Below are 115,343 nucleotides of genomic sequence, written 5' to 3' on the forward strand. Positions count from 1 at the left end.
AAAAGAGCAGCTTCCCGCTTATCGACCACTGCCACAAAACGCCTGAAGTTCACGGGCAACAGAATACACGACAAGGGATTACCGAATGACCACCAATGAATTCTGGGAAAATGTGCTCGGCTTACTTTCAACCCAGATATCGGAACAGAACTTCTATACGTGGATTGAACCCATGCATTTCCACGATAAAAGTGATGATACCGTGACCCTCCACGTTCCTTCACGCTTTATGAAAGATATTGTGGAGGAGCGCTACCTGGAAACCCTGCGCGGTGCCATAGAAAAACTGGAAAAGAAAGCGTACCGCGTGAATATCCTCGTGGAGCAGCAGGTGGACAAAATTCCTGAAAAGGAACCTGCCCATGAGCCTGCGGCACTGGAAACTTCTGTGGCACAAACCACACCATCGCCCACGCAACAGAAGGAAAAACTTCACAGTGATGTTCGCCATATTCTCAGCCCGCGATACATCTTTGACAGCTTTGTCGTCGGCTCATCCAATCAGTTTGCCCACGCCGCTGCCATGGCCGTAGCCAATGGGCCCGGTGTCACCTACAACCCGCTTTTCATCTACGGTGGCGTTGGACTCGGGAAAACCCATCTGATGCAGGCAGTGGGAAACGCCATCTACCAGGATAATCGCAGTGCCAAAATCATGTATGTGCAGAGCGAAGTTTTCACTAACGAGATGATCAATGCCCTGAAAAACGGGAAAATTGAGGAGTTCCGCCAACGATACAGATACGTGGATGTCCTTCTCATCGATGACATCCAGTTCATCGCCGGCAAGGATCGCACCCAGGAAGAGTTTTTCCATACCTTCAACACTTTGCATGGTGAGAAAAAACAGATTGTGCTCTCAAGCGACAAGTTTCCCCGGGAAATCCCACACCTGGAAGAACGACTGCGCTCCCGCTTTGAATGGGGACTCATCGCTGACATACAACCACCGGATCTGGAAACCAAAATGGCCATTCTGCGCAAAAAAGCCGAATCCATCGACATGTACCTGCCCAATGAAGTGGCACTGTTTATCGCCAAGGCCATCAAGCATAATATCCGGGAACTGGAAGGCTGCCTGAACCGCATCAGTGCCTACGCTCACCTCACTGGCGTTGAACCCACAGTGGACATTATCAAGAATGTGCTCAAGGACATCCTAAAGGACAGCGACAAGGTCGTGAATTGTGAAGACATCCAGCGTCAGGTCTCCCTGCGCTTCAACCTCAAAACCAACGACCTGAAATCGAAAAACCGCTCCTCTGAGCTCACCCACGCAAGACATATTGCCATGTATTTCTGCCGCAAGCTCACCAATATGTCTTTGCCCCAGATTGGCCGGGAGTTCGGCGGGCGCGATCACTCCACCGTGGTTCACGCCATCAAAACCGTCGAAGCCAAGTCATCCAATGACGATAACTTTAAAGTGGAGCTGGAATCTATTGAAAATCAAATTATCAATCAGTAAAGTGGATAACCTGTGTATAAAGGGAAAAAACTGTGAGTAAGTTTTGTGCCTTGTGATTCTGTGGAAAACTTTCTATACTTTCCAACAGTTTATTGATCTGATAATCCATGTGGTTTAAAAACCTTAGCGAGCTATCCCCATTATCAACCCCCTTATTACTATTACTACTGTAATAAGGATATAATTATAATAATAGTAGACAGGTGGAAAATGCGATTTGAAATAGAAAAGAAAGATCTGGAAAAGACCCTTTTCAAAGCTCATGGAATCTGTAACTCAAAAAACATCACCAATAACATCCTCACCAATATCCAGATCAAAGCAGAAAGCGACTTGATCCGCATCAACAGTACAGACAGGAATATCAGTCTTACCAGTACGATCAGTGCCAATATTCAGGAAACCGGTTCCGTACTCGTCAATGGAAAGAAGTTCTATGAAGCCATCAAAGAACTTCCAAACAATATTGTCATTATTGAACGGGTTGATAACACACTCACCATCGCCTGTCAGAAAACCCAGTTCAAGCTTTTCACTTCTGATCCCACACTCTTTCCTGAACTGGATCTGCAGCTTGGTGAAAGCCCAGTTGTCATTCCCGCACTGAAATTACGAGACATTCTCATTAAGACCTTTTTCTGTTCCACCGAAACCCAGACAAAATTCGGTGTCAACGGAACCCTGCTGAAACTCCAGGGGAACAAGATCACCACCGTTGCCACCGATGGTCACCGACTGGGGCTCAGTGCCATAAGTACCGATCAGCAGTACAGTGACAATGAAGTTGTCATCCCCCGCAACAGCCTTAATGAGATCGTGAAAGTCCTTACCGATGTCGATGAAGATATCAAGGTGCATATTGATGAAAACGCCATCGTATTCGCCACACAGCAGGACACCATCAAAACCAATCTGCTGAAAAAGAAGTTTCCCCCTTACGGCAAGGTTATTCCAGATGAGTGTCCCGTTTCCCTGCAAATATCCACCAAAAAAATCAAGGAAACCCTGAAACGCCTCTCAATTTTCGTGAATGAGAACGTAAAAATAGTGAAGTTTTCTGTTGAAGATAAGATTCTCGTTGCTACTATTCAATCCCAGGAACATGGCAACGCCCGAGAAGTCATTGAAATTGAATATGAAGGAAACAATTTTGAAATTGGCTATAATGTCCGTCTCTTTAATGAAATTATTAATCATATTGAGTCGGAGACCTTTACCCTGGCTTTGAATGAATCACTTTCCGTCAGCGTAATTCGCCCCGGAGATAATAAAAAAGACGAACAGACTCTGTATGTGCTTATGCCCAACCGCCTCTGACCTGTCATGCTGACTGAAACCAGGGTACGAAATTTCAGATGCATCGCAGACGCCGTTTTGTCGTTTACCCCAGGTATTAATGCCCTTTGCGGTGTAAACGGCTCCGGTAAAACCTCTTTTCTTGAGGTTATTTCCATTTGCGCCAATGGCAAGTCATTCCGCACAAATACTCTGCGTGAATGTGTCCGCAAAGGCAGTGACGGTTTTTCCCTCACCCTGGAAAATGATCGTCACATTCTCCAGACGTTTCTGCTCCATAAAAATGTGCGTAGACTCCTGATCGGTGAACACCGACCAGAGCGTCTCTCTCAGTATATTAATATCAACACCGTACTTGTCCTTTCCCCAGAGGATATTGATCTGGTAGCTCACAGCTCAGGAATGCGTCGCAAATTCATTGATCGCGGAGTCTTTGAACAGCATCCCGAGTACCTTTCAACACTCTCATATCTTCACCGTATCCTCAAAAACCGCAATGCCTTGCTGCGACAGAAAGATCATTCTACGCTTCCCTACTGGAACGATCTGCTCTGTCAGTACGCACTTCAGATTCACGAATATCGGAAAAAATACACCCAGCAGCTGCAGCTCAGTGTGAATTCCATTATTTCGCAAATGGATTACCCAAAAGGTATTTCCATCACTTATATAAATTCCGGAGATGATGAATATACGGATACACAGGCATTTCTTCGCGCTCTAGAAAAAAAATACAGCGATGAGAAGCGCTATGGATATACCTTGATAGGACCTCACAAGGATGAGATTACCGTTACCATAGATGAACTTTCAGCAGGAAAGTACGCATCCTACGGGCAACAGAAGATGGTGGCGATGATCATGAAACTGGCGCAGGCCGAATTGATCCAGCAGCATCAGAAAGAGCCCGTTCTCCTGGTGGATGATCTTGCCGCAGGTCTTGATGCTGCGGCATTGAAACGAGTAGCTGCTATCCTTCAATCCTATCAGCAGGTTATTCTCACCACTATTGAAGGGGAAAACCTGCCCCTAGAGTTCGGGCAGGTGGTACGTCTTTAGGCGATGTACTATTGCTCGAGAGCGAATATTCCCTCGATCTCAACTTTTGCCCCTTTGGGCAGCGCTTTGACAGCCACACATGCCCGAGCTGGTTTTGCTTTTTCAAAATACTCCGCATAAACTGCGTTACAGTTCTGAAAATCAGCCATATCTGTCAGAAATATCGTGATTTTCAACGCATTCTGAAAGCCTGTCCCCGCCGCCTTGCAGATGGCTGCCAGGTTTTCCAGACACTGGCGGGTCTGATCAGCCACATCACCTTCAACCATATCTCCTGCAGGGGTGAGGGGAATCTGTCCAGAACAGTACAGAGTACCGTTATAGGCGATAGCCTGCTCATAGGGGCCAATGGCGGCTGGTGCGTTACTGGTTTTGATAATAGTTTTCATCAGTATACTCCTTGAAAATTTCCGAAAGATGGTTGATGAGTTTCATGGGTCCACCGGAGTGGTTACCATACTGCTGCTGCATTATTTTTCCAGCCAGCGCGTGAATTTTGCAGCCTTCCACCGCCGCTTCAAAGATATCAAAACCCTGGGCCAACAGGGAACCGATTATACCCGCCAGCACATCTCCACTTCCGCCTTTGGCCAGTGCCGGATTGGGAGCGTCCAGCAGGAGCACCTGCCCCTGGGCAGAGGCAATGGTGGTTCTGGTGCCCTTGAGCACAATGCAGCAATCCAGTTCCTCGGCCCATTCCCGCACTGCATCCAGCTTGCGTGGCTCCAGGGATTTGGTGGAAATTCCCGTCAGTCGCTCAAACTCCTTGGGGTGGGGGGTCAGAATGGTTGGACTTTTTCGTTTGCGTAGTATTCCAAGAACCATGTCCCGCTCCGCTTCCTCACAGTAGAGGCCATCAGCGTCCAGGACAATGGGGCACTCCGCACTCAAAAGCAGGTCGCGATAAAAGAGCAGATTACTCAGCTGACGGCCCCCTCCAGGTCCGATGATCATCGCGTCGGCGGGGAACTCAAACAACTCCCGCAGAGCGCCGGAATTCTCCTCGGGCAGCTCCAGACACATGATTTCCGGCTCGCTGATCTGTAACGACCGCACTGTCTCCTTCTGGGAAGCAACGGTCACCAGTCCGGCGCCACACTCCAATGCCGCTTTGGCTCCCAGACGGATGGCACCCGCTTTGCCGGTACTGCCCCCCACGCACAGTACATGGCCGCACGATCCCTTGTGGGCAAGGATACTCCGGTATGGAATCTTTGGTTCGAGGAAGTTTATCAATCTGGGTGCCTGGCTTGGAAGACTCTGGGGCGATATGCCGATGGGCGCCACTACCAGCTCGCCTGTGAACTCGGCACCCGGGCTGAGAAAGTGCCCGCGTTTCGGGTACTCCATGGTGATCGTGAGATCAGCCTCAAAAGCCACACCCAGGATCTGGCCCGTTGAACTGCAGACCCCCGAGGGGATATCAACGGCAATGCGAAATGGTGCCTCACTGGCTTTGGCGAGGAGTTCAGCGTTCAATCCCTCCAGGGGCCTGCTCAATCCGGTGCCGAAGAGGGCGTCAATGACCAGGACGGGATCTGTTTCCAGGAAGTGTTCCAGAGGGAACATGGAAACTCCAAGGCCTTCAACCAGCCTGAAGTTCATCAGGCTGTCGTTGGTTTGGGGTAAACCACCATGGAAGACGGTTACCGGATATCCCTGAAGGTGCAGATGACGGGCAATGACAAATCCGTCACCCCCGTTATTCCCGCTTCCACACAGAATACTGACAGGAGTAGAGTTATCAAAGCGGGCATTGATTTCGCGCACCACAGCCATACCCGCATTTTCCATCAGCAGTATTCCTGGTATTCCCAGGGTTTCAATGGTGTAGCGATCCATGGCGGCCATCTGTTGGGCGTTCAGTAAATACATAGGCTCCTCCTGAAGCAGGCTGCAGAAAACCCCATCTGCGGTGACGCAGGAGGTACGCTGGCTCCTGTGGGTTTGATGTTCGGGTATTGTGGCTCTGTTTTGCGAGTTTATTCCGTGCCCTATTGTACTGGAAGTGTAACGGGAAATGAACCGGACAGAAACTTTTCTGGGTAAGCGGATTAAATGGTTGATCTTACCTTTGCATGAGAGTGAGACAGACCGGCATCTCATCGGATTATCTGGTTGATGCTTCACCTACTGCTGGTGCATGCTTCCCTCGCTAATTCCAGCAAGAACCCCACACGCCTTAACTTCCCGGTCATCGTTGCAACGCGCTCTTAGTGAAACGAGTTGTTTCTCAAGCGCCTGTAGAGCGGTTATCTGCGAGCGCACATGAGAGATGTGATCATCGAGCAAGGCATTGACAGCGGTACAGGACTGATGAGGGTCGTCCTGATAGCGCTTTAGTTCGTGAATTTCTGCCAGTGACAGATCCAGGATGCGGCAGCGACGAATAAAGGCCAGCCGCTCAACGTGTTTCTCGGTATAGACACGGTAACCGTTCTCCTGCCGACCAGGCGGCGGCAACAAGCCCTGCCGTTCGTAGAAGCGGATCGTCTGTGTTTCGACCCCTACCAACTGCGCCAACTGACCAATGCGCATCAGCCTCCTCCCCAACGGATTCTTTACTCTATTGACCTTATAGTAGCTTTATAGTTTTAAATGGTACCACAACATTATTCAAGTGGAGTCGTATCATGAGCAAATCCTGTGGTGGCGCCTGTGGCGGTGATGCAACGTCCGCAGCGGATACCGATATACAGGCCTCCTCCGAAGCGCCAGGGAGATGGGTCAGTGTTTATGCCGTGCCGAAGATGGACTGTCCATCAGAAGAACGAATGATTCGCCTAGCCCTGAACGGCTTTGAGGAGATTCGGGCGCTGTCCTTCGACTTGTCGAACCGCCGGCTGAAGGTCGTGCATGACGGCGAGGTCGAGCCCGTCACCTCGAAACTGAAGACCTTGGGGCTAGGCGCCTCGCTTCAGGAAACCGTCGCTGCAAATCCGGAGACCATCAAGGCCGCCGAGTTTTCGGCAGCTTCTGCTAAGCAAGAATCCGGGACCCTGCGCTGGTTGCTCGGCATCAATGCACTTCTGTTCGTGGTGGAAATGACTGCCGGTCTGATCGCCCAGTCCACCGGCCTCATTGCAGAGTCCCTGGACAATTTTGCCGATGCGGCAGTGTACGGACTCGCTCTTTATGCGGTTGGGCATAGCGTGAAAAGGCAGGTCCGTGTTGCGCACGTTGCTGGTGTGGTCCAACTGGTTTTGGCTGTTGGCGTGCTCGTAGAGGTGGTGAGACGCTTTGTATTCGGTAGTGAGCCTGAATCGCTGGTGATGATGGCTATCGCATTCGTCGCATTGATTGCCAATACCAGTTGTCTGCTGCTCATATCCAAACATCGGGAAGGCGGGGCGCACATGAAGGCTAGCTGGATATTTTCGGCCAACGACGTGGTGATCAACCTGGGGGTCATCACCGCCGGCGCCCTGGTCGCGTGGACCGGTTCCAATTATCCGGATCTGATTATCGGCACCATCGCGGGGGGCATTGTACTTAACGGTGCCAGACGCATTTTGGCGTTGAAGGGTTAAATAATGCTCATTATTGGCAAAAAGGGCTCTGTTGCAAAGATTGGCGGCAGTCAGAGGTAGGCTGTCGCTCTGCGCCGATCAGGCGGCTGCTGCGAAATGGTGGTTGAGCATGCCCATGGCCTCCGTCAGCGCCGAGGGCCCAATGCCAAAAGCTCTCTCCACAAGGCGCACCTCGCCCCTGATGCCGGGCTGCAGGCACCAGGGGCGAGCCTGTCCTTTGCGCAGGGCTCGCATGACTTCGAATCCCTTGATCGTGGCATAGGCCGTGGGGATCGATTTGAAACCGCGCACCGGCTTGATCAGTATCTTGAGCTTTCCGTGATCGGCCTCGATCACGTTATTGAGATACTTCACCTGCCGGTGGGCCGTCTCCCGGTCCAGCTTTCCTTCGCGCTTCAATTCGGTGATCGCTGCACCATAGCTCGGCGCTTTGTCGGTATTGAGCGTGGCAGGCTTTTCCCAGTGCTTCAGGCCTCGCAGGGCCTTGCCCAGGAACCGCTTCGCTGCCTTGGCGCTGCGGGTCGGCGACAGGTAGAAATCGATCGTGTCGCCCCGCTTGTCGACTGCCCGGTACAGGTAGGTCCACTTGCCCCGCACCTTGACGTAGGTTTCATCCAGGCGCCAGCTCGGATCAAAGCCACGCCGCCAGAACCAGCGCAGCCGCTTCTCCATCTCCGGGGCGTAGCACTGGACCCAGCGATAGATCGTCGTATGGTCGACCGAAATGCCGCGTTCCGCCAGCATTTCCTCAAGGTCGCGATAGCTGATCGGATAGCGACAATACCAGCGCACCGCCCACAGGATCACATCACCCTGGAAATGGCGCCACTTGAAATCCGTCATCGTTCCGTCCGTCCAATCTCCGCCAAGCATGCTCAAGCTTCACGATTTTTGCAACAGAGCCCACACGAGTATTGAGCATAGTCGAGATTGGTGCAGATCACTTCTGATATTGAACTGTCAGGAGCTGGCTGCACAACAGCCATTACGCCCAATCAACTGGTGCAGTCGTCTTCTGAAAATGACATTTGGTATCTCTCATAAACGGATGTTTTTGAGAGAACTATCTTCGGCCTTCACACGCACGAAAGGCGGCGAAGCTCCGCCGTTAATCCGTCCGCCGGAGATCTCGCCCAGGCAGGCTGAAGGCCGAGCAAGCCTGACAGGCCCGAAAAGCCCGGCACGGGCGTCGGCGGCGATGACGGCGGCGGCATTATCCAGGGTTGATGATGGAAGTGGAGGATATCGACAACCTCTCGCGCAACCAAGACATCGCGGTCGGACTGCAAGTGATCTTGAAGCCACGGGCCCGTCCCACCCCGACATGGACCTCGATGCCCGAACGGACGTTAGATTTCGAGTTCTAGGCGTTCTGCGATGAAGGTTGGATCCCAGCCGGGATTGAAAGTGTCGACGTGGGTGAATCCGAGCCGCTCGTATAGGCCACGCAGGTTCGGGTGGCAGTCGAGCCGCAGCTTGGCGCACCCCTGCGTTCGCGCGGCATGGCGGCAAGCCTCGATCAGCGCGGAGCTGACACCCCGGCCCGCATGTGTCCGTCGCACCGCGAGCTTGTGCAGATATGCGGCCTCCCCCTTGAGGGCGTCGGGCCAGAACTCGGGATCCTCGGCCGACAAGGTGCAACAGCCGACGATGCCGTCGCTGCAACTCGCGACTAGGAGCTCGGATCTCAGGACGAAGGTCTCCGCGAATGTCCGGTCGATCCGCGCGACGTCCCAGGCGGGCGTTCCCTTGGCGGACATCCACGCCGCAGCGTCGTGCATCAGCCGCACAACCTCGTCGATATCACCCGAGCAGGCGACCCGAACGTTCGGAGGCTCCTCGCTGTCCATTCGCTCCCCTGGCGCGGTATGAACCGCCGCCTCATAGTGCATTGATCCTGACGAGCCCAGCATGTCTGCGCCCACCTTCGCGGAACCTGACCAGGGTCCGCTAGCGGGCGGCCGGAAGGTGAATGCTAGGCATGATCTAACCCTCGGTCTCTGGCGTCGCGACTGCGAAATTTCGCGAGGGTTTCCGAGAAGGTGATTGCGCTTCGCAGATCTCCAGGCGCGTGGGTGCGGACGTAGTCAGCGCCATTGCCGATCGCGTGAAGTTCCGCCGCAAGGCTCGCTGGACCCAGATCCTTTACAGGAAGGCCAACGGTGGCGCCCAAGAAGGATTTCCGCGACACCGAGACCAATAGCGGAAGCCCCAACGCCGACTTCAGCTTTTGAAGGTTCGACAGCACGTGCAGCGATGTTTCCGGTGCGGGGCTCAAGAAAAATCCCATCCCCGGATCGAGGATGAGCCGGTCGGCAGCGACCCCGCTCCGTCGCAAGGCGGAAACCCGCGCCTCGAAGAACCGCACAATCTCGTCGAGCGCGTCTTCGGGTCGAAGGTGACCGGTGCGGGTGGCGATGCCATCCCGCTGCGCTGAGTGCATAACCACCAGCCTGCAGTCCGCCTCAGCAATATCGGGATAGAGCGCAGGGTCAGGAAATCCTTGGATATCGTTCAGGTAGCCCACGCCGCGCTTGAGCGCATAGCGCTGGGTTTCCGGTTGGAAGCTGTCGATTGAAACACGGTGCATCTGATCGGACAGGGCGTCTAAGAGCGGCGCAATACGTCTGATCTCATCGGCCGGCGATACAGGCCTCGCGTCCGGATGGCTGGCGGCCGGTCCGACATCCACGACGTCTGATCCGACTCGCAGCATTTCGATCGCCGCGGTGACAGCGCCGGCGGGGTCTAGCCGCCGGCTCTCATCGAAGAAGGAGTCCTCGGTGAGATTCAGAATGCCGAACACCGTCACCATGGCGTCGGCCTCCGCAGCGACTTCCACGATGGGGATCGGGCGAGCAAAAAGGCAGCAATTATGAGCCCCATACCTACAAAGCCCCACGCATCAAGCTTTTGCCCATGAAGCAACCAGGCAATGGCTGTAATTATGACGACGCCGAGTCCCGACCAGACTGCATAAGCAACACCGACAGGGATGGATTTCAGAACCAGAGAAAGAAAATAAAATGCGATGCCATAACCGATTATGACAACGGCGGAAGGGGCAAGCTTAGTAAAGCCCTCGCTAGATTTTAATGCGGATGTTGCGATTACTTCGCCAACTATTGCGATAACAAGAAAAAGCCAGCCTTTCATGATATATCTCCCAATTTGTGTAGGGCTTATTATGCACGCTTAAAAATAATAAAAGCAGACTTGACCTGATAGTTTGGCTGTGAGCAATTATGTGCTTAGTGCATCTAACGCTTGAGTTAAGCCGCGCCGCGAAGCGGCGTCGGCTTGAACGAATTGTTAGACATTATTTGCCGACTACCTTGGTGATCTCGCCTTTCACGTAGTGAACAAATTCTTCCAACTGATCTGCGCGCGAGGCCAAGCGATCTTCTTCTTGTCCAAGATAAGCCTGTCTAGCTTCAAGTATGACGGGCTGATACTGGGCCGGCAGGCGCTCCATTGCCCAGTCGGCAGCGACATCCTTCGGCGCGATTTTGCCGGTTACTGCGCTGTACCAAATGCGGGACAACGTAAGCACTACATTTCGCTCATCGCCAGCCCAGTCGGGCGGCGAGTTCCATAGCGTTAAGGTTTCATTTAGCGCCTCAAATAGATCCTGTTCAGGAACCGGATCAAAGAGTTCCTCCGCCGCTGGACCTACCAAGGCAACGCTATGTTCTCTTGCTTTTGTCAGCAAGATAGCCAGATCAATGTCGATCGTGGCTGGCTCGAAGATACCTGCAAGAATGTCATTGCGCTGCCATTCTCCAAATTGCAGTTCGCGCTTAGCTGGATAACGCCACGGAATGATGTCGTCGTGCACAACAATGGTGACTTCTACAGCGCGGAGAATCTCGCTCTCTCCAGGGGAAGCCGAAGTTTCCAAAAGGTCGTTGATCAAAGCTCGCCGCGTTGTTTCATCAAGCCTTACGGTCACCGTAACCAGCAAATCAATATCACTGTGTGGCTTCAGGCCGCCATCCACTGCGGAGCCGTACAAATGTACGGCCAGCAACGTCGGTTCGAGATGGCGCTCGATGACGCCAACTACCTCTGATAGTTGAGTCGATACTTCGGCGATCACCACTTCCCTCATGATGTTTAACTTTGTTTTAGGGCGACTGCCCTGCTGCGTAACATCGTTGCTGCTCCATAACATCAAACATCGACCCACGGCGTAACGCGCTTGCTGCTTGGATGCCCGAGGCATAGACTGTACAAAAAAACAGTCATAACAAGCCATGAAAACCGCCACTGCGCCGTTACCACCGCTGCGTTCGGTCAAGGTTCTGGACCAGTTGCGTGAGCGCATACGCTACTTGCATTACAGCTTACCAACCGAACAGGCTTATGTCCACTGGGTTCGTGCCTTCATCCGTTTCCACGGTGTGCGTCACCCGGCAACCTTGGGCAGCAGCGAAGTCGAGGCATTTCTGTCCTGGCTGGCGAACGAGCGCAAGGTTTCGGTCTCCACGCATCGTCAGGCATTGGCGGCCTTGCTGTTCTTCTACGGCAAGGTGCTGTGCACGGATCTGCCCTGGCTTCAGGAGATCGGAAGACCTCGGCCGTCGCGGCGCTTGCCGGTGGTGCTGACCCCGGATGAAGTGGTTCGCATCCTCGGTTTTCTGGAAGGCGAGCATCGTTTGTTCGCCCAGCTTCTGTATGGAACGGGCATGCGGATCAGTGAGGGTTTGCAACTGCGGGTCAAGGATCTGGATTTCGATCACGGCACGATCATCGTGCGGGAGGGCAAGGGCTCCAAGGATCGGGCCTTGATGTTACCCGAGAGCTTGGCACCCAGCCTGCGCGAGCAGCTGTCGCGTGCACGGGCATGGTGGCTGAAGGACCAGGCCGAGGGCCGCAGCGGCGTTGCGCTTCCCGACGCCCTTGAGCGGAAGTATCCGCGCGCCGGGCATTCCTGGCCGTGGTTCTGGGTTTTTGCGCAGCACACGCATTCGACCGATCCACGGAGCGGTGTCGTGCGTCGCCATCACATGTATGACCAGACCTTTCAGCGCGCCTTCAAACGTGCCGTAGAACAAGCAGGCATCACGAAGCCCGCCACACCGCACACCCTCCGCCACTCGTTCGCGACGGCCTTGCTCCGCAGCGGTTACGACATTCGAACCGTGCAGGATCTGCTCGGCCATTCCGACGTCTCTACGACGATGATTTACACGCATGTGCTGAAAGTTGGCGGTGCCGGAGTGCGCTCACCGCTTGATGCGCTGCCGCCCCTCACTAGTGAGAGGTAGGGCAGCGCAAGTCAATCCTGGCGGATTCACTACCCCTGCGCGAAGGCCATCGGTGCCGCATCGAACGGCCGGTTGCGGAAAGTCCTCCCTGCGTCCGCTGATGGCCGGCAGCAGCCCGTCGTTGCCTGATGGATCCAACCCCTCCGCTGCTATAGTGCAGTCGGCTTCTGACGTTCAGTGCAGCCGTCTTCTGAAAACGACAAAAAGCCCGCGATTAAGCGGGTTTTTCGTTCTCATAAACCTATCTCAAAACCTAATTCTCAATTAGACTGCTATTTATGACTTTTGAGAAAACAGGGGGGCTTATGGAAAACTGCGAACTTGAGCAACGGCGTTCGGATGCTGCTGGCCAGGACAAGTGTTATTCGGGTAAGCGGATTAAATGGTTGATCTTACCTTTGCATGAGAGTGAGACAGACCGGCATCTCATCGGATTATCTGGTTGATGCTTCACCTACTGCTGGTGCATGTTTCCTTCGCTAATTCCAGCAAGAACCCCACACGCCTCAACTTCCCGGTCATCGTTGCAACTCGCTCTCAGTGAAACGAGTTGTTTCTCAAGCGCTTGCAGAGCGGTTATCTGCGACCGCACATGAGAGATGTGATCATCGAGCAAGGCGTTGACGGCGGTACAAGGCTGATGAGGGTCGTCCTCATAGCTCTGTAGTTCGTGAATCTCAGCCAGTGACAGGCCCAGGATTCTGCAGCGACGGATGAAGGCCAGCCCCTCACCATGCTTCTCGGTATAGACACGGTAACCGTTGACCTGCCGATCAGGCGGCGGCAACAAGCCCTGCTGTTCATAGAAGCGGATCGTCTGTGTTTCGACCCCTACCAACTGCGCCAACTGACCAATGCGCATCAGCCTCCTCCCCAACGGATTCTTTACTCTATTGACCTTATAGTAGCTTTATAGTTTTAAATGGTACCACAACATTATTCAAGTGGAGTCGTATCATGAGCAAATCCTGTGGTGGCGCCTGTGGCGGTGATGCAACGTCCGCAGCGGATACCGATATACAGGCCTCCTCCGAAGCGCCAGGGAGATGGGTCAGTGTTTATGCCGTGCCGAAGATGGACTGTCCATCAGAAGAACGAATGATTCGCCTAGCCCTGAACGGCTTTGAGGAGATTCGGGCGCTGTCCTTCGACTTGTCGAACCGCCGGCTGAAGGTCGTGCATGACGGCGAGGTCGAGCCCGTCACCTCGAAACTGAAGACCTTGGGGCTAGGCGCCTCGCTTCAGGAAACCGTCGCTGCAAATCCGGAGACCATCAAGGCCCCCGAGTTTTCGGCAGCTTCTGCTAAGCAAGAATCCGGGACCCTGCGCTGGTTGCTCGGCATCAATGCACTTCTGTTCGTGGTGGAAATGACTGCCGGTCTGATCGCCCAGTCCACCGGCCTCATTGCAGAGTCCCTGGACAATTTTGCCGATGCGGCAGTGTACGGACTCGCTCTTTATGCGGTTGGGCATAGCGTGAAAAGGCAGGTCCGTGTTGCGCACGTTGCTGGTGTGGTCCAACTGGTTTTGGCTGTTGGCGTGCTCGTAGAGGTGGTGAGACGCTTTGTATTCGGTAGTGAGCCTGAATCGCTGGTGATGATGGCTATCGCATTCGTCGCATTGATTGCCAATACCAGTTGTCTGCTGCTCATATCCAAACATCGGGAAGGCGGGGCGCACATGAAGGCTAGCTGGATATTTTCGGCCAACGACGTGGTGATCAACCTGGGGGTCATCACCGCCGGCGCCCTGGTCGCGTGGACCGGTTCCAATTATCCGGATCTGATTATCGGCACCATCGCGGGGGTCATTGTACTTAACGGTGCCAGACGCATTTTGGCGTTGAAGGGTTAAATAATGCTCATTATTGGCAAAAAGCTCTCGCCATATGCCCTATTGTCCATATCGGGCCTGCTGGCAGCGTCTGATCAGGCTGTAAAGTGGCTGGTGCAGCAATCAATGGCCTATGGCGAGTATGTTTCGGTGACCCCGTTCTTTAACTGGGTGCACCTATGGAACACCGGTGCCGCATTCAGTCTTTTTGCGAATGGTGGAGGCTGGCAGCGCTACTTTTTTATCGGAATCGCGGTAGTGGTCTCGATTTTTCTGATCAAGCTGATCCTTGAAAATCGTCATAAAGGAGAAACCATCGCTTACAGTCTTATCCTCGGTGGCGCCATGGGCAATCTGATTGACCGGGTCTTTCGCGGCTATGTTGTGGATTCCTTTGATTTCTATTGGCGAGACTGGCATTGGCCGGCCTTCAACCTGGCTGATATTGCAATTGTCCTCGGTGCCTTACTTTTCGTTTCCAGCAGCTTGTTGGGTAAAAAAGCAAACACCAATGCCGAGCCGGATGGATCTGACTGACACCTACGCCTATACAACACCATGACCGAACTTCCCGGCAACATCCTTCACCTGCCGCAATACCAAGTACTGGGCTGCAAATCAACCGACGACGAAATGCACTTCCAGGTGGACGTGCCCGATCCCATCGCCTGCGAGGAATGCGTCGTGCAGGGTGAGTTCGTACGGTTCGGCAAGCGTGACGTTCCCTATCGTGATCTGCCCATCCACGGCAAGCGGGTCACTCTCTGGGTGGTCCGCCGCCGATACACCTGCCGGGCCTGCAAGACAACATTCAGGCCCCAGCTACCGGAGATGGTGGACGGATTCCGTATGACACTGCGGCTGCATGAGTACGTGGAGAAGGAATCCTTCAACCACCCCTACACCTTTGTGGCGGCACAGACCGGCCTGGACGAGAAGACGGTGCGCGACATCTTCAACGCCCGCGCCGAGTTCCTGGGGCGCTGGCACCGCTTCGAGACGCCCCGCATCCTGGGCATTGACGAGCTATACCTGAACAAGCGCTACCGCTGCATTCTGACCAACATTGAGGAGCGAACCCTGCTCGACCTGCTGGCCACCCGCCGCCAGGACGTGGTGACCAACTACCTGATGAAGCTGAAAGACCGGCAGAAGGTCGAGATCGTCAGCATGGACATGTGGAACCCCTACCGGGCAGCGGTCAAGGCTGTGCTGCCCCAGGCCCGTATCGTGGTCGATAAGTTCCATGTGGTGCGCATGGCCAACGATGCCCTAGAGAGAGTGCGCAAGGGCCTCAGAAAGGAGCTGAAACCGTCCCAGAGCCGGACTCTCAAGGGAGACCGGAAAATCCTACTGAAACGCGCTCACGAAGTCTCAGACCGGGAGCGCCTCATCATGGAGACCTGGACAGGCGCGTTCCCGCAACTGCTGGCCGCCTACGAGCACAAGGAGCGCTTCTACGGCATCTGGGACGCCACCACACGGCTCCAGGCAGAAGCCGCCCTGGACGAGTGGATAGCCACCATCCCGAAGGGCCAAAAGGAAGTCTGGAGCGATCTGGTCAGGGCAGTGGGAAACTGGCGCGAAGAGACCATGACCTACTTCGAGACGGACATGCCCGTCACCAACGCTTACACGGAGTCCATCAACCGACTGGCCAAGGACAAGAACCGTGAAGGGCGCGGTTACTCCTTCGAGGTGATGCGGGCACGAATGCTCTACACCACGAAGCACAAGAAGAAGGCACCGACTGCGAAGGTCTCTCCTTTCTACAAGAAAACCATCGGTTACGGACTGCCGGACTTCGCAGAGGAACTCAACTACGGAGTCGATCTATCAACCATCTGAGGGTGGTATCAGATTGATGGGGTGAAGGTGCCCCATCAACCATTAAATCCGTATACCCACTTTTCTCACACTATTTTCTTGACTTCTGGGCTGGCTCCTTCTATATCCTTTGCCACTATGAAAGACGTAACCCCTCACCATCCATCAGTGTCTCTACTCCTGCTTCTGGGTATATACCGGGAAGCGTAGGACGTTGCCACAACACAACCCGCTTCCCCAAGGGAAGTGGGTTTTTTCTTTTCAGGCACTCCTGAAAGCACATTTCTCCTGGGGCAGCAGCACAGGAGAGCCCCATGGAAACGTTTCCTGCCTCACACACGCCCCATTCCCCCTTTTTTCTGGACGTCACCCTGCGCGATGGCAACCAGGCACTGCCACGTCCCTGGAGCCTCAAACAGAAGCAGCAGGTTTTCCAGCATCTGATCCGCCTTGAGGTACCTGGTGCGGAAGTTGGCTTCGCGTCTGCCAGCGCCGTGGACTTTGAAGCCTGCTGCGCCCTGGCCCAGGAAGCTCCGGCCAGCATGGTTATTTCAAGCCTTTCGCGGGCGCGCACTGCCGAAATTGATGCTTCCTGGGAAGCAGTCAGTCATGCGGCGCAGCCGCGGGTGCACATTGTCTACCCCGTCAGCCCCTCCGTGGTGAACCAGGTGCTGCGCTGCACCCCCCATGAAGCTGCCAGGGCAGTTCGCCAGGCGGTCCGTCACGCCCGTCGTCTGGCGGGAAAACGCGGAAGCGTGCAGTTTTCCGGTGAGCACTTCGGCGACTGCCTGGATGATATCGCCCTGGCGCTTGATATCTTTCAGGTCGCCATTGAAGAGGGCGCCGATGTGATCAATCTGCCCAACACGGTGGAGCGTTTCCGCCCCATGGTTTTCGTGGAAATTGCCCGACAGGTGATGGAGTACTTTCGCGGCAGGTCGGCCTTTGCGGTGCACTGCCACAATGACCTGGGAATGGCGACGGCAACGACCGTGGAGAGCTACTTTGCTGGAGCCACCCAACTGGAAGTTTCCCTGAATGGCCTTGGTGAACGCGCTGGCAATGCCAGCCTCTATGAGGTGGTCTGCGCTTTGGAAAACAGCGGGGTGCATACGGGCATCCAGCGCCAGTACATCTTTGAAACGGCCCGGGAGGTTGCCGAACTCAGTGCCATTGCCGTTGGCCCGAAAACGCCGATTATCGGATCCGATGTTTTCAGCCATCGCAGTGGTATTCATCAGGATGGGGCCATAAAAAGTCGCAGCGGGCGGGGCGTCTATCTTCCCTTTGTCACCGGCGCCGTGGGCAGGGCCGATGGAGAGCAGCTGCGCTTTACCAGCCAGTCGGGAACCGCTGTACTGCAGGACTGCCTGAACCGGGCAGGTATTCACCTGGATGCTGTCACCCTGCGCGAATACTACCGCTATCTGGAAAAACGCAGCGACGCCGAAGGTGAGATGGACGAGCGGGCCATTCTGCGACACTATCGGCAGTGGTGCGCAGGCAGCCAGATCAGCCCGGAAATACCGGCGCGATAATTTCAGCAGTTGCAGATACGTGCATGGCAATGCGCTCGGGACGGGATTTGGCCTCTTTTTTCAGTCGCGCGAAGACTTCCGCCAGATCCTCCTGTGCCAGAGAACGAGAAGCGGCGGGAAGTTTTATGACAGCAGCACTGGCGCTGAGCAGGTCGAAGGTGCGCAGGTTTCCCTCTCGATCGCGGGCGCTGTACTGGCCCTGCAGCAACTCGTTTTCCTGGTAAAAAGGCTCAATGGAGTCCATGAACTTGCGGATGGTTTTGGTGATTTTGCGCTCCACAAAGTTGTCATCTTTTTCCGCCCTTTCGTGCTCTGGAACCTGAATTCCCAGGAAAAAGTCGTCGCCGCCAATGTGCCCGATAAAGTAGCAGGAGCTGATAAAACGCTTGCGCAGCAGTTCCGAGAAGAGAATGATGGCGCGATCGCCCTGACGGAAGCCGAAGCGGTCGTTGAAGGGTTTGAAGTTGTCAAAGTCAAAATAGATCAGGTAGTAGATATTTCCGGTGTCCTCGCAGGCCTGGTTGATGAAATTGTTGATGAGGATATTGCCGGGCAGTTTGGTCAGGGGATTCATCTCCCGAGCGTAGGCCATGTTCTTTTCGTTCAGGGTTTTCAGCAGGCTGGAAGCCGACAGGAAACCGCAGTAGGACTGGTCGCGAGTCACAATGATTCCCGGCGATTCCGTGTTGTTGACGAACACGGCCAGAATCTTCTCCACCGGCAGATGAATATCCACAATGGGGCACTCGGTGAGGTACTTGCGCAGGGACTGGTCGAAAAAACGGTTGCTCAGAACCTCTTTGCCATAGGGCGAGTAGATGAATTTCTTGAAGGTGCGTTCGTGGATCAGGCCAAGGGGAAAGTCGTTGCCATCCACGACCGGAAAGAAGCTCTCCTCGGGATTGTTCTGGAAGGTGGCGAAGAGCTCTTTCATGCTGGTGTTGATGCGAATGGGCCGTATGGGATAGATCTCCCGCGAAAGTATGGCCATATCCTCGGAGGTGCTGCGCCGGTGCTTCTGGCCAAGGGCCTGGATGTTCTCGTACACCAGGCAGATATCCTCGATGCTGCTGGTGGGGTACTGCACCAGGTATCCCTGGATAAGATCCACCCCCATCTCCTTGCACAGAGAGTATTCCGCTTCGGTCTCCACTCCCTCGGCGATGACCGTGATGCCAAGCAGGTGCGCCAGGCTGATAATATGGGAGCAGTATGACTTCTTTTTCAGATCGCGGTGAATATCGGCAATGAGGAAGCGGTCAATTTTAATGAAATCGGGATCGGCATGGTACATGAGCTCAAAGGACGAATACCCGACCCCGAAATCGTCAATGGCTACCAGGAACCCCCGCTCCTTGCTGTTGCCCACAGCCTGATCCAGGGCCAGGGCAGCATTGGAGTAGTCGTACTTGTGCTTTTCCGTCAGCTCCATACACAGATTTCCCACGGGCAGGCTGTACTCCTGCATCATGTGCTCCATGACATTGGGGGTGTAGTTGTACATCTTGGTCATACGATGGTCGTAGTTATAGAAGAGGCGGATCTTACGGTGAAAAGGGATCTGCAGGTACTTTTCAATGGCCTTGCGACGCAGGGCCACATCCAGGGAAAAAAGCACCCCTTCGCGAAAGGCCGTGTCGAAGAAATCGTCAATGGAGCGGCAGGGACCGAAGGTGCGTTCGCCCCCGACACTGCGGATCAAAGCCTCAACGGCGAAGATGGAGCCAGTGATGGGATTGACAATGGGCTGAAAGGCGTAGTCGATGGAGGCCAGACACTCCTCCCAGAAACCTGCAAGCATGATCTCTCCCCTGCTGATGTAGCGATTGACAGTGGTGTTTCAGCCAGTGCGCAAACCATTGGACAGTAGCTCCGGGGCAGAAGATATTCAGCAAGAGAATGTCAGAAAACGGTAAAGAAATGGAAAAGCAGTCCACCAAAAAAAACACACGGGGCAGAGAATGTTCTCTGCCCCGTGGCTTTAAGGAGATAGACAGGAGACGTCTGGGAGAGTCGGTATCAGCGTTTGGTCGGATCAGCTCCCACGAAGGTGGTGCGACCATCTTTTTCCATGGCCGCCTTTTCCCAGGGCCAGATGGACTCCCAGTCAGCAGCTTTCTTGGCGTCGCCACCCTTTTTCAGAGCCCAGTGGTACTGATCGGGGGAGAGGCCGAAGGAGCGGCCTTCTTCATCCAGGTTGAAGATGTGCTGCTTGTTCGCGACGCGGCCACCCTCATTGTCCCAGTTACCATAGCCGTAGCGGGGCCAGCCGGTGCGGCCATCAAAGGCGCGCAGCACTTTTTCGGCCTGACCCAGGTGACACTTGGCGCAGGTTTCCACGGGAGACTTGTCAAAGAGCCATGGGCTTTCGGGGTTATTGCCCACATTGTGGACGGTGTGGCAGTCGAAGCAAGCCATCTGGGCATGGGTGCTGTGATCACCCTTGATGGTGGCGCTCAGCATCAGGTCCATATCCTGCTGGTGGTCACGGCGGCCTTTGCCATCGACAGAAACCTGACGGTTCCCTTTCCCCCAGGCGGGGCGGGTGTACTGCATGACGTCTTCATAGGAATGCTCGCCCAGTACGAAGCCACGGTTATCGTTGGAACCCTTTCCGTGCATGGTGTTGGTCTGGGCACGGGTGTGGCAGCGGTTACAGGTGACCATGCGCTCCGATGGATCGGTCAGCTTGGCGGGGTTGATGATGTTGGACTTGGAAGGCATTCTGGCGTGCTCGGCACCGCCACCATGGCAGGCTTCACAGGAGACACTGATGTCTACCGAGAAGACATCGCGCAGATGATTGCGCTGCCCTTTCTTGAAGGCCTCTTTTGCATCATACCAAGCGTCAGCATCGAATCCAGTGGTGTGGCAGGCGATGCACTGCTCCTGCCAGGAGCGCCAGGTGCCGTAGTTGTTTTTGTTGATGTCGCCGTCTTTGGGACGCACTTCAATGAAGAGGAACTTGTAGCCGGCGCGATCCTTGTTGCCGGGGTAGTCAACGACTGTGGACTTGTCGAGGGTCCAGGAGATGCCACCATCCTTGGTGTGGGCCAGCCACGCCTTGTCAGGTGAGCCATCGTAGTATACCGCATAGCGCTGCTTGCGCTGGCTGCCAACAACCAGTTCTACTTCTTCGTATTTCACCTTGGTGGTGGAGACGTAGTTGGTGTTGGCGTCCTTGCGGTCCAGGATCATGTACGTGTCAAGTTTGTCCCAGTCGCGCTTGATCCAGGGGTAGATCTTTTCGCTGCCCCAGGGATAACGATCCTTGTCCTGCTTGTAGTAGATGTCGGGGTAGGCAGGGCCCCACTCGGTCTTCATGGTGTGCCAGCTGCTGGACCAGTCGTTGTGAACGCCGGCATGGCACATTTTACAACCGTCGGCTCCCACGAAGCCTTCGGTTTTCCAGGTCATGTAGTCTTTGGCCGAGGCTGCTGTCACGCTGAACAGCACCAGCAGCAAGGCGATAAACCAGTGTTTTCGCATAGAATCTCCTCCTGAAAAATTACGATTTCCCCGACGCACTGTCAGGGCAGAAAATAGGTGGCCATGGACTGGGTCACCGCCAGCAGCAGAACGCATCCGGTGATAATCCCAAACAGCAGTAGCCTGTACATGTGTAGACCTCCTTGCGCTTCTCCTGCTGGTGAGAGAGCAAACGAATTGCCAATTTTTTCACATGTGTAAAGTATTTGTTTTTCGTGTTTTGTGTTGCTGTATTTTGAAGTGGTGCGTCAGATCTGACCTGATTGTCTCAGGCAAAAAAACTGAAAAAAAGCGAGCTGTTCCTGGTATGGGCGGATGGGGATTGAGGGAAAGAAGATATACTGTGCCTGAGCCGGGAACGCTCCTGGGTCAAAAATGACTCAGGAGCGGTAGGTATCCGGGTCAATGGTGTAGCGGCGCAGCAGACGCTGCAGATTGGCGCGATCCAGATTCAGGGTGCGTGCTGCCTGGGTGATATTACCTCCGGCACGGCTGAGGATGCTGCCCAGGTATTCGTGGTGAAATTCACGCAGGGCCTGCTCTTTCGCTTCATTATAGGGAAGCTGTGTATCCATGGGTAGCCGGGAGAATCCATGGATTTCCGCTGGGAGGTCATCGGGGAAAATATGTTCTGCCTCAATGAAGACACACAGCCTTTCCATCAGGTTTTCCAGCTCACGGATATTGCCCGGCCAGTGATAGGCACACAGGATATCCATGGTGCGGGTTTCAAGGCGCTTGCGCCCCTGCAGAAAATGTTCGGCCAGCATGGGAATATCTTCGCGGCGTTCACGCAGGGGTGGGACGGCGATGGGAAAGACATTGATGCGGTAGAACAGGTCTTCACGGAAGGCTTCCTGCTCCATCAGGTGGTTGAGGTCACGGCTGGTGGCGGTGATAACCCGCACGTCCACACCCTTCTCCATGTTGTCTCCAAGCCGTCGCACTTTTTTCTCCTGCAGTACCCGCAGCAGCTTGGCCTGGACGGCGGGACTGGTGTCGGCGATTTCGTCCAGGAAGAGGGTACCGCCATCGGCATGCTGAAAAAGCCCCTGGCGCGCCTCTGCAGCACCGGTGAAGGCCCCCCGGGCGTGGCCGAAGAGTTCACTTTCCAGCAGGGTGTCGGGCAGGGCGCTGCAGTTAACGGCCACAAAGGGCTTGGAGCTGCGTGGCCCACACTGGTGGATAGCCCTGGCCACCAGTTCCTTGCCGGTGCCACTCTCTCCTTGCAGGTTAACGGTGGCGTCACTTTGGGAGACCTTCTGGATCAGGGTAAACAGGCGCTCCATGGCTACGGACTTTCCCACCATATGGTGGAAGCTGCTGGTCCTGACCAGTTGACTGCGCAGGAGGGTGTTCTCCCGCTCCAGCCTGCGCTTTTCCAGCACGCGTCCGACGGCGTGGAGCACGTCGTCATTCTGGAAGGGCTTGACAATGTAGTCATAGGCTCCGCTGCGCATGGCATTCACGGCATGCTCAATGGAGGCAAACGCGGTCATGATGATGACGTCGGTGGCAGGCTGGAGGTTTTTGACGTGGTGGAGAATATCCTCGCCTGTCAGCTGTGGCATATAGAAATCGGAGAGCACCAGGTCGAACTCCTGGCGGGAGAGAACGTCTACCGCTTCATGGGGGTCACTTTTACAGACAACGTCCATGCCTGCCTTCTGCAGGAGGCGCTTGAGGAGACGGCACATGGCCTGGTCATCGTCAACAATCAGGATCTGTGTCATCTTTATGCTCCTGTTCGTTAGTCTGATAGGCGGGCAGGGTAATGGTGACGGTGGTTCCCTTGCCTGGCGCGCTTTCGAGGAGAATATCGCCGCCATACTCCTTGATAATGCCATAGGATATGGCCAGTCCAAGGCCGGTGCCGCCGGATTTGGTGGTATAGAACGGCTGGAAAATTTTTTGCTGCTGCTCGGCGGGAATGCCGGGTCCGCTGTCGGTAATGGCGATCATGACCGTATCCCTGAGGGTGAAGGTGCGAATGTGCAGCCTGCCCCTGCCCTCCATGGCCTGGATGGCATTCAGGACAATATTGAGGAGTACCTGCTTGAGCTGCATGGGGTCTGCCGATACGTCGGGCAGGTCGGAGGAAAAGTCCCTGTCGATGGTAATGCCTTTGGTGGCCGTCTGGTAGGAGACCAGGGTCATGGTTTCGTCCAGCAGCTCGTTGACGCAGGCGAGGGAGGTACTGTGGGAGGGAACGCGCGCGAACTGCAGCAGGCTCTGGACAATGCGCCGGCAGCGCAGCGCTTCCTGCTCAACGACCTTCAGGTCCTCGTAGAGGGGGTGGGACTCGTCCACCTCTTCAAGCATGATACGGCAGAAGCCGGTGATAGCGTTCAGGGGGGTGCTGACCTCATGGGAGACTCCGGCTGCCAGGGTTCCCACTGCCGCCAGGGTTTCAGCTCGCACCATCTGGGCCTGGGTCTCCCTCAGGGCGGCTGTCGCCTGTTCCACCCGGTGCTCCAGATTTTCGTTCAATTCCTGCAGTTCCTGCAGCAGGCTGTCTTTTTCGCGGTGAATCCTGTCCAGACGCTCAGCCATGGTGTTGAAGGCTTCGGCCATGATACCGATTTCATCGCGGGTTTTCACCTCGACCCGCTGGGAGAAGTCGCCCCGGGAAATGGTCTGGATACCTCCGATGAGGTTCTGTACCGGGCGGGTAATTCCGCGAATGACCACCAGAAAGATGCTGGCGCAGAAGAGCAGGGTGAAGGCGATGGAGAGCAGGATGGCGTGGCGTGAGCGTTCGATGATGCGATTACTGTTGCTGTGAACTTCCAGCCACATTTCATGGGCCGCGTGGTGGGCGGTTTCCAGGGCGCTGGTGATAATCTGCCCGTTCTGGGTGGCCATCTGTTCGCGGATCTGCCGCTGCAATGGGTCGCGGGTAGTGATGAGGACGCTGACATCCCGCTTGTACTCTTCCAGCAGTTCATCGATATCGGAGAAGATATTGTTGACACTGAGCAGCCTCTGCTCAATACGCGGATGGCACTGCATGCAGGTGACATCGCCGAAATGGTTCTGATATTGAGAGGAGAGGATATGGCGGTTGTTTTCAAAGGACTCTATGTAGGTAACCAGGTCGTCGATATTGCGGCTGTACCCGGCTTGATGGCGGTAGAGCTCGGCCTGGGCACTGCGCATGAAATAGAGCATCTCATTGTAGATACTGATGATCACGTTCTGCTCGCTGGCAATACCCTGGTTGACGATGATGGTTTCCAGGTGGCGCAGCACCATGAGCGCTCCCATGATGAAGAGGAGCATGGCCAGGCCCAGGCCGACAAAGAGTTTCTTTTTCACGAACGTCTCTCCATATGGCTCCCCTAATCGGCAAAGCTGAAATGGCTTGAATCGACTCCCAGTTCATACATCATAACGCGCAGCGAGTCGAATTCCTCGTCGCGGGTTGCCACGAACGAGGATGCCTCCAGTTGCTGCAGGGCCGTGATTCCCTGCTGATAGGTATGCATGGAGACCAGGGTTTCCTGCAGGCGCTCCAGCAGGGTGTCCGCCAGGTCACTGCGCAGGGAGAGCGTATTGGAGGGGACTGGTTCGGATATGGTTAATATCAGCAGGCCTTCCTGCAGTTCAGGCCAGTCGCTCTGCATGGCCCGAATGACATCATCTTTGGCGGCTCCCAGGTGGGCGTGCCCGTTATACACCGCCAGCACGACGCTGTCATGGCTTCCCATATAGCGAACCGTGTTGAAATACCAGGACATATCGATTTTTTCACTCTGATAGAGATACCAGCGGGGAAAGAGTGCACCCGCCAGGGTTGCCGGATGCACCAGGGCAATGTCCTTGTCTTTCCAGCTGCGGATATCTTCGGTAATGCCGGTATCGTGGCGGGTGAACACAATACTGCGATAGTCTGCTCCGTGGGTCAGGTCGACCAGACGGGCAACGGGGAGAACGTATCCTCGTTCGTGCATCAGCACATAGTTGAGGCTGCCAAGAACGGCGGCATCAATAACCTGTTCTTCCAGTTCGCGGGCAATGGCACCATAGCTGTCCAGCAGTTTGATGCGAACATTCATATGGAGGACATCGGAAAGATATTCGGTGAGGGGCTGGTAGCGGCGACGCTGTTCAAAGACATTCTTCTCCGGCAGGACGCCGATGACCAGGGTTTCTTCACGTATTATCCGCGTACTGGGAGCATTGACCTCAGAGGGGTTTCGCTCACAGGAGCTCAGCAGGCCGCAGATCAGCAGAAGCGCAGACACCGCCAGGATGGGAAAGCGCCCCATGGTTTCACCACACCTGCAGTGGGTTGGCTTCACAGCTGCTTTTCACCACTGTGACCGTGGGAAAGGCGTCGCAGATAATTTTTTCCATCAGATCACTGAAAATGCGCTCAGTTCCGAAGTGCCCGCAGTCGATGACTGTCAGGCCATTTTCAATGGCCCATATGGCGTCATGGTATTTGAGGTCTCCGGTGATATAGACATCAGCCCCTGCCTTGCTGGCCTGTTTGACCAGTGATCCGCCTGAACCGGTGACAACAGCCACCTGGCTGATCTGCTCCGCTCCACCATTGGCTACACTCACGTGGGTGAGGCCCAGGGTCTTTTTTAGCTGTTCAACGAGCTCTGGCAGAGTTTTCGGCTGTTCAAAGCTGCCGATACGGCCCAGACCCACTGAGGCGCGTCCGGTCTTCAGGGGGATCAGGTCGATGGGTGGAGTATGGTAGGGATGGGTCATGTAAATGGCGTTGGTGACATTCTCCACGTCATTGACGTGGACGGTGGCTTCCAGGCGGAATTCGCTGCACTCTTCGTTCATCTTGGCGCGGTGGTCGTCAAGATTCTTGTAGGTGGCGCGACCTTCAGAGATAAAGGCGCGATGGGTGAAGGGGCCCAGAACGCCTGCGCCAGCCTTGTACATGGCCTGGGAGATGCTCTCCAGGGCGTCTTCATCCCGGGGCAGGCAGACGATCACCTTATAGAGTTCGTCGACGTTTTCCATCACCAGGGGACTTTGCACCTTGATGTGCAGCAGTTGGCACAGGTAGTCATTAAGCCCTCCCCAGGCGATATCGATATTGGTGTGGGCACAGTAGACCTGGATGCCGCGGCGCAGCGCTTCGGTTGCCAGGGCTGTTTCCGAGGAAGGGCTTGTCAGGAGTTTCTTTACCGGTTTCATCAGTACCGGATGGTGGGTGATGACAAGCCCGGCGCCGCAGCGCGTCGCCTCATCCAGTACAGCGGGAGTCAGTTCCAGAGCCAGGAGGATGGTGCCGACGCGCTGGTTATCATCGCCAATCAGGAGGCCGCAGTTATCCCAGCTTTCGGCCAGCTCAAGGGGTGCGATGGACTCCAGGTGCGAAAACAGGCTTTTCAGCGATAAAGGCATAATTCCTCCTCGTAGTCGTGTATCATCCAGTGAAAAAAACCACTTCCTGCACTTGTCAATTGATGACGGAATTGGTTATAGTCGGCGATTGTGGTTTCGGTATCGTTCAGGTTTTCCCATCGGGATGATATGTTGCAGATATTCAACATGGCAGTCAGTTTTCAGTTTCCACTTCGCAACGCGTTTCTGTAACAGGATAGTACACAATGGATTTTAAAAAAACCATAAAAGTTGACAGCATGAGCTTGGGATATACCACTGCTGAGGAGGTTCGGGATGGTGCCGGCAACCTGGTTGTGGAAGAGGGAATCCGCCTCTATTCGCCTGCGGTCAAGCGGTTGAAGGACGCGGGTATTCGCGAAATCGTCGTATACAAAGGCAAGCGTCGCAATCCGCAGTCCCAGGAGCGCCTGAAGGACTGGGAGCCGGGGCAGACCGAACAAACTCCCTATCGCCATGAGATGGGGATTATTCGCGCTTCCTATGATTTTCTGGCGACCCTGCTGCACAATAACTCACAGCAGATCAGCCGGGGCCAGGCAGCCAGCCTCTCCCCGGACCAGATATCCGGCCACCTGCAGGAGCTCATGGAGAGTTACCTGCGCAACTACCGTACCCTGCTGAGCCTCAGCGGAATGGTCAACAAGCAGTTTCCTCCCCAGGTGCAGCATGCCCTGCGGCGTACCCTGATTAGCCTGGTGCTGGCAGCCCATGTGAACAAGGCGCGCCGCGAGCCCACCATTCATATGGCTACGGCAGCTTTGCTGGCGGATATCGGCATGCTGCGCATTCCTCAGGATCTTCTCAGTAAACCCGGCAAACTCAGCGATGATGAACGCCGGCTGCTGGAGACTCATCCCGTCATTGGAGCCAGACTGCTGCAGGAGAAGGGTTTTCCCCAGGAAGTCCTCCTCTATGTGCTGCAGCACCATGAACGATTTGACGGCACCGGATATCCCCGCCAGCTGGGCAGTGACAAGATATCCCTGGGAGGAGCCCTGGTTGGACTGTGCGATGCCTACTGCGCCATGACCTCAAGTCGCAGTTACCGCAGCGCCGAGAATCCGACCCTGGTTCTGGTGAAACTGCTTCAGGGCAAGGGAGTTGTCCACCATCCGGAACTGGTGGACAAGCTGGTACGCTATATCGGTGTCTTTCCCATCGGCAGCATTGTGAAACTTTCCACGGGTGAAGTGGGTGTGGTGAACCAGCACTCTCCCGAAGCTCCCACGGCTCCGCGGGTGGCCGTTGCCCTGGATGGCAGCGGGAAAAAGGTTCCTCGCCCCTTTTTACGCGATCTGAAGCTGGAAACGGATATCAAGGTGGCCCGCGCCATTGACCCCGAAAACGTCAACCTTGACGTAGCCCCGCTGCTCTATCTGTCCTCAAAGGCATAGACTTGAAAAAACACCCTGACCAGCACCCGACGTTTTTTCAGAACTTCCCCGACCCGGAATTCCTCTTCCCGGTACTGGATCAGCATGTGTGCCTGTGCCAGCTGGATGCCCATGGAGTGATTGGCAATGTGAGCACGGGATTTGCGCGCCTGTGTGGCTACGATCGCAGTGAACTTCTCGGCAAACCCCTGAGCCTGATTCGTCATCCAAAAATGTCCGGGAAGCACTTTCAGCGCATCTGGGAGATGGCCCTGGCCAATGAGCGCTGGGAGGGGGAGCTGAAGATTCTGACCCGTGATGGCCGCCAGATATGGGTTGACAGTTACCTCTGTCCCCTGCCGGACAGTGATGGCTATATCGCGGTTCTCAAAGATGTTACCGGGCATCGTGAACTTGAGGAGACCATTATCAAACTCTATGAAGTCAAGCAGCTTTCCATGCTTGACCCGCTGACCCAGGTATATAACCGCTACAAACTCAGTGAAACCCTGAAAAAGGAGACCACCCGGGCGCAGCGCTACCGCAGCCACCTGAGCTTTATTTTCCTGGATGTCGATCACTTTAAAGCGATCAATGATGAACATGGGCATAACCGGGGAGATGAGGTGCTGCGACAGATTGCCGAACTCATCAAGAACATGCTGCGCCAGAGTGATACCTTCGGGCGTTGGGGAGGGGAGGAGTTTATCATTGTCCTGCCCCATGCCAGCCTGGATGATGCCAGTATGAAAGCCGAGCAGCTGCGCCTGGCAGTAGAGCAGGCGCCACTGAGTATCGGCTCAATTACCTGCAGCTTCGGAGTCACGGAATATCAGCTGGGCGAGCCCCACGATCAGCTGATCCAGCGTGCCGACCGGGCGCTCTATATCGCCAAACAGACCGGGCGCAACCGAGTGGTGGCCCTGTAAGAGTACCGTCTCAGAACAGCATTACCGGGCACTTGACCGCATGCAGTACATAGTTGGCCACTGAGCCGAACAGCACATCACTCACTTCCCCCCGCCCGCGACGGCCCATAATCACCATATGAAAGCCCTCATCATTGGCAATGCGGCTGATGCGCTCACGGGGCGAACCAAACTCCAGGCGCTTTTCCACCGCAATCCCTGCCCGCTCAAGAATGGCGGCATAGCTTTGCAGCATGTCCTCGCCGGACTGCCGCGCGTTCTCACGGATCATATCCACCTGGAAGTCGGGAATCATGCGATAGGTGAGCTTTTCCATATTGATGACATAGAGCAGGGTCAGTTTCGGGGGAAACTGCTCCTTATGGGCGATGATCATACTGAGAGTGCGGCGGGCCGTATCGGAGTTGTCGACGGGAACCAGAATTTTGACATCCATAACAGTACTCCTGGGGTGATCTGTTGATAAAGAGTGTTTCACACAAAGCCCTCAAAGACACCAAGAAAGGCAATGCCGCGCTCGCCTGCTACGCTCAATCTCCCCCGTGTGCTTGCTTCTGCCAGTCAGCGCCGACTGAAACGCTGGCAGCCCGCAGGGTCGTCGCCATGAGGGCGGCGACCGCAAACTCAGTCCGGGATGACGGTTGTTTGCGGCCCCAGTTTCAGACAAGCTGATGGCAGAAATCTGGGGGTTGCTTTTGCGTCACTTTTGGCAGGTCAAAAGTGGCAGATTCACCCTCCGTACCCATACAGCCAGCGCGGCAGGAACAGCACAAAATCGGGCCAGAAGGTCAGCACCAGTAGTACCCCAAGCTGGATGAGCAGGAAGGGGGCCACGGCTTTGGTGACGTAGAGAATATTGCGGTTGGCCACAGTACCGGCGATGTACAGGCTGACTCCCAGCGGCGGTGTGGCGTAACCAATACCCAGGTTCACGGTCATCAGCAGGCCGAAGTGCATGGGGTCGATGCCGAAGCGCGAAAGCATGGGGTAGAGGATGGGGGTCAGGATGATAGTGGCCGAGATAATATCCATGAACATGCCGATGAGCAGGAGGATAATCCCCACCGCCAGCAGGAAGATCCACTGGGAGTGAATGTTGGAGACCACGGCATTGGTGATCTGCCCCGGAATCTGCTCGAAGGTCAGGTATTCGCCGAATACGGAAGCGCCGGCCACGATGATCAACAGGGTGGATGAAGTGACCGCCGAGGAGACCACCACCTTTTTCACCTGGGTCAGCTTCATGTCGCGGTGGATGACGATTTCCACGAAAAAGGCGTAGAAACAGGCCACCACGGCAGCCTCGTTGGCGGTAAAGAGGCCGGAGTAGATGCCGCCGAAGATGATCACCGGCAGCATCAGCGCCCAGAAGCTGTCCTTCAGGGTTTTGAAGACTTCTGCCGGGCTTGGTTTGGGTGCCAGGTCAATATCGGGCAGGCGGCGGCAGTAGAAATAGGCATAGAGGGACATGGCTGCCATGATCAGGAGGCCGGGCATAAAGCCGGTCAGGAAGAACGCCTCCAAAGAGACATTGGTCACCATGGCGTAGAGAATCATGGCGATGGAGGGAGGGATGACCACGCCCAGAATGGGTGCGGTGGTCATGACGCCAATGCTGAACTGTTCGGGATAACGGTGCCTGATGAGGGCGGGAATCATAAAGCCGCCGATGGCCACCACCGTGGCCACCGTGGAACCGGAAATGGCCCCGAAGAAGCCACAGGCCAGAATACCGGCCATGGCCAGGCCACCGGGCAGGGAGCCCACCAGCACGTTGGCAGTCTTGATGAGTTTTTCCACAATGGAGCCGGTGGTCATGATATTGCCGCACAGGACAAAGAAGAGCACCACGATGAGGGCGAACTTGTCCATGCTGCGGTAGAGGACTTCGATGACGATCATGGGATCTATGCCGATGAAGTAGCCAAGTCCTGCCAACCCCACGAAAAAGAGCACAATGAACACGGGAACTGTGGCGGCCAGGGCCCCCAGCAGCAGGGCCAGAATGATGAGGTATGAGGTATCCATGCTACGCGCCCTCCTCATCTGAAGTCGGGCTGCGCCAGTCCTGCCAGTCTTCCACAATCTGCATGCAGGTGCGGATGAACATCATGAATCCCACCAGGGGCAGCAGGCTGTAGAAATACCACTCGGGAATCTGCAGGGTAGAGGTGCGGGCAAAGGGATCGTCATATACCAGTATGGTCATGCCCAGGCCGAGCCAGATCATGATACCGGCAAAGACCAGTACCGCCACATGGCTCAGCACGGTAAGGGGCTTGTGGAAAATGGGCAGGAGCTGGGGAACGGCATCAATGCGGATGAGGGCCCGGCGGCGGATGGCGGCGCTGGCTCCCATGAAAGTGGTGAAAAAGATAACCTTGCGCACCACTTCATCAGACCAGTAAAGGCTGATATCGGTGGTCTTGCGCAGAATGATATTGGTCATGGCGGCGAAGAGAGCCATCATGACGGCCGTGAAGAGGCTCCAGTCTTCCACATGGCCAAGCAGGCGGTCCAAAAAGCGAAATGCTCGTTTCATACTGACATGACTCCAACAAAAAAAAGCCGGGAAGCACCTGCTTCCCGGCTTTTGCAGGCTTCTGAAAAACCCGCTGATTATGCCAGTAAATGATTTATTTTTCCAGCGAATCCCGCACGCGCTGCAGATAATCGGCCCCGATCCGTTCACCCCAGGTCTTGTACACCGGCTCAGCCAGCTCAATCAGGCGTTGTCTGTCAGCGGCTGAAAGGGGAATGAACTCCACGCCCTTGGCTTTGGCAGCGGCGATCTGCTCCTCGTGCTGAATCCTGGCCAGCTCGCGGGATTTGGCACTCTCTTCGGCGATGACATCCAGCAGGATTTCGCGCAGATCAGCGGGCAGGCGGTTGAGCCAGCGTTCGTTGATCAGGTGGATAAAGAGGCCCTGGGCGTAGTTGACTTCGGTGAAGTACTTGGCCACATCGAATTTTCCGGTGATATTGCTGACGGTGGGTGTATGGTCAAGGCCGTCAATGACGCCGGTCTGCAGGGCCTGGGGAACATCAGGCCAGGGCATGACGGTAAAGCGGTTGCCCCAGGCGCGGTAAATATCGATATTGACAGGAGCTTCGGCGATACGGAAATTCACGCCCCGGGCATCTTCCAGGCTGCGTACCGGCTTGGTAGTGGCCCAGCCGTAGGTGCCGTAGCTGGTGATATCAACGGCGATGACTCCCTGGCGACGGGGGCTCTGGCGAAACTCTTCAAAGAGTTCTTCATCTTGAATGAACTTATCAAGTTTTTCGAAGGTGTCCACCACATAGGGCAGGTTCACGATTCCCAGCTTATCGGCCACATTGGCGGCTGCCACTGACGAAGAAAGCATTCCATGTACCGCGCCCATGCGCAGCTTGCTGATAACATCGCGCTCGCCACCCAACTGAGCCAGGGGACGGAAATCCACATAGAGTCTCCCGTTGGAGCGTTCCCAGACCTTGTCCCGGATGCGGTATCCGACGCCAACACCCTCAATGGCCGGGTGGGATATATTGGAAAGGATGTAGGTGTGCTCAGCTTTACTGGGATCGAAGGAAGGTTGCCAGGCGGCAGTGGGGTCGCTCTGGGCCTGTGCCGGCAGAGCAAGGGCGATACAGAAAACCAGTGCGCAGAATCTTCGCCAGGAAGCTATCATGTCTCTTCTCCTTTTTAAAACAGCGGTTGAAAGAATCTAGCATAGGGTCAGCAAAAAGAAAACGGATGATTCAACCGGTGCTTCGATTTTCTTCTTCAGGAGGGGTTTCCCCTGACCGGTATTCGAGCGAAGCTGTTTGATGATGAGCGCAATCATCTATTTCGATAAAATTACTTGACTTTTGCGGAGAATTATCAAACTCTTGTCCCCATGAAAATCTCACGCGTATTCGGCGCTACCATGCTGGTGTTGTTTCTGCTCTCCCAGAGCCTGATGGCGGGGAGCGTGCACAGTGTTGCCATTTCCGATGCCGGGCAGCTCAGCATGGACTCTGGCCACCACGGCCATCATAGTGCTGTCGATACCTCTTCTGACAGTGGCGAATGCGGTGACATGGCCAGCGGATTCTGCGACAGCTGCATCTGCCTGGCACCAGTGGGTCCCGCAGCCAGCCTGAGCTTTCATGTCAACCTGCTGGGCGCCCCTGTCATGGAGTACCACTCTTTCCTGCCCGATCCCCTCAGCGAAATCCTGCCCGAACCACCTCTCGCTTCCTGACAAGAGCCGCTTGCCGACCGGTGTCGGTGTAACGTTTTTCGTCAGGAGAAAATCATGGGAGCAAAAGCCCCACTTTATCAGACACTCTCTCTCGTCTTGTTTCTTGGCCTGTGGCCGAGCATAGCGTCAGCGCTGGAATTGCCCCGTGCCCTGGAAATGGCTCACGAGCGCGACGGTTCCCTGTCTGCCCTGGAAGCCCGTGCCAGCGGCCTGCGTGAGCAGTCTGTCGCTGCGGGGCGCCTGCCCGACCCAAAACTGCTGCTGGGCTATGAAGAGTCGGAAATGATGAGCGAGTTCATGGTGGGAGTTCGTCAGGAATTCCCCCGCTCCAGTCGCCTGAATCTGCGTTCCCAGCAGTTTGAGCATCAGGCCGATGCCCAGCTGGCCCGTCAGGAAGACTGGCAGCGCCAGCTCAACCGCAACGTGCAGCGGGCGTATCTGGAGCTGTGGTATCAGCAGCGGGCGGTGGATATCGTGGACCACCACTCCAATCTGCTGCGCGACCTGGCCGACGTGGCCCGTCAGCAGTACGCTGCCGGCCGCCTGAGCCAGCAGCAGATGCTCATGCTGGAGCTGGAGCAGGCCATGCAGCAGGATCGCCTCACCGGCATTCTCTCTGCCCGCGACGATGCCCGCTCCGCCCTGGCCCGCTGGGTGGGCGAAGCCGCCTGGCAGCAGAAGCTGCCCCACGACCTTCCCGATCTGGCCAGTGTGCCCCCAGTGGATGAACTCCTGTCAGCGCTGCCAGCCCATCCGGCCATTACAGCGGATGACGCCGCCATCAGGGCCCTGGAAAGCGATGTGCGCCTGAGCGGACAGTACTACAGCGGCTTCATGGTGGATGCTCTCTACGCCCGCGCCGACAACGATGACCAGACGTTCACCATCATGGTGGAGGTAGGTATTCCCATCGCTCCCGGCAGGCTACAGGAACGCAATGCCAGTGCGGCCCGCCAGCGCTCCAGCGCGGCCAGCCTCGATCGGATCGAGAAGCTGCGCCAGCTGGAAAGCGACCTGCGCACCCAGCACCAGCGTTGGCAGCACCTGCAGGAGCGCATTGAACTCTCCCGCACCACCGTGCTGCCCCACAGCCGCATTGTCAGCGATGCCGCTGCTTCCGGCTACCAGAACCTGAGCGCCAATTTCGATGGCCTGCTGCGGGCTGCGGTGTACGAACTGGAAAACCAGCTGCGCCACCAGCGCCTGCTGGCCGATGCCGCCCAGGTCCAGGCCAACCTCCTCTACTACTCCAATGGAGCCCACCATGAATAAATCTGCCCTTCTCGCCATCCTGTTCGCCTTTACCGCTGGGCTGACCCTGGGAGCCGTAGCCCTGAACTGGCTGTCCAGCGACGACCACAGTGGCCACGAAGTGGCCGATGGGGCTTCCGCCGAGCGGGAAATCCTCTACTACCGGCACCCCCACAACCCCCGCGTCACCTCCGATGTGCCCCGCAAGGACGAGATGGGCATGGACTACATTCCCATCTATGCCGACCAGGGTGGCAGTGGCGGTGGCATCTTCGTGGCGCCGGAAGTCACCCAGAGCCTGGGAGTACGCACCCGCCCTGTTGAACGCATGACCATGGAGCCCGTAGTGGAAGCCGTAGGCTATGTTGACTACGACGAAACCCGCCTGAGCCACGTGCATGTGCGGGCTGAGGGCTGGGTGGAACGCCTGCACGCCCGCAGCCTCGGCCAGCGGGTGAAGCAGGGCGAGCTGCTGCTGGAGTTCTTCTCCCCCACCATTGTCAACGCCCAGGAGGAGTTCCTGCGCGCCCTGACGATGAATCAGCCTGCCGTGCGTGACGCCGCCCGCGAGCGCCTGCTCTCCCTGGGGTTGAGTCGCCAGACCGTTCAGCAGATTGAACGGGACGGACGGGTGCGCCAGCTTATCCCGGTGTACGCCCGCCAGGATGGCGTCGTCACCGAACTGAATATCCGCGAAGGCATGTACATTACCCCCGGCATGGATATCCTCACCATCAGCGACCTCTCCTCGGTGTGGGTACTGGTGGAGGTATTTGAGCACCAGGCGCGCCTGGTGAAAACCGGTCAGGTGGCCACGCTGCAGCTGAGCCCCGGCGATGACGCCCTCCAGGGGCAGGTGGAATTCATCTACCCCTCCCTTGATTCCTCCAGCCGCGCCCTGCGGGCGCGCCTGAGCGTTGCCAACCCCGATGGCACCCTCAAGCCCGGCATGTTTGCCCGCGCCGCCATTACCACCGAAAGTCGCCCCCATGTACTGGCAATTCCCCGTCAGGCCCTGATCCGCAGCGACAATACCCAGCGGGTCATCGTCGCCCGTGATGAAGGCCGCTTTGAGGCGGTGGAAGTGCGCACCGGGCTGATGACCGCCGACACGGTGGAGATCACGGCTGGCCTTCAGGAAGGCGAGCGTGTGGTCATCTCGGCCCAGTTCCTCATCGACTCCGAAAGCAGCCTGCGGGGCGCCTTTACCCGCCTGGAGACTCTGGAAGAGCTGCAGCCCGGTGACGAAGTGTGGAGTGACGGCATCTATAAGGGCCCCGGCCGCAATCCCGGCTCCATCAACCTCAGCCACGAACCCATTCCCGCCCTGGGCTGGCCCGCCATGACCATGGATCTGGACCTGATTGAGGGGCTGAGCGTTCCCGACCACCTGCAGCCCGGTGATGCATTCGCCTTTGCCCTGGAAGCCCTGGATGAAATCACCTTCCGCATTGTGGCCCTGCGTATTCACGGGGAGGAGGTGCGGCCATGATTGCCGCGATAATCAACTGGTCCCTGCGTAACCGCCTGCTGGTGCTGATGGCCAGCATCTTCCTGGCCCTGTGGGGCATGTACTCCCTGCAGAAGACGCCCCTGGACGCCATTCCCGATCTGTCCGACGTGCAGGTGATCATCAAGACCACCTACCCCGGCCAGGCTCCCCAGGTGGTGGAGCAGCAGGTGACCTATCCCCTGTCCAGCGCTCTGCTGGCCGTGCCCAAGGCCACGGCCGTGCGTGGCTACTCCATGTTTGGCGACTCCTATATCTACGTTCTCTTTGAAGATGGCACCGACCTCTACTGGGCGCGGGCGCGGGTATTGGAGTACCTGAGCCAGGCCGCCGGCAGCCTGCCCCCGGAGGCCACCCCCTCCCTGGGGCCCGATGCCACCGGTGTAGGCTGGGTCTACCAGTACGCCCTGGTGGATCGCACGGGCAACCACGACCTGGGACAGCTGCGCAGTATTCAGGACTGGTTCCTCAAATATGAACTGCAGACCGTGGAAGGAGTGTCGGAAGTGGCCACCGTGGGTGGCATGGTGCGCCAGTACCAGATCACCGTTGACCCCTTTCGCCTGCGCTCCTACGGGCTCAGTACGGCTGATGTTTCCCGCGCCGTGCAGCGGGCCAATCTGGAGAGCGGCGGCTCGGCCATCGAAATGGCCGAAGCCGAGTATATGATCCGCGCCAAGGGCTACATCCAGAGCGTGGAAGATCTGCGCCAGGTGCCCCTGAAGGTCGGCTCCAGCGGCACCCCCCTTCTGCTGGGCGATGTGGCGGAAATCATCACCGGGCCCCAGATGCGCCGGGGTATCGCCGAACTGGACGGTGAAGGCGAAGTGGTTGGAGGCATTGTGGTTATGCGCTCCGGCGAAAACGCCCTCGCCGTGATTGAGCGGGTCAAGGCCAGGATTGATGAAATTCGCGATGGCCTGCCCGAAGGGGTGGAAATCGTGGAGACCTACGACCGCTCCAGCGTCATTGAGCGGGCAATGGAGAACCTGCGCGACACCCTCATCAAGGAGCTGATCGTGGTGGTGCTGGTGTGCCTGCTCTTCCTGCTGCACTTCCGCTCCTCCCTGGTTATCGCCATCAGCCTGCCCCTGGGCGTGCTGGGAGCCTTTGTCATCATGCAGCTGCAGGGCATCAACGCCAACATCATGTCCCTGGGGGGCATTGCCATCGCCATTGGCGCCATGGTGGACGCCGCCATCGTCATGATTGAAAACGCCCACAAACACCTGGAACGGCGCAAGGCAGACAGTGACGAGGATCACTGGGCCATCATCAGCCGCGCCTCCACGGAAGTGGGGCCGCCCCTGTTCTTCGCCCTGCTCATCATCACTATCAGCTTCCTGCCGGTCTTCACCCTGGAAGCCCAGGAAGGGCGCCTCTTCGCGCCCCTGGCCTTCACCAAGACCTATGCCATGGCCGTGGCGGCGGGATTGGCCATCACCCTGGTGCCCGTGCTCATGGGCTACTTCATCCGTGGGCGCATTACGCCGGAACATAAAAACCCCATAAACCGTGTCCTGGTCGTCATGTACCAGCCCATGATCAAGGCCGCCCTGCGCTTCCCCGGCACCATCGTGGTGCTGACCATCCTTGCCGCGGCCAGCATGATCTATCCCGTCACCAAACTGGGTTCGGAGTTCATGCCCGAGCTGGATGAAGGGGACCTGATGTACATGCCCACCACCCTGCCGGGGCTTTCGGCGGGCAAAGCGGCAGAGCTTTTGCAGCAGACCGACCGCCTCATCAAGACCGTGCCGGAAGTGGAGCGCGTCTTCGGCAAGACCGGGCGGGCGGAAACCGCCACCGACCCCGCACCCCTGACCATGCTGGAGACCAGCATCATGCTCAAGCCCCGCGACCAGTGGCGGCCCGGCATGACCACCCGCAAAATCATCGAAGAGCTGGACAGCGCCGTGCAGCTGCCCGGCGTCACCAATGCCTGGGTCATGCCCATCCGCACCCGCATCGACATGCTGGCAACGGGCATCCGTACCCCCGTGGGCATCAAGGTGGCTGGCCCCGACCTGGCCGTTATTCAGCAGATCGGCGAGCGCATTGAAGAGGTGATCGAAGGCGTTCCCGGAACTTCCTCCGTCTATTCGGAGCGGGTCACCGGTGGCCGCTACATCGAAGTGGATATCGACCGCCCCGCCGCCGCCCGCTATGGCCTCAACGTGGCCGACGTGCAGGAAGTCATCCGCACCGCCGTGGGTGGCATGAATATCAGCACCACTGTGGAAGGGCTGGAGCGCTACCCCATCAACCTGCGCTACCCCCGTGACCTGCGTGACTCCCTGGAACGCCTGCAGCAGCTGCCCCTGGCAACGCCCAGCGGCGCCTGGGTAGCCCTGGAGCAGGTGGCCCGCGTGGAGATCACCGACGGCCCCCCCATGATCCGCAGCGAAAACGCCCGTCTCAGCGGCTGGACCTATGTGGATATCCAGGGACGGGATCTGGGCGGCTATGTGGCCGAAGCCCGAGACGCCGTCAACCGCTTCATCGAACTGCCCGCCGGCTATTCCATCAGCTGGTCCGGCCAGTATGAATACATGGAGCGCGCCAACGAGCGCCTGAAAGTGGTCGTCCCCCTGACCCTGGCCATCATCATGCTCCTTCTCTACCTGAGCTTTGGCCGGGTGGGCGAAGCCCTGCTCATCATGGCCACCCTGCCCCTCTCCCTGGTGGGGGGCTTCTGGCTGCTCCACTTGCTGGACTACAACCTCTCCATCGCCGTCAGCGTGGGCTTTATCGCCCTGGCTGGAGTAGCCGCCGAAACCGGGGTGGTGATGCTGGTCTACCTGGATCAGGCCCTGCGGGCGCGCCAGAAAAATGCCACCAGTGAGGGCCGCCGGGTGAGCCTGAATGAGCTGCGGGAAGCCGTGATTGAAGGCGCCCTGCTGCGCGTGCGACCCAAAGTCATGACCGTTGCCACCATCATCATCGGCCTGCTGCCCATCATGCTCAGTACCGGCACCGGCTCAGAAGTCATGCGCCGCATCGCCGCTCCCATGGTGGGCGGAATGGTCAGCGCCACCGTACTGACCCTGGTGGTACTGCCCGCCGCTTACTATCTGTGGAAACGGATTCAGTTGAAATGTGCATAGTTCATTGGAGCAAGCGTGGAAAGAGGCCTAAAGGCCGCACCCTGAACCAGGAGATAATCGTCACATATCTCGATCGTATGCAGAGGCATGAAAGGTGTTGTAACTTCAGTCCTTCTTGCCACTTTGGACCCGCCCAAAGTGGCGCAAAAGCGCCCAGCTACTATTTTCAAATAGTAGCTGGGCTACCGCGTTCCAATGGCAGCGTCCTGGCTGAGACAGCACACGGGGGATAGATAGAAGACACAAATCCCCCCTGAGCCCGTCCGGTAAGTGTGAAGCCTGGCTGGCAAGACCCGCACGGGACACCTGCAGGAAGCAGGTGGTCCGGCAGAGCTGCAGGGATGCAGCGTCTGCCGGATCTCCAGTCCAGGCGAGCAAACGAACCGGATCAACGGGCGTTGGGGGGCGGCTTTTTTGGTCCTTTTTTGGCCGAACCAAAAAAGGACAATGTACAAAGTTGAAAGAGACCTTACATACCCAAACCAAACTCAAGGAGTTGTCCCATGAAAAAGTCCATTATCGCCATCATCGCCGCCGTCAGCCTTCTCTCACTCACCGCCGCCATCACCATGGCCAGCAGTCACGGGCATGGAAACCATGGACACAGCAGCCACGGCTCGGCCAGCGGAGCCATTGGCAGCACCGTCAGTGCCAATGGCGAAGTCATCGCCCTCGACCCCACCGGCAGAACCATCACCCTGCACCATGAACCCATCCGCGCCCTGCGCTGGCCCGCCATGACCATGGAGCTGGACCTGGAGAACCCCTCCATCGCCGAAGGACTTGCAGAAGGCGATCGCATCGTGTTTGACCTCAAGCGCCTGACCGAGACAGACTACCTCATCACCGGTATTCGCAAAAGGTAAGGTAACGCGTAACCCCTTGCTCCATCACAGGAGCAAGGGGTTTTAATATTTATTGGAATATTATTGTTTTCCATTCATGGTAAAAGCACTCAATGTCGATAAAATCGATTTTATAACTTGACTTTTGTGCCCACGGGACTATACTTCAACATTATGAAAATGTATCGCGTTCTAAGCGCCACCACTCTTGTGCTCTTCCTGCTGACCCAGTCGCTGATGGCTTTCGGCGTGACAAGCGTATCAACGCTCCAGCCGCAAAATACCAGCAGTACTGTGGAGCAGCTGCATGCCGAGGGGCTCCATCACCACGAAGATGAGCTTTTGCCCCTTTCGAAGATTGGCAGCTGCGTAGACGCTGGCATGGAACACTGTGAAAGCTGCGTTTGCAAAGCTACCGAGAACGCGTGCTGTGTGCTGGAATTTTCCGTCGCGACTCTTGAAACCCCTGTCCCCGATCTCACTATCAACTTCTCTGATCGTCCATACGAAGTCCTGCCGGAACCTCCTATCTCCTGATAGTGTGTTCAGTTGTGTACAAAAACAGTGAGAGTGCCGCCAAGTTTTGCTGCCAGTGATGGAGCAAGGGCACAAAACACGTTTCCCTGAACAACTGCACACATACGTGACCACTTGTCCATCGCTGGGGCCCTTTTTATGGGCATTCCCATGGCAAAACCACGAAACCATCAGGAGTATTATCATGAAAGTATTTATTAAGTCTGCCATTATAAGTGTGTTTGTCTCTTCCATCGCCCTGACCGCAATGGCTGGCAACGATCCGTGGAGAGATTTTGAGCCATCCCAATCAATCAACGAGCTGACCATATTCTCATTACATGACAGCTCTTCACGCCAAGGTGATACCGTATCCGAGGGTGTGGCATTCCGTGATCTGGCACCACAGCAGGATATCAATGAGCTTGCCATATTCTCCTTGTACAGCAGCACTCCATCGAATGACTACGATACAACGCCCGGCAATCAGGCATTTCGCGACTTGTCACCACAGCAGGATATCAATGAACTTGCAATTTACGGCCTGTTCCAGAATAACGCAGCTGCGTACTGATGCAGAATAACGTCTTAATTAAGGATCTACCCATGAAATCAGCAATATTTGCTTTAGTCGCTATCGCAGGCGTTATCACCATCTTATCTTTCACCGTAATGGCCCATCATGACAGCAACGGCATGCACAATAATGGGATGCACTCGAGTAAAATGGAGATGCACGGCAAGATGTCGGGCAAGCATGATCAGAGTGATATGCATGGTAAAAAGGAAATGCACAGCAAGAAAGGCATGCACGAGGGTATGCATGGCGAGGCCGCTGGTGAGCATCACCGTGCCAGCGCCCGTGGCGAGGTGCTTGCCATTGGCACCGACGGCAAGAGTCTTACCATTCGCCATGAACCCGTAGCAGAGCTCGGCTGGCCAGCCATGACTATGGAATTGGCACTGAAACACCCTGCCCTGGCAGAAAAGGTTCGTGTTGGCGACCAGATCACCTTCGAACTGGAGCAAACCTCTGAATTCGATTACGCCATAACAGACATTCACGGTCACTGATCGCCTTCCTCTCCAGCAGTGAAATAGAACTCACTGCTGGAGAGAGTTATTTCAACAGGGAGGGCTTGGATGAGCCAGCAGCAGTTTGTGCGTATTGCTGAAGCGGCAGATCTCCTCGGTGTTTCTCGCCAGTGCATCTACCAGTATATCTACAGTGGTCGCCTGACAAAGTACGTCGATAAGCGGCATCCAAAAAGAATCTACGTGGACATGAACGAGGTCAGTGAGTTGACACGGCCCAGTATTGTGCGGGCTGATCAGCTGCCTGACGAATAGGAGGCAGACATGGAACGCGCCGAGCAGCACCCCACCAAAACTGTGGAGTTTGTTGTGCCGGGAATGGGCTCCGGTCACTGCGCCGGTATCATCCGCCATACCCTTGGTCGCCATTCAGGAATTCAGGACATCCAGACCCATATCGCTACCCACAAGGTCAGGATAACCTTTGAACAAACCACAATTTCTGTAGATTCGCTGCGCCAGGCCATTGAAAATGCCGGTTACGATGTGGTGGGGCAAAGCAGCGAAGAGCATGACCGGGAAGCCTTGTCAGAGGATGAGGATGGTGAAAGCCGCCACCTTGCCATGACCTATTGCAACATGTGGATTGCCCTGGTGCCCGCCACACTTATTATGGCGCTGATGGTGCCCCACATGTTCTGGCAGCCTGTACCAGGCTATCTGGCAATCATCAGCCTGCTGGCATTCCCGGTGGTCTTTCTCCATGGAGGTGCCCAGACCCACCGCTCCGCCTGGCGCTCCCTGAAAAACCGCACCGCAAACATGGACGTACTTATCTCCCTGGGGAGTCTGCCGCCCTACTTTCTTGGATTGCTGGGCTTTTTCACGCCCATGACATCGTTCACCGAAATGGCCGCCACCATCATGGCCTTTCACCTCATTGGCCGCTATCTGGAAGCCAGAGCAAAGGGGCGTGCCTCCATGGCCATTCGTCGCCTGCTGACCATGGGTGCCAAGCATGCCTGGGTGGAGCGTCCCGAGGGTGAAGTGCAGATCCCGGTCGCTCAGCTGGTACCGGGCGATATTATTATTGTACGCCCTGGCGAGAAGGTGGCCAGTGATGGCGAAATTATAGATGGCCAGAGTCACGTGGATGAGTCCCTGGCAACAGGTGAGTCTTTGCCTGTCTATAAAGCCACAGGTGACCCGGTAATCGGGGCAACCATCAACAAGGAAGGGCGTCTGCGCGTCCGCGTGACCCGTATAGGCAAGGAGAGCTTTCTTTCGCAGGTTATCCAGCTGGTGGAGCAGGCGCAGAGTTCCCGCATTCCCGTTCAGGAATTTGCCGACCGGATGACTGGTCGCTTTGTTCCCCTGGTGGTGCTCATTTCTCTGGCAAGCCTGACAACTTGGCTCCTGGCCGGGGAAGCATTGCGGCCCATCCTGTACTGGGGCGCAGAGTTTCTCCCCTGGGTGAACCCGGAGGCTTCAACCGTGGTAGTGGCGCTGCTTGCGGCAATTGCTGTCCTGGTTATCGCCTGTCCATGCGCCCTGGGACTGGCAACACCCACCGCACTCATGGTAGGCGCTGGCGTTGGAGCTGAAAACGGTATCCTTATTCGCTCCGGCGAGGCTATCCAGACATTTCGTGAGGTAAAAACCGTCTTGCTGGATAAGACGGGCACCATAACCGAAGGCAAGCCGCACATTACCAAGATACACTCCCTGGAGAACACCGACGAAGCCACCATTCTGCTGTTGGCCGCATCGGTGGAGCATGCTTCCGAGCACCCTTTGGTCAAGGCCATTGTTGAGGCAGCCCGAGAGCGTGACATGAACCCGCTGGAGGTCACTGACTTCCAGTCAGTAACGGGAGCTGGTGTCAAGGGAACCGTTGAGGGCAAAGCCATCCTGGTGGGTAACCAGCGTATCTTTGCCCATCAGGAGATTCAGATTGGCGAAGCGGCAACCAGGGTGCAGGCAGATCTGGAAACTGATGGGAGCACGGTGATGGGTCTGGCTGTTGATGGCAAAGTTGTGGGGCTCATCGCCCTGCGAGACACCATCAAGGAGCGCTCGGCTATGGCAATACGGGCCATGAAGCAAAACGGATTGCGGGTTGTCATGGTCACCGGTGACAATAAGGCGGCCGCCAGAGCCATTGCCCGTGAAGTGGGCATCGACGAAGTGCAGGCGGGAGTATTGCCTGAAGGCAAAGTGGACGCCGTTCGCATGTGGCAACAACGCACCGGAACCCGCGTAGCCATGGTGGGGGACGGAATCAATGATGCGCCAGCCCTGAAGCAGGCCGATGTGGGTATTGCCCTGGGAGCAGGGGCTGATGTGGCCATTGAAGCCGCAGACGTCACCCTGATTCGCAACGACCTGACAGGAGTGGTTGAAGCCATGCATCTGTCAAAGGCCACATTCCGCAAAGTGGTGGAAAACCTCATCTGGGCCAGCAGCTACAATGCCGCAGCCATACCCATTGCAGCGGCGGGGCTGCTGCATCCCATGATCGGGGTTATTGCCATGGTGGCCAGCTCCCTCTCGGTCATCGGCAACTCCCTCTTGTTGCGCCGTACAGCACGCAACTTTCCCCGGTGGCAGTCATGAAGCGCTCCATTTTCTGCGGCAGGAAAATATTCACCATTGCCATGCTGCTGGCAGCGGCTCTGGTCATGGTGCTCCTGCTGAGCGGAACCATAAGCCTCGAAGACGGTCGCTGGATCTGGCTTGTCCCCATTGTTCTGTGTCTGGGCATGCATCTGCTTATGCACCGGGGCCATGGCAAGCACCGTGAAGACGATGACCATGAGCATTCAAACCGCAATAAACCCTTCGATTGAGTAAAGGAGTGGAACATGCAGCAATCTTTTATTCGAGCCTATGAAGCCGCAGAAATCCTTGGTGTAAGCCGACAGTGCATTTATCAGCATATTTCCACGGGAAAGCTTACCAAGTATGTTGATCGTAAGCGCCGCAGAGACGTCTACGTAGATTACGGAGAGGTCATGGAACTCCAACAACCCCAAATAATCAGAGCTGACGAAAAAAGTCCCCGGGCATAGCCCGGGGACTTTTTGAATCATTGTCTGGCGAAATTCAGAAGCGGTAGGTTACAGCGGTACCAACTTTCCAGGCATCATCTCCGGCGCCGAAATCATCATCGGCAATCAGATACCCACCACCGACAGTGAGAGTTACCCCTTCTGCCAGAGTGCAGTCAAAGTAGACATCGATTTCGTGGCCAAGCGCACGCGCACTGGAGTTGGCACGGAAGACATTATCCTGAGCTTCCTGGGCAAAGATATAGTAGGCGGAAAGCTTATGCCTTGGGTTCAGATTATGCTCGGCACCAAGCTTCAGGTATTGGTAGTTCATGTAGTAGTCGCCACGGGTTCCGGTAGCAGCAGCAGATGAACCACCCATGGCGCTGCGGCCGTCGAAGCGTCCGCCAGTGATGATTTCGGAGAAGTTGTTATAACCACGCACGTTAATGAATTCGCCTATCTTGCTGTCACCGTAGTGTGCCCCTTCCACGGTGTACGCGGTGGCACCGGAGCGATAAGTCCCTTTAAGGCGAACGGCAAGACCATTGCCATCACTGACGTCAGTGCCGGTGATATCGGCATCGTTATCCCAGCTGTTGGCAATCAGGGTTCCCTGCAGCCTTATGTCGCCAATATTTCCATCGGCCTCCACGCCTAGGTACCAGCTTTCAAAGTCATTGGAGAAGCCCTCATTGCGCAATCCCAGCCCGGTAGGCTGTCCATTGAGATATCCCACAAAGGGGGAAACATTCCAGCCACCAGCCTGGGTGGAGTATTGCAGCTGATAGTAGTCAGCATCCTGCTTGTGGCTGGCAGGATCTCCTTCAGCCAGCTTTGTCCAGGCAAAATGCAGCCCATCACCACTGTCCAGGGTGTAGTGCAGTTGCATCCCTGAAGCATCGTCTCCCTGGATAAAGCCATCACCCAGCCAGTAACCCTGCGCGCCCAAGGTAGCGTGCAGCTCGGTTCCGGGAACATGCAGGTCGAGGTAGAGGTGCTTGATCTCAATGGCGCCAGTTTCGTCTGCGCCTACCTTTCCAACCGCGTTATCCCCCCAAGTGCTGTCCATCTCTATGGCAAATACGGCTTTGGCGTGCTCATTCAAAGCTGCATTGGTCCATAAACGGTAACGTTGGTCCACTCCACGGGAGCTGTCATTCACATTGTCGTTTCCATTCAGATTATCGTAGGCAAAACCCCTGACTTGCATAAAGCCATTGAAGTCAATATTCAGGCCTTCAGCTGCGGATACTGAAGTCATTGCCAGGGCTGCGCAGGATGCCATGATCAGACGATACTTTTTCATCAAATCCTCCTTTAGATTCATAAATGGAACTGTAGTGTGCAATTTGAAATGCGGATAGTGACTTGCCAATTAATTAACAGTCATAGGCTTTCTCCTTTTTGAAGCTGCAGTGATGTATCGTGGAATCTCCTAATGCTTATACGAAAATAAAAGAGCGCACGCAATATTAAATACCTTTTTTTAAAACATTTACAGGGAGTTTAATGCGTTTGAAATTTTTGGAAGTTCTTGGCACTGGACTTAATAAGTAAAATAAATAAACATCGAATTACTCTTTTTGATTACTGAACGAGTTGAGATGTTCTCAGCGTTTATCCTGTTACTGGCATTTGTGGAACGCACTGCAAAATATATACACCCCAGTAAGCGGGGCTTACTGGGGTGTATGAGTATATATTAGTGTTTTTACTGAGAAAATGTCGTGTAGGGGATTTGTTGATTAGCGCTAACTAATACCGATGTGTTGAGTTAGTTAGTACTCCCGGTCGAAAGATTCTGCTAATCTCGTGAAATGCATGGAGAGCTTGAATAGCAATAGATAGTGTCCGTATTGTGAAAGTGAAAAAAGCCTGCTTTGGTGAATTGGTGACGGAAGGCTAGCAGCATGGTTTGAAACAATTCGGTCAAAAAAAACTATTGACTCTATTAGCTCGCCATGAGGGGGGAGATAGAAAATTTGGCTAACAGCTTGGCGCTTAATTTCAGTAGTGTGTGTGGAAATTTTTTCGGAGCAAATCTTTGCATCCCTGAGCATCGCTATATAATTTTCAAGAGGTATTAATGGGGTGTAAAGTACAAACGGAGGTAGGTATCTTCGATTTAATGCACTTATATCGCATGTATTTGAAAGAATTAACACTGGTGCATGCTTGATTTCGTTTTCCGGTAGAAAAATAACCGGAAGTTGTTTTATTCCATCGCCTTGAAAGCAGTTATCTTCATGTATGTTAGTGTATAATCGATTATCAATATTGTCAGGAAACATTGATATGTCTTTAAATAGCTTCTCTCCAGTTGTAGGGCTTAGATATTTTGGCAAGTAGCACTTATAGTCCATAGGCCAATCCTATATCAATGACCAGTATTTCGCAGCTACTACACCTGCAATTTCTTCATCCAGTTCAACAATCGAGTTTTCCATTTTCTTGGTGAAACTCATGATAATTTCATGAGGCATTGATGGTGGCTGCTGGGGGGAGCTTTCATGCAAAAGGAAAAATGATTGCTTGGCTCTGTCAAAAGGAACGCATTGTTTGGATAGTTTTACTGGTGAGTTAGGTATTGCACTAGCCTCTGTGAGTGAAGGTGTAGAGGTTGTCAATGTTGTAAATATTGCAGCAGTAACAAGTGCACTATACCTCATTGTTCACCTCCAGGTGCTGCGTTAAGCGACTCCAATAACTCATTTCCAATAAGTTCAAAAAACAATTGTTTTCCTTTTTTATGCGCTTCTTCTGTAAGTGATGAGAACTTGTTGAAAAATTCGCCTGAGTCCATTGACTTTAAAATAATGCAATCTATGTCAATTATCGATCCTAGTAAGTTTGAATCGCCAGAAAAAGCATTAACATTGCTGCCAATTTGCAAAATAATAGTATACTCACCGCTAATGAACTCAGTTCTGACACTAGTTGACTCATTGTCAATTTCTTTTTTAGCTATTTGCAGTTTTATATGCGCCTTATTAAGTATTTTTTCATTAAAGAAATTAATGTATCTGAGCCCTATTCTCTCAACACTATTAATTAAGTTGATTTCCTTTATTTCCCCTAGTACATGGTTGATATGAGTTGACCAATCATTCCAGCCAAGATATGGCTTTGTGTTAATAAATGCAATTGATCTTGGACCTAGGTTGATCCTAAGTGGGTGTTTCTCAAAGGTATACCAGGCATGATAGCGTAAACTAGGGTCTGTTCTTCGAATTTCTTCTGGTATGTTAGTTATTGGTAGAGTTGTTGTGTTTGGGTAATGACGATTCAGTGTAGGGTAGACCAACCCATAGACAGCGTCGTCAGGAACATTTGCATTGAACTGTATTTCTAAAATTGACTCGATGATGGCATCGTTTTGAAGCTTCGAAGGTAGTGTACACATGAGAATGACCTTTACTATGTTTATAGCTTCTGCAGCTGTTTCAGGCACCACTCCAGGCTTTTGATATGGCGCTTTTCATCGTCGGCGCAGGTGCGGAACCAGCTTTCCATCTGGGGGTTTTCGGCGGCGCGGGCGTGGGAGCTGCCTTCCAGTTTGAGTTTACGGCTTCCCTTTTTGCCTTCGATGAGTTTCTTGATCATTTCCATGATGTCGTTTTTATCGGTGGTGTCCTCGTCCCGCTGCACAAACCCGGCGGCGTGGCGTAGCTCTTCTTCGGCCAGTTTGCCCATGACGTCGGCGACCTGGGGGTAGCCCAGCTGTTGGGCCAGCAGACCATAGGCCATCAGGCGGGTGGCTTCCCAGGAGTCGCCGCTGATCTGGGTTTTGATGTACTGTTCCATATCCATGGTTTCACCGTTGAACTCCTCGAAGGTGTCTTCATAGGAGCAGTGGGGGCAGGTGGATGGCGATGGCTCACTGAAAGAGAGCATTCGGCATTTGTTGCAGCGGTACGTGGACATGGCGTGCTCCTGTTGTTATTTCAGGCCCAGAACATCAAACATACTGTAGAGGCCGGCGGGTTGATGGTGTACCCAGGTGGCGGCGCGTATGGCTCCGCTGGCAAAGGTGTCGCGGCTGTGGGCGCGGTGGGTGATTTCCACGCGCTCGCCGGGGCCACAGAAGAAGACGGTGTGGTCGCCGACGATATCGCCGCCGCGGATGGTCTGGATGCCGATCTCCTTTTTGGTGCGTTCACCGATCATGCCTTCTCGATGATACACGGCGTCGGTGGCCAGATCCCGCTTGAGGGTCTGAGCCAGTACCTGGGCCATTTTCATGGCGGTGCCGCTGGGGGCGTCTTTTTTGCGGTTGTGGTGGGCTTCCACCACTTCCACGTCGTAGTCGTCGCCAAAGATAGTGGCGGCCATTTCCAGCAGTTTCAGGGTCACGTTCACCCCGGTGCTCATGTTGGGGGCAAAGACGATGGGGATATGCTGAGCGGCGGCATTGATGGCTGCCTGGCCTTCGGCGCTGAGTCCGGTGGTGCCGATGACGAGGGGGATGCCGATTTTGGCCAGTCGGGGGGCGTTGCCGGCGGTGGCGTCGGCGTGGGTGAAGTCGATGACCACGTCAGCTTCGCTAAGGGCGGCTTCCAGGTCGTCGGTGATAACGATGCCATTGGTGCCGAATCCGGCGATTTCGCCGCTGTCCTTGCCCAGGTAGGGTGATGTGGGGGCGTCGATGGCGGCGGCGAGCTGGCAGTGGTCACTTTTTTCCACCAGGTTGAGTATGGTGGTTCCCATGCGCCCGGTAACGCCCATGATGGCTATTTTCAGCATATGTCTCTCCTGTGTTATGCGCGGATCAGTTCCAGGCGCGCCAGCTCTTTGGCGAGGATCTCCCGGTTGCCTGGGCTGAGGTTGGTCAGGGGCAGGCGAAATTCATCGGCACACTTACCCATCATGGCAACGGCGGTTTTGACGGGAATGGGATTGGCTTCCAGGTAGAGCAGGCGATTGAGGTGGAAGTAGCGGTCGTGGATTTCGCAGGCGGCGGCAAAGTCGCCCGCGAGGGCGAGGGCGGCCATCTGGCTCCATGGGCCGGGGATGATGTTGGATATGACGGATATGACGCCTCGTCCTCCCAGGGCCATCTGCCCAAGGGCGGTGAGGTCGTCGCCGGAGAGCAGGGTGATTTTGTCGCCACACAGGCGGCGGATCTCCGAGGCGACGATCATGCTGGAGGTGGCATCCTTGATGGCGACGATGTTGTCCAGTTCGGCGAGGCGGGCGACCGTTTCGGGCAGCAGGTCGACTCCGCAGCGTCCGGGGACGTTGTAGAGGACGATGGGAATGCCAATGCGATCCAGCTCACGGTAGTGCTGGTAGAGGCCTTCCTGGCTGGGCTTGTTGTAGTATGGCGTTACGGAGAGGGCGGCGTCGGCACCATCCTTGAGGGCGTGTTCGGTCAGGCTGATGGCTTCGGCGGTGGAGTTTGAGCCGGTTCCGGCGATGACGGGAACTCTTCCGGCTACTTGCTCAATGCAGACGCGGATTACGCGCTGGTGTTCCTCGTGGGAGAGGGTGGTGCTTTCTCCGGTGGTTCCGCAGGGAACGATGCCGCTGATGCCGTTTTCAATCTGATTTTCGATCAGCTGCCGGTACGCGTCTTCATCAAACTTGCCGTTTCTGAAGGGGGTGATGATGGCAACGATGGCTCCTTGTAACTGCTGCATACACTATACCTCTTTTTCCGTAAGCTGGAGTTTGTTGTTTATCAGGTCTGGAGTGATGGTCCCGGTGAAAAGAATGTGGGCATCGCCGGTCATGGTAACGGAATTCAGCGCTCTGTCAAAGGAAATAAACAGTTCGCCGCCGTTGGTGATAACGTGAACTTCCGTTGAAACTTCGCTGTCGTCAAGGCAGGCGACGATGGCGGCGGCGACGCTGCCGGTTCCGCAGGAGAGGGTCTCACCTTCCACGCCCCGCTCGTAGGTGCGCACGCGGATGGTATCCGGTGCTACCTTCTCGTAGATGTTGACGTTGGTTCCGCTGGCGTACATTTCGTGGAAGCGGATTTCCGGGGCCATGTTCATGAGGTCGAAGCTTTCAATATCCGACACCTGCAGCACGGCATGGGGAACGCCGGTATTGATGCTGGAGAGCAGGTATTCAGTCTTGATGGTTTTGATGGTGTACTTGCTGCGGTGATCGTGGGGTTTGGTGAGTTGAACGCCGATGAGCCGCTGCTCATCCAGGCGGATTCCGATCATGCCGGCTTCGGTGTGCAGGTTAAAGCTGTTTTCGTGCACGATGCCCTGGGAGAATATATACCGTGCTGCGCAGCGGGCGCCATTGCCGCACATTTCGGCCCGGGAGCCATCGGCGTTGTAGAAGTGCCACTGGATGTCGGTGGGGGCGTTCTGCTGGATAAAGATCACTCCGTCGGCACCGATGCCGAAGTGGCGATGGCACATGCGGGGAATGATCTCCTGGATGGAGCGGTAGTTGATGGTGCGGGCCAGGTCGTTGATGACAATGAAGTCATTGCCGGTGCCGCTGATTTTGGTGAATGAGCCGTTCCAGCCAGCATGGGAAAAAGTATTCACGATAGTTCCTCAAGTCTTGTCAGGTCTTCATAGGTTTCCCGCTGCCGGATGACCCGGTAGCGGTCGCCGCTTACCAGAACCTCTGCGGCCCGGGGGCGGGAATTGTAGTTGGAGCTCATGGTGAAACCATAGGCTCCGGCGCTCATGAGGCTGAGTATATCGCCGGGGTGGCAGGGGGGTAAAGGACGATTTTTAGCGAAGAAGTCGCCGGACTCACACACGGGGCCAACGATATCCACCACTTCCGTATTCCCCTCGCGGACCACGGCGGGGCGGATGTCATGGAAACTGCCGTAGAGGGAGGGACGGGCCAGGTCGTTCATGGCGCCGTCGACGATCAGGAATTTCCGGGAGCCATTGTCCTTGGTGAAGAGGACACGGGTGAGGAAGGCTCCGGTGTTGCCGGCGATAGCTCGTCCTGGCTCCAGGATGAGTCTGCAGGGAACTTCCTTCAGGTGCGGCGCGATGGCAGCGGCCAGCTCCGTAGGCAGTGGGGGTTTTTCCTGGTCGTAGGTGATGCCCAGGCCGCCACCCATGTCGATATATTCGATGGGAATATTTTCTGACAGCAGCTCGCGAACCAGGTTTTTAATGATGACGAAGGCATCCACAAAGGGCTCTATGGCGGTCAGCTGGCTGCCGATGTGGCAGTGGATGCCCCGCACGCGGATGCAGGAGAGACTGTGGGCGTAGCGGTAGCTTTCCAGAGCGCTTTCCATGGGAATGCCGAATTTGTTTTCCTTGAGGCCGGTGGAGATATAGGGGTGGGTGCGGGCGTCCACATCGGGGTTGACGCGCAGTGCGACGGAAGCGGTCTTGTTCAGGCGCTTGGCGGTTGCCTGCAGCAGGTCAAGCTCTTCCATGCTCTCCACATTGAACATGAAGATGTCCTCACTGAGGGCGTACTCCATCTCATCGGCTTTTTTGCCGACACCGGCAAAGAGAATCTTCTCGCGGGGGATCCCCGCCTTCAGAGCACGATAGAGTTCGCCACCACTGACAATGTCAGCTCCGATGCCCTGTTCCGCCAGAACGCGCAGGATATGAATATTGCTATTGGACTTGACGGCAAAGCAGATCATGGCATTCAGGTTGGCAAAGGCCTGGGTGAAGACCTGGGCGTGACGCTCCAGAGTTCGCTGGGAGTAGACGTAAACCGGGGTGCCCACTTCCTGTGCTATGCGTGACAGGGGCACCTCTTCGCAGTGCAGTTCGCCATTGTGGTACGTAAAAAAGTCCATAGTTAAAACACCGTTCTAGGGGGTAGTTTGACATTTAATCCTTGGGATTATATAAGAAATCCGTTGGAAATGTCCAAAAAAAGTGGAGTCGCAGCAGTATGACAAAAATTGGTATTATCGGCGGCAGCGGGCTGTACCGAATGGATGCCCTGAAGAATGTCCAGGAAGTGGAGCTGGATACCCCCTATGGCCCCCCCAGCGATATCATTGTTCAGGGAACCCTGGGTGACGCAACCTTGTTTTTCCTGCCCCGTCACGGGCGTCAACATCTCATCCCCCCCGGAGAAATCAATTTTCGGGCCAATATTTTTGCCATGAAACTTCTGGGTGTGGAGAAAATCATCAGTGTCAGCGCCGTCGGCAGTCTGCGCGAGCACATTGAGCCCGGCGATATGGTGCTGGTTGACCAGTTTATCGATTTCACCCGGGCAGATCGCCCCGCAACTTTTTTTGAAAAGGGAATTACCGGCCATGTCAGCATGGCGCAGCCAACCTGTCCCTGTCTGCGCGATGCCCTGAAGCAGGCCATTGGCTCTCTGGATGTGACCCTGCACAGCCATGGCACCTATATCTGCATGGAGGGGCCGCAGTTTTCCAGCCGCGCCGAAAGCCACATGTACCGAGCCTGGGGCGCCGACGTGGTGGGCATGACCAATATGCCCGAAGCCAAACTGGCCCGTGAGGCGGAGATCTGTTACGCCACCCTGGCCCTCTCCACCGACTACGACTGCTGGAAGGAAGACGAAGAACACGTCAGCGTGGAAATGGTTCTGGAGATCATGCACCGCAATGTGGAAAACGCCAAACAGGTACTGCAGGTGCTGGCAGCCAGAACCATAGATGCTGGCTGTCAATGCGGAAGCGCAGCGGCCAATGCCGTCATCACCCCCGCCGATGCCATTTCCCGCGAGTTGCGCGAAAAACTCTTTCCCCTGTACGGCAAGTACTGGCAATAAGGGGTTGGGAAGTTTCCTGCACTCTTTGGTTTTCAAAACGCTCTGTAACCATTCACGGCTACCCTGCGTATTTTCAGCAGGAGCGCCAGTATTCCGAGAGCGAGCCCGGATGGTGAGCGGCAGAGACGTAGGTCCTCGGACGAAAGTGAGCGTCTCTGGGAGGAATGCTGGCGCGAGTACCAACACACCGTAAAGAGTTACAACGCTGAAAAAGCCCCCGCCATTCGGCGGGGGCTTTTGTGCAGATGAAAATTCCGGGAGTGTGCTCCTCAGTAAGAGTAGTACATGCTGAATTCCATGGGGTGCGGGCGCAGGGACAATGGCTTGATCTCATTGTTGCGCTTGTAGTCACACCAGATTTCGATGATGTCAGGTGTGAACACGTCGCCCTTGAGCAGGAACTCGTGATCTTCTTCCAGGGCTGCCAAGGACTCTTCCAGAGAGCCGGGCATGGAAGGAATGGTGGACAGTTCCACGGGATCCAGGTCGTAAATATTTTTGTCCAGAGGCTGGCCGGGATCAATTTTGTTTTCAATACCGTCAAGGCCGGCCATGAGCATAACGCTGAAGGCCAGGTAGGGGTTGGCAGTGGGGTCGGGGAAGCGGATTTCCACGCGGCGCGCCTTGGGCGAGTTCACGATGGGTATGCGAATGGCGGCGGAGCGGTTACGGGAGCTGTAGGCCAGCTTGTTAGGGGCTTCGAAGCCAGGCACCAGACGCTTGTAGGAGTTGGTGGTGGGGTTGGTGAAGGCGGCGATGGCCTTGGCGTGTTTGATGATGCCGCCCAGGTACCACAGGGCCTCCTGGCTCAGGCCAGCGTAGCCGGAACCACTGAAGAGGGGCTTGCCATCTTTCCACAGGGACTGGTGGCAGTGCATGCCGCTGCCGTTGTCGCCGTAGAGAGGTTTGGGCATGAAGGTGACAGTCTTGTTGTTCTTCACAGCCACGTTGCGCACTACATACTTGTAGAGCTGCATGATGTCAGCCTGCTTGAGCATGTCGGTAAAGCGCACGTCGATTTCCACCTGACCGGCAGTGGCCACTTCGTGGTGGTGGGCTTCAACGACAATACCCAGTTTCTCCATAACTTCAACCATCTCGGAGCGCAGCTCGTGGAGAGAGTCCATGGGGGGGACGGGGAAGTAACCGCCCTTGAACTGCGGCTTGTACTGCAGGTTGGGCATTTCGTCGGCGCCAGTGTTCCAGGTACCTTCCTTGGAGTCCAGGAAATAGAATGCACCCTGGGGGGAGCTGTCAAAACGCACGTCATCAAAGATGAAGAATTCCGCTTCGGGACCGAAGTAGGCGGTGTCGGCGATGCCAGTCTGCTTCAGGTAATTGACGGCTTTGCCGGCGATATTGCGGGGATCGCGATTGTATTTTTCGGTGGTGATGGGGTCCACGATATCGCAGCAGAAGACCAGGGTCTTGCGGCGGAAGAAGGGATCGACAAAGGCGGAAGTGACATCGGGGACGAAACTCATGTCGGAGTTGTGGATTTCACACCAGCCGCGGATAGAGGAGCCGTCAAAACCCAGGCCATTTTCCAGGGTCTCTTCGCCCACTTCGCCAGCGGAAATGGTGATATGCTGCCACACGCCAAACAGGTCGGTGAAACGGAAGTCAACGGCTTCAACACCATTGTCGCGGATATACTTGGCGGCTTCATCAATACTTCTGAACATAGGGTGCACCTCGTTGTGTAATTGCGTTGAATACTCTGAAATAACAGCTTCTGTGGCTGTCAGCGTTATATGGCGTCTTCGTTGGCTTCGCCGGTTCTGATGCGCACCACGCGCTCAACGGGCAGTACAAAGATTTTCCCGTCGCCGATGCGTCCAGTGCGTGCTGTTTCCATGATCACATTGATGGCATCTTCTACCGCACTGTCAGCAACGATAAGCTCAATCTTCACCTTTGGCAGAAAGTCGATGACATACTCGGCACCGCGGTAAAGCTCGGTGTGACCCTTCTGACGGCCAAGCCCTTTGACTTCACTGACGGTAATGCCCTGAATGCCGATAGTTTCAAGTTTTTCTTTTACATCGTCAAGTTTGAAGGGCTTGATGATCGCTTCTATTTTTTTCATAACCCACACTCCTCTCGAAAGGTTTCGTAACTTGCCCTCGTTTACCTGCAACATATGGGCCAAACTCTCTCTAAGCATGAACAGAGGGTTTACACGGTTATCGACAGGAGTGGATTGCAAAAGATGAACAGAAAGTGACCATGGCGAGCATGGATTGCACAAAATTTATGCATTCGTCTTGAGCGATATTTCACTGGTACCGTGGCGCAACCTCCCCTATGCTGTCATGGAGAGTAAGGAGACAGGGATTTTCAGTCTCTTTCCGGATAGAAGTGGAGTGCCGTGTTGCCGGGGATTACCGGAAGCAGGCGGAAATTCTTTTTGAATAGTGGTGTAGTTTTTTTTATCATGTGAGCTCAGTGTGTTGCGTGAATATTACTCAGTGAGGAATACGTTTATGAAGAAATGGGTTACGGTTCGACGTGCAACAGGTGTGCACAGCAGGGCCAAAGGTTTTACGCTGATTGAAATCATGGTCGTAGTGGTGATTCTGGGTATTCTGGCGGCCCTGGTGGTGCCCAATATCCTGCAGCGTCCCGACGAGGCACGGGTCACAGCGGCCCGGGCAGATATCCGCGCCATTGCCAACGCGCTGGAAATGTACCGCCTGGATAACCACACCTACCCCAGCACCGATCAGGGACTGGATGCGCTGGTACGGCGTCCTTCCGGTTTTCCTGAAGCGCGTAACTGGAACTCCGAAGGCTACCTCAAGAATATTCCCCGCGACCCCTGGGGGAATGACTACCAGTACATCAGCCCCGGCACCCGTGCCACCTATGACCTGTATTCCTTTGGTGCCGATGGCCGTGAAGGTGGTGAGGGAGTGAATGCGGTTATCGGCAACTGGGATCTCTGATTCAGGCTTGTCGGTGAAGGGCTTTACCCTGATTGAAATTCTGGTCGTCCTGGTCATCATCGGTATTCTGGCGTCAGTCACGGTGATGACCATGGGCCAGAGCAGCGGTCAGCGGGAGCTGGAGCGTGAAGCCCGTCGCCTGCACGCCGTCTTGAAGATGGCTGCCGACGAGGCTGTCTATAATGGCCGGGAGTTGGGGTTTGCCACGGACTTTGGTGGATACGGTTTCTTTCTCTACGACCCTGCAGAAGCGCGATGGGTGGCTCTTGAAGAAGGCCCTCTCCGTCAACATGAGCTGCGATCTGAAATCCGCCTGCATCTGGAGCAGGAGCATCGTCCGGTTTTGCCGGGAGCCGTGAAGCTGAGCGACTCTGACCCGGTTCCCACCGTGCTGTTGCTTTCTTCGGGGGAGGTTTCCCCCTTTACCCTTGTGGTGGAGTGGCATGCTTCAAGTACCACTTTGCCCCACTATCGTCTTTCAACCGATGGCATACAGGATATCACTTTTGCCCAATATCCCTGAAACGCTCTTCCCCAAAAATTCCCGCACTGGCAGCCGCGGGTTCACCCTGCTGGAAGTCATGATCGCCCTGGCGGTTTTTGCGGTGGCCTCGGCGGCGCTGCTCAGTGCCCTGGGTGGCAACAGCCGTCAGGCCGCCTACCTGGAACAGCGCACCATGGCTTCATGGATTGCCCGCGATGCCATCATGGAGGTGCTGATTGCCCCCCAGTGGCCGGATATCGGGCGAACTTCCGACGAAGTGACCCTGGGTGACCGCCGCTGGGAGCTGACCCGCGTGGTGGAGGCGACGGCGTCCGAACATCTTCGGCGCGTTGAGGTTTTTGTGGCTCCCGTGGCCGGGAGCTTCGCCCTGCGCCAGCAGGATCACCTGGCTCACCTGGTGGGCTTCCGGGGAGAGCACTGATGGTACGGCGGCAGGCAGGGTTTACCTTGTTGGAAGTGTTGATTGCCGTGGCGATCTTTGCCCTGATCGGAGCCGGCTCCTACCAGGTGATGAACACCGTTTTCCGCACCCAGGAGATCACTCAGGTTCACAGCGATGAGCTGCGCAGTCTGCAGCGCGCCATGCGTTTTCTGGCCCTGGATATCGAGCAGATACACGCCCGGGGTATTCGCGATGAGTATGGCGATCACCAGCCTTTTCTGCAGCTGGGCGGCGGGCTCTATACGCTGGAGTTCACCCGGCGTGGCTGGACCAATCCCCTGCAGCATCCACGCAGTACCCAGCAGCGCGTGGCCTATGACTTTGATGGCAGCTCGCTGCTGCGTCTTTACTGGGATGTGCTCGACCGGTCCCGGGAGAGTGAGCCCCGTGTCCAGACGCTGCTGGAGGGTGTGGAACACCTGCAGGTGCGGGTGGTGGATGCCACGGGCATGTGGCATGATGTCTGGCCTCCCCTGGAGGCGCCCCAGATTCCCCAGCAGCTGATCCTGACCGGCCTGGAACTGGTTCTTGAGACCGGTACCTTCGGTGAAGTCCGGCGTGTCTTTGCCCTGGCAGCCCTGCCTCCATCGCTCTTTGATTCCGGTACGGGTGATGCCCCCCCTCCCTCCGGTGGTGAAGAAGGAGGGGAGTCGTGAAAAGATACGGGCAGCGCGGTGTGGCGCTTATCACGGTCATGCTGGTCTTTTTCATTGCCAGTACCGTGGCTGTAGCCATGCTGCAGCGCCAGCAGATGGATATCCGCACGACATCGGGCCTGCTGGATTATCAGCAGGCCCACCTGTACGCCCTGGGCGGCGAGGAGTACGCCCGACAGATCCTCTATCAGGACATGCTGGCGGATGCCGAGAGCGCCCGCTTTGTGGATCATCCCGGCGAAAGCTGGGCCGAGCCCCTGGCACCCTTTGAAGTGGAGCACGGCGCCCTGCAGGTCAGTATCCTGGATCTGCAGGGGCGTTTGAATATCAATAGCGTGGTCACGGCGGGACAGGTGAATGCTGTAGCCCTGCAGCGCCTGCGCAACCTGCTGGATGCCCTGGGGTTGCGTCCAACGCTGGCCGATGCCATAGTCGATTGGCTCGACAGCGATCAGGAACCCTTCTCTCTGGATGGGGCGGAGGATCTGGAATACCTGGATAAACCGATTCCGTATCGCACGGCCGATGCCCCCATGGGATGTCCTTCGGAGCTGCGCCTGATCCATGGACTGGAGCTCGAAGAGTATCAGCAGCTGCGCCCATTTGTGGTTGCTTTGGCGCCGGGTTATCCCGTAAATATAAATACAGCATCGGCACTCGTGTTGCGTAGCATCTTCCCGGCACTCAGTGAATCGGCGGCAGCTGAGCTGGTGGAAAACCGACCCGAGGAGGGTTTTGACAGTGTGGAGGAGTTTCTGGCACATCCGCTTCTGGCGGGAATGGAGGTCTCCAGCCAGGGGCTGACGGTCTCCAGCAGCCACTTTCAGGTGGAGACCACGGCACAGTTTGCCGGCCGCAGTGTTTTTCTGACCAGCTATATCTACCGGGATGTTGAGAGAACCTACCTTCTGGGTCGCGAGTACGGGCAGGTCGGTGGAACTCCCGCTCCCGCCGCACCTGAATAAATAAAGGATACCCATGGACACGCTTTTTCTGCAGATGTTACCGACGTCCCCTCAGAACTCCGGGGAAGCCCGCTGGATGTTCAAGGGCTACGAGGGGCCGGATCAGGTATATACAGGTCGCCTGGAGGATGTCCTGTCCTCCCTGCCGGCGGAAAAAACTCCCCGGCGCACGGTGGTGATGGTTCCTGGTGAGCAGGTGCTGCTGACCAGTGCCAGCATACCCTCCCGAAACAGCCGTTATGTTCGTCAGGCTCTCCCCTACGCCATTGAAGAGCAGCTGGCCCAGGACCTCGATGAGGTGCACATCGCCATCGGACCGCGCCGCAGCGATGGTGCTATTGCCACCATGGTTGTTGACCGTGAGCGCATGGTAAGCTGGATGGAGCGCCTGAGTGCCTGCGCCATTGCCCCCGATGTTCTGGTTCCCGATACCCTGTGCGTTCCCCCTTCCCCGCAGGGCAAAAATGCTTTGTGGCAGGCCTGGTTTGACTTTACGCCCGACAGGCAACGCTGCCTGCTGCAGACCGACCCTCTGGATGCCACCGCGGTGCATCCGTCTTCCCTTGGGCTCCTGCTGGAGGGCTATCTGCAGAGCCGCGAGTCCCAGGAAGCGTTGCCGCTGCATGTCTGGCTGCCGGACGAAAATGTCCCCCTGGAATATGCGGCCCTGGAAACGGAGCTGCGCAGTGAAAGCCGCTTCGAAGTTCACTGGAATCACTATCATGGCGATCCGTTTGCTCTGCAGTGCCAGTACTATCTTGAGCGCTTTGGCAGTGGTGCCTGTCCCATGAACCTCCTGCAGGGGGATTTTCGTGTCACCCGCAGGACGGCCGCGAATCGCCTGCCGTGGGCTCTGGCCGCAGGCGCTTTCCTGGTGTGGTTTGTGGTGGAAGTTGCCAGCGGCTTTGTGCAGGCCGCCCATGTCAACCGCCAGACCCAGGCCCTGGAAGATCAGGCCAGGCAGCTCTACCGACAGCTCTTTCCCCAGGAACAGCGTATTGTCAATATCCGGGCTCAAATGCAAAGCCACATCAACCGCGCCGGCCAGAGTGCCTCCACCGATGAAACCTTCCTGGGCCTGCTGGAAGGCCTTGGAAATCCCCTGCAGCCACTGCTGGCCGGGGGGAATGTGACCATGCGCCATATCAGTTACTCACAGCAGCGCGGAGATCTGATGCTGGAGGTGCACTTCGCCAGCTTTGAACATCTGGAGCAGTACCGTGCTGATCTTGAGAGCAGTGGCTTTGAGGCCGAAATTCAATCAGCGGTGGCCGATGGAAATATTGTCAGAAGCCGCCTGATCCTGAGGAAGCGCCCATGAAGTCCCTGATGACAACACTGAAAAGTCACCCGGCGTTCAATTCAGCCATAGTTGCCTGGCATCGTCTTTCCCGCAACGACCAGCGAGCGCTTTTGCTTCTGGCGGTTGTCGTGGTTGTTGCCATCCTCTACCTGGGGCTCTGGCTGCCCAGTCAGCGCGGCCTGGAAGAGGCCAGGCGCCAGCATGCCGTCCAGGTTGAGTTGCTGGAGTGGATGCACGCGAATCGCCATGTGGTGGAGGGGCTCGCCCCTCGCTCGAATGGCGGTGAAGCATCCACGGAGTCTCTGTTGAGGCTTGTCAGCGAAGTGGCCCGTGCCCAGGATATTGCCCTGCGTCGCTTTGAGCCGGACGGTACCACTGGCCTGCGGGTCTGGCTGGAAGGGGTTCCCTTTCACGCCTTTGCGGGTTGGGTGGAAAAACTGCAGGTGGAGCATCGCATCACTGTCAGCCAGGTTGCCGTTGACAGTGCGGGGCCGGGGATGGTGAATGTGCGGGCGGTGCTGAGCCGCTGACAGGCTGCTGAGAAAGACGATTTTTCACACAAAGCTCACAAAGGCACAAAGGAAAGACAGAAAAGGCGGGAATAAAACAGCGGCCTGTATCTTTTACGAGGCGTTTGCGGCTCTTTTTGTGCAGTCACCAAGAATGAGGAGGCCGTGATGTACAGAACAGTTTCTTCCACTGCGATGTGTGTACTGCTGATCATGGTGGCGCTGCTCCTGAGCGCCTGTGTGGCACCTGGCCAGCAGCGTTCTGCGGGCTTCTCAGAGGAACCGCTGCCGGACTGGATATTTTTCACCTCATCTTCCTATGGCCTGGAGTACGCCTCCGAGTGCGTTCCCATTGAGGCTTCCGAAGACGTGGCCCGCGAGCAGGCGATTGCCCTGGCACATGATGAACTTTCGCGTCGACAGGGGCGCATTCTGCCTCCCCACCTGCGGGACAATCCCACCTTTGAAATTGTGGAAACCCGGCGGGTTCTCTTTTCGGGAACCCCCTATATCTGTGTTCTGATGCGAATTCACGGTGGTCGCTGAGTGGTGTTGTCGTCATTTGCCTGCGGAGGTATTTCAGCAAGCTCTCAGGAGTCGCCTTTGATCCTGTGGTCATCAATGAACTGGCGCACCTGGGAAATCAGGGTTTGAGGCGGACAGGCATGTTTCTGCAGAATGTTATGCACATGCCCTTCAAGCTTGCGACAGTCTGCGGGATCAAGCTCCCTGGATGTCAGGACAATAACCGGGAGCTTGCTCCACTGGGGGTGAGCCTTCAGGTGAGCAGCAAAGGTAAACCCATCCATGACCGGCATCACCAGGTCAAGCAGAATCAATGCTGGCTGGTGTTCGGAAAGCATCTGCAGTGCGTGTTTGCCATGTTCCGCTTCTATGACTGCGTAGCCTTCCGCAACGAGCACTTCCCTGAGGGTGGAGCGGGTGATGGCGTCGTCGTCAACCACCAGGACGGGCTGCTGGTGGCCGGGGTGGCGGTATCGGCTGATTACGTCCCGCAGCACTTCCCTGTCAACGGGCTTGACCAGATACTCTGATGCGCCCAGAGAGAAGCCGGTGCTCTTTTCGTTGAGAATGGTCACCATGATGACGGGAATATGACGGGTTTGGCTGTTGGCTTTCAGCTGGCTCAGAACCTGCCATCCATCCATGCCGGGCATCATGACGTCCAGGGTGATGGCGGTGGGAAGGAATTTCTCAGCCAACTCCAGGGCCTGCTTGCCATCGGAGGCCTGGACGACACTGTATCCCTCCCTGACCAGCGAGCGGGAGATAATATCCCGCACCACAGGGTCGTCATCCACTATGAGAATCACATGTTCACCGCTACCCTGGATTGTCGTGGGAGTGGTCTTTTCGCCAGCTGGCTGCTGCGCTGGTGGCCGAAGCGTTTTTCGCGGCAGCTGGACCGTGAAGTGTGAGCCCTTGCCTGGGGTGCTCTCGACACGGATAGATCCACCCATCATATGGCAGAAGTGTTGGCTGATGGAGAGCCCCAGTCCAGTTCCTCCGTATTTGCGCGTCGTAGAAGCATCGGCCTGGGTGAAGGCCTTGAAGAGTCGATCCACCTGTTCAGGATCCATGCCAATGCCTGTATCATGGACACTCACGACGATATGCTCGCCATGGTTCTGCACCTCGACGGTGATCTCCCCCTGGTGGGTGAATTTGGTGGCATTACTGAGGAGGTTGATCAGAATCTGGCGCACTTTGGTCTGGTCAGCGTGCATCATGCCAATATCGGGACTGAGTACGAGCTGAAACTGATTGCCCTGCTTTTCCATAAGGGGAGTCATGATCGCCACCACATCGTGGAGAAGCTGCGTTATGTCAAAATCTTCCAGGAACAGATCCATTTTTCCCGCTTCAATCTTGGAAATGTCCAGAATGTCGTTGACGATTGACAGCAGGTGCAGGCCCGCCTTGTTGATCTTCTCCAGGTCCTGCTGAACGCTTTGGGTATTGCCTGCGGCGATGTCTTCCTGGGTCATTTCACTGTAGCCGATAATGGCATTCAGCGGGGTGCGCAGCTCATGGCTCATGTTGGCCAGAAACTGGGCCTTGGCCTCACTGGCTGCTTCGGCGGCAGTGCGGGCCTGCTCCAGTTCCTGCTGGGCCAGGCGCAGTCGCTTCAGCATCTGGTTGAAAGACAGCGCGATCTGGCGCATTTCTCCCTCGGCGTTGCCTTCAAACTGTACCTGGGTAGACAGGTCGCCACTGCGACCTGTGTGGCGAATGGCGTGAATGAGGCGCGCCATGGAGCGATTGATGGAGAGCGTCATGGTGGCGACGGGAACCAGCAGCAGGAAGATGATGGTCAGGACGATAAAGGCGCTCAGGCGAACCTGACCCCAGAACAGGGTATTGATCTCATCCAGGTAGACCCCACTGCCCAGCACCCAGTCCCACGGCTCGAAGTACTTGAGGTATGAGACCTTTGGCACGGATTCGCTATGCCCGGGTTTAGGCCAGAGATACTCCATGTAGCCCTGCTGGCTTGCCCTGGCAATTTCCACCGATGTCACAAAGAGCCTTTTCCCGGCAGGATCTGTATAGGATGAAAGATCCTGCCCATCCAGCTGTGGCTGAATGGGGTGCATGATCATGCGGGGATGGGTGTCATTGATCCAGAAGTACTCATTGTTTTCGTAACGCATGGAGCGCAGGAGATCTTTACTGATGCGCTGGGCTTCCTCCCGGCTCATGAGTCCGGCGCGCTCCTGCTGCTCATAGAAGCTGAGAACACTGTAGGCATTCTGTACGGCGTAGCGTACCGCATCCTTGCGGGACTCCCAGAGGCTTTTGTGGAGAGTGTTTATGGAAAGCGAGATCAGGAGCGCCATACCGGCAGCCACGATGATCACAAAGGTGATGATTTTGCCCCGGATGGTATTGAGGAGGCCCATGAAATTCTCCCAGGAAAACTGATGGTACAAACAGGTTCTGGCAGGAAAATGTTATTGCATAGCAGCAAAAGGCACAAGGAGAAAGTTTCACTTCCCGTTTGATTTGCGATGGCGCGTCAGGAAGTTGCGAACCTGGGAGAGAATGGCTTTGGCGGAGGAAGCATCTTTTTGCAGGATTTCTTCCACAAAGCCCTGCAGGCGCTCACGGTCATTGCGATGCAGCTCTTTGGCCGTGAGGACGATAACCGGGATGGACTTCCAGCGCGGGTCTGCCTGAAGAGCCTGGACAAAAGCAAAACCGTCCATCACGGGCATCATCAGGTCCAGCAGAATGATATGGGGCAGTTCTGGCAGGGTCTGCAGCAGTTCCACCGCCTCGGCGCCATGCTCCGCCTGCTGTACTTCATAGTGCTCCTCGCTGAGGATGCTGGCGATGGTGTTGCGTGTCAGGGGTTCATCTTCAACGATAAGGATTCGGGCCCCGTGGCGGTAGCGCTGCAGCAGACCGGTGAGCATCTGCCGGTCAACAGGCTTGACCAGGTACTCATCCGCCCCCAGGGAGAAGCCGATATTGCGTTCACTGATGATGGTGAGCATGATCACGGGGATATTCGCGGTCTGATGGTCGGCTTTCAGTGCGGACAGGGTACTCCAGCCATCCATTTCCGGCATCATGACATCCAGGGTGATGGCGATGGGGGAGCAGCTGCGGGCAAGGCGCAGTGCCTCTTTGCCGCTGTGCGCTTCCATGACGTGAAACTCCTCTTTTTCCAGTGATTTTCGCAGCAGGTGCCGCACTTCTGGGTCATCGTCAACGATGAGTACCACATCACCAGGGTGCTCGGCAGCCGCCAGGGCGTTGCGAAGATCGCTTTCCCCGCCGTGCCGGGGTGCTGTGGAGGAGTGGGGCTGCCTGATCAGGGGGAGCGTGAGGCAGAATGTTGAGCCAGCGCCCGGCTTGCTGTGGGCGGTGATGCCACCCCCCAGTAGATGGCTGTAACTCTGGCTGATGGCCAGCCCAAGTCCGGTTCCGCCATATTTGCGGGAGATGGAGACATCGGCCTGGGTGAATGACTGGAAGAGAGAGCTCAACCGCTGCTGCTCAATGCCGATTCCCGTATCAATGACCTGGAAGGAGATCGTGGGGATTTCCCGGTCTTCCTGGCATTGTACCCGGAGGGTGATGCTGCCGTTCTGGGTGAACTTGGCGGCGTTGTTGAGGAGGTTGAAGAGAATCTGGCGAACTTTGGTCAGGTCTGTGTGCATGGCCCCCAGGTTCTGGCCGCACTCCAGGTGGAAGTGGTTCTTGTTTTTACGGACCAGGGGGGTGATGGTGTCGGCCACATCGCGTACCAGGCGCGCGATATTCACCTCTTCAAGGTAGACATCCATTTTTCCGGCTTCAATTTTGGAAATATCCAGCACATCGTTGATGAGTCTGAGCAGGTGCTCGCCAGCGCTGTGGATCTTGGCGAGGTCACCGACCATCTCCTGGGCACCCATGACGGCGGCATCTTCCTGGAGCATTTCGCTGTAGCCAAGAATCGCATTGAGGGGGGTGCGCAGCTCATGGCTCATATTGGCCAGAAACATGCTCTTGAGTTGGCTGGAGTCTTCGGCTTGACGTCGGGCTTCCTGGAGAGCCTCTTCAGCGCGCTTGCGCAGGGTGATATCCAGGCCGACACCCCGGTAGCCCTGTACAGTTCCGTACGGGCCCACGATGGGTACACCGCTGATTTCCAGCCAGATAATGGTGCCACTGCGGGTGATGCACCGGTAGGAGAAGCCGCTGAAGGATTTCTGGGCGCGCACGATGCGCGAGAACACTCTTTGCACCTTCTGGGCGTCTTCCGGGGGGATCAGGGAAAAGGGGGAGCGACCCAGCAGTTCTTCAGCCGGATATCCCAGTACGTCTACGACACGATCCGTCAGGAACGTGAAGCAGCCATCGCTGTCAATTTCCCAGATATATTCGCCTGCGGCGTTGGATACATCGCGGAAGCGTTGTTCGCTTTCGCGCAGGCGCAGTTCGCTGGTTTTTCTACGGGTAATATTGCGGGCGACCAGCAGGATATGTGTTTCGTCCATGCTGACGGCGTGGACGTCAAGGTAGATGGGTTTTTCGCCGGAAATTATGATCTCCTGCTGGGCCCTGTGCCCCTGTCTGGCGGCATTGACCAGATCCAGCATGGCCTGCAGATTTTCCCCTTCTGGTGCCAGCAGCTCAAAGATGCTGTTCATGGCAAAGTGTCCGATGCTGTGTTCCACCAGGGATTGGGCTGCCGGGTTGCTTTCTGACACCTGCCCCTCATCATCAATGAGAAAAATACTGTCGAGGGACCGTTCGAAGAGGGTGCGGTAACGCTCTTCACTGCTTCTGAGTTCAGCGGAAATCCGGTCACGGGCAAGCATGTTGCGCCAGAGGAAGGTTCCCACAGCGAGAGCCATCAGCGAAAACAGGGACATGAAGAAAAGATGGGTCCGGATTCCGTCATACCAGCGACCCATGAACTCATCGGCGGCAATGGTAACCGTCACGGCCAGAGGCGAGCCGTCCACAGCCAGGAAGCTGAAGGCGTGGAGCTGGTGGTTCAGGGTGAGCATCTGTGTATGGGAGCGATCGGGATGTGTAGAAATGTCGATGGGAACCCAGTCAGCGGAATCGCCGGGGTGCGCCATGGCCCTGTGGGGCGGGTAGGCGGCCAGCACGGAGTTTGAGGGGATGTGCAGCAGGGAGAAAGCGCGATGGCCATCCCGGTCCAGGCTGGCATAATAGGTGCTGAGAGAATCGCTTTGCAGGGCACCCAGGATCACACCCTCAAGCTGGCCATCGGTGATGATCGGGCGGCTGACGGGAATAAACCACTCCCCATCGACGCGACTGCGCTGGGCCTGGCCGATGAAAAGCCCCGAGGAGCGGATATCGCGCTGAGCCAGAAAAAATTCGCGATCGCTGACGTCAATGGAGTGCGGTGATTTTTCGCGATAGCGGGCCAGGTGAAGTGCCTGGCCATCAGCGTCGAAAATGGCCAGGTCTGCCAGCTCCGGTATGCTCTGAAGCCGTTGTCGCAAAAGCTCCGATGTCCCAGGATCTGCCAGGAGCTCCTGGTGGGCGCCAAACTCCTCGGCGATACTTTCCAGGATGATGTCAACGGCGCGAATGGTCAGTGTGATATGGCGCTCCTGGGCGATAGCCAGGTTGGCAGCGGTACGCATCCCCTGGTCGGTATTGCGCTCGTGGAGATAACGGGAAAAGCCTGCCGTGGAGGCGGCGATGGCCACGAGAATCAGGGATATCAACAGACTGAGCAGAATTTTCTGGCGCGGTGCGGTGCATGCAGGGTGGGCGTACGGATGGCGGTCGATGGGAGCCTCCTGCGATCGGGTGCGGCCTGTTTACAGAGTGTTGCGGTGAGCGCCCTTCTGCCTTGCCAGCGACTGTGTCAAGGGAGCGTGCTGTGCAATATAGCTAATGATCGCAGTGGAGTAAAGCATTTTGAAACAAATAATCCCGTATGCCCGTAACTCAGGGGTTCAGAAGGTCAGGTGCCACGAGAGGCCTCCCTGCAGAGCGCGGTAATCATAGGCGGGAACATTGGAGGAGTTTTCGCGATAGCCAAGGAGTAGCCGAAGGGCTGTTCGCTTGCCGATCTGGCTGTGGATACCGGTTTGCAGGCGAGTCGCTTTGTCTTCACGTACGGATTCACCGGGCAGGGCCTCGTCGTAGCTGGCCACGCGATACTCCAGGTTCGCGAAAAGGATGGAGCGAACACCGAGGTGATAGTTTTCGGTCAAAGAGATCTCCCAGCCTTCATTGGACGAGGTGTCCAGGTCGGAGCGCTCGTGGAAGAGGGCGAAGCCGATGGCGATATTATGGGCATCATGCTGTCCCCTGACCATCCGCAGGGATTGGCCCAGGCGGGAAATTACGCTGCTGCGCTCATCAAAGATTCTGTAGTCGCGATATTCGAAGCTCAGGTCAGTGCGCGTTGCCAGCCTGGGAGTGGCGACGAACGTGTAGCGGGGCTGGAGAATAACCCGATTGACCAGAGTGCCTTCATCGTCGCGGGCGTGGCCGATGCGCAGGACAGCTGCAGTGTGGTGGCGCTGGTGATTTTCCTGGGAGAGCCCCCAGGCGATCTCGCTGTAGGAGGTGTCGTACTGATCAAGATCCTGGTGCCACTTCTGATAGTGGCTGAGGCTGATGTCAATGCGGTTGTCGCTGCCAGCGGCCCAACTGGTCGTTCCCAGCGCAAAGCCGGCAAAAAGAGCGGTATCGCTTTGCTTGCGGCTGTCGAGGGGCAGGGGCAGCTCGACGCCACCAATGGCGACGCTGGTGCCCGCTGGCGCCAAAGGGATATTGCTGTCGTAGAGGGCTCCCAGGAAGAACTCACCCCGGTACGTGCGGTATGTGGGTACGACGCGGGTCTGATCCAGGGTCAACTCCACCGCGCTGCGTACCTGGGGAGAGAGCTGGCGCTGCAGGGCTCTTTCCAGGTCCAGGCTGGCCATTGCGGGATTGCCCATGGCGAGGTGGGCACGGGCCATTTCCACCAGTGGCTGACCGTTCGAGGGATCGAGGGCCAGGGCGCGTTCAAAGGCGTTGAGGGCAAGGGGAAAACGGCCGGTAGAGAAGGCGGCAATACCCATATTGAAGTGCAGGTTGGCGTCATCGGGATACTGGCGGACCAGGTGAGAGAGGTTCTCAAAATCTTCCTGGGGAGAGTGGTATTCCACCGCTGCCAGCTCGACATTCTCGGCGGGGAGTTCAATGTCGGTAATGGTTTCTCCGCCAGGGGTTTGCGCGGTAGTGGATGCATCAGCTGCCGTGATGGGGCCATGGTTCTGGCTCCCCTCCGTGGGGGTGCTGTTCTGCGGTGCGGGGGATTTCTGAGAGGCCAGCGCTTGCGTGTGCCCTTTCTTCGGCGCCATGGCTGATGGGCGCGGAAGCGCCTGCAGGTCTTCCCAGTGGATCATCAGGGGTTCACGGGGGAAGTCGAGTACCAGCTTGCGTTGCTTTGCCAGGGTAAAGTGGCGCACGGTGGAAAGGTGCATGCGCAGCGAGATATCAATACTGCTGACTGTTGTTTCCACGCGGGCGATGACCTGGCTGCTGCTCAGATCCGGCATGGTCGGGCGAGGTTCGGCTTTCCAGATATCCTGGGCAAAGTGGATGCGCACCCGGTCAGGCGCAATGTGTTCAACGGTGTAGGATGGAATCGGCTGGCTGAAGTTCAGCACCAGCCGCTCCTTGTCGCTGTGGGTGGCCCAGGTGTATTCCAGGGCATGGGCCTGGCTCATGGCCAGCAGGCACAGAAGCACAGTGGCGAGTCGTATGCGCAGATTCTTCATGGTTGCATCCCCAGCCAACGACTATCGGTTTTTACCGGAACGATAACCTCGTCTCCGGGTTCTGTGGTATCAATGGCGATGAAGGCGGGCGTATGCTGGCCATAGCCAAAGCGGCGGCCCTTGTGGCCGACACTGACATCGCTGTGAATGGTCATTTCGCTGGTCAGCATGGGACGGGGCGTGCCGATGTCCGCGCGGGTGCTCAGCTCCACGGTGTTGCGCACCCCATCCAGCTGCACCTTTCGGGCGCTTTTTTTACTGCGCACTTCCATGGGATACTGGGTCTCCTGGTAGAGGTGAAAGTGCTGCTCCCGTCCAGGCTGGATATGGTGTCCTGACATGCCACCCGGAACGGCAGCCACCGCCATGGGGGACTCCAGTCGTATACCGTCCCGAAAATAGAGGGCCATCTCCCCAGGGGCAAAGCGAAAGCTCCCCCGGAGCATGACCAGGTGCAGGCCGGGCAGTTCATGGGTGTCGTGGGGGTAGAGGTAGTGCTGCAGGTGCACCCGGCTGCTGGGACCCATGGCCAGATGGGAGTTGTCGCTGAAGAGTATCTGAACCTTGCCCTGACGACCGGTGACAATCTGTTCGCCGGGGAAGATGGGGCTGCCGGCCTCCAGGTGGCGTACGCGGCTGCCCAGTTCCGCCCAGGAGCGCTCTTCCACAGCGCCCACCATGCCGATTTCGTATTCTTCAGCCCAGGCGGGGGTGGCTGCGAGACAGGCAATGCAGAACAGAAGAATGGTGAGTTTTCGCATGGTGGCTCCTTGGGTTGTTATCTCCTTTTTCGGCGGGTACAAGGAAAACTTAATGGCCTTTGCGCAACTCTTCTTTTCCCGTGTCAGAATTCCTTGCGGGGCCACATGTCCGGCTCAAAGCGCACGGTCTTGTTGCGACCAGTCTCTTTGGCTTTGTACAGGGCCACGTCGGCAAACTTGATGGCCTGCCAGAATCCGTCAGTGTCTCCGGGGAATTCGCTGACTCCGATGGAGATGGTTTTCTGGATGACGGCATCGGGTACGGTTATTTTCATGTCGCCGATTTTGACCCGGATTTTTTCTGCCACGTCAATGGCGTCACCCTGATCGACATCCAGAAGGAGGATCAGGAATTCCTCGCCGCCAAAGCGTATGACGATGTCTGCTTCGCGTACACTGTTGCGCATGCAGGCGGCGGCTTCTTTCAGGACGAGGTCTCCCACATCATGGCCGAAGGTATCGTTAATCTGCTTGAAGTAATCGATGTCGCACAGCAGCAGCCCTATGGTTTTGCGGCGGCGCAGGACGCCGCTGATGATCTGCTTGGTGTGTTCCTGCAGAAAGCGGCGGTTGTAGAGCCCGGTGAGCGTGTCCACCATCGCCGATTCCCGCAGGGTATTCATAAGGCGTTTTGTCTCCACCACCGACAGAGATTGCTTGATATAGGTCTCTGCCTTGAAAAGCTGCTGGTTTTCCACTTCGTTGATATGGCCCTTTTCGCCCCGCGAGGGAAAGAGGAACTGCACGACCCCGCCGGTGACGCCAGCCAGCATCATGGGGATGCACACGTGCTCCATGCCGGTGTCGGGCAGAAACTGACGGCAGACACCGCGGAACTCGAAGGAGGAGACCGTATGGCCGGTTTTGACGGCGCGGCAGAGGCTGCAGTCGGAGAGGATGTCCTCGTAGCAGAAGAGTTTGCGGTCTCCCACCAGGGGAGGGTAGCCGGCGCGCATCTCTTTCTTGTTTCCGTTCACTTCGTAGATCATGTAGCGCTCAATGCCAAGCTCGTTTTCAAAGACTTCGCCCAGGCGGCGGTAGACTTCGTCCAGGGTGGAGTCCTCCTCGATGACCTTTTTGAATATGGTCATGCCGTACACGGTTTCTATAAGCTCGTTGAATTCGCTGGAGAGGGTTCCCATCTCGTCTTTTGAATGGATAGTGAGTTTATTGTCCAGGTCAACCTTGCCGGTCCCCAGGTCGTGGATCTGGTTGATAATGGCGTCAATGGGTTTGTAGAAGGCTCCGGTGATCCAGCGGGTGAATATGAGCAGGAGCAGGGTTGCCAGCAGCAGCACCAGCAGAATAATGTGGATGGAGGTGCGTACGATTTCGTTGATGAGCTGGGTGTTGGCGGTGTACTCCCCCGTCAGGGACTCGGTGAAGCTGGCAGAGAGCGTGTGGGCCTCTTCCAGCTGGCCTCCCAGCAAGTTCAGGATGTGCTGTATGTCTGGTGCGTTTTCAGCGGGATTCTGTCGGAACTGCTGCAGAAGGCTGATATGGCGATCCATCTGCTCCACCAGGGTCAGCATGCGCTGCAGGTACTGGGTTCCTTCCACGTCGGAGCGTGCCATGCTCAGGATGAAGTTTTCCACAAGATTACCGCCAGTGCTGCCCTGGCTGCTGTTGATGCCCAGGCTCAGGGCCGAAATAATACCCCGGATGCTCTTGACATGACTCTGGGCTGACTCCAGCTGACGCGCCCCGGCATCACCGGTTTCCTGCTGCGCCTGGGTGATACTGCTGGAGATGCCCTGCACATGGACGATGACTTTGCTGATAGCCTGGGAGTAGGGCAGGGTGTGCCCCGCGATCTGGTTGTATTTATAGTGAATGGCGGTCAGGGAGACCACTGCGACTGCGGCCATGGAGAGAAACCAGAAAATGGTGCCCACGGCAAAGAGGCGGAATTTCTTCTTGATGGGCAGATCAACAAAAGTAATCAGGCGTATGAGTTCATGCCAGGTCTGGCGGCGGGATTCCTGGCGGCACCCGTTATCTGTTGGAATTTCCAAGCCTTCCTCCGACTGGTAACGTTTTCAGGATATAAAGTCAACATGAAACGTTAAGTATAGTATGAATTGGCCGTCGGGGGAAGAGGGATGTGGAAATTGAACGTTTTCTGGTGTGGATTATGGCTCAGGATTCGGTGCGCCAGGCTCAGTCTGGCGCGCCGAATCCTGAGTTATCGCTTTGAAGTGAGGTCTTTTTCAACGATGCGGCGGAATATATCAGCCAGCTCACCTTCAATATGCTGCGCCATCGAAGCACACCATTGCTTTTCCTCCGGGCTCAGGGGTCGCGGTGGAGCTGCAGGTGGCGGGGCTTTTTCAAATTGAGCGCGGTTGGAGTAGGAGAAGGTGATATCGCGGAAGTTTCCGAGATCTTTCTCCACAATCGCTTTCAAAATCTGTGGCTTCAGCAGGGAGAGGGGGTAGAGGAAGCGCTGCTCTTTGACGACGACGTGGAGGCGGTCGTGGGTCACTCGCTGGACGCGCGTATGGTAGCGCATGGGCTCTCCCACTAGGGCAGGCCACAAAGCGGCGATGCGGTGCTGTTCAATGCCGCTGTCCAGGTCATATTGCTTCAGGAGGGAGGGCAGGAGATGGCTGAGGCGTTGTGGCGTTTTCACAAGGGCTCCAGAAAAGAAGCGGGAGCCGGAACAGGGTCCCGGCTCCCGGAAAGTTGCACAATCAGGATGATGCGGCAGCGCACTGGCCCGCAGAAGGGCAGCCGCCACTGGCGGCACAGGGGGAAGCGGGTGCGCTGGCCTTTGAAGTGCCGTAACCGTCGCTGTACCAGCCGCCACCTTTGAGGGCGAAGGCGCTCAGGCTGATTTGACGCTGGGCCTGGGCCTGACACTGGGGGCAGTTTGTGGTTTTGGGCGCATCCATCTTTTCCATTTTTTCAAACTGATGGCTGCAGGTGCTGCATTGGTATTCGTAGATTGGCATAGTACGCCTCCATCGTGTATAGTCATTGTTGTTGATTTCGGCCATGAATTATAATTCGGTCACCAGAAAAAGCAAGTGGTTTTCCTGAGGGTTCTTACATGAAAAACTACCGAGGATTTCACCGGTTCCGGGCGCTTCTGGCTGCCCTGATATTCACAGCATTTTTTTCCGGGGCAGCCCAGGCTGCGGATTCCTGTGTGGTGCTGGTCTATCACCATTTTGCCACCGACACACCCGCTTCAACCAGTGTAACACCGGAGCTTTTTGAAGCCCATCTGCGCTACCTCAAGCAGAATAATTTCAATGTGATTTTTCTGAGCGAAGCGATGGAGCTGTATCGCCAACAGCAGCCCTTTCCGTCGAAGTGTGTGGTGCTGACGGCTGACGATGCGTATCGCTCGGTGTATTCCAGCGCCATGCCGCTGCTGCGTCAGTATGAATTTCCCATGACGATTTTTGTGACCACCGAAGGGGTGCAGCGCGGCTTCGGTGTCTACATGACCTGGGAGCAGATGCGCGAAATACAGGGGAGCGGACTGATTGAGTACGGTAACCACTCTCACACCCACGAGCACTTTATCCTGCGTAAAGACGGTGAAACCGAGAGCCAGTATCGTCAGCGGCTGCGCGGGGATTTCACGCGGGCACGGGATATTCTCAAGGAGGAACTGGGGAGCGATCACGGCCTCTTTGCCTATCCCTATGGCGAGTATAACCGGGAAATGATGGAAGTGCTGCGCGAGCTGGGCTATATGGGCATCGCCCAGCATTCCGGTGCCATGAGCCACCGCAGTGACGCCATGGTCATCACGCGTTTTCCCATGGCAGCCCAGTTTGCGGAAATGGGTGAATTTCGCGTCAAGGTGAACAGCCGGGCCCTGCCGGTACTCTCTGCCGAGCCCTCTGATCCCGTTCTGCGGGATCATGACAACCCCTATACCCTGACCATGACCCTTGAGCGGGGGAATTTTCGGGAAAACGATCTGGCCTGCTACATGAGTTTCCAGGGGAGGGTCCCGGTGACCTGGCTGGAGCGCGGCGAAGACACAGCCACCATTGAGGTGAAAACGCCCCGTCCACCGGGCAAAGGGCGTACCCGTATCAACTGCACCGCGCCAGCGGCACGGGGGAATTTCTTCTACTGGTACAGCCATCCCATCTTCAATCTCTCCGATCCACAGGCGCTGGACTGAATCCGGGAAGCGCTTATTGACAATGGAGTGCAATTTTCATTGCCATTTGTCTGACATCTTTTTACTATAAGAGCGGTGCGCACACAGGCACGCTCTACCCGGGTATGTCCGGACGGGCAATGGAAAGGGAAATTATGCTGGAAGACAAAACGGTACTGGTGGTGGAAGATTCATCCACCATGCGGCGCATTATCGTGAGCATTATCAGGGACCACTTGGGTTGCCAGCATATTCTGGAAGCAGCGAACGGCCGCGAGGCCCTTGCCATCATTTACAGTCACCCCATTGAGTGGATTTTCTGTGACTGGGAGATGCCCGACATGTCGGGCCATGATCTGTTGCGCGAAGTACGGGCAACTCCCAGCATGATTGATATTCCCTTTATCATGATCACCACCCGCAAGGACAAGGAATCTATTGTCGCCGCTATCCAGGCTGGTGCTTCCTCTTATATTGTGAAGCCCTTTACGCCCCGTATCATTACGGAAAAGGTGGAAGGTATCTTCAATCAGCGTGAGCGGCGCCGCGCTGAACGGGTTATGGCTGTCGGAGATCTGGCAGTAGAAGTGGTGATTGACGGAAAGGTCTCCTATAAAGCCTTTCTGAAGGATATTTCTGTTACGGGCGCCCAGATTCAGGTGGTGCGAACCTTCAGCAAGGAGACCGCCATTTACGACCGCATCGGCCTGCGTTTCCACAACAGCCTGGCCCAGGAACTCCAGATTATTGAGGTAACTGGTGTGCTGATGCGTACCCAGGCGTTCCACAACCTTTTATTGAAACATGATCATGTTCGGGCTGCCTTTCAGTTTCTCCCCATGGATCCGGATCAGCGTCGCCTGATCATCAACTTTGTCGACAGCCTGGAGCAGTTGAAGTGCCAGCGCAACGGCGAGTGACCCCTTCTTGACATAAGTCAATTTCTTCCTGTGATTCTTCTGCTATGACCTGAAAACGGGCAGTGATCGCGCCGGGTTTGTGAACTGGCGCACTTGCGCTTGGAGTCTTTCCGGTAGGTGGAACTATGGTCATATTTTCACGATTTTCCATGAAGTTGAAACTGGCAGTCCTGGTGCTGGTTCCCGTCGGATCTTTGCTGTTGATGGGCAGCTGGTTGATTATGGGAGCATGGCAGCAGTCACGAACCCTGTCTTCCCTCGCGCTGCAGGTTGACCTTTCCGCTACCATTGGTTCCCTGGTACATGAGCTGCAGCGTGAACGTGGCCTGAGCGCGGGAATGCTGGGTTCCCAGGGTGAGCAGTTCCGCGCTGAGCTCAGGGATCAGCATAAGAACACCGATCAGCGTGTTGCCGAGCTTGAGGCTTTCCTCTCCCGCAATCCATCCACGAAGCAGCACCACACCCTGGATCAGGTTTTCAGCGAACTGCGTCGCCTGGCGTCCGTGCGCGGCCAGGTATCGTCCCTTGCCCTGAATGTTGATGACACCCTCGCCTATTACACCGCAATCAACCATCAGTGTCTGCAGATGGTTGCGCAGCTGAGTCTGCTGAGCGATGACGCTGCCATTACCAGAAATCTGACCGCCTATGCCAGTGTACTCAGTGCCAAGGAATACGCCGGTATAGAGCGTGCAGTTCTGACCAATACCTTCTCGCGCCAAGGTTTCGCGCCGGGCATGTATATGCTGTTCCTCTCACTGGTAGCGGACCAGCAGACGCATCTGGGCAATTTCACTACCCTGGCGGGCGCACCGGGTCGACAGGCCTCTGAGCAGTTACTTGCCGATCCGGTTCATGCCGAAGTCGAGCGAATGCGCGGCAGAGCGCAGGCACTGCCTGGTGGTGGGGACTTCGGCGTGGATTCTCAGCAGTGGTTTTCGCTCAGTACGAAACGGATCAACCTCCTCAAGCAGTTGGAAGACGCGCAGGCAGGAGCACTTGTGGATATGATGGCAGAGCGTCAGTCAAGCGCGGCGGCGCAGCTGCTGCTTACCTTCGGGCATGTGCTGGCCTCCCTGCTGGTGACCCTGGGCCTGGCCATGGTTATTGCCCGGGAGCTGACAAAAGGGATATTTGAAATCAACACCCACGCACGTGCCCTGGCGTCGGGAACGGGGGATCTGCGGCAGCGGCTGGAGAGCAGCAGTCGCGATGAACTGGGAACGCTGAGCCGCTCTTTTAATACGTTTATCGAGAGTATGGATAAAAATGTCTCCAGTACCATGGAATTACTGGCGCGAACCGCTGGTGCCACTGCCAGTGTGCTGGAAGTCATGGAGCATGTGCGATTGGCCAGCAATCGCAACCTGGATACTACCAGTGAAGTTTCCACTGCCGCCCATGAAATGAACGCCACGATTCATGAAATATCATCCAGTGTTTCTGTTTCCACCCAGTCTTCCCTGGCAACGGTGGACCTGGCCCGGGATGGAGTCCACAGCCTGCGGGAATCCACTGCCAGCATTCAGCAGCTGAAAACAGAAATCGGGGAGCTGGCAGCGCAGATCCTTGAGTTGCAAAGCAGTGCCCAGGAGATACGGCATGTGGTTTCGGTGATCAATGATATCTCTGAGCAGACGAACCTGCTGGCGCTCAATGCCGCCATCGAAGCGGCCAGGGCCGGTGAATCTGGACGAGGGTTCTCGGTGGTGGCCGACGAAGTGCGGAAGTTGGCGGAAAATACCCAGAACTCTACCGGTGAAATCGAGAAATCTATTGCCGTTATTGTGAACCGGGTAGAAGGTGCTACCATCAGCGCGCGTCGGGCCAGCGAAACCGCTGATCAGCAGGAGCAGGCTTCTCAGAAGGCCCAGAGCAGCTTTCAGCAAATCATGGAGGCCATTGAAGAAGTGGGTGATATGATGAGCAGTATTAATGCGGCCCTGGAGCAGCAGTCCACCACGACCGGGCAGGTGGCCGCCAGCATAGAGCAGCTGGCGGGAAGCTCTGAAGAGCTGAGTCAACAGGTGAACACCCTGGTGACCGATACGGATATGCTGGTTGAGAATATCCAGGGGCTGGGGGGGCTGTACGGCAAGTTTCAGACCAGTAGCCTGGCCATTCCCTGTATACGCGCCAAGATTACCCACGTGCTCCTGGTGCACGGGCTTTTGAGTGCTGCGCGTACCGGGCAGCACCCTCCACAGATGGATTCGGCAGGGATGGGTGATGAGCTGGAGCGCACGTTAAACCCAGCGCTACTGGATGTGTTGCACGGCAGCGAGGTTCTCCGGGAATGGCAGCATGCCCGCCAGCTCTTTGCGCAGCAGGTACAGGAATTTCTCAAATACAGCGGGGGCGAGGGGCAGCTGCTTGAGCGTCGGCGCAACGAACTGCTCAGCACCAGTCAACAGTACCTCGAGCGCCTGGATTCCCTGACAGATGTCTGTCAGGGGGCACCTGCAAAGGGGCTGCGCGAGGGTGAGCCAGCGTTGGCGACGTTCACCCTGATCTCATAAGAGAAGCGCAAGCCATAATGCCAGGTGGGCCAAGTCTGCACAGTCTCAGGTCATGGCTGCAGGCTGTGAAACTTGAGTTACTTTTTCCGGCGGCCCTGCGCATCGCTGCTGTACCCTGAGATTTCCTCTTCGCGCTGCAGGTACTCGCCAAAGGCGCCGCCAAGGGTTATGAGGTCGCCGATGCGCGCCTGCCCGCTGATGGCGTTGCGGCTGTGCAGCTCACTGATGGCCGCGATCATTTTCAGGGCATTGTCAAGGGAGAGGGCCACCACATGATCGCTGCCGAACTTGTTCCAGAGGTAGTTGCGGGCATCCCGGAAGGCAACGGCGAGTTCCAGTGCTTCCTCCACGGTCAGGGTGCCTTTCAGCAGAGCGGCCTTGTTCTCGATGATTTTTTCCATTCCCAGCATGGTTCCCCCTTTGAGCTGCGCTCCAGGCGCTGTTGTGGTACCTGAAGAGATATTTCCAGCGATATTGTACAAAAAATTCAAGAAAAGCCTTGAATTATTTCTGCAAAAACTCACTATACTCTGTGAGTACCAGCGGTACTCAAGATCATTCACAGCGGAGGGTACGCTTATTGCGTAGGATGACTGTTCACAGCAAACTCTCCAAGAAGGCACGCCGCCACGAGGAATCCACGGTATGACATCATGGATCACTGTAACGGGACAAACCCGCAGAGCGTGCCGCAACCAAAGGGCCCACTAGGGATTAGCGACACTGTCAATGTAAAGGGATATGGCTATCGAATAGTGGGCCTTTGGCTTTTCAGAACTCCCCATCAGTGGGACGATTGCCTCTTCCAGTTCAGCCACCCGCTTACGTGGGTGGCTATATCGTTTCGGCTCCACAGCCGGTATGCCTCCTCGGGACTCTTCTTACCATCACAGACCCACACACTGCTGAAAATACAATACCCATCCTGGTAATTCCAGGCGCGCGTGGCATCCAGCTCAGAGATACCCGTGTGGCGACGCAGCGCGTCGAGCTTTGCTGTCAGTGCATCGGGGTGCCCTGCTCCCATAGCCGGATCAGCGATGGCGATGACCCCGCAGTTTTCCCGCTGTCCAGGGGGAAGTTCAGCCCAGAAAAAACCCACATTGACCTGGTGTTCTTCGATTGCCTGGCGAATGCTTTTGCTGAGCCCTTCATACCGTGCGGAAGCTGGGGGGCAGTAGAGCCTGGGTTCAGGGGCGAGCATCATAGCCTGGGCGGTTTTCTGTAAACGTTCAGCGTCGGCTGGGGGCGTTGATTGCCTGTGGAAAAGTCTCCTGAAGAGCACCTTGAACATCTGCGCTCCTACTGCACGATCTGGCAGTCGAAGCACTCGTCAAAGTCCTGGCACATGCCACAGGCGGGGGCAGTTTTGCCCAGCAGGTCGTAGAGGTACTTCTTCCAGCGGATGTTTTCCGGTTTGCGGGCGGCCAGCGCGGGGAAATGCTCCTGCATGAGGGCGTTCATCTCCTTGCGCGAGGCGAGCCCCAGATCCTCATAGAGATGGTTCATCAGCAGGGATTTGGCCGCGATCAGGGGGGCCAGTTCATGGCGGGCGTAGTCATTGCTGCCGTGTTCGGCGAGCAGCTGGCGCAGGGCCTCTTCCATTTCGCGGTAGGGGTATGGTGATGATGTGTTCACGGTATGCCTCCAGATTCTGGAATCTACGATTCGACAGCTGAAAAGGCAAGTGTTTTGCCTTGACGGGCGGGAGCAGCAGGCCGGGAATAGCAAGTGACACTGTGGGCACTTTGATTTATAGTACTCGCTGACATCGACATCTCACACTGAGGGAGCGTATTCATGAGTGAAAAGCAAAAAGCACTGGAGTTGGCAATAGCCCAGATAGAGAAAGCCCACGGAAAAGGCAGCATCATGCGCCTTGGCTCCGGGGAGATACCCGCCATTCCCGTGGTGCCCAGTGGGAATCTGGCTCTGGATATCGCCCTGGGCGTTGGTGGTTATCCACGGGGGCGTGTCATTGAGATTTACGGCCCTGAATCCAGCGGGAAAACAACCCTCAGCCTGCACGCCATCGCCGAGGCCCAGAAGATGGGAGGCACGGCGGCCTTCATCGATGCCGAGAACGCCTTTGACGCCATGTATGCCAGGAAAATCGGCATCAATACGGAAGCCCTGCTGGTCAGCCAGCCCGACTATGGCGAGTCGGCCCTGGAAATTGCCGACACCCTGGTGCGCAGTGGCGCCATTGACGTAATCGTCATTGACTCCGTGGCGGCCCTGGTGCCCAAGGCCGAACTGGAAGGGGAAATGGGCGAAGCCACCATGGGAGCTCAGGCACGCCTGATGTCCCAGGCCCTGCGCAAACTGACCGGAGCCATCAATAAATCCCATACGGTGGTTATCTTCATCAACCAGATCCGCTCGAAGATAGGTGTCATGTTCGGAAATCCTGAGACCACCACCGGTGGCAACGCGCTGAAGTTCTACGCCTCCATGCGCCTGGATATCCGTCGCATCGCTTCCATCAAGGAGGGCACCGACGTGACGGGCAACCGCGCCCGGGTTAAAGTGGTGAAAAACAAAGTGGCGCCACCCTTCAAGGAAGCGGAGTTCGACATCACTTTTGGTGAGGGGATCAGCTCCATCGGCACCATCATCGATATGGCGACGGACTATGACATCCTGGGCAAGAGCGGCTCCTGGTACTCCTATAATGGCGAACGCATTGGCCAGGGGCGCGAAAACGTCAAGACCTATCTGAAAGAGCATCCGGAAGTGACCAAGGAACTGGAGCGCAAGGTCAAGGAGAAGGTAGGCCTGATACCGGTCCTTGAGGATGATGCACCTCAGGCAAAAGAGGAGCCGGCAGCGCCGACGGGCAAAGGTTCCCGTAAAGCAAAGGATAAGGAGTAATTCCATGAAAGTCATATTTCTGCAGAATGTCCCCGGACAGGGCCGTGCGGGCGACGTCAAGGACGTTAACCCCGGGTTTGCCCGCAACTTTCTGTTCAAGAAAAGCCTGGCCATCGAGGCCACAGACATCAACCTGGCCGAACTACAGGAGCGCAAGCGTCAGGAACAGGAGCAGGCCGCCTACGAGCTCGCCCAGGCCCAGGCTCTGGGCAAGGCGGTGCAGGAGGTTGGCGTCCTGAAGTTCACCCGTCCCTGTGGCGACAAGGGTAAACTCTTCGGTGCTGTGACTTCCGCTGACGTGGCCGATGAACTGGGCAAGCTGGGGCTGGTGGTGGACAAAAAGCAGATCAAGCTGCCCCAGGGCATCAAGGCGCTGGGCAAGCATTCTGTTCAGATGCGCCTGCACCCCGAAGTCAAGTTCGACCTGGAGATACAGGTGTTTGAAGAGTGATGGAGATCCAGCAGCGTTCCGCGATAAAAATTCCGCCCCATAATACCGAGTCCGAGCACGCTGTGCTGGGAGCCTGTATTGTGGACGACAAGGCCATGGCCAAGGTGGTGGAGGTGCTCGGCGCCGAGGACTTCTATCTGGAGGCCCATCGCCATATTTTCACCGCCCTGACCGACCTGTTCAATCATGGCCAGGCCATTGATTACATCACCCTTTCCGACCAGCTCTCCAAACGCAAGCAACTGGAATACTGCGGCGGGCTGGAGTACCTGGTTAATCTGGCTGGACGGGTAGTGACCAGCGCCAACGTCGTTCACTACGCCCGCATTGTGAAGGAGAAGTCGGTCTGCCGCCAGCTGATTGAGGCGGGCACGGACATTGTGGAAAAGGGCTACGATGGCGAACAGGACTCCGAGTACCTGTTGGACTATGCCGAAAGCAAGGTTTACCAGATCAGCCAGGGGCGTGCCAAAAAGGGCTTTCACCATATCTATGACATCACCAAAGCCGCCTATATGCGCATTGAGGAGCTGTACGAGAAGAAATCCAAGGTCACCGGAGTGACAACCGGTTACCACGACCTGGATGACAAGACCAGCGGTCTGCAGCCCTCGGATCTCATTATTATTGCTGGTCGTCCCGCCATGGGGAAGACCGCCTTTGCCCTGAGCCTGACTCAGAATGCCACCAGTATCGGCAAGCACAAGGTGGCCATCTTCTCCCTGGAAATGAGCAAGGAGCAGCTGGTCATGCGTCTTCTGTGCGCCGAAGCTCAGGTGAACTCCAACCGGGTGCGCACCGGGCAGCTGGAACGCGACGACTGGCCCAGGCTGGCTCAGGCCACGGGCAGCCTCTCCAATCTGGAAATCTATATCGATGACACGCCGGGCATATCGGTGCTGGAGATCCGCGCCAAGGCGCGTCGACTGGCCAATGAGAAGGGCCTTGACATGATTATCGTGGACTACCTGCAGCTGGTGGGCGGCACCATCAAGGAGAGTCGCGAGCAGCAGATATCCGAGATATCGCGCTCTCTCAAGGGCCTGGCCAAGGAACTCAATGTGCCGGTTATCGCCCTGAGTCAGCTCAACCGCAGTGTGGAACAGCGTCAGGACAAGCGTCCCATGCCCTCAGACCTGCGCGAGTCGGGAGCCATTGAGCAGGACGCCGACATCATCATGTTCATCTACCGCGATGTGGTTTACCACTCCGACACTCCCGAACCCAATGTGGCCGAGATTATCATCGCCAAGCAGCGCAATGGTCCCACCGGCACGGTCAAACTGCTGTTCCGCGAGGAACTCACCCGCTTTGAGAACCTGGCCAAGGGTTATCAGCAGGACGGCTACTGAGCCGTCTTTTCCTTTGTATTTCAGCAGGAGCGCCAGTGCTTCGAAGAGAATGCTGGCGAGAGTGCTGAGTGAATTATTACATCGTTTTTTCTTCTCCACTTTCTGCCTTGTGAGCGTGGGATGGCAGCCGCTCCCTGGAAAGGCGTCGTTTACGCAGGCTTCTGGCTGACGTGCGTCTCCAGGTGCTCTTCTGCCCTGCGTCATCGAGATCAATCCAAGGTTCGCGGGGTGCTTCCGTGCGCAGACCTTTGCGAGCAGCAAAGCGTTCATGGTTCAGAGCGCGCAGCAATCCACCGATCATCAGGACGATGATCAGGGAGAAGGGCAGCGCGGCAGCAATGACCGTTGACTGAAGGGTTTCAAGTCCACCAGCCACCAGCAGCACCGATGTCAGCAGGGCCAGCACAGCACCCCAGAGAATGCGGTGAGCCGTGGGCGGCTCTGTGTCCCCGCCGGAAAGAATGGTGTTGATCACCAGGGTTCCCGCATTGGCAGAGGTGATGAGATAGGTGCAGATCAGGAGCACCATGGCCATGGAGGCCATGGTTGAAAAAACTCCCAGATTCATGGCCTCGATGGTGACAAACAAGGCGCTGGCGATATCCTGCTCCACTGCGGCAACGATGCCCCCGGCGCCGAACTGCTCGTGGTGCAGAGCTGTTCCTCCGAAGAGGCCGATCCACACGATGGTGATCAGTGTCGGCACCAGCAGTACGCCGGCCACAAATTCGCGGAAGGTGCGGCCCCGGGAGATGCGGGCGATGAACATGCCCACAAAGGGTGACCATGCGATCCACCAGCCCCAGAAGAAGACCGTCCACTGGGCTTGCCACTGGTCTCCCCGCGTGACGTTGGTGTGGAAGGTCATGGCCAGAATGTTCTGGAGATAGTCCCCCGTGGACTCCAGGATCAGCCCGATCAGGTACTGGGTGGGCCCAAAGAGCAGGATAAAACTCACCATGGCGATGCTGAGCCAGAAATTCATCTCCGACAGTATGCGCACCCCGCGGCGAACTCCGGATACCACCGATGTCGTGGCAATGGCCATGATGATAGCGGTGATGGAAAGTTGCAGGCGCACAGAGGCGTCCAGTCCAAAGACCTGCTGTAATCCGGAGTTCATCTGCTGAACGCCCAGTCCGAGGGTGGTGGCGATACCGAAAATGGTGCCGAAAACCGCCAGCGTGTCCACGATGTCGCCCAGGGGACCGCGTACCCGTTCACCGAAGAATGGGTAGAGGGCTGAGCGCACTGTGAGGGGCAGGTTGTGGCGAAAAGAGAAATAGGCCATGGACAGAGCAACAAAGGCAAAAATAGCCCAGCCGTTGAGCCCCCAGTGGAAATAGGTCAGGCGCATGGCGACCGTGGCGGCTTCCGGGCTCATGCCGCTGCCGATAAAGGGGTTCTCCTGAAATTGCAGGATGGGTTGAGCCACAGCCCAGAAGAGAATGCCCACCCCAGTGCCGGCGGCAAAAAGCATGGCGACCCAGGAGAAAAAGGTGAACTCGGGGCGTTCATCATCGCCGCCGAGGCGGACATTTTTGAAGCGCCCGATGCCAAGCCATACCATGAAGAAGAGCAGGAAAGCCACCAGGGCCACATAATACCACTCCAGGAACGGATTCAGGGCAGTGCGGATGGTGCTGATATGCCGGGCGCTCAGCTGGTTATGGAAGGTTCCCGCCCACAGGGCCAGCAGGATAATGACGATGGTGGCAATGGTAGTGCGCGGGTTCATGCCCTGCAGGAGTCCTGATCTGGCCTGTCCGTAGTACACTCTCTGGCCTCCTTGTTCTGAGATTACTGGGCGATGCCGTTCGTGGCGCCCTTATGATTTTATGGTCTGCTTGCCGATGGGGCACTGGGTGTTTGGCGTCTCCTCCGGGCAGTGCTTGACGCTGCAGGGGTCGAGGTGGATGACAATATCGGCATCCGCAAACTGCTCCTTCAGGCTGGCCTCCACGGCATCGGCGATATCGTGGGCCTGTTTGATGGTGTAATTTTTACAGACGGTTATGTGCATATCCATAATTTTTGTGGAGCCGCTTTTGCGGGTGCGCAGGTCGTGGAGGTCGACAATCTCCCGATTGGCCAGCACAATTTCCGTAATCTGCTGTCGCTGAGTTTCAGGCAGGGCGCTCTCGGCCAGTTCGTTCAGCACTTTTCCCAGCAGGGGCAGGGCTTCCTTGATGATGTACAGGGCAATGAGGATGGAGATCAGTGGGTCCAGCCAGGGCCATGGCACAAAGAACATGACCGTAAGGGCCACCATGACACCGCCGTTGGTCCAGACATCGGTGGAATAGTGCAGGGAGTCAGTCTGAAGGGCCAGCGAATCGGTGGTTCGGGCAGTCCTGCGCAGGTAGCGGCTTAACACCAGGGAGACCATGGCGCTGACGGCCATAATGGCGATACCCAGCTGCAGACCCTCCGTGGCCATGGTGTCGCCGCTGACAATGCGTCGAACGCCTTCATAGGTCAGAAAGATACCAATGCCGAGGATGACGGTTCCCTGGAAGAGAGCGGCCATGGTTTCGAACTTGCCGTGACCGAAAGGGTGCTCCGGGTCGGCAGGTTGGGCGGCCATGCGGATTCCGACAAAATTGGCGGCGCTCATGACGATATCCATGATGGAGTCGATGGCCATGGCGATAATGGCCAGGGAGTTGATGGTTATACCCACGGCCAGTTTGGCGGTGGCCAGGATGATGGCGACACTGACGCTGAAGAAGGAAGCGCGCTTTTTCAGGCGCAGGTGGTGGCCGGCATGCTCATCGCGGTTGTTCATAGCTTATGCAGCAGTTCCTGGGGAATATCCCGCAGGAACATGCTTTCTCCGCAGAAGGTGGTTTTGCCGAACATGGTTCGGCTTTGGGCGCGGGTGAGAAAGAGCTTTTCCTGGCAGCGAGTAACGGCCACGTACATCAGGCGGCGCTCTTCTTCCTGGGCAAACTGATTCCCCATGCTCATGGGCGAAGGAAAAAGGGTGTTTTCCAGCCCGCTGAGGAAGACAACGGGAAACTCAAGGCCCTTGGCGGAGTGAATAGTCAGCAGGCTGACGCCCTCCTGGGTGTTCTGGCGGGTTTCAATGCCCAGATTGATCTCCTCAAGGAAGTGGCTCAGGGTGATCTGCTCCGCAGGGCGCTCCTTTTCGAAGGCGGTGGCGGCGCTGATCAGTTCGCCGATGTTCTCCAGGCGCGACTGGGCCTGGTGCTCATCTTCGCGATTGCGGATATCCTTGTCGATTCCCGCCTTGCGCACGATTTCCTCAATCATGTCGCTGATGAGGTAGTCCTGGCCACCCTGGAAGGAGGCAAGAAACTCCAGGAAATTCTCGATGCTCTGGCGGGCCTTACCCCGCAGGTCAGCGGCCATGAGGGCGGCAGCTTCCAGCACGGGGCGACCGCTGTCCACGGCCAGGCTGACGATTTTCTCCACTGACGCGGCACCAATACCCCGCAGGGGGTAGTTGACGACGCGTTCAAAGGCCTGAATATCCCTGGGGTTGGCGATCAGGCTGACATAGGCAAGTACGTCCTGAATTTCTTTACGTTTCCAGAACTCGAAGGAGCCCACCACGCGGTAGGGGATTCCCCGGCGCAGCAGCAGGGCTTCAAAGAGGCGGCTCTGGGCGTTGGTGCGGTAGAGCACAGCAATGTCACTGGGGGCGAACCCGTCGCTGAGAAGCTGCTGGATTTCACCGACGATGAAGCTGGCTTCGTCGTCGGCGCTGGGTAACACCTTGAGACCGATTTTCTCGCCGGGTCCCAGGTCGGAGAAGAGTTGCTTGGGGTGACGGCGCGGGTTACGGCTGATGATACTGTTGGCGCAGTCGAGAATACTCTGGGGAGACCGGTAATTCTGCTCCAGCTTGAAGATGGCGGTATTGGGATAGTGCTGTTCGAAGTTGAGGATATTCTCGATGGTGGCACCACGAAAGCGATAGATGGACTGATCGTCATCGCCCACGGCAAAAAGATTGCGGTGCTGTCCGGCCAGCAGGTGCAGGATTTCAAACTGAACCTGGTTGGTGTCCTGGTACTCATCCACGTGGATGTAGCGAAACTTCTGCTGGTACTTCTGCAGGACATCGGAAGAGTGGTACAGGATCTCCTTGAGGTTCAGCAGCAGATCATCGAAATCCATGGCGTTGAAGCTGAGCATCAGCTTCTGATATTCGCGGAAGACCGGGGCGATCACAGTGGTGTCGAGGGTCGAAGCGCTCTCCAGGTCGTCTGGGCGATAACCGCTGTTTTTAAGGGAGCTTATGATACCAAGAGCCTTTTTGGCCGGCATGGTCTGCGCGCTGATGTTGAGGCGCTTGAGAACCTTGGTGACCACCTTGAGGCCGTCGGCAGGATCGTAGATGACAAAATCGCTTTCGTACCCGATATGGTGACACTCAATACGCAGGATGCGCAAGGCGATGCTGTGGAAGGTTCCGATCCAGATGTCGCTGGCCACGGGGCCCAGCCGGGAGCGAATCCGCTGGCGCATTTCTCCAGCGGCCTTGTTGGTGAAGGTGACCGCCAGGATATTCCAGGGTGCGACTCCCTGCTGAAGGAGATTCATGATTCTGGCGGTGAGGACACGGGTCTTGCCGCTGCCAGCTCCGGCCAGGATCAGGGCAGGCCCGTCCACGTGGGCCACGGCTGCGCCCTGCTGGGTATTGAGTTGGGAAAAAATGGCTTGTGAAATGTCCTGGGTATGGGGCACCAGTTCGTCCTTTTGCAGGCTGCTGAAAAACCCTCGCCGTTGGCCGTGTCCGTGGCGCGCACGTGAGCATTTTTCAGCAGCGTGTCGATTATGGGGTTTGCAGCAAGCTGAGGGTGTGCCAATACGTGCCGGGCTTAATTTTTCTTGCTGGTGGGGAAGGTGAAGTTGCCGGGAAGCTGGAGGTGCTGCGAACTCTGGGCGGCGGCGCGGTTTTCTTCCTGGATGGCGTCGTAAACTTCCTTGCGATAAACCTTGACATTACGCGGGGCTTCAATGCCGATCTTCACCACGCCATTCATGGCATCCACAACGGTGATGAAGATATCGTCCCCGATCATGATGGTTTCGTTTTTTTTACGGGAGAGTACCAGCATGACTATTCCCCGAATACCGGGTATTTGATGGGATACTGCGGATCATTCAGCACCACCTGCTTGGCGATGTTGTTGCGGGTATTGAGCACAAGGGGCGCCTGGAGGTTGGCAGTCATCTTCTTGGGATCCTGGGGTACGACCACGATGGTGTAGACCTGGGCAGACTCTTCCGATTCCAGCTGCAGATCCTCCACGTCGGAGCGACTCAGGCGCACGGCGTAGTCGGGCTTGAAGAGTACCGGGTCGAGCACCACAAAGGCCAGAGTAGTGTCATCCAGTGACTGGAGCCACTTGAACGGGGTGTCATCGGAGTGATCCCGCAACACATACTGCTTGAGATCGGGGAAACCCAGCAGGGGTTCGGTCATGCGGATGATGTCTTCTTCGGCGACGGTTATTTCGCCAAAGCGGCTGGTTGTAATTTTCATTGAGACTCCTGTATTGTTCCCTGGCTCCTCGGCAGGGCGATGTTGTGTCAGAACGAACCTTCCGTGATGATTTTCCAATGGCCATTTTCTTTGACCAGATAGATGAATTTGAAGGAGTCGCTGTTAAAGTTACTGGATCGGTAGACCTGATTGAAGGTGGCCAGGGCGACTTCCTTGCCGTTTTCCAGTTCGGGATACAGGAAGAGGGAGATGTCTTCCATTTCGATTTCTATAAAGGTTTTCCGGCGGTTAATGCGGGCCTTGTCGCTGCTCCAGGTATTGCGGTTGAATCGGCCGGCGGAGAAAGTATCGGCATAATGGGACATGTAGGCATCGTGATCCAGGGAGGCCCAGTCATCGCGCCAGCGGTACAGCGTATGCAAGAGTTCTTCGCGTTTGGCAGTCATTTCATCGTGGCTCAGGAAGAGGAAGTCCTCGGCCAGGATGACAGGAGTTTCCCGCAGCACTATATGTCGCGAAACCCCGAAGATACCTTCGTTGCTGAAGACTACGCAGCCTTCACTGTTATAGGGGATCTGACCGTTATCGTTTTCATTGATGCCGTGCAGCCAGATGCCGCTGCCGGTTCGCCCCAGGTGTTTATCCAGGTGATTGGGGTAATTTACGGGGAAGGCATAAGCGCCGTAGCGCTGGGGCATCTGGTTGGTGGTCATCTTGCTGACGGGAAAATAAATCCCGGTGGGCGTTTTCTCATCGCCGCGTCGCTGTTTCTCCCCTGGAATGCGCCCGGTGCTCGAGTGGTAGGCTTCCAGCACCGTAAAACCTTCGCCCTGCCGCTGGATGATGTAGGTCACCTGCTGGTTCTTGGAGGTCCAGATGAAAATCTGGCCGTCAGCCACCTGCAGCACATGGCCTGGCAGCGAGTGTTCGGAGAACACGGGAGGATCAATGATCGGAGTGTCGTCGATGAAGTTGATGTCATTGCTGTTGGCCTGAAAAGAAGTGAGCAGTTCATAGGCCAGATCCTTGCGTGTCCCGGGCAGGGTCTGATGGGTAGAGAGGATGATCTGCAGTCCCTTTTCAAAGGAGATGTAGCCCAGCAGCTTGCGGGCTTCTTTGGTCTCGCAGTCCCGCAGCAGGGTTTCTGCCAGTTCATGCTGGCCATTTTTCCAGTAAGCGAAGGCCAGGTTATACTTGGCGTTATGGGGATTGGTGCCTTCGGGGATGATTTCCAGGCTGCGAGCGAGGTTGCGAATGGCGCTGGTATAGTTTTCCAGTCGAAGATCCACAAGGCCCGCCAGGTAGAAGTACTTGAAGCTCTCTTCACGCTGGACAGCGCCGTGTATGAATTCCCGGGCCGAGGTATAGTTGCTTTCGCCGAACTGTGCGAGGGCCTGCTGATAGAGATAGCCGGGGGAGTTGACCTGGGCTCCTGCGTATACCGCAGAGAAAAGGAAGAGCAGCAGGCTGCCGGAGAGGCTGCTCAGGCATCGGTTGCGTATTCGAGTCATAAAAAGTCAAACTCCCATACAAACGTTTCCAGGTTGCTGCTTTTGCGCAGGGCAGCATACCGGGTATCAGGCGCGAAATAGAGGTTTTCGCTCCAAACGCGGATGTTACCAGAGCCTGTGACATTAGGCAACGATTTCAGGCCCACGGCATCCTGCAGTTGTGGTACTATCAAAAATATGGATATAATATCCAAAAGCCCTTAAACTGCAATTGAATTATTTCTGTGGTTGACAAGAAACGCCACTTTCGAAAATATCTGCCTTTTATTCTGTTTCGCGGACTCCAGCATGCTGCAATTTCTCTTTGCCAAAAAAAAACGCATATACTTTTCCCTGATCAGCCTCTTCCTTCTTGTGCTCATTGCGTTGCAGCTTTCCGGAAAGCTGCACCCGGCCAACCCTATCAATGTCATCCTCATGCCGGTCACGGGTCCGGTGCAGAGCTTTTTTGTGAAGAACTACTATAACCTGCAGGATTTCAGAGCCAGGTATATTGATTTGCGGGAAGTGGAGGAGCGCAATCGACAGCTTTCCCGTGAGCTTGATGATGCCCGCATCGCGTTGCTGGGGTTTCACGAAGTGCAGCGAGAGCTTATGGAGCTGCGCCGCCACCTGGAGTACACTCGTCAGAACCGCCATGAGTATCTGTATGCCCGCGTTATCGGGCGCAATCCTTCGTCGTGGCTGCGCACCATTACTCTGGACGTGGGCGTGGAGAAGGGTATTAAGGTCAATATGCCGGTGGTGACCCCTGAGGGTATTGTGGGCCGGGTGGTGCATGTCTCCCTGGGGTACTCCCAGGTGCTCAGCGTACTGGATCCGAAATTTGCAGTCAGCAGCGTCACCAGCGCGGATCGTGAGCCTCTGGTGGCCGTGGGTGGCTATGGCAGTGAAATGAATATCCGTTATCTGGATGCCGGTGGAAAGGCGCGGGAAGGGGATATTGTCTTCACCAGTGGTGTGGATCAGGTCTTTCCCGCTGGTCTTCCGGTTGGGCGTATTACGGGAATTGCGGCTGATACCGACTTGTTCTTCAAGGGAACCATTGCCCCCTTTGTTGACATCAATCGACTGGAAGAGGTGCTGGTGCTGAAAGTGGAAGCGGGCGAATTTGACGCTCACAAGGAAGAGGCGAAGGTGGTCCCGTGAAGTTTTTCGCCTACCTGCTGCTTTTCTTTTTCTTTATAGCTGTGCAGTCCTCCTTTCCTTTTGGAATGTACACGCCGGATCTGCCCTTTCTGTTCTTTTTCTGCATGGTGACACTCATGGATGAGCTGGAAGGCTTATCCATCGCCATACTGTTCGGGTTTATCATGGATGCGGTAACGGGCATTCTCTTCGGCTACCATATTCTGCTCTACTCCTTTACCGCATATCTGATGACTTCATTACGGAATCGTCAACTTTTGTGCCAAAAGTATGAATTGTCTATTATTCTGATGGTCATCAGCGTTCTGGCGGGAATGTCACAAATTTACCTCATAGGTGCCTTGGCCGCTCCCCTGGGCCAGGCGGATACGCTGACCATGCACAGCATTCTGCTGCGCGTTTTCCTGGACGCCTTCCTGAGCGTCATTGCCTTTGGGTTGCTCTATCAGCCATTGATTCTGCTGAATCACTGGTTCCTCTCCCTCTATGAGCGGCGAAACTCCCGACGTCGCCGGCGCTGGACTCCCCAGGGTGACGATCAATGGTAGTGGTTCACGAAGAGCGTAATTACCAGCCTTTTTTTCAGGGGCGTCTGCTGGTGTTGCTGAGCCTGATCATTCTTGGTTTTGTCGTTGTTGGCCTGCGCCTGTGGTATATTCAGGTGCTGCAGCATGAATCGCTCTCCAGTCGCGCCGAGAGCAACCGTATCCGTACCTATGAAACCAAGGCCCACCGCGGCAAGATATTTGATCGCAACAACATTCTGCTGGTGGAGAATGTCCCCAGTTATAACCTTGTGGTCATCAAGGAGAATGTGGATGACCTGGAGAAACTGGTGGAGTTTCTCATTGACCGTTTTCATATTGACGAACGGGATTTCCGCGATCGCTACCGGGCCATCAACCGCTTTCGTCCTTTGACAGTGAAGCGTGATATCAGCTTTGAAGAGGTATGCTATGTGGAGGCGCGCCATTACGAGTATCCTGGTCTGCGGGTGGAGACTGTTCCCAAGCGCCACTACATCAAGGGAAAGATGGCGGCCAATGTTTTTGGCTACCTGGGTGAGATCAGCGAAAGCGAGTTGCGCCGCTCGGAGTTCAGTGATTATTCCGTGGGAGACCTGATTGGAAAATCCGGCGTGGAAGTGGCCTACGAGCGTTTTCTGCGGGGAACCTCTGGTCGAGTGACCTATGAGGTCGATGCGGTGAACCGCCCCATACGCACCATTGATGAAGTGACCCCGGTTTCCGGAACGGATATTCGCCTGGCCCTGGACTACCGGCTCCAAAAACACATGGACGCCCTCTTTAAGCATTACGCCGGTGCCGCGGTTGTCATGGACGTGCGCACCGGCCATATTCTGGCCATGGGCAGCTACCCCTCCTTCGATCCCAATCTCTTTGCCACGGGCATCAGCCGGGCTGACTGGCAGAGCCTGATTTCCAATAAGCACCACCCCCTGGAGAACAAGGCCACCCGCAGTATTTTTCCTCCCGGGAGCTACTTCAAGATGATAACGGCTCTGGCGGGCCTGGAGATGGGGGTTATTGATGAAAAGACGGTCACCAACTTTCCTGGTTACTATGAGTATGGCAACCGACGCTACCGCGACTGGAACCGTGGAGGGCATGGTGCAACTGATGTGTACAAGTCTCTGGAAGAGAGTGTGGATTCGTTTTACTACCATTACGGGCTGGAGATCGGCATCGACAACATGGCCAAGTATGGCAGCATGTTTGGCCTTGGCAGGCGTACCGGCATTGATATCCCTGGCGAAAAGCCGGGGATTCTCCCCACTCGCGCCTGGAAACTGGAAAACCGTGGTGAAGTATGGTATCCCGGAGATACCATTCCCGCCAGTATCGGTCAGGGATATGTGACACTGACGCCCCTGCAGCTGGCCGTTATGACCGCAGCCATTGCCAACGGTGGCTATGTACTGACGCCTCGCCTTGTTTCCCATGTCGGCGAGGAGGAGCAGCTGATTGTACCCGGCCAGCAGGCAGATATCTCACCCCGCAACCTTTCCATCATCCAGGAGGGCATGCGGCGGGTTATCTATGGCGAACGAGGCACAGGGCGCCATCTGCGTCACCCACGCGTTACCATGGCCGGCAAAAGTGCAACTGCCCAGGTTATCGGCCTGGCCCCCGATGAGGAGTACGATGAGCAGAATATCTACGTGGGACACCGGGATCACGCCTGGTTCGGTGGCTATGCTCCCCTCGACAACCCCAAAATAGCGGTGCTGGTCTTTGTGCAGAACGGAGGATCAGGAGCCCGCACCGCCGGTCCGCTTTTCCGTGACCTGGTGGTCTACGCCCTTGAGGAGTTGAAAGTTCCCTGAACGCCTGATTGAACAAGTGAGTAAAGGAGTGAGCCATGAAGGTAGCTGTAACCGGTGGTACAGGATTTGTTGGTTCCCATGTTGTATCTGCGCTCCTGGAGCAAGGATACCAGGTTCGCTTGCTGGCCCGAAAGCCCCAGAGCCTGCGTCCGGGCATGGAAAGCGTGCTGGGGAGCATGGAAAAATACGACAGCCTGCTGGAGCTTGTGGAGGGCTGCGATGCTGTTGTTCACCTGGTGGGAATTATTCGTGAATTTCCGCCAGCCATAACCTATGAAGCCCTCCACACCCAGGCAACCCTGAGCATGTTGAAAGCCGCCAGGGAGAAGGGAGTCAATCGTTTTATTCACATGTCTGCCCTGGGCAGCGCCCCCGATTCCCGCAGCGCTTACCATCGTACGAAATTTGTTGCGGAAAAAGCCGTCCAGGAGAGTGGCCTGGACTACACCATATTCAAGCCCAGTGTGATTTTTGGGCCACGGGATGAGTTTATCAATCTCCTGCTTTCTTTTCTCAAGTTGCCAGCAATTCCGGTGATTGGAGACGGGAAATACCAGCTGCAGCCGGTGGCAGTGGATAATATCGCCCAGGCCTTTGCCCGCTGTATTGAAAGCCCGGCAGCCCGGGGCAGAACCTACGAGGTGGGCGGGCCACGGCGCTATACCTATGACGAGCTGCTGGATGCCCTGGCGGCTCTGCGCGGCAAGGGCAAGCCCCTGAAAGTCCATCAGCCTGTTTCCCTGGTGGACTTCTCGGCCAGGCTCTTTGGTCGCTTTCCCTTCTTCCCCATCAGCAGTGATCAGCTGCATATGCTCCTGAAGGGCTCCACTACCAGTGAGACAGCGGTATTTGACGATCTCAATATAACTCCCTGCAGCCTGGAGGAGAAGTTTGCCCTGTATTACGGGCAGTAGGCAAGCAGAGATATCAAGGAGAATATTTTGGAAACTTTTTCCTATCCCGCCATTTTTGAACAGTTTCCCAAGAAGCGCATTCTGGTGGCTGGAGATCTGATGATTGACGAATACCTGTGGGGACAGACGGAACGAATCTCCCCCGAGGCCCCCGTGCCCGTGGTGGACATCGGCCGCGAAGACACCCGTCTGGGAGGTGCCGGAAACGTCCTGCATAACCTCCGGGCCCTGGGCGCGGCAGTGGATATACTGGGCGTCGTCGGAACCGATGCCCATGGTGTCGAGCTCTGCCAGATGCTGCAGACGCTCGGTGTCGGGCAGCAGGGCATCCTGCGCGAACCGGATCGCCGCACCTCCCGGAAAACCCGTATTATGGCTTCGCACCAGCAGATGATGCGCATTGACCGCGAAAGCCGTCAGCCCATAAGTGCCGACAGCGAGCGCCAGGCCGTGGACTTTCTGCAGCGACAGCAACAGGCGTGGGACGCCATTGTCATCAGTGATTACGGCAAGGGCCTGCTGACGACACATCTGGTGCAGGCCATCATCAGCATGGCAAGGCAGCAGGGCATCCCCGTACTGGTTGACCCCAAGGGCGATGACTACCGTCTCTATCGTGGAGCCACCACCATTACCCCCAACCGTCGCGAGGCATCCATCGCGTCGGGAATCCGCATTGCCGACCATGACAGCCTGCTGGCGGCAGGCCGTAAACTGCTGACGGAGTTGAACCTGGACGTGATGACCATCACCCGCAGTGAAGAGGGCATGAGCCTTTTCTTCCCGCAAGACCGCGTTGAACATATTCCCACCATGGCTCTGGACGTCTTCGACGTTACCGGAGCTGGTGATACGGTGATCTCCGTCATGGCCCTGTGCTGTGCCTGCGGACTGGACTTTGTGGAATGCGGCCGCATTGCCAACGCGGCCGCAGGTGTGGTTGTGGGCAAGGTGGGAACCAGCACCGCCAGTGCCGAAGAGATCCTGCAGCGCCTGCAGCCCCAGCGTTCCCTGGCTTCGCGTAAGATCAAAAGCCTGCCGGAGCTGCTTCCGCAGGTGGAGCAGCTGCGCCGTCAGGGTAAGAAGATCCTCTTCACCAACGGCTGTTTTGACCTGCTGCACCATGGCCATATCACCTACCTGCAGGATGCCCGCAAACAGGGTGATGTCCTGATCCTCGGCCTGAACTCCGACGCTTCCATCAGGCGGCTCAAAGGTCCTTCCCGCCCCATCATCGGACAGCATGAACGGGCTGTTGTGCTGGCGGCGCTGGAGGCCATCGACTATGTGGTTATTTTTGATGAAGACACCCCCCTGGAGCTTATTGCAGCCATTCAGCCACAGGGGCTGATCAAGGGGGGGGACTACCGTCCCGAGCAGGTTGTCGGCCGCGAAATCGTGGAAGCCGGTGGCGGCGAGGTCATTATTATCCCCTTTGTGGAAGGTTCATCCACCACCGGGATCATTGAACGCATCCTGGCGAATCAGAAGGAGAGAGAACAGCTATGAAACAGTATCTGCAAGGAAAAACTGTCTGTATCACCGGTGCCAGTGACGGCATAGGCGCCGCCTGCGCCAGGGAATTCGCTGCCCACGGAGCCCGTTTGCTGCTGTGCTCGCGCACCCTGGGCAATGTGCAGCGACTGGCCGATGAACTGACGAGCCAGTACGGCATCTCCACCCACGCCTTTGCCCTGGATGTGCGCCAGCGCCAGCAGGTCAGTGATGCGCTGGAGAAGCTGCCCCCGCAGTGGCGCGCAATCGACATCCTCATCAATAACGCCGGCCTGGCGCTGGGGCTTGAAGCCTTCCAGGAGGGCGACCTCGACGACTGGGATCAGATGATTGACACCAATGTCAAAGGGCTGCTCTATGTGACCCGCAAAATCGTTCCCGGCATGATAGAGCGGGGCAGTGGCCACATCATCAATATCGGCTCCCTGGCAGGGCGCTACGCCTATCCCGGGGCAGCGGTGTACTGCGCCACCAAGGCTGCCGTGCGCACCCTGACCGATGGTCTGCGCATGGATCTGGTTGACACGCCATTGCGGGTAACGGACCTGCAGCCGGGCATGACGGAGACCAATTTCAGCAAAGTGCGCTTTCACGGCGATGAAGAGCGGGCCGGACAGGTCTACCGGGATATCGACCCCCTGCAGGCATCGGACGTGGCGGAAACCGCCCTGTTTATCGCTACCCGACCGCCCCATGTCCAGATTCAGGAAGTGCTCATTACGTGTACCAGCCAGGCTGCTTCTCTGGTGGTGCACCGTCCGGGCAGGTCCGGCTGAACAGTTCACTGGCATCGCATGTTTTTTAGTGTTAGAATGTTACAAAATATCAGGAGTCAAGCCCTATGCGCATAGTGCCCATTGATAAGCTGGAGCCAGGTATGGTGATGGGGGAGCAAATTGAAGTCGCGGGCCAGATCATGCTGGCACGCGGTGTCGAACTGACTCCGACCTACATCAGTAAACTCCAGCAGATGGATATGGGCGAACTGGTGATCGATGACGAAGCCAGCAAAGACATTGAGTTGCAGACCACCGTCAACGCGGAAATTCATCGCAAGGGCACCCACCTTGTCAAGGAAGCGTTCGAAGAGACCCAGAGTGTTCTGCAGAGCATTCAACAGGAAAGTGACAGCTCCGTGGAGGAGGTACTCCAGAACAGCAAGTTCACCGGATACCTGAAGACGGCGACCGCCTTCAGCCGAGTCATGGAGTACACCGAGGTTCTGCTCAACGATATCCTCATGTCCGACTCCGGCATCTCGCTCAACAGCATCAAGCAGTACGACAGTCATATGTTTCAGCACTCTGTTGACGTTTCCGCCATGGCCATCGCCATCGGCAAGCACCTGCAGCTTCCCGAGCGTCACCTGGAAGACCTCGCCCTGGGGTGCCTGCTGCACGATATCGGCAAGATTGCCATTCCCCGGAAAATTCTCGACAAGTCGCCATCACAGATGACCAAAGACGAGCGGGCCATCGTGAAAATTCACACCATGCTGGGGCGGCGCATACTCCTGAATAACTCCCGGCTTTCTCAGCGGGTGCGCGCCATCACTGTAGTGACTCAGCACCATGAATATCATGATGGCAGCGGCTTTCCCCACCGGTTAAAAGGGTCGGAAGTCGCCTGGTCCCTGAAGAATAACAAGCACACCACCGGCATCTCCCATCTGGCGGAAATCGCCAATATCGCCAATACGTTTGACAATCTCACCAGCGGCGTCGGTACCCGGAAAAAACCCCTCAGCTATCTGGACGCCTCGTACCTGATGGTCAATCGCATGTTCAACCGCTTTCACCCCGTGTATCTCAATGCGTTTCTGCGTATCCTCAACGTCTTTGCCGCCGGCTCCAATGTGCAGCTCTACGAAGGCAAATATAAAGGCTATGTGGGTACCGTGGTGCGCGCGGAAGCCAATAATCGGCTCAGCCCGGTAGTGAGACTCTTTTTTGATGACCGCCAGCAGCGCCTGCCTCGCCCCATTGACGTGGACCTCTCACGGGAGACTGGCATGAGCCTTCAGCGCAAATCCCTCAAAGAGCTCAATGAGATTAAGATAGAGTTGCTGTAGCGACTTCAGCGGATGTGGCGGGGGATGCGTACCAGGAAACAGGCTCCCTCTGGGCCGTTTTCGGCTCGAATTGTTCCGCCTGACTTCTCCTCAATGATTGTCCTGGCCAGCGAGAGCCCGATGCCCGTGCCCTTATCAGGTTTTGTGCTGAAAAACGGCTCAAAAATCCTGTCTGGCAGAAGTTCCACCGGGATGCCTCCACCATTGTCTCGAATACTGATGGTCAGCATCGATTCATCAGGTTCCACCTTGATGGCAATGTGCCCATCGTGCCTTTGCTGCTCCTGGAAGATATCCAGTGCATTATTGATGATATTGAGGACTACCTGCTTGAACTCACTGGGGTACCCCCTGGAATAGAGGAGGGGTTCACTGGCAGAAATCTCCAGAGTGGCCTTGGCTTTGAGCAACTGGCCTTGAAGAAGGTCGCGAACGGTGGCGATAGCATCGCTGACATGAAAGATCTCCTGCTCCCGTGATGGCAGGTAGAAGTCACGAAAATCGTTCATGGTTTGGCTCATGAAGCGAATTTGTTGCATGACTTGCTCCACATGGGAGTTCAGATTCTCCCGTGTCAGTGTCCCCTGATCGAGCAGCAGGGGAAGGGTCTGTGTCATCAGGGCAATGGCATTGACCGGCTGCTGCCATTGATGGGCGATGGCACCCACCATCGCTCCGACTTCAGCCAGCTTGGCCTGCTGGATCAGTATGGCTTGCTGATACTCCGTCTGCTTCTGGAGCGTTTTCAGTTCGCTTACATCCGCCGCTGTAGTGATTTTGTATGCATGGCCACCTGGCGTGACAAGCCTTCCCGCAGTGGCATAAATATCAATATCTCGGCCGCTGCGGTGTCGCACCGTCCAGTGCTGGGCGATTTCGTCCACTCGCCCACTGAGAAAGTCGTCATGGAGCTTTTCCAGACGCTCGTGGTCACCTGGAGGCACCACCAGCGTAAAAGGCTTCCCGAGCAGCTCCGCCTCCGTGTAGCCGTAAAGATCGCAGTATGCCCTGTTGACCTTGACATAACGGTAGCTGCTGTCGGTGATGCAAATGCCCAGCTGGGCAGATTCAAAAACACCCTGCAGAATCTGAAGCGTTGTCAGCTCGCTTTGCTGGTCAATTGGTTGAAGAAAATCATTGTGTGGCATGGTATTCCCGCATCCCCTGCATGGCAGAAACTGTTATGATGTGGCCTGGTTGACGAGGAGTAACCGTCCTGAAAGACAGTGGAAGCCCGTGGTCAAATAAAAAGTCAAAACGATGTGTAGAAAAGGCCTCCGGAAAATCCGGAGGCCTTATTTGCATGGTGCGCAGAAAATGGCGGAGAGCGAGGGATTCGAACCCTCGATACCGCTATTAGCAGTATACTCGCTTAGCAGGCGAGCGCCTTCGACCTACTCGGCCAGCTCTCCGTTGAAATGGCTTGTTCAAGCCGGTTGACAACTTACTGCATCGTTCCTGAAAAGGCAAGCAAAAATCCCCGGCCGGAGGCCGGGGATTTTTATCTGGTGGGTGATGGGCAGAGGGATCAGAGAATCTTCTGAGAGCCTTTGCCGAATTCGGGATAGGCTTCCAGGCCGCACTCGTGCATATCCAGACCTTCCACTTCCACTTCTTCGTCGACACGGATGCCCATGGTGACTTTGAGGATCATCCAGACGATGAAGGAGGCGATGAAGACAAAGCCACCGATGAGAATGATGCCCTTGAGCTGGTCGATCAGGGTTACTTCGGCGTTGAAGATGGCCACGGCCAGGGTTCCCCAGATGCCGCAGACAAGGTGTACGGAGAGGGCGCCCACGGGGTCGTCGATGCGTACTTTATCGAAGGCGGGTACGGCGATGACGACGAGGATGGCGGAGACAGTACCAATGATGATGGCTGCCCATGGAGCCACGTCGGGGCCGGCGGTGATGCCCACCAGTCCACCCAGGGCGCCGTTGAGAACCATGGTGGTGTCAACTTTCTGGTAGATAATTCGTGTCAGAATGGCGGCTACGATAGCGCCGGTGGCGGCAGCGGTGTTGGTGGATGCCACGACCAGGCCGATCTCGTCGGCCAGCTCAGCGCTGTGCATGGCCAGGGCGGAGCCGCCGTTGAAGCCAAACCAGCCAAACCACAGCAGGAAGGTTCCCAGGGTTGCCAGGGGGATGTTGGAGCCGGGGATGGCGCGAATCTTGCCGCCTTCGTACTTCCCTTTGCGTGCGCCGAGCAGCAGGACACCAGCCAGAGCGGCCCAGCCGCCAACGGAGTGAACGATGGTGGAGCCAGCGTAGTCAGAGAAACCTTCCAGGAACTCCAGGGACTCGCCCCAGGTCCAGTGGCCCTGGATGGGATAGATGATTGCGGTCAAAATAAGTACAAAGATCAGGAAGGGCCAGAGTTTGATGCGCTCGGCCACGGTTCCGGAGATGACCGATGCTGCGGTAGCTACGAAAACCATTTGGAAAAAGAAGTCGGCGTAGACGGAGTGGCTGTCATATTCAATGCCACTGAGGAAGGCGCCGCTGCCCATAAAGGCATTGCCGTCGCCATACATGATGTTGTAGCCCACAATGTAGTAAGCCACGGATGCGATGGAAAAAATGAGAACGTTCTTGGTCATGATGGTGGCCGTATTTTTGGAGCGGGTCAGCCCCGATTCCAGCATGGCAAAACCACATGCCATGATCATGACCAGGATGCCTGCAAAGACCATCAAAAATGAATCCAGTATGAAAGGGAGTTCAAGCACAATACCTTCCACGACTTCACCTCCACGTAAAGTAATAAAATTGCGATATGCCACTGTCAGAGCAACTGGCGTGCCAAAAGATAAAGTATTGCTTTATTGAGATTTGTCGTGTAGATTGACAATGACAAAAATAACAAAAAAACCATGAGTGACAAAAATGACAAGCGAATGGCTCTTTCTGAGGTCGGCGGTGGATATCATCCATTCCGGCCGCAATATCAAGATGGGAATCAATACGACCCTGCAGATGATGTCGGAATACTTTGACTTCCGCTTTCCCTCCCTGTTTCTGAAGGACATGGTCACCGGTCAGTATGGGCTGGAGATCAGCCCTGAGATCCCCTCCAGGGAAAAGTCCCGTATTTCCGAACGCATGAACCAGTGGCGTTATCACCGCAGCATCAATTCCGCCTCGGTGGTTATTCTGGGTGAGGAGGAGGATGATTTTGACGATAACCCCTTCGCGCCGTACCTGGGGGAGGCGCCCCTGCGCTTCTTTGTGATGGTGGCCATCGAGGAGCCATCCAAGACCCTGCCCCTCTCATTTTTTACCTTCTTCTGCCGCGATATGTACGCGTTGAACCGGCGCATTGATGTGTTGCGCACGGTGGGGCGGGTGCTCTATTTCTCTCTGAATTCCTACGGCTATCGCCTCAATGTCAGCGATGAGCCTCACCGGCGTCCCATTCCGGCGGTGCTGGATGGAGTTATCGGGAAATCCACAGCCATGCGCGAAGTGGCTGATCTGGTGCAGAAGGTGGCTGCCAGCCGTGCCAGTGTGCTGATTACCGGAGAATCGGGGACGGGGAAAGAGCTGATTGCCCAGGCTATCCATAAACTTTCTATCCGTTCCAACAGTCCTTTTGTAGCGGTAAACTGCGCGGCTCTTTCCCACACGGTACTGGAGAGCGAGCTTTTCGGACATGAAAAAGGGGCGTTCACCGGTGCCATGAACCGGCGCATCGGGCGCTTTGAAAAGGCAGATGGCGGAACGCTCTTTCTGGATGAAATTGGCGAGGTTTCTGCCGAGTTCCAGAGCAAACTGCTGCGTGTCTTGCAGGAGGGGGAGTTTGAGCGGGTTGGTGGCAACGAGACCATCAAGGTGGACGTGCGCATCATCTGCGCCACCAATCAGGATCTTCACCGCGCTGTACTGGAAAAGCGCTTTCGCGAAGATCTCTACTACCGGGTCAATGTGGTAAATATCACCATGCCGCCGCTGCGGGAGCGCGCGGGCGATGTGGCGCTGCTGGCCCAGCATTTTCTGGAGAAAATCAACGAGGATAATAATACGGATATCAGTATTCATTCACATGATATTGGCCTGCTGGACTCCTACCCGTGGAAGGGCAATGTGCGGGAACTGCAGAACGCGGTCTTTCGAGCCTTCCTGGAGCAGAAGCAGGGGTATGCCAATTTCCGCTTCCTTCAGTACAGCGGGCGCAGTGAGGAGCCACTTCCCAGCAGCAGTTCCCGAGTCGCTCCATTGGCGCCTGCCATTGTGGAAAGCCGCCGGGAGTACGAGCGACGCAAGATCGAGGAGGCCTTGCAGGCCACCAAGGGAGTGCAGACGGAAGCAGCCCATATTCTGGGAATCAGCCCGAGGCAGCTGCGCTATCGCATCAGCAAGTATGGCATTCCGGTGCGGAAGTTCTGACAGGCCGTGGAAAACCTTCACCATGGGGCGTAACTTTGTTCCGTAATCATTTGGCCGAGTGTGCTTACGGGTGCCTGAGGTGGGGGAGCTGCTCCAGCACAAAATCCAGCACCGCTGATGGCGTATCCAGATCCAGCAGGGGCAGCTGGCTGGCTTCCAGGCGGGTGTGATCTTCCGCGGGGGCCGCTATGGCGATGATGTGCTGGATATGCCCGTAGAGGGGGGCTTTGCCATTGGCACTGCGGAAAATCTCGACTTTCGGGTGGGGACTGCTCTTGTGTCCTTCAATGATGATGAGATCTTCGTCGGTGAAGTATGCCAGCAGCGCCTCCAGTGGCGCTGGCTGCGCTGTGCGCTTCTGGATGGCCACCAGCTGGTCACTGGAAATGAGGGTGGTGGTTGCTCCGGCTTCCCGAAAGCGCCAGGAGTCCTTGCCGGGCTTGTCGATGTCAAAGCGGTGGGCGTCGTGCTTGATGACGCCCACTTTCAGTCCGCGATGGCTGAGTTGCTGCACCAGTTTTTCGATCAGTGTGGTTTTGCCTGAGCCCGAGGTGCCGGTAAAGCCAATGACGGGGATATTACTGGCGTTCAAATACACCGGATTTTCCGCCTGCTTTATAGAGAAGCCTGATGTTGGTGATTTCCATGGCCCGGTCGACGGCCTTGCACATGTCGTAGATGGTCGAGGCGGCTATGGATGCGGCCACGACGGCTTCCACTTCAATGCCGGTCTTGTAGGTGGTGCGCAGTTCGGTGGTAATGATCACGCGCTCATCCTGAACCTCAAAGTCCACGCTGACTCCCTCAATGGGGATGGGGTGGCACATGGGGATCAGGTCTGAAGTGCGCTTGGCGGCCATGATTCCGGCAACCCGGGCGACGCCGAGTACATCCCCCTTCTTGTGAGTGCCCTGGCGGATCATCTCGATGGTTTGCGGTTGGGCGATGACGGTGGCGGTGGCGCGGGCGACGCGCACGGTATCCTCCTTGCGGGAAACGTCCACCATGATGGCGTTGCCCTGCTGGTCGAAGTGTGTCAGTTCCATAAATCCTCCTCCGGAAGCGCGGTTATCCTCCGATACGCGTCATATTGCGTGATCCTCGGTACATATCGTCAATTTCTGTCACCTTGCCGCCTGCCACTTGCAGGAAGTATGCCCTGAGCTCGGCATCACTGCAGTTCTGCTGGCGTAGCATGGGCAGGAAGTCGTGTTCCTGCTTGGAGAAGAGGCAGGTTTTTATTTTGCCGTCGGCGGTAATGCGCAGGCGGTTGCAGGTGTGGCAGAAGTGCTCGGTCATAGGGGAGATAAAGCCGAAGGTGCCCCGGCCGCCGACAATGCGGAACATGCGGGCGGTGGAGTAGCGTTCCTGATCAAGGGGCTCGATGGAAAAGCGATTTTTCACCTGGGAGAGCATTTCCGCCACGCTGACCAGCTGGTCGGTATTGTAGCGATCACGGATTCCCACCGGCATGTACTCGATAAAGCGTACGCTGATGTCTTCATGTTCCGTGAGGGCGACAAAGTCGGCAATTTCGTCGTCGTTGATACCGCGTATGGCCACGGCGTTGATCTTGATGGGCACCAGTCCATTCTCCTGGGCGGCCTGGATGCCCTTCCATACCTGTTCGAAGCTATCCACTCCCGTGATGCTGGCAAAGCGTTCCGGATGCAGGGAGTCCAGACTGATATTGACCCGCTTCAGACCACATTCCCGCAGCAGCCCGGCAAACCGGGGCAGGAGCACGCCGTTGGTGGTCATGGCGATATCTGAAAAGCCGATGGCGCTGATTTGACGAATAAGCTTGCCGATACCTCGGCGGGCCAGGGGCTCACCGCCGGTGATGCGTACCTTGCTGACGCCCAGGCCATGGAGCAGATTCAGAACGCGAATAATCTCCTCCGGTGTCAGGAGCTGGTCTTTGGTGGCGTGGCAGATGCCGTCCTCCGGGACGCAGTAGAAACACTTGAGGTTGCAGCGATCCGTGACGCTGATGCGTACGTAGGTAATGGGGTTGCCTTGGGAGTCCAGGAGCTGTTGTGTCATGGCATGCTTCCTACAGCAGCTGCAGGGCAAAGGGCATGCCCCGCAGTCGCGTGCCCCGCGGGGCATTGCCGATATCTTCCGGGAAGATGACCAGGCCGTCGGCGTTGGCGAAGGGGATAAAGTGGGAGGACTTCTGGTTTTCGCCGCCCCGGGCGTGCCAGTGTCCGTTGACCAGATCGAAGTTGGCACGGTTGAACACCAGGTGCCCCTGGCGGGAGCGCATGTCATTATCCAGCTCCACATCCACTTCGACGGGGTGATGGTCAGGGCGCCCCATGATTCGCTTCAGAGCCGGAACAACGTAGACCAGCATCACCGTGAAGAAGGCTGAAGGGTAGCCGGGCAGGCCGAAAAGAACCTGCTTGCCACGGGAGGCGAAGAGCAGGGGGCCACCGGGCCTGATGGCGGTACGGGTAAAGTGCAGGTTGACATCCAGGCTCTGGAAGATGGGTTTGACAAAGTCATATTTCCCCATGGAGACACCACCGGAAGTCAGCACTACGTCGCACTCCTCCATGGCCAGCCTGATGGTGGTGGCAATCTGCTCGCGGCTGTCCTGCACCATGCCGTAGCTTGTGCAGGGAATCCCCATGGCCTGCAGGATGTACTGGGCGGTGTACTGGTTGGTGTTGCGTACCTTTCCCCTCTGGTGGGGGCTGTGGCTCTCAAGGAGTTCATCGCCGGTGACGATGATGCCCACCCGGGGTTTGCGGTAGACGGACAGATGGGTGGCACCCAGGTAGTGGATCAGGGGCATGCGTGCCCAGTTGAGCCAGGTGCCGGCTTTCAGGGCGATGTCTTCTCCATGGGCCTCTTCACCGGGCTGGCAGATATTCTCCTGGGAGCCGTACTCCTGGGAGAGGGCGATATGGTCTCCCTCCTGGACGGCGTCCTCGACGCGCACCACGAAGCCGCTGTTTTCCGGAACTTCGGCTCCGGTCATCACGTGAATGGCTTTGCCGGAAGTCAGGGTGGTGGAAAACCGGTGGCCGGCTCCCACCTGCTCCTGCACGGTAAAGTGCCGCACGCCATTGAGGCGATCTTCCTCGCTGATGGCAAAGCCGTCCACAGCAGCTTTTTTCACGTCGGGATAGGCGTGGTGGGTGAGAACATCACGGGCCAGCACGTGGTCTTGAGCCTCGTTGTGGGGCAGGGAGACCACCTCCAGGGGCGCGGTATGCCTGGCGATGAGTTCCGATGCCTGGGGGAAGGGAATATGGTGCAAGCTCATCGGACACCTCCAAAGGTGCAATTGGGAAAGTGGCAGGTTGGGCATTGCTGGCACAGTCCACCGAGGGACGCGTGGTCCAGCTCGCGTTTGTGTATGGGCAAGCCAGCCAGCAGGCGCGGCAGGTAGATGTCCAGGGTCGTGATGGGCGTGCTGAGGGCGCCGGCCGGGATGGTCAACACGGGTATCGTGCGGGTGTGCTCATAGGCGATGGTGAAATTGTTCCCTGGCTGTGCTGGAACTCCCCGGCGCAGAGGAACTGCGCCGCTGTCGCACACGGCGGCAATGGTAACATCGTCGGGGTCAACGGAAGTTCCACCAGTGATGCAGACCAGCTCTGCTTTCGCGTAGGCTTCAGCCAGGGCACTGGCGATGTGTTGACGATCATCGGGCAGAAGCTGATGGTGGACGATCTCTACGCCGAAGGCACCGAGTTTCCGGGTCAGTAGGGGCAGGAAGCGATCCTGAATGCGCCCTTCATACACTTCGCTTCCGGTCACCAGTACTGCCGCCTTTGTGACTCGGTATGGCGCAATACGTATCAGTGGCGTGTCCAGGATGTTCAGGGTGCTCTGGAGCGTGTCGCGGGGTGCAAAGAGCGGGAGGATACGGAAGGCCGCCACCCGGTCCTCAGCTTTTACGGCGTAATACTGTGGCAGGGTTGGCAATGCTATTTCCCCGTGCTGTTCGTGGAGGCGGAAGAGTCGCTGCGAATCTATGCAGAGGACGCCTGTGGAACGGGCATAAAGTCCAAGGCGGCCCTGAACGGGCTTTGTATCATGGGAGATGGTGTCAGGGTCTCCGATGCGGCTGATGACGGCCAGAGCAAAGTCATCCTCATGGACGGCATCGGAGCTGCCATCGTTGTCAGCATAGATGTGGTTTTTCCCGAGATTTTTCAGGAGTGCGACATCGGCGGCTTCAATGCGGTGCCCACGAAAAAAAGCGGTGCTTTTGACACCGCTTTGTGGATCAATTCCCATGATGTCGTGGCCAAGGCTCAGGCCGATGGCTTGTTCGACGGGGACTTTTTTCATGGGCTCTGTCCCAGAGAGCGCAATACCGCTATATATTGTTCCCGCGATATCTGGATGATACGGTACTGGTCATCTTCGCGTGGTTCCACCAGAAAGCGGCGAACCTGTCCCGGGCGCCCGACCGGGCCGTGTTCCTTGTTGTCGATAAAGACGTTGACGCCTCCGGCGTTGCCCAGTGCGACGATAACGGTTCCCTGTGATTCGATGGAAAGGCTTCTGCCTTCCCGCAGGGTGGTGGTTTCCATGGCTTCCCCATGGGAGCCAACCATCTTTACCCAGGCTTCACTCAACCCCTCCAGGCGAACGGACAGGGGGATGTCGTTGAGAAAGGCACCGGCAAAAGGATTTTCCGTTGCGGTTTCCGTGCTTGGCTGTGTGGCCTGTTGCTGCGCGGCTGCCTGCTCCCGCTGACGTGCTTCGCGTTCCGCCTGCAGTCGTGCCTCTTCTTCTGCCCTCAGGCGAGCCTCTTCCGCCTGTTGTTGTCGCAGCTCCTCCTGTCTGCGTGCTTCTTCCTCGGCGGCCTGCTGCTCCTGGAGGTTTCGCTGGGCTTCAGCTATCACGTCGTACTGTTCACGCTCTGCCGCAACAGGCTCCTGGGGCTGGGATGAGAGGTAGAAGTAGGCAATGGCGGCGACAACGACAACGACAACGGCGCCGAAGATGACCGGGGAGAGTGAACTGTTCTTGTTGATGATTTCCTTGGCGGATTCTTTTTTTTCAGGGTCCGAGCTTTCCCGTGGAGCTTCGCCAGGTTCAATTTCGCCGAGCATGGTGAACAGGAGTACCTTGGCGTACTCATAGTCCCCGCGGACTTCGTTGCAGATAGCTTTAATGAAACCCAGCACGAACGCTTTCGGGGGAAGGAACTGGTGCTGATCATTCTCAATGGCAGCAATCTGACTGACGGCTATTTTGGTGCGGTCAGCGACTTCCTCGACGGTGATGCCGCGGGCTTCCCGCAGCCTTTTCAGGTAAGAGCCAAGCGTTTCGGGCTCTGTGGCGTCGTGAGGTGTGCCGTGAATGTCGGTTTCCTTCATGCGCGATTCCTTTCAAAAAGTATCTTAAGTCCTTGAAGGGTCAAGTCATGGCTGTATTCGTGGAAAAGCCCTGATTCCTGGTGGAACAAAGAGCCCAGTCCGCCGGTGGCGATTACATAGGGCTTCATACCCTCTTCCTGGGAGATCCTTTGAACTATCCCTTGTATCATAGAGACATATCCGTAGTAAATACCCGACTGCAGCGAATGAATGGTATTGCGACCCACGACTTTTTTTGGCCGGGCAATTTCGATGAGTGGCAGGCGATCGGTTCGCTCCACAAGCGCTTCCAGTGATACGGTTATACCTGGAATTATGGCCCCGCCGATATAGCTTCCGTCGGGTGAGACGACGTCAAAGGTGGTGGCCGTGCCGAAGTCGACGACAATAGCGGCACCCTGCGCCTTGTCATAGGCTGCGACCGCGTTGACGATGCGATCGGCACCTACCTCCTTGGGGTTGTCCATGCGAATGGGCATCCCGGTGCGCACTCCGGCGGAGATAATCAGTGGTTCCTGGCCAAAGAGGGTGGTGGAAAGCTTGCGGAAAACCCTGGTCAGTGGAGTGACCACGCTGGAGATCACGACTCCCTCCACATCCCTTGGGGAGATGTCTTCAAGGCGCATCAGGTTGCCCAGCAGAACCATGTATTCGTCGGTGGTGCGGTGAATATTCGACTGCAGGCGCCACTTGGTGCGCGCGTTCATGTCATCGCCATCAAAGACGCCGATGACCACATTGGTGTTCCCTACATCAATAGCTATGAGCAACTTCAATTACCTCGCCGGAGCTGATAGTGGTTATGGTGCCATCCTGGTTTCTGACGACCAGTGAGCCGTCATCTGCCATATCCAGTGGTGTGAACACCTGGTCATGGCGGCGGTCGCGATAGGGGCGGCCGAACATGGCGCAGGACGCTTTCCATCTGTCGACGAGGGCACCCCCGTTATGGTTGAGGAGTTCATTGTAGCCGCTGAGCAGCTCTTGCGCAATGGATAGAATAACCGCAGGGCAAGAAAAGGTGGTGTTTGCCGTCAATATGCGCAGGCTTTGGGCAATTTCGGCCACTTCAGGAGGGAATTGCGCCTGATTGACGTTGAGCCCGATGCCTACTATGACGTTGCGGGGAGTGCCACCCTGGGTGCGCAGTTCCGTCAGGATGCCGCAGAGTTTACGCCCTTTTGTGTCGGTTATGTCGTTGGGCCATTTCACCCGGACGTCTGCGCCCAGCGCACTGCAGGTGTTGAGTACGGCCACTGCCGCCAGGACGGGAATGAGGGTGAGGTGCTGCATCTCACGGGGGGCGTCAAGGCAGACGGAGAAGGCGATGGATTCACTATCGGAAAACCATGGGCGTCCGAAGCGCCCTCGTCCGCCGGACTGGATTTTCGTGGCGGCAAGGGTTCCGTGCTCAAGGGTGCCGGACTGCTCCAGCAGATAGCTGTTAGTGGAGGGAGTACTCTCCAGCAGATCCAGGCGGTGGGGCCAGGTGGCCAGAATTTCACCGAAATCTTCCTCGCTGCGCTGGCCGGAAGGGTTGACGTTAAACGCTGTTTTACTCATCTCGCTCCCTGTGTGAAGATAAGCTCCAGGAACCCTTTTACAAAAACGGATTTTTCTTATAAAATCCTTGAATTCCCTATCCATATTCAGTAATGTGCTGCAACTTTACCGCACCTGGCCGAAGGCGGTGCTCTAGGAATTTTGTATCAATCTTAGCAGTCGTCGGTTTGTATGTACAGAGAATAATTTTTGTGACAGCGGGAGCGTTCCATATGAGAAGTGATCGTGTAAAGAAAGGGATCGAAAGAGCCCCTCACCGTTCTTTAATGTATGCCACCGGCGTCAGTAAGAAATCCATGGAACGACCATTTATCGGAATAGTTTCCAGCTTTACGGATCTGATTCCGGGGCATACTGGCATGCGGGATCTTGAGCGCTTTATTGAAAAAGGGGTCCATTCCGGTGGGGGCCAGTCATTTATCTTCAGCGTGCCCGGTGTCTGTGACGGCATATCCATGGGCCATGTGGGAATGCACTACTCCCTGCCGACCCGTGAGCTGATTGCCGACATGATAGAGTCTGTGACCATGGCCCACGCGCTGGACGGCCTGGTACTGCTGACCAACTGTGACAAGATCACACCGGGGATGCTGCTGGCGGCCGGACGTCTCAACGTACCCTGCATAGTTGTTACCGCCGGACCGATGATGACGGGGAACTACAAGAATATCCGCCGTGATTTCATTACCGACACCTTTGAGGCCATGGGTCAGTGTCAGGCTGGTCTGATTACCCGTGATGAACTGGATCGCCTGGAAATGTCGGCCTGCCCCGGGCAGGGATCCTGTCAGGGGCTTTTCACCGCCAATACCATGGCCTGTGTCAGCGAAGCCCTGGGTATGAGTCTGCCCTACTGCGCCACGGCGCTGGCCGGGTTTGCTGAAAAGCGGCGCATCGCCCAGGAGTCGGGGGAGGTCATCTGCCGCCTGGTACGCGAAGACATCAAGCCTCGCGATATCATGACCGCACAGGCTTTTGACAATGCCATTGCCATTGATATGGCTCTGGGTGGTTCCACCAATACCGCTTTACATATCCCCGCCATTGCCCACGAATGCGGCATCCGCATTCCCATGGAACGATTCGATGAGATCAGTCGCCAGGTACCCAATATCTCAAGCCTCAAACCGGCTGGTATCTACTATATGGAGGACTTCCACTTTGCAGGTGGTATTCCTGCCGCCATGCAGCAGCTGGGAGCCAATATCCACGACTGCCTGACGCTCAGTGGCCTCACCACCGCCCAGATCGCGGCTCAGGCCATCAATTACAATCAGGAAGTCATTCGCACCATGGACAACCCCGTGAAAAAAGAGGGGGGGATCGCTGTGCTCAAGGGGAATCTTGCTCCCGGTGGCAGCGTCATCAAGCAGACGGCGGTCAGCGATGCCATGCGTCATTTCAGCGGCACCGCCAGGGTGTTCAACTCTGAGGAGATGGCCATGGAGGCTATCATGGGCAAGCAGATCAAGGCTGGTGACGTGGTGGTAATCCGCTACGAGGGACCGCGCGGTGGCCCTGGCATGCGCGAGATGCTGGCGCCCACGGCAGCCATCATGGGCATGGGGCTGGGCGAGAAGGTCTGCCTGATCACCGATGGCCGCTTCAGCGGTGGTACCCGTGGCCCCTGTATTGGTCACATTTCACCGGAAGCCGCTGCCGGAGGACCCATTGCCGCGGTTCAGGAAGGTGATACGATCATCATAGATCTGGATAGCCGCTCCCTGCACCTGGATATTACCGATGAGGAAATCGCCCGACGTATGGAGCGCGTGGTTCACCCTGAACCGAAGATCAAAACCGGCTGGCTGGCCCGTTACGCCCGCCAGGTGACATCGGCCGATACCGGCGCGGTGATGGAATAACCAGACAGGTTTGTCGTAGCTGCAAAGGCTATTCACATAGGTCAGAAACCGGAGGGTATGCATGAAACTGACAGGAGCGCAGATATTTGTTGAATGTCTGAGGAAAGAAAATGTGGATGTGATGTTCGGTTACCCGGGGGGGGTTCTGATCGGTATCTACGATGCTTTGTATGATTCCGACATCAACCACATCCTCACCCGTCACGAGCAGGGCGCGGCCCACGCCGCCGACGGTTATGCCCGCAGCACCGGCAAGGTGGGTGTCTGCATGGCTACCAGTGGTCCCGGTGCCACCAACCTGGTAACCGGTATTGCCACGGCGTACATGGACTCGGTTCCCATGGTGGTCTTCACTGGCCAGGTTCCCACGGCTGCCATTGGCAACGACGCTTTCCAGGAAGCGGATATCGTGGGTATCACCCGCCCTATTGTCAAACACAACTATCTGGTGCAGGACATCAGCGAGTTGGCCACCACCATCAAGGAGGCTTTCCACATTGCTTCCACTGGCCGGCCCGGGCCAGTGCTGGTGGATATCCCCAAAGATGTCATTCACGCCCAGTACGAGTTCAGTTATCCCGAAGAAGTGAATATTCCCGGCTATCGTCCCACCACCAAGGGGCATCCCGGGCAGATCAAGAAATTCGTGCAGCTGGTGAAGCAGGCCAGGCGTCCGCTGTTCTATGTGGGCGGCGGGGTGAAGGCCTCCAACGCGGCTGAAGAGTTGCGCACCATTGCTGAAAAACTGCACATCCCCGTTACCGAAACCTTGATGGGCCTTGGGTCGGTGGGCGGCTACAACAAGCTGTTTATCGGCATGCTCGGTATGCACGGCTGTTATGCCGCCAATACGGCTATCAGTGAGTGCGATCTGGTTATTGCCGTGGGTGCGCGCTTTGATGACCGCGTCACCGGCAAGCTCGACGAATTCGCCAAAGATGCCACGGTCATTCACATTGATATCGACCCCTCCTCCATCTCGAAGAGCGTCTTTGCCCACCATCCCATTGTGGGTGATGTGAAAGAGGTTCTGCAGGATATTCTGCAGGAGCTGGAAAAGCACGACGTCAAGGAAATTGCCAGTGGCCATGACGACTGGGTGGAGCAGATCCAGCAGTGGCAGCGTCAGTACCCCCTGACCTATGTGCCCAGCGATGAAGTCATCAAGCCTCAGTTTGTGCTGGAGACGCTCAGTGACATGATCAAGGAGCGCGATGCCATTATTACCACCGAGGTTGGCCAGCACCAGATGTGGGCTGCCCAGTTCATCAAGCATCGCGATGCGCGGCGCTTTGTCACCAGCGGAGGCCTCGGCACCATGGGATTTGGCTTCCCGGCGGCAGTGGGAGCGGCCTTTGGCAACCCTGACTCCATCGTTATTGATGTGGCTGGTGATGGCTCCATCCAGATGAATATTCAGGAGATGATTGTGGCCGTTCAGTTCAAACTGAACGTGAAGATCCTCATCCTCAACAATGGTTTCCTGGGCATGGTGCGCCAGTGGCAGCAGCTGTTTTTCAACCGTCGCTACAGCAGCACCAACATCGAATTCCAGCCGGACTTTGTCAAGCTGGGCGAGGCCTACGGTGCCACGGGGCTGCGCACCAGCAAGCCTTCGGAAGTCGCCGGGGTGCTGGAGAAGATGCTCAACACGCCGGGGCCGGTTATTGTGGACATGGTTATCGACCGTGAAGAGAACGTCATGCCCATGGTTCCGGCAGGAGCCAGTGTCAGAGATATGATCCTGACAGATCAAATCTAAGCCAGGTGAGGACAGAGATGAAACATACCATAAGCGTCATTGTAGAAAATAAATTCGGGGTTCTGTCGCGGGTGACGGGACTGTTCAGCGGTCGCGGGTACAATATCGAAAGTCTCAGCGTGGCCCCCATTGATGACAATCGCTTCAGCCGTATCACCCTGGTGACTACGGGTGACGACAAAGTGGTGGAGCAGATTACCAAGCAACTGCACAAGCTTATCAACACCATCAAGGTCATCGACCTGACCAACGAAGAGCATATTGAACGCGAGCTGCTGCTGGTTAAGATAAACTGCCCCAACACGACGGTGCGCAGCGAAATTCTGCAGATCATGGATATTTTCCGTGGCAAGACGGTGGATGTGGCTGTCAAGAGCATTACCGTCGAGGTGACCGGTGCCGCCGAGAAGGTCAACGCCTTTATCGACATGATCAGGCCCTTTGGCATCAAGGAGATGGCCCGCACCGGCAAGGTGGCCATGCTGCGCGGTCAGAAGCCCTGAATCAATTGCTGCACCATCACAAAGGCCCCGCCGCTCATCTGAGCAGCGGGGCCTTTCATATTCACTCAGAAAAGTTCCAGCTCTCCCCCATCTTCCTCATGCCCCTCAAGTTTGTTGCATATCTGTTCAATATTGCTCATCAGGGCGTCGTCGAGGTAGTGGATATCAACAGCATCGCCGTCCACAAAGATATGGGTGGTGAATTTCTGGATATCCTCGGCCAGGCTTTCGAGCATGCTGGCCAGAATGCTCACATGGTTGTGGTCGAGGTTTTCGGTGTCAATGGCCTCAATGCTGATGACCAGCTTATGCAGGGCGTCTGCTATGGCGGAAAAGCGCATGAAACGGTCGAAGATCACCCGGTAGCTTTCGAATATCTCCAGGAAATCATCGCGCATCTCCATAGTGAATCCTTCGACGATCATGGTGCTGATGATGGAGTCCAGGCTGGCACCCAGTTCCATCATCTCATCGATGTCCTCCAGGGCGCTCTCCCAGTCCTTGGGATCACTTTTGAGCTCTTCAATGAAGTGCAGGGCCGAGACTTTGCCGGCCTTGAAGCTGTTGATGGCCTCATCCTGTCGCTTCTTCAGTTCTTCCTGGCTGATCTGGCTGACCTGTTCCATGGCCCGATCATAGGAGCTTGTCTTGCGTGGGCGCGTCGCGATCTGGCTGCGCAGCGATTCGATGTACTTTTTGGCCCGCAGCAGTTCAAACTGCTTGCGATGGACGATGAACTCCGATGCGCGTAACAGGACACTGGCCAGCTGGTGGGTCTTGACGGGCTTGAGGATAAATCCATCGATGCCGATGTTGATGAGTTCGATAAAGTACTCGGTCTCATGGTGGGCGGAGATCACAACGATCTTCTGCTCGGGGTCCATGGACTTGATGGCCTGGCTCAGCTCAATGCCGTTCATGCGAGGCATGCGAATGTCAGTTATGACAATATCGTAGCCGTCGTTTTTGCGGTAGAGCTCCAGGGCATCCTGCCCGTCCCTGGCCACATCGACTTTCAGGAAGAATTTCCCCAGCAGTTCGCCAAGCTGGCGGCCGAGGATCTCTTCATCTTCAGCGATGAGAATGCTCTGTTTGGCGGCAAAGACTTCCAGTTGCTTGATGGTCTTCATGGAGTGCTCCTGTTGCGGTGAAAGCGCAATTGAAATACGGCTCCGCCAGCACTGTTGCGGGCATGGATGGAGCCGTGATTGTGTTCTTCCATAATGACCTTGGACATGTAGAGCCCAAGGCCTGTTCCATTCTTGTTTTCCTTGGTGCTGAAATAGGGATCAAAGATCAGGGGCAGAAACTTTTCGGGAATGCCTCCGCCGTTGTCTTCTATTTCCAGACAGAGCTCCCCATCCTCCACCGAATCACGGAAAGTCACAACGGGATTTTCAACAGATCGTTCAGAAAGGACATCAAAGGCGTTTTTCAGGATATTGACAATAACCTGAATGATTTCATTGGTGTGAACATTGACGGGCTCCCTGGTGGCGGTCAAATTCTGCAGGACGATACTGTTGCGGGCGAACAGATGACCCATCAGGGCCAGGCAGCGGCTGACCAGATCCGGTATGGGAATATCTTCCCGCGAGGAGGTGGGGCGGAAAAAGTTGCGGAAGTCTTCAATGACCCGTGAAAGGTAGTCGGTCTGCTGTTCAATATCGGTGACAGCTACGTTGATGTCCTTTTCGGTGAGAATACCCATCTGCTGGTAGGTGTCCAGGGTGCCAACGGCCATGGAGATGGCTGAGAGGGGCTGGCGCCACTGGTGGGCAATCATGGAGAGCATTTCCCCCATAATGGCGTGACGGGATTGCTGCAGAATCAGGGCATTCTGTTTGCGGTTTTTTTCCAGCTCCTCCTGAACCCGCTCTTCCAGGTGGCGGTTCAGGGATGCCAGCTTCTGTTCCGCTTTCCACTGGCGGGTCCAGTCGCGACTGACGGTGACAATGCCGATCACCTGACCGCTGTGGCTGCGCAACAGTGATGTGCTGGAGATAAAGCGTCGCATTTCCTCGGGGTTATCGTCCTTCCACGACCAGCCCAAAGACGCCTCGGGCTGTTGACGAGCCAATACCTTCTCTTCAAACAAGCGAAAGAATCGGGCATAGGTTGGCTCAAAGAGGTCCTCGTCGCTCTTGTCGACAATATCTTCTGTGCTGAGCCCGACAAAGTCGGCGAAAGCTTTGTTGCAGCCGATGTAGCGAAGCTGGCAATCCTTGTAGAAAATGAGATCCGACACCGAATTGGTGACAATGTCCAGCAGGGCCGCCTGCTGGGTAACTTCCTGCTCCAGCTGGTGGGACTTCTCCAGGGCCTGCTCCAGGTGCTTGCGCTCCACCACTTCACCATAGGTCTCCAGGGCGGCCTGGATGCTCTTTTTGCTGAGCAGCGCGGCCATGGCCTCCATGCCCGAGGTGAGCGCGGCAATGTCGGTTGCGGTGATCACGGGGCCGCGATTGGGCAGGATGGTTTGTACTGTCAGGCTCTGGATACGACTCAGTGCCAGCCCGAGCAACTGACTGTTGGGTATGGCCTGAGAGTGATACTGGGCAATGGCTTCGAAATCGTCTTCATGGTGCAGAATTCCTGCACTCAGGGTGTTGCCGAAGAGTTCCCCGGAGAAGAGCAGCCCCTTTTCGGGAAAGCAGGTCACAAAGGAGCCGGGGCAGGGACAGTAGGGCGTCGGAATAAAGTGGCAGAGAAAGCCGGGTCGCGAAAGCTGAAAGTTGCGCTGATCAATGGGGTAGATGGAGGAGCGTACCCCCATCTGCCGCAGGCTGTCCGCCATCTGCCCCTGGGTGACGATGAGCAGATCGTCGCGCCCAATGCGTTTTTCCAGGTAGGGCAAAGCTCCACACGCCTCTGGAAGGGCACTGTTTACCACTATATAGCGGATCCGTTCCAGGGGGAAATCCCGGCGGATGCGCTCAAAATCCTCTTCCTGTCCAAGGGTTCCCCCGGGATTGAACAGGACGCTTTCGTGCTGGTTTTCCAGCCAGTAGGTGCGACTGTGGGGCTTCTGCCGCATGCGCACCAGAAAGACGTCGGAAGCTATGCTGA

General features: G+C 56.3%; 107 protein-coding genes, 1 tRNA gene and 1 pseudogene (1 of these 109 running past the window's edge). 49 read left to right on the forward strand and 60 right to left on the reverse strand.

Annotation, left to right across the window (positions count from 1 at the left end):
* Positions 1–85 precede the first annotated feature (85 nt).
* From dnaA to recF, 3 genes are all read left to right on the forward strand, one after another.
* On the forward strand, positions 86–1,468 hold the full coding sequence (gene dnaA / locus SELIN_RS00005) for a chromosomal replication initiator protein DnaA (RefSeq protein ID WP_013504654.1): 1,383 nt from the start codon (positions 86–88) through the stop codon (positions 1,466–1,468).
* Positions 1,469–1,678: 210 nt separating this feature from the next.
* Positions 1,679–2,785: a DNA polymerase III subunit beta gene (gene dnaN, locus SELIN_RS00010; protein ID WP_013504655.1), complete on the forward strand. Its 1,107-nt coding sequence runs from the start codon at positions 1,679–1,681 to the stop codon at positions 2,783–2,785.
* 6 nt (positions 2,786–2,791) lie between these two features.
* On the forward strand, positions 2,792–3,823 hold the full coding sequence (gene recF / locus SELIN_RS14315; protein ID WP_013504656.1) for a DNA replication/repair protein RecF: 1,032 nt from the start codon (positions 2,792–2,794) through the stop codon (positions 3,821–3,823).
* An 8-nt stretch (positions 3,824–3,831) separates the two neighbouring features.
* Here the strand turns inward: recF and SELIN_RS00025 are convergent, their stop codons facing one another.
* The 3 genes from SELIN_RS00025 to cadR (SELIN_RS00035) all read right to left on the reverse strand — a co-directional run bounded on the left by SELIN_RS00025 (position 3,832) and on the right by cadR (SELIN_RS00035) (position 6,361).
* Complete coding sequence (locus SELIN_RS00025; RefSeq protein ID WP_013504657.1) at positions 3,832–4,212, reverse strand: RidA family protein; 381 nt, start codon at positions 4,210–4,212, stop codon at positions 3,832–3,834.
* On the reverse strand, positions 4,187–5,698 hold the full coding sequence (locus SELIN_RS00030) for a bifunctional ADP-dependent NAD(P)H-hydrate dehydratase/NAD(P)H-hydrate epimerase (RefSeq protein ID WP_013504658.1): 1,512 nt from the start codon (positions 5,696–5,698) through the stop codon (positions 4,187–4,189). Before SELIN_RS00030 ends, SELIN_RS00025 begins: the two co-directional genes overlap by 26 nt.
* Before the next feature lie 255 nt (positions 5,699–5,953).
* Positions 5,954–6,361, reverse strand: coding sequence for a Cd(II)/Pb(II)-responsive transcriptional regulator (gene cadR / locus SELIN_RS00035; protein WP_013504659.1), 408 nt, complete (start codon positions 6,359–6,361; stop codon positions 5,954–5,956).
* 95 nt (positions 6,362–6,456) lie between these two features.
* Between cadR (SELIN_RS00035) and SELIN_RS00040 the strand changes: the two genes are divergently transcribed.
* Positions 6,457–7,353 (forward strand): cation efflux transmembrane domain-containing protein, encoded by an 897-nt coding sequence (locus tag SELIN_RS00040; RefSeq protein ID WP_013504660.1) that lies wholly within the window; start codon positions 6,457–6,459, stop codon positions 7,351–7,353.
* 78 nt (positions 7,354–7,431) lie between these two features.
* Here SELIN_RS00040 and SELIN_RS00045 read toward each other — a convergent pair whose 3' ends face one another.
* The 6 genes and pseudogenes from SELIN_RS00045 to aadA1 form a co-directional block, all read right to left on the reverse strand.
* Complete coding sequence (locus SELIN_RS00045) at positions 7,432–8,196, reverse strand: IS6-like element IS6100 family transposase (protein ID WP_001389365.1); 765 nt, start codon at positions 8,194–8,196, stop codon at positions 7,432–7,434.
* Positions 8,197–8,313: 117 nt separating this feature from the next.
* Positions 8,314–8,382: pseudogene (locus SELIN_RS15485) on the reverse strand (EAL domain-containing protein); the annotation flags it as partial.
* Positions 8,383–8,702: 320 nt separating this feature from the next.
* Positions 8,703–9,203 carry a GNAT family N-acetyltransferase gene (locus SELIN_RS00050; RefSeq protein WP_000376623.1) on the reverse strand — a complete coding sequence of 167 codons (501 nt, stop codon included), beginning with the start codon at positions 9,201–9,203 and terminating at the stop codon, positions 8,703–8,705.
* Positions 9,204–9,328: 125 nt separating this feature from the next.
* Positions 9,329–10,168, reverse strand: coding sequence for a sulfonamide-resistant dihydropteroate synthase Sul1 (gene sul1 / locus SELIN_RS00055; RefSeq protein WP_000259031.1), 840 nt, complete (start codon positions 10,166–10,168; stop codon positions 9,329–9,331).
* A complete protein-coding gene (locus tag SELIN_RS00060) occupies positions 10,162–10,509 on the reverse strand; it encodes a quaternary ammonium compound efflux SMR transporter QacE delta 1 (protein WP_000679427.1) in 348 nt (115 codons plus the stop codon). The genes sul1 and SELIN_RS00060 overlap by 7 nt, the downstream gene beginning before the upstream one ends.
* Before the next feature lie 163 nt (positions 10,510–10,672).
* Positions 10,673–11,464: an ANT(3'')-Ia family aminoglycoside nucleotidyltransferase AadA1 gene (aadA1, locus tag SELIN_RS00065; protein WP_001209508.1), complete on the reverse strand. Its 792-nt coding sequence runs from the start codon at positions 11,462–11,464 to the stop codon at positions 10,673–10,675.
* Positions 11,465–11,609: 145 nt separating this feature from the next.
* Here aadA1 and intI1 point away from each other — a divergent pair, with 145 nt between their 5' ends.
* Positions 11,610–12,623, forward strand: a complete 1,014-nt coding sequence (gene intI1, locus SELIN_RS00070) for a class 1 integron integrase IntI1 (protein ID WP_000845039.1) — start codon at positions 11,610–11,612, stop codon at positions 12,621–12,623.
* 454 nt (positions 12,624–13,077) lie between these two features.
* On the opposite strand, the gene cadR (SELIN_RS00075) is transcribed toward intI1, so the two are convergent.
* Positions 13,078–13,485, reverse strand: coding sequence for a Cd(II)/Pb(II)-responsive transcriptional regulator (cadR, locus tag SELIN_RS00075; RefSeq protein ID WP_013504663.1), 408 nt, complete (start codon positions 13,483–13,485; stop codon positions 13,078–13,080).
* Between the two features lie 95 nt (positions 13,486–13,580).
* Between cadR (SELIN_RS00075) and SELIN_RS00080 the strand changes: the two genes are divergently transcribed.
* The 4 genes from SELIN_RS00080 to leuA2 all read left to right on the forward strand — a co-directional run bounded on the left by SELIN_RS00080 (position 13,581) and on the right by leuA2 (position 17,821).
* Positions 13,581–14,477, forward strand: coding sequence for a cation efflux transmembrane domain-containing protein (locus SELIN_RS00080; RefSeq protein ID WP_013504664.1), 897 nt, complete (start codon positions 13,581–13,583; stop codon positions 14,475–14,477).
* 3 nt (positions 14,478–14,480) lie between these two features.
* Positions 14,481–14,993, forward strand: a complete 513-nt coding sequence (lspA, locus tag SELIN_RS00085) for a signal peptidase II (RefSeq protein ID WP_013504665.1) — start codon at positions 14,481–14,483, stop codon at positions 14,991–14,993.
* Positions 14,994–15,014: 21 nt separating this feature from the next.
* Positions 15,015–16,304, forward strand: coding sequence for an ISL3-like element ISPpu12 family transposase (locus tag SELIN_RS00090; protein WP_013504666.1), 1,290 nt, complete (start codon positions 15,015–15,017; stop codon positions 16,302–16,304).
* 293 nt (positions 16,305–16,597) lie between these two features.
* The gene (leuA2, locus tag SELIN_RS00095) at positions 16,598–17,821 is read left to right on the forward strand and encodes a 2-isopropylmalate synthase LeuA2 (RefSeq protein ID WP_013504667.1); all 1,224 of its coding nucleotides are present in this window, start codon (positions 16,598–16,600) and stop codon (positions 17,819–17,821) included.
* Here the strand turns inward: leuA2 and SELIN_RS00100 are convergent.
* From SELIN_RS00100 to SELIN_RS00125, 6 genes are all read right to left on the reverse strand, one after another.
* Positions 17,796–19,622, reverse strand: a complete 1,827-nt coding sequence (locus SELIN_RS00100; protein ID WP_013504668.1) for a GGDEF domain-containing protein — start codon at positions 19,620–19,622, stop codon at positions 17,796–17,798. The genes leuA2 and SELIN_RS00100 overlap by 26 nt on opposite strands.
* A gap of 218 nt (positions 19,623–19,840) precedes the next feature.
* Positions 19,841–21,310 (reverse strand): multiheme c-type cytochrome, encoded by a 1,470-nt coding sequence (locus tag SELIN_RS00105; protein WP_013504669.1) that lies wholly within the window; start codon positions 21,308–21,310, stop codon positions 19,841–19,843.
* Positions 21,311–21,690: 380 nt separating this feature from the next.
* Positions 21,691–23,043 carry a sigma-54-dependent transcriptional regulator gene (locus SELIN_RS00110; RefSeq protein WP_013504670.1) on the reverse strand — a complete coding sequence of 451 codons (1,353 nt, stop codon included), beginning with the start codon at positions 23,041–23,043 and terminating at the stop codon, positions 21,691–21,693.
* Complete coding sequence (locus SELIN_RS00115; RefSeq protein WP_013504671.1) at positions 23,021–24,628, reverse strand: sensor histidine kinase; 1,608 nt, start codon at positions 24,626–24,628, stop codon at positions 23,021–23,023. Before SELIN_RS00115 ends, SELIN_RS00110 begins: the two co-directional genes overlap by 23 nt.
* Positions 24,629–24,651: 23 nt before the next feature.
* The gene (locus tag SELIN_RS00120) at positions 24,652–25,581 is read right to left on the reverse strand and encodes a phosphate/phosphite/phosphonate ABC transporter substrate-binding protein (protein WP_013504672.1); all 930 of its coding nucleotides are present in this window, start codon (positions 25,579–25,581) and stop codon (positions 24,652–24,654) included.
* A gap of 4 nt (positions 25,582–25,585) precedes the next feature.
* Entirely contained in the window at positions 25,586–26,686 is a 1,101-nt protein-coding gene (locus tag SELIN_RS00125) for a Nif3-like dinuclear metal center hexameric protein (RefSeq protein WP_013504673.1), read from the reverse strand.
* A 206-nt stretch (positions 26,687–26,892) separates the two neighbouring features.
* Here SELIN_RS00125 and SELIN_RS00130 point away from each other — a divergent pair, with 206 nt between their 5' ends.
* Complete coding sequence (locus SELIN_RS00130) at positions 26,893–28,083, forward strand: HD-GYP domain-containing protein (protein ID WP_013504674.1); 1,191 nt, start codon at positions 26,893–26,895, stop codon at positions 28,081–28,083.
* Positions 28,084–28,085: 2 nt separating this feature from the next.
* Positions 28,086–28,991 carry a sensor domain-containing diguanylate cyclase gene (locus tag SELIN_RS00135; protein WP_013504675.1) on the forward strand — a complete coding sequence of 302 codons (906 nt, stop codon included), beginning with the start codon at positions 28,086–28,088 and terminating at the stop codon, positions 28,989–28,991.
* A 10-nt stretch (positions 28,992–29,001) separates the two neighbouring features.
* Here the strand turns inward: SELIN_RS00135 and SELIN_RS00140 are convergent, their stop codons facing one another.
* From SELIN_RS00140 to SELIN_RS00155, 4 genes are all read right to left on the reverse strand, one after another.
* A complete protein-coding gene (locus tag SELIN_RS00140; protein ID WP_013504676.1) occupies positions 29,002–29,427 on the reverse strand; it encodes a universal stress protein in 426 nt (141 codons plus the stop codon).
* Between the two features lie 293 nt (positions 29,428–29,720).
* Entirely contained in the window at positions 29,721–31,019 is a 1,299-nt protein-coding gene (locus SELIN_RS00145) for a TRAP transporter large permease (protein ID WP_013504677.1), read from the reverse strand.
* Between the two features lies 1 nt (position 31,020).
* A complete protein-coding gene (locus tag SELIN_RS00150; protein WP_013504678.1) occupies positions 31,021–31,533 on the reverse strand; it encodes a TRAP transporter small permease in 513 nt (170 codons plus the stop codon).
* Between the two features lie 94 nt (positions 31,534–31,627).
* Entirely contained in the window at positions 31,628–32,665 is a 1,038-nt protein-coding gene (locus SELIN_RS00155; RefSeq protein ID WP_013504679.1) for a TRAP transporter substrate-binding protein, read from the reverse strand.
* A gap of 210 nt (positions 32,666–32,875) precedes the next feature.
* On the opposite strand from SELIN_RS00155, the gene SELIN_RS00160 reads away from it, so the two are divergent.
* The 12 genes from SELIN_RS00160 to SELIN_RS00215 all read left to right on the forward strand — a co-directional run bounded on the left by SELIN_RS00160 (position 32,876) and on the right by SELIN_RS00215 (position 44,558).
* On the forward strand, positions 32,876–33,223 hold the full coding sequence (locus SELIN_RS00160) for a hypothetical protein (RefSeq protein WP_013504680.1): 348 nt from the start codon (positions 32,876–32,878) through the stop codon (positions 33,221–33,223).
* A gap of 54 nt (positions 33,224–33,277) precedes the next feature.
* A complete protein-coding gene (locus tag SELIN_RS00165) occupies positions 33,278–34,495 on the forward strand; it encodes a TolC family protein (protein ID WP_013504681.1) in 1,218 nt (405 codons plus the stop codon).
* Positions 34,488–35,966, forward strand: a complete 1,479-nt coding sequence (locus SELIN_RS00170; protein ID WP_013504682.1) for an efflux RND transporter periplasmic adaptor subunit — start codon at positions 34,488–34,490, stop codon at positions 35,964–35,966. The genes SELIN_RS00165 and SELIN_RS00170 overlap by 8 nt, the downstream gene beginning before the upstream one ends.
* A complete protein-coding gene (locus tag SELIN_RS00175) occupies positions 35,963–39,091 on the forward strand; it encodes an efflux RND transporter permease subunit (protein ID WP_013504683.1) in 3,129 nt (1,042 codons plus the stop codon). Before SELIN_RS00170 ends, SELIN_RS00175 begins: the two co-directional genes overlap by 4 nt.
* A 503-nt stretch (positions 39,092–39,594) precedes the next feature.
* A complete protein-coding gene (locus SELIN_RS00180) occupies positions 39,595–39,957 on the forward strand; it encodes a copper-binding protein (RefSeq protein ID WP_013504684.1) in 363 nt (120 codons plus the stop codon).
* A 159-nt stretch (positions 39,958–40,116) separates the two neighbouring features.
* Entirely contained in the window at positions 40,117–40,473 is a 357-nt protein-coding gene (locus SELIN_RS00185) for a hypothetical protein (protein WP_156787992.1), read from the forward strand.
* A gap of 184 nt (positions 40,474–40,657) precedes the next feature.
* The gene (locus tag SELIN_RS00190; RefSeq protein WP_013504686.1) at positions 40,658–41,026 is read left to right on the forward strand and encodes a hypothetical protein; all 369 of its coding nucleotides are present in this window, start codon (positions 40,658–40,660) and stop codon (positions 41,024–41,026) included.
* Positions 41,027–41,058: 32 nt separating this feature from the next.
* Positions 41,059–41,526: a copper-binding protein gene (locus tag SELIN_RS13560; RefSeq protein WP_013504687.1), complete on the forward strand. Its 468-nt coding sequence runs from the start codon at positions 41,059–41,061 to the stop codon at positions 41,524–41,526.
* A gap of 69 nt (positions 41,527–41,595) precedes the next feature.
* On the forward strand, positions 41,596–41,802 hold the full coding sequence (locus SELIN_RS00200) for a helix-turn-helix transcriptional regulator (protein ID WP_013504688.1): 207 nt from the start codon (positions 41,596–41,598) through the stop codon (positions 41,800–41,802).
* A 9-nt stretch (positions 41,803–41,811) separates the two neighbouring features.
* A complete protein-coding gene (locus SELIN_RS00205; protein ID WP_013504689.1) occupies positions 41,812–44,103 on the forward strand; it encodes a heavy metal translocating P-type ATPase in 2,292 nt (763 codons plus the stop codon).
* Positions 44,100–44,336, forward strand: a complete 237-nt coding sequence (locus SELIN_RS00210; RefSeq protein ID WP_013504690.1) for a DUF2933 domain-containing protein — start codon at positions 44,100–44,102, stop codon at positions 44,334–44,336. Before SELIN_RS00205 ends, SELIN_RS00210 begins: the two co-directional genes overlap by 4 nt.
* A gap of 15 nt (positions 44,337–44,351) precedes the next feature.
* Positions 44,352–44,558 (forward strand): helix-turn-helix transcriptional regulator, encoded by a 207-nt coding sequence (locus SELIN_RS00215; protein WP_013504691.1) that lies wholly within the window; start codon positions 44,352–44,354, stop codon positions 44,556–44,558.
* A 34-nt stretch (positions 44,559–44,592) separates the two neighbouring features.
* On the opposite strand, the gene SELIN_RS00220 is transcribed toward SELIN_RS00215, so the two are convergent.
* The 9 genes from SELIN_RS00220 to lysA all read right to left on the reverse strand — a co-directional run bounded on the left by SELIN_RS00220 (position 44,593) and on the right by lysA (position 52,293).
* Entirely contained in the window at positions 44,593–45,846 is a 1,254-nt protein-coding gene (locus SELIN_RS00220) for an alginate export family protein (RefSeq protein WP_013504692.1), read from the reverse strand.
* Positions 45,847–46,318: 472 nt separating this feature from the next.
* Positions 46,319–46,903, reverse strand: a complete 585-nt coding sequence (locus SELIN_RS15030; RefSeq protein WP_013504693.1) for a hypothetical protein — start codon at positions 46,901–46,903, stop codon at positions 46,319–46,321.
* Positions 46,904–46,912: 9 nt separating this feature from the next.
* On the reverse strand, positions 46,913–47,209 hold the full coding sequence (locus SELIN_RS15035; protein ID WP_156787993.1) for a hypothetical protein: 297 nt from the start codon (positions 47,207–47,209) through the stop codon (positions 46,913–46,915).
* Complete coding sequence (locus tag SELIN_RS00225) at positions 47,206–47,991, reverse strand: TIGR04255 family protein (RefSeq protein WP_041725847.1); 786 nt, start codon at positions 47,989–47,991, stop codon at positions 47,206–47,208. Before SELIN_RS00225 ends, SELIN_RS15035 begins: the two co-directional genes overlap by 4 nt.
* Complete coding sequence (locus SELIN_RS00230; protein ID WP_013504695.1) at positions 47,964–48,464, reverse strand: hypothetical protein; 501 nt, start codon at positions 48,462–48,464, stop codon at positions 47,964–47,966. The genes SELIN_RS00225 and SELIN_RS00230 overlap by 28 nt, the downstream gene beginning before the upstream one ends.
* Positions 48,465–48,479: 15 nt before the next feature.
* Positions 48,480–49,283 (reverse strand): 4-hydroxy-tetrahydrodipicolinate reductase, encoded by an 804-nt coding sequence (gene dapB, locus SELIN_RS00235; protein ID WP_013504696.1) that lies wholly within the window; start codon positions 49,281–49,283, stop codon positions 48,480–48,482.
* A 14-nt stretch (positions 49,284–49,297) separates the two neighbouring features.
* Entirely contained in the window at positions 49,298–50,179 is an 882-nt protein-coding gene (gene dapA / locus SELIN_RS00240) for a 4-hydroxy-tetrahydrodipicolinate synthase (protein WP_013504697.1), read from the reverse strand.
* Between the two features lie 3 nt (positions 50,180–50,182).
* Positions 50,183–51,052, reverse strand: a complete 870-nt coding sequence (gene dapF / locus SELIN_RS00245; protein ID WP_013504698.1) for a diaminopimelate epimerase — start codon at positions 51,050–51,052, stop codon at positions 50,183–50,185.
* A complete protein-coding gene (lysA, locus tag SELIN_RS00250; RefSeq protein WP_013504699.1) occupies positions 51,049–52,293 on the reverse strand; it encodes a diaminopimelate decarboxylase in 1,245 nt (414 codons plus the stop codon). The genes dapF and lysA overlap by 4 nt, the downstream gene beginning before the upstream one ends.
* A 98-nt stretch (positions 52,294–52,391) precedes the next feature.
* Between lysA and mtnP the strand changes: the two genes are divergently transcribed.
* Positions 52,392–53,249, forward strand: coding sequence for an S-methyl-5'-thioadenosine phosphorylase (gene mtnP / locus SELIN_RS00255; protein WP_013504700.1), 858 nt, complete (start codon positions 52,392–52,394; stop codon positions 53,247–53,249).
* Between the two features lie 269 nt (positions 53,250–53,518).
* Here mtnP and glnA read toward each other — a convergent pair whose 3' ends face one another.
* Both glnA and SELIN_RS00265 read right to left on the reverse strand, forming a co-directional pair.
* Entirely contained in the window at positions 53,519–54,934 is a 1,416-nt protein-coding gene (gene glnA / locus SELIN_RS00260; protein ID WP_013504701.1) for a type I glutamate--ammonia ligase, read from the reverse strand.
* Positions 54,935–54,999: 65 nt separating this feature from the next.
* Positions 55,000–55,338, reverse strand: a complete 339-nt coding sequence (locus SELIN_RS00265; RefSeq protein WP_013504702.1) for a P-II family nitrogen regulator — start codon at positions 55,336–55,338, stop codon at positions 55,000–55,002.
* A gap of 397 nt (positions 55,339–55,735) precedes the next feature.
* On the opposite strand from SELIN_RS00265, the gene gspG reads away from it, so the two are divergent.
* The 8 genes from gspG (at position 55,736) to SELIN_RS00305 (ending at position 61,123) form a co-directional block, all read left to right on the forward strand.
* Positions 55,736–56,197: a type II secretion system major pseudopilin GspG gene (gene gspG, locus SELIN_RS00270; protein ID WP_013504703.1), complete on the forward strand. Its 462-nt coding sequence runs from the start codon at positions 55,736–55,738 to the stop codon at positions 56,195–56,197.
* 13 nt (positions 56,198–56,210) lie between these two features.
* Positions 56,211–56,720, forward strand: a complete 510-nt coding sequence (gene gspH, locus SELIN_RS00275; RefSeq protein WP_041725848.1) for a type II secretion system minor pseudopilin GspH — start codon at positions 56,211–56,213, stop codon at positions 56,718–56,720.
* A complete protein-coding gene (gene gspI / locus SELIN_RS00280; RefSeq protein WP_013504705.1) occupies positions 56,704–57,123 on the forward strand; it encodes a type II secretion system minor pseudopilin GspI in 420 nt (139 codons plus the stop codon). The genes gspH and gspI overlap by 17 nt, the downstream gene beginning before the upstream one ends.
* Complete coding sequence (gspJ, locus tag SELIN_RS00285; RefSeq protein ID WP_013504706.1) at positions 57,123–57,800, forward strand: type II secretion system minor pseudopilin GspJ; 678 nt, start codon at positions 57,123–57,125, stop codon at positions 57,798–57,800. The genes gspI and gspJ overlap by 1 nt, the downstream gene beginning before the upstream one ends.
* Positions 57,797–58,765 (forward strand): type II secretion system minor pseudopilin GspK, encoded by a 969-nt coding sequence (gene gspK / locus SELIN_RS00290; RefSeq protein ID WP_013504707.1) that lies wholly within the window; start codon positions 57,797–57,799, stop codon positions 58,763–58,765. Before gspJ ends, gspK begins: the two co-directional genes overlap by 4 nt.
* 13 nt (positions 58,766–58,778) lie before the next feature.
* Positions 58,779–60,086, forward strand: coding sequence for a type II secretion system protein GspL (gspL, locus tag SELIN_RS00295; RefSeq protein ID WP_013504708.1), 1,308 nt, complete (start codon positions 58,779–58,781; stop codon positions 60,084–60,086).
* Positions 60,083–60,598, forward strand: a complete 516-nt coding sequence (gspM, locus tag SELIN_RS00300; RefSeq protein ID WP_013504709.1) for a type II secretion system protein GspM — start codon at positions 60,083–60,085, stop codon at positions 60,596–60,598. Before gspL ends, gspM begins: the two co-directional genes overlap by 4 nt.
* Before the next feature lie 147 nt (positions 60,599–60,745).
* Positions 60,746–61,123, forward strand: coding sequence for a hypothetical protein (locus SELIN_RS00305; protein ID WP_013504710.1), 378 nt, complete (start codon positions 60,746–60,748; stop codon positions 61,121–61,123).
* Positions 61,124–61,167: 44 nt separating this feature from the next.
* Here SELIN_RS00305 and SELIN_RS00310 read toward each other — a convergent pair whose 3' ends face one another.
* The 7 genes from SELIN_RS00310 to SELIN_RS00340 all read right to left on the reverse strand — a co-directional run bounded on the left by SELIN_RS00310 (position 61,168) and on the right by SELIN_RS00340 (position 72,568).
* On the reverse strand, positions 61,168–63,501 hold the full coding sequence (locus SELIN_RS00310; protein WP_013504711.1) for a response regulator: 2,334 nt from the start codon (positions 63,499–63,501) through the stop codon (positions 61,168–61,170).
* Positions 63,502–63,588: 87 nt separating this feature from the next.
* Positions 63,589–66,801, reverse strand: coding sequence for a response regulator (locus tag SELIN_RS13565; protein WP_013504712.1), 3,213 nt, complete (start codon positions 66,799–66,801; stop codon positions 63,589–63,591).
* 234 nt (positions 66,802–67,035) lie between these two features.
* Positions 67,036–68,853 (reverse strand): tetratricopeptide repeat protein, encoded by a 1,818-nt coding sequence (locus tag SELIN_RS00320; RefSeq protein WP_013504713.1) that lies wholly within the window; start codon positions 68,851–68,853, stop codon positions 67,036–67,038.
* Positions 68,850–69,614: a FecR family protein gene (locus tag SELIN_RS00325; protein WP_013504714.1), complete on the reverse strand. Its 765-nt coding sequence runs from the start codon at positions 69,612–69,614 to the stop codon at positions 68,850–68,852. Before SELIN_RS00325 ends, SELIN_RS00320 begins: the two co-directional genes overlap by 4 nt.
* An 83-nt stretch (positions 69,615–69,697) precedes the next feature.
* Positions 69,698–71,629 (reverse strand): GGDEF domain-containing protein, encoded by a 1,932-nt coding sequence (locus SELIN_RS13570; protein ID WP_013504715.1) that lies wholly within the window; start codon positions 71,627–71,629, stop codon positions 69,698–69,700.
* A gap of 170 nt (positions 71,630–71,799) precedes the next feature.
* Positions 71,800–72,246, reverse strand: coding sequence for a DciA family protein (locus SELIN_RS13575; protein WP_013504716.1), 447 nt, complete (start codon positions 72,244–72,246; stop codon positions 71,800–71,802).
* Between the two features lie 61 nt (positions 72,247–72,307).
* Positions 72,308–72,568 (reverse strand): FmdB family zinc ribbon protein, encoded by a 261-nt coding sequence (locus SELIN_RS00340; RefSeq protein WP_013504717.1) that lies wholly within the window; start codon positions 72,566–72,568, stop codon positions 72,308–72,310.
* 98 nt (positions 72,569–72,666) lie between these two features.
* Here SELIN_RS00340 and SELIN_RS00345 point away from each other — a divergent pair, with 98 nt between their 5' ends.
* From SELIN_RS00345 to SELIN_RS00355, 3 genes are all read left to right on the forward strand, one after another.
* Complete coding sequence (locus SELIN_RS00345; RefSeq protein ID WP_013504718.1) at positions 72,667–73,761, forward strand: polysaccharide deacetylase family protein; 1,095 nt, start codon at positions 72,667–72,669, stop codon at positions 73,759–73,761.
* A gap of 119 nt (positions 73,762–73,880) precedes the next feature.
* Positions 73,881–74,660, forward strand: coding sequence for a response regulator (locus SELIN_RS15180; RefSeq protein ID WP_013504719.1), 780 nt, complete (start codon positions 73,881–73,883; stop codon positions 74,658–74,660).
* 125 nt (positions 74,661–74,785) lie between these two features.
* Positions 74,786–77,179 carry a methyl-accepting chemotaxis protein gene (locus SELIN_RS00355; protein ID WP_013504720.1) on the forward strand — a complete coding sequence of 798 codons (2,394 nt, stop codon included), beginning with the start codon at positions 74,786–74,788 and terminating at the stop codon, positions 77,177–77,179.
* Between the two features lie 77 nt (positions 77,180–77,256).
* Here the strand turns inward: SELIN_RS00355 and SELIN_RS00360 are convergent, their stop codons facing one another.
* From SELIN_RS00360 to SELIN_RS00370, 3 genes are all read right to left on the reverse strand, one after another.
* Positions 77,257–77,589, reverse strand: a complete 333-nt coding sequence (locus SELIN_RS00360) for a hypothetical protein (RefSeq protein WP_013504721.1) — start codon at positions 77,587–77,589, stop codon at positions 77,257–77,259.
* 374 nt (positions 77,590–77,963) lie between these two features.
* On the reverse strand, positions 77,964–78,473 hold the full coding sequence (locus SELIN_RS00365; protein ID WP_013504722.1) for a hypothetical protein: 510 nt from the start codon (positions 78,471–78,473) through the stop codon (positions 77,964–77,966).
* Between the two features lie 8 nt (positions 78,474–78,481).
* Complete coding sequence (locus tag SELIN_RS00370; protein ID WP_041725851.1) at positions 78,482–78,817, reverse strand: nitrogen fixation protein NifQ; 336 nt, start codon at positions 78,815–78,817, stop codon at positions 78,482–78,484.
* A gap of 162 nt (positions 78,818–78,979) precedes the next feature.
* Between SELIN_RS00370 and recA the strand changes: the two genes are divergently transcribed.
* The 3 genes from recA to dnaB are packed head-to-tail and all read left to right on the forward strand — an operon-like array spanning position 78,980 to position 81,856.
* Positions 78,980–80,053: a recombinase RecA gene (gene recA / locus SELIN_RS00375; protein WP_013504724.1), complete on the forward strand. Its 1,074-nt coding sequence runs from the start codon at positions 78,980–78,982 to the stop codon at positions 80,051–80,053.
* A gap of 4 nt (positions 80,054–80,057) precedes the next feature.
* Positions 80,058–80,504, forward strand: a complete 447-nt coding sequence (gene rplI, locus SELIN_RS00380; RefSeq protein WP_013504725.1) for a 50S ribosomal protein L9 — start codon at positions 80,058–80,060, stop codon at positions 80,502–80,504.
* Positions 80,504–81,856, forward strand: coding sequence for a replicative DNA helicase (gene dnaB / locus SELIN_RS00385; RefSeq protein ID WP_013504726.1), 1,353 nt, complete (start codon positions 80,504–80,506; stop codon positions 81,854–81,856). Before rplI ends, dnaB begins: the two co-directional genes overlap by 1 nt.
* 76 nt (positions 81,857–81,932) lie before the next feature.
* Here dnaB and SELIN_RS00390 read toward each other — a convergent pair whose 3' ends face one another.
* From SELIN_RS00390 to SELIN_RS00415, 6 genes are all read right to left on the reverse strand, one after another.
* Positions 81,933–83,594 carry a BCCT family transporter gene (locus tag SELIN_RS00390; protein ID WP_049871153.1) on the reverse strand — a complete coding sequence of 554 codons (1,662 nt, stop codon included), beginning with the start codon at positions 83,592–83,594 and terminating at the stop codon, positions 81,933–81,935.
* Between the two features lie 90 nt (positions 83,595–83,684).
* On the reverse strand, positions 83,685–84,644 hold the full coding sequence (locus SELIN_RS00395) for a cation diffusion facilitator family transporter (protein WP_013504728.1): 960 nt from the start codon (positions 84,642–84,644) through the stop codon (positions 83,685–83,687).
* Positions 84,641–86,572, reverse strand: coding sequence for an ATP-dependent helicase (locus SELIN_RS00400; RefSeq protein WP_013504729.1), 1,932 nt, complete (start codon positions 86,570–86,572; stop codon positions 84,641–84,643). Before SELIN_RS00400 ends, SELIN_RS00395 begins: the two co-directional genes overlap by 4 nt.
* 134 nt (positions 86,573–86,706) lie before the next feature.
* Positions 86,707–86,946, reverse strand: coding sequence for a carbon storage regulator CsrA (gene csrA / locus SELIN_RS00405; protein WP_013504730.1), 240 nt, complete (start codon positions 86,944–86,946; stop codon positions 86,707–86,709).
* 2 nt (positions 86,947–86,948) lie between these two features.
* A complete protein-coding gene (gene fliW, locus SELIN_RS00410) occupies positions 86,949–87,374 on the reverse strand; it encodes a flagellar assembly protein FliW (protein WP_013504731.1) in 426 nt (141 codons plus the stop codon).
* A gap of 47 nt (positions 87,375–87,421) precedes the next feature.
* A complete protein-coding gene (locus SELIN_RS00415) occupies positions 87,422–88,846 on the reverse strand; it encodes a L,D-transpeptidase Cds6 family protein (RefSeq protein ID WP_013504732.1) in 1,425 nt (474 codons plus the stop codon).
* A 288-nt stretch (positions 88,847–89,134) separates the two neighbouring features.
* Between SELIN_RS00415 and mreC the strand changes: the two genes are divergently transcribed.
* The 7 genes from mreC (at position 89,135) to SELIN_RS13585 (ending at position 96,842) form a co-directional block, all read left to right on the forward strand.
* On the forward strand, positions 89,135–89,995 hold the full coding sequence (gene mreC / locus SELIN_RS13580) for a rod shape-determining protein MreC (RefSeq protein ID WP_013504733.1): 861 nt from the start codon (positions 89,135–89,137) through the stop codon (positions 89,993–89,995).
* Entirely contained in the window at positions 89,992–90,543 is a 552-nt protein-coding gene (gene mreD, locus SELIN_RS00425) for a rod shape-determining protein MreD (protein ID WP_013504734.1), read from the forward strand. The genes mreC and mreD overlap by 4 nt, the downstream gene beginning before the upstream one ends.
* Positions 90,537–92,342 (forward strand): penicillin-binding protein 2, encoded by a 1,806-nt coding sequence (gene mrdA, locus SELIN_RS00430; RefSeq protein ID WP_013504735.1) that lies wholly within the window; start codon positions 90,537–90,539, stop codon positions 92,340–92,342. Before mreD ends, mrdA begins: the two co-directional genes overlap by 7 nt.
* A gap of 35 nt (positions 92,343–92,377) precedes the next feature.
* The gene (locus tag SELIN_RS00435) at positions 92,378–93,256 is read left to right on the forward strand and encodes a complex I NDUFA9 subunit family protein (protein WP_013504736.1); all 879 of its coding nucleotides are present in this window, start codon (positions 92,378–92,380) and stop codon (positions 93,254–93,256) included.
* A gap of 27 nt (positions 93,257–93,283) precedes the next feature.
* Complete coding sequence (hldE, locus tag SELIN_RS00440) at positions 93,284–94,765, forward strand: bifunctional D-glycero-beta-D-manno-heptose-7-phosphate kinase/D-glycero-beta-D-manno-heptose 1-phosphate adenylyltransferase HldE (protein WP_013504737.1); 1,482 nt, start codon at positions 93,284–93,286, stop codon at positions 94,763–94,765.
* Complete coding sequence (locus SELIN_RS00445) at positions 94,762–95,547, forward strand: SDR family NAD(P)-dependent oxidoreductase (RefSeq protein ID WP_013504738.1); 786 nt, start codon at positions 94,762–94,764, stop codon at positions 95,545–95,547. Before hldE ends, SELIN_RS00445 begins: the two co-directional genes overlap by 4 nt.
* 65 nt (positions 95,548–95,612) lie before the next feature.
* Positions 95,613–96,842, forward strand: coding sequence for an HD-GYP domain-containing protein (locus tag SELIN_RS13585; protein ID WP_013504739.1), 1,230 nt, complete (start codon positions 95,613–95,615; stop codon positions 96,840–96,842).
* A gap of 5 nt (positions 96,843–96,847) precedes the next feature.
* Here the strand turns inward: SELIN_RS13585 and SELIN_RS00455 are convergent, their stop codons facing one another.
* The 3 genes from SELIN_RS00455 to amt form a co-directional block, all read right to left on the reverse strand.
* A complete protein-coding gene (locus tag SELIN_RS00455) occupies positions 96,848–97,990 on the reverse strand; it encodes a PAS domain-containing sensor histidine kinase (RefSeq protein WP_013504740.1) in 1,143 nt (380 codons plus the stop codon).
* A gap of 170 nt (positions 97,991–98,160) precedes the next feature.
* Positions 98,161–98,254 (reverse strand) — tRNA-Ser (locus SELIN_RS00460).
* Positions 98,255–98,370: 116 nt separating this feature from the next.
* Positions 98,371–99,588 carry an ammonium transporter gene (gene amt / locus SELIN_RS00465; RefSeq protein WP_013504741.1) on the reverse strand — a complete coding sequence of 406 codons (1,218 nt, stop codon included), beginning with the start codon at positions 99,586–99,588 and terminating at the stop codon, positions 98,371–98,373.
* Positions 99,589–99,733: 145 nt separating this feature from the next.
* On the opposite strand from amt, the gene SELIN_RS13590 reads away from it, so the two are divergent.
* Entirely contained in the window at positions 99,734–101,233 is a 1,500-nt protein-coding gene (locus SELIN_RS13590; protein ID WP_013504742.1) for a sigma-54 interaction domain-containing protein, read from the forward strand.
* Between the two features lie 64 nt (positions 101,234–101,297).
* On the opposite strand, the gene mobB is transcribed toward SELIN_RS13590, so the two are convergent.
* Genes mobB through SELIN_RS00510 form a run of 8 tightly spaced genes read right to left on the reverse strand, consistent with a single transcriptional unit; the run spans position 101,298 to position 108,144 of the window.
* A complete protein-coding gene (gene mobB, locus SELIN_RS00475) occupies positions 101,298–101,825 on the reverse strand; it encodes a molybdopterin-guanine dinucleotide biosynthesis protein B (protein WP_041726217.1) in 528 nt (175 codons plus the stop codon).
* Positions 101,812–102,279, reverse strand: a complete 468-nt coding sequence (moaC, locus tag SELIN_RS00480; RefSeq protein WP_013504744.1) for a cyclic pyranopterin monophosphate synthase MoaC — start codon at positions 102,277–102,279, stop codon at positions 101,812–101,814. The genes mobB and moaC overlap by 14 nt, the downstream gene beginning before the upstream one ends.
* Positions 102,280–102,301: 22 nt before the next feature.
* On the reverse strand, positions 102,302–103,279 hold the full coding sequence (gene moaA, locus SELIN_RS00485; protein ID WP_013504745.1) for a GTP 3',8-cyclase MoaA: 978 nt from the start codon (positions 103,277–103,279) through the stop codon (positions 102,302–102,304).
* Between the two features lie 10 nt (positions 103,280–103,289).
* Positions 103,290–104,510, reverse strand: a complete 1,221-nt coding sequence (locus SELIN_RS00490; protein WP_013504746.1) for a molybdopterin molybdotransferase MoeA — start codon at positions 104,508–104,510, stop codon at positions 103,290–103,292.
* Complete coding sequence (locus tag SELIN_RS00495) at positions 104,507–105,544, reverse strand: molybdopterin-binding protein (RefSeq protein WP_013504747.1); 1,038 nt, start codon at positions 105,542–105,544, stop codon at positions 104,507–104,509. The genes SELIN_RS00490 and SELIN_RS00495 overlap by 4 nt, the downstream gene beginning before the upstream one ends.
* Positions 105,541–106,581, reverse strand: coding sequence for a helix-turn-helix domain-containing protein (locus SELIN_RS00500; RefSeq protein ID WP_013504748.1), 1,041 nt, complete (start codon positions 106,579–106,581; stop codon positions 105,541–105,543). Before SELIN_RS00500 ends, SELIN_RS00495 begins: the two co-directional genes overlap by 4 nt.
* On the reverse strand, positions 106,578–107,351 hold the full coding sequence (locus SELIN_RS00505) for a type III pantothenate kinase (RefSeq protein WP_013504749.1): 774 nt from the start codon (positions 107,349–107,351) through the stop codon (positions 106,578–106,580). The genes SELIN_RS00500 and SELIN_RS00505 overlap by 4 nt, the downstream gene beginning before the upstream one ends.
* Positions 107,335–108,144: a biotin--[acetyl-CoA-carboxylase] ligase gene (locus SELIN_RS00510; RefSeq protein WP_013504750.1), complete on the reverse strand. Its 810-nt coding sequence runs from the start codon at positions 108,142–108,144 to the stop codon at positions 107,335–107,337. Before SELIN_RS00510 ends, SELIN_RS00505 begins: the two co-directional genes overlap by 17 nt.
* 212 nt (positions 108,145–108,356) lie before the next feature.
* Here SELIN_RS00510 and ilvD point away from each other — a divergent pair, with 212 nt between their 5' ends.
* From ilvD to ilvN, 3 genes are all read left to right on the forward strand, one after another.
* Positions 108,357–110,009, forward strand: coding sequence for a dihydroxy-acid dehydratase (ilvD, locus tag SELIN_RS00515; RefSeq protein ID WP_013504751.1), 1,653 nt, complete (start codon positions 108,357–108,359; stop codon positions 110,007–110,009).
* Positions 110,010–110,070: 61 nt separating this feature from the next.
* A complete protein-coding gene (gene ilvB / locus SELIN_RS00520) occupies positions 110,071–111,771 on the forward strand; it encodes a biosynthetic-type acetolactate synthase large subunit (protein ID WP_013504752.1) in 1,701 nt (566 codons plus the stop codon).
* Between the two features lie 17 nt (positions 111,772–111,788).
* A complete protein-coding gene (ilvN, locus tag SELIN_RS00525) occupies positions 111,789–112,274 on the forward strand; it encodes an acetolactate synthase small subunit (protein ID WP_013504753.1) in 486 nt (161 codons plus the stop codon).
* 65 nt (positions 112,275–112,339) lie between these two features.
* On the opposite strand, the gene SELIN_RS13595 is transcribed toward ilvN, so the two are convergent.
* On the reverse strand, positions 112,340–113,404 hold the full coding sequence (locus SELIN_RS13595; protein WP_013504754.1) for a response regulator: 1,065 nt from the start codon (positions 113,402–113,404) through the stop codon (positions 112,340–112,342).
* On the reverse strand, positions 113,401–115,343 hold the 3' portion of the coding sequence (locus SELIN_RS13600; protein ID WP_013504755.1) for an oxygen-binding di-iron domain-containing protein. 31 nt of this gene lie beyond the right edge of the window; only the last 1,943 of its 1,974 coding nucleotides appear in the window; its start codon lies off the right edge, out of view; it ends in the stop codon at positions 113,401–113,403. Before SELIN_RS13600 ends, SELIN_RS13595 begins: the two co-directional genes overlap by 4 nt.

The organism is Desulfurispirillum indicum S5 (assembly GCF_000177635.2).
Taxonomy (GTDB): domain Bacteria; phylum Chrysiogenota; class Chrysiogenetes; order Chrysiogenales; family Chrysiogenaceae; genus Desulfurispirillum; species Desulfurispirillum indicum.

Coding starts and splice junctions, on each gene's coding strand:
- SELIN_RS00025 (WP_013504657.1), bottom strand. CDS start 4,212: ATGAAAACTATTATCAAAACCAGTAACGCACCAGCCGCCATTGGCCCC.
- SELIN_RS00395 (WP_013504728.1), bottom strand. CDS start 84,644: ATGAACAACCGCGATGAGCATGCCGGCCACCACCTGCGCCTGAAAAAG.
- mrdA (WP_013504735.1), top strand. CDS start 90,537: ATGGTAGTGGTTCACGAAGAGCGTAATTACCAGCCTTTTTTTCAGGGG.
- gspG (WP_013504703.1), top strand. CDS start 55,736: ATGAAGAAATGGGTTACGGTTCGACGTGCAACAGGTGTGCACAGCAGG.
- recA (WP_013504724.1), top strand. CDS start 78,980: ATGAGTGAAAAGCAAAAAGCACTGGAGTTGGCAATAGCCCAGATAGAG.
- SELIN_RS00040 (WP_013504660.1), top strand. CDS start 6,457: ATGAGCAAATCCTGTGGTGGCGCCTGTGGCGGTGATGCAACGTCCGCA.
- SELIN_RS00220 (WP_013504692.1), bottom strand. CDS start 45,846: ATGAAAAAGTATCGTCTGATCATGGCATCCTGCGCAGCCCTGGCAATG.
- SELIN_RS00210 (WP_013504690.1), top strand. CDS start 44,100: ATGAAGCGCTCCATTTTCTGCGGCAGGAAAATATTCACCATTGCCATG.
- SELIN_RS00090 (WP_013504666.1), top strand. CDS start 15,015: ATGACCGAACTTCCCGGCAACATCCTTCACCTGCCGCAATACCAAGTA.
- SELIN_RS00100 (WP_013504668.1), bottom strand. CDS start 19,622: ATGCTTGCAGGTTTCTGGGAGGAGTGTCTGGCCTCCATCGACTACGCC.
- moaA (WP_013504745.1), bottom strand. CDS start 103,279: ATGACACAACAGCTCCTGGACTCCCAAGGCAACCCCATTACCTACGTA.
- SELIN_RS00320 (WP_013504713.1), bottom strand. CDS start 68,853: ATGAAGAATCTGCGCATACGACTCGCCACTGTGCTTCTGTGCCTGCTG.
- SELIN_RS00050 (WP_000376623.1), bottom strand. CDS start 9,203: ATGGACAGCGAGGAGCCTCCGAACGTTCGGGTCGCCTGCTCGGGTGAT.
- lysA (WP_013504699.1), bottom strand. CDS start 52,293: ATGGACTTTTTTACGTACCACAATGGCGAACTGCACTGCGAAGAGGTG.
- SELIN_RS00415 (WP_013504732.1), bottom strand. CDS start 88,846: ATGACTCGAATACGCAACCGATGCCTGAGCAGCCTCTCCGGCAGCCTG.
- SELIN_RS00365 (WP_013504722.1), bottom strand. CDS start 78,473: ATGTTCAAGGTGCTCTTCAGGAGACTTTTCCACAGGCAATCAACGCCC.
- dnaA (WP_013504654.1), top strand. CDS start 86: ATGACCACCAATGAATTCTGGGAAAATGTGCTCGGCTTACTTTCAACC.
- cadR (WP_013504659.1), bottom strand. CDS start 6,361: ATGCGCATTGGTCAGTTGGCGCAGTTGGTAGGGGTCGAAACACAGACG.
- SELIN_RS15180 (WP_013504719.1), top strand. CDS start 73,881: ATGGAAAGGGAAATTATGCTGGAAGACAAAACGGTACTGGTGGTGGAA.
- SELIN_RS00230 (WP_013504695.1), bottom strand. CDS start 48,464: ATGTCCACGTACCGCTGCAACAAATGCCGAATGCTCTCTTTCAGTGAG.
- SELIN_RS00200 (WP_013504688.1), top strand. CDS start 41,596: ATGAGCCAGCAGCAGTTTGTGCGTATTGCTGAAGCGGCAGATCTCCTC.
- SELIN_RS00205 (WP_013504689.1), top strand. CDS start 41,812: ATGGAACGCGCCGAGCAGCACCCCACCAAAACTGTGGAGTTTGTTGTG.
- SELIN_RS00150 (WP_013504678.1), bottom strand. CDS start 31,533: ATGAAACGAGCATTTCGCTTTTTGGACCGCCTGCTTGGCCATGTGGAA.
- SELIN_RS00445 (WP_013504738.1), top strand. CDS start 94,762: ATGAAACAGTATCTGCAAGGAAAAACTGTCTGTATCACCGGTGCCAGT.
- SELIN_RS00355 (WP_013504720.1), top strand. CDS start 74,786: ATGGTCATATTTTCACGATTTTCCATGAAGTTGAAACTGGCAGTCCTG.
- SELIN_RS00120 (WP_013504672.1), bottom strand. CDS start 25,581: ATGGGGCGCTTTCCCATCCTGGCGGTGTCTGCGCTTCTGCTGATCTGC.
- gspJ (WP_013504706.1), top strand. CDS start 57,123: ATGGTACGGCGGCAGGCAGGGTTTACCTTGTTGGAAGTGTTGATTGCC.
- SELIN_RS00030 (WP_013504658.1), bottom strand. CDS start 5,698: ATGTATTTACTGAACGCCCAACAGATGGCCGCCATGGATCGCTACACC.
- SELIN_RS00310 (WP_013504711.1), bottom strand. CDS start 63,501: ATGGGCCTCCTCAATACCATCCGGGGCAAAATCATCACCTTTGTGATC.
- ilvB (WP_013504752.1), top strand. CDS start 110,071: ATGAAACTGACAGGAGCGCAGATATTTGTTGAATGTCTGAGGAAAGAA.
- SELIN_RS00125 (WP_013504673.1), bottom strand. CDS start 26,686: ATGCCTTTATCGCTGAAAAGCCTGTTTTCGCACCTGGAGTCCATCGCA.
- SELIN_RS00105 (WP_013504669.1), bottom strand. CDS start 21,310: ATGCGAAAACACTGGTTTATCGCCTTGCTGCTGGTGCTGTTCAGCGTG.
- SELIN_RS00155 (WP_013504679.1), bottom strand. CDS start 32,665: ATGATAGCTTCCTGGCGAAGATTCTGCGCACTGGTTTTCTGTATCGCC.
- SELIN_RS00110 (WP_013504670.1), bottom strand. CDS start 23,043: ATGACACAGATCCTGATTGTTGACGATGACCAGGCCATGTGCCGTCTC.
- gspM (WP_013504709.1), top strand. CDS start 60,083: ATGAAGTCCCTGATGACAACACTGAAAAGTCACCCGGCGTTCAATTCA.
- SELIN_RS00215 (WP_013504691.1), top strand. CDS start 44,352: ATGCAGCAATCTTTTATTCGAGCCTATGAAGCCGCAGAAATCCTTGGT.
- SELIN_RS00140 (WP_013504676.1), bottom strand. CDS start 29,427: ATGGATGTCAAAATTCTGGTTCCCGTCGACAACTCCGATACGGCCCGC.
- SELIN_RS13595 (WP_013504754.1), bottom strand. CDS start 113,404: ATGAAGACCATCAAGCAACTGGAAGTCTTTGCCGCCAAACAGAGCATT.
- SELIN_RS00435 (WP_013504736.1), top strand. CDS start 92,378: ATGAAGGTAGCTGTAACCGGTGGTACAGGATTTGTTGGTTCCCATGTT.
- SELIN_RS00145 (WP_013504677.1), bottom strand. CDS start 31,019: ATGGATACCTCATACCTCATCATTCTGGCCCTGCTGCTGGGGGCCCTG.
- SELIN_RS00325 (WP_013504714.1), bottom strand. CDS start 69,614: ATGCGAAAACTCACCATTCTTCTGTTCTGCATTGCCTGTCTCGCAGCC.
- SELIN_RS13590 (WP_013504742.1), top strand. CDS start 99,734: ATGACAAGCGAATGGCTCTTTCTGAGGTCGGCGGTGGATATCATCCAT.
- SELIN_RS00045 (WP_001389365.1), bottom strand. CDS start 8,196: ATGACGGATTTCAAGTGGCGCCATTTCCAGGGTGATGTGATCCTGTGG.
- dnaB (WP_013504726.1), top strand. CDS start 80,504: ATGGAGATCCAGCAGCGTTCCGCGATAAAAATTCCGCCCCATAATACC.
- lspA (WP_013504665.1), top strand. CDS start 14,481: ATGCTCATTATTGGCAAAAAGCTCTCGCCATATGCCCTATTGTCCATA.
- SELIN_RS00160 (WP_013504680.1), top strand. CDS start 32,876: ATGAAAATCTCACGCGTATTCGGCGCTACCATGCTGGTGTTGTTTCTG.
- SELIN_RS00390 (WP_049871153.1), bottom strand. CDS start 83,594: ATGAACCCGCGCACTACCATTGCCACCATCGTCATTATCCTGCTGGCC.
- SELIN_RS00455 (WP_013504740.1), bottom strand. CDS start 97,990: ATGCCACACAATGATTTTCTTCAACCAATTGACCAGCAAAGCGAGCTG.
- SELIN_RS00175 (WP_013504683.1), top strand. CDS start 35,963: ATGATTGCCGCGATAATCAACTGGTCCCTGCGTAACCGCCTGCTGGTG.
- dapB (WP_013504696.1), bottom strand. CDS start 49,283: ATGCTGAAAATAGCCATCATGGGCGTTACCGGGCGCATGGGAACCACC.
- recF (WP_013504656.1), top strand. CDS start 2,792: ATGCTGACTGAAACCAGGGTACGAAATTTCAGATGCATCGCAGACGCC.
- sul1 (WP_000259031.1), bottom strand. CDS start 10,168: ATGGTGACGGTGTTCGGCATTCTGAATCTCACCGAGGACTCCTTCTTC.
- SELIN_RS00130 (WP_013504674.1), top strand. CDS start 26,893: ATGGATTTTAAAAAAACCATAAAAGTTGACAGCATGAGCTTGGGATAT.
- SELIN_RS00510 (WP_013504750.1), bottom strand. CDS start 108,144: ATGAGTAAAACAGCGTTTAACGTCAACCCTTCCGGCCAGCGCAGCGAG.
- SELIN_RS13560 (WP_013504687.1), top strand. CDS start 41,059: ATGAAATCAGCAATATTTGCTTTAGTCGCTATCGCAGGCGTTATCACC.
- aadA1 (WP_001209508.1), bottom strand. CDS start 11,464: ATGAGGGAAGTGGTGATCGCCGAAGTATCGACTCAACTATCAGAGGTA.
- SELIN_RS00345 (WP_013504718.1), top strand. CDS start 72,667: ATGAAAAACTACCGAGGATTTCACCGGTTCCGGGCGCTTCTGGCTGCC.
- dapA (WP_013504697.1), bottom strand. CDS start 50,179: ATGCAGCAGTTACAAGGAGCCATCGTTGCCATCATCACCCCCTTCAGA.
- SELIN_RS00265 (WP_013504702.1), bottom strand. CDS start 55,338: ATGAAAAAAATAGAAGCGATCATCAAGCCCTTCAAACTTGACGATGTA.
- ilvD (WP_013504751.1), top strand. CDS start 108,357: ATGAGAAGTGATCGTGTAAAGAAAGGGATCGAAAGAGCCCCTCACCGT.
- cadR (WP_013504663.1), bottom strand. CDS start 13,485: ATGCGCATTGGTCAGTTGGCGCAGTTGGTAGGGGTCGAAACACAGACG.
- glnA (WP_013504701.1), bottom strand. CDS start 54,934: ATGTTCAGAAGTATTGATGAAGCCGCCAAGTATATCCGCGACAATGGT.
- fliW (WP_013504731.1), bottom strand. CDS start 87,374: ATGAAAATTACAACCAGCCGCTTTGGCGAAATAACCGTCGCCGAAGAA.
- SELIN_RS00180 (WP_013504684.1), top strand. CDS start 39,595: ATGAAAAAGTCCATTATCGCCATCATCGCCGCCGTCAGCCTTCTCTCA.
- SELIN_RS00305 (WP_013504710.1), top strand. CDS start 60,746: ATGTACAGAACAGTTTCTTCCACTGCGATGTGTGTACTGCTGATCATG.
- SELIN_RS00500 (WP_013504748.1), bottom strand. CDS start 106,581: ATGAAGGAAACCGACATTCACGGCACACCTCACGACGCCACAGAGCCC.
- SELIN_RS00495 (WP_013504747.1), bottom strand. CDS start 105,544: ATGAAAAAAGTCCCCGTCGAACAAGCCATCGGCCTGAGCCTTGGCCAC.
- SELIN_RS00340 (WP_013504717.1), bottom strand. CDS start 72,568: ATGCCAATCTACGAATACCAATGCAGCACCTGCAGCCATCAGTTTGAA.
- SELIN_RS00185 (WP_156787992.1), top strand. CDS start 40,117: ATGTATCGCGTTCTAAGCGCCACCACTCTTGTGCTCTTCCTGCTGACC.
- dnaN (WP_013504655.1), top strand. CDS start 1,679: ATGCGATTTGAAATAGAAAAGAAAGATCTGGAAAAGACCCTTTTCAAA.
- SELIN_RS15030 (WP_013504693.1), bottom strand. CDS start 46,903: ATGGACTATAAGTGCTACTTGCCAAAATATCTAAGCCCTACAACTGGA.
- leuA2 (WP_013504667.1), top strand. CDS start 16,598: ATGGAAACGTTTCCTGCCTCACACACGCCCCATTCCCCCTTTTTTCTG.
- SELIN_RS00490 (WP_013504746.1), bottom strand. CDS start 104,510: ATGAGCTTGCACCATATTCCCTTCCCCCAGGCATCGGAACTCATCGCC.
- intI1 (WP_000845039.1), top strand. CDS start 11,610: ATGAAAACCGCCACTGCGCCGTTACCACCGCTGCGTTCGGTCAAGGTT.
- SELIN_RS00165 (WP_013504681.1), top strand. CDS start 33,278: ATGGGAGCAAAAGCCCCACTTTATCAGACACTCTCTCTCGTCTTGTTT.
- rplI (WP_013504725.1), top strand. CDS start 80,058: ATGAAAGTCATATTTCTGCAGAATGTCCCCGGACAGGGCCGTGCGGGC.
- SELIN_RS00170 (WP_013504682.1), top strand. CDS start 34,488: ATGAATAAATCTGCCCTTCTCGCCATCCTGTTCGCCTTTACCGCTGGG.
- SELIN_RS00190 (WP_013504686.1), top strand. CDS start 40,658: ATGAAAGTATTTATTAAGTCTGCCATTATAAGTGTGTTTGTCTCTTCC.
- SELIN_RS15035 (WP_156787993.1), bottom strand. CDS start 47,209: ATGAGGTATAGTGCACTTGTTACTGCTGCAATATTTACAACATTGACA.
- SELIN_RS00080 (WP_013504664.1), top strand. CDS start 13,581: ATGAGCAAATCCTGTGGTGGCGCCTGTGGCGGTGATGCAACGTCCGCA.
- SELIN_RS00360 (WP_013504721.1), bottom strand. CDS start 77,589: ATGCTGGGAATGGAAAAAATCATCGAGAACAAGGCCGCTCTGCTGAAA.
- SELIN_RS00060 (WP_000679427.1), bottom strand. CDS start 10,509: ATGAAAGGCTGGCTTTTTCTTGTTATCGCAATAGTTGGCGAAGTAATC.
- csrA (WP_013504730.1), bottom strand. CDS start 86,946: ATGCTGGTACTCTCCCGTAAAAAAAACGAAACCATCATGATCGGGGAC.
- mtnP (WP_013504700.1), top strand. CDS start 52,392: ATGACAAAAATTGGTATTATCGGCGGCAGCGGGCTGTACCGAATGGAT.
- mreC (WP_013504733.1), top strand. CDS start 89,135: ATGCTGCAATTTCTCTTTGCCAAAAAAAAACGCATATACTTTTCCCTG.
- gspL (WP_013504708.1), top strand. CDS start 58,779: ATGGACACGCTTTTTCTGCAGATGTTACCGACGTCCCCTCAGAACTCC.
- ilvN (WP_013504753.1), top strand. CDS start 111,789: ATGAAACATACCATAAGCGTCATTGTAGAAAATAAATTCGGGGTTCTG.
- SELIN_RS13585 (WP_013504739.1), top strand. CDS start 95,613: ATGCGCATAGTGCCCATTGATAAGCTGGAGCCAGGTATGGTGATGGGG.
- moaC (WP_013504744.1), bottom strand. CDS start 102,279: ATGGAACTGACACACTTCGACCAGCAGGGCAACGCCATCATGGTGGAC.